General features: G+C 73.3%; 102 protein-coding genes and 3 pseudogenes (2 of these 105 running past the window's edge). 49 read left to right on the top strand and 56 right to left on the bottom strand.

Annotation, left to right across the window (positions count from 1 at the left end; translation table 11 throughout):
- Together purU and RND61_RS08630 are read right to left on the bottom strand one after the other, a co-directional pair.
- Positions 1–783 carry the 5' portion of a formyltetrahydrofolate deformylase gene (purU, locus tag RND61_RS08635; protein ID WP_315877219.1) on the bottom strand. It extends 69 nt beyond the left edge of the window, so only the first 783 of its 852 coding nucleotides appear in the window; its start codon is at positions 781–783; its stop codon lies off the left edge, out of view.
- Positions 784–924: 141 nt separating this feature from the next.
- Positions 925–1,407: an SCO4402 family protein gene (locus RND61_RS08630; RefSeq protein WP_315877218.1), complete on the bottom strand. Its 483-nt coding sequence runs from the start codon at positions 1,405–1,407 to the stop codon at positions 925–927.
- Positions 1,408–1,608: 201 nt separating this feature from the next.
- On the opposite strand from RND61_RS08630, the gene RND61_RS08625 reads away from it, so the two are divergent.
- Positions 1,609–2,877 (top strand): ABC transporter substrate-binding protein, encoded by a 1,269-nt coding sequence (locus RND61_RS08625; RefSeq protein ID WP_391653112.1) that lies wholly within the window; start codon positions 1,609–1,611, stop codon positions 2,875–2,877.
- A gap of 15 nt (positions 2,878–2,892) precedes the next feature.
- Here the strand turns inward: RND61_RS08625 and RND61_RS08620 are convergent, their stop codons facing one another.
- Positions 2,893–4,230, bottom strand: a complete 1,338-nt coding sequence (locus RND61_RS08620) for a hypothetical protein (RefSeq protein WP_315877216.1) — start codon at positions 4,228–4,230, stop codon at positions 2,893–2,895.
- Between the two features lie 81 nt (positions 4,231–4,311).
- Entirely contained in the window at positions 4,312–5,694 is a 1,383-nt protein-coding gene (locus tag RND61_RS08615) for a transcriptional regulator (protein WP_315877215.1), read from the bottom strand.
- 354 nt (positions 5,695–6,048) lie between these two features.
- Here RND61_RS08615 and RND61_RS08610 point away from each other — a divergent pair, with 354 nt between their 5' ends.
- From RND61_RS08610 to RND61_RS08600, 3 genes are all read left to right on the top strand, one after another.
- The gene (locus RND61_RS08610; protein WP_315877214.1) at positions 6,049–6,732 is read left to right on the top strand and encodes a bifunctional DNA primase/polymerase; all 684 of its coding nucleotides are present in this window, start codon (positions 6,049–6,051) and stop codon (positions 6,730–6,732) included.
- 176 nt (positions 6,733–6,908) lie between these two features.
- Positions 6,909–7,733, top strand: a complete 825-nt coding sequence (locus tag RND61_RS08605; RefSeq protein ID WP_391653091.1) for an ABC transporter ATP-binding protein — start codon at positions 6,909–6,911, stop codon at positions 7,731–7,733.
- Complete coding sequence (locus RND61_RS08600; protein ID WP_315877213.1) at positions 7,730–9,388, top strand: transporter; 1,659 nt, start codon at positions 7,730–7,732, stop codon at positions 9,386–9,388. Before RND61_RS08605 ends, RND61_RS08600 begins: the two co-directional genes overlap by 4 nt.
- Before the next feature lie 111 nt (positions 9,389–9,499).
- On the opposite strand, the gene RND61_RS08595 is transcribed toward RND61_RS08600, so the two are convergent.
- A complete protein-coding gene (locus RND61_RS08595) occupies positions 9,500–10,363 on the bottom strand; it encodes an alpha/beta fold hydrolase (protein ID WP_315877212.1) in 864 nt (287 codons plus the stop codon).
- Between the two features lie 752 nt (positions 10,364–11,115).
- Positions 11,116–11,808: a metal-dependent transcriptional regulator gene (locus RND61_RS08590; RefSeq protein ID WP_315877211.1), complete on the bottom strand. Its 693-nt coding sequence runs from the start codon at positions 11,806–11,808 to the stop codon at positions 11,116–11,118.
- Between the two features lie 170 nt (positions 11,809–11,978).
- Between RND61_RS08590 and RND61_RS08585 the strand changes: the two genes are divergently transcribed.
- On the top strand, positions 11,979–12,734 hold the full coding sequence (locus tag RND61_RS08585; protein WP_315877210.1) for an SIS domain-containing protein: 756 nt from the start codon (positions 11,979–11,981) through the stop codon (positions 12,732–12,734).
- Position 12,735: 1 nt separating this feature from the next.
- Here RND61_RS08585 and RND61_RS08580 read toward each other — a convergent pair whose 3' ends face one another.
- The 4 genes from RND61_RS08580 to pdxH form a co-directional block, all read right to left on the bottom strand.
- Complete coding sequence (locus RND61_RS08580; RefSeq protein WP_315877209.1) at positions 12,736–13,029, bottom strand: DUF397 domain-containing protein; 294 nt, start codon at positions 13,027–13,029, stop codon at positions 12,736–12,738.
- Complete coding sequence (locus tag RND61_RS08575; protein WP_315877208.1) at positions 13,010–13,867, bottom strand: helix-turn-helix domain-containing protein; 858 nt, start codon at positions 13,865–13,867, stop codon at positions 13,010–13,012. The genes RND61_RS08580 and RND61_RS08575 overlap by 20 nt, the downstream gene beginning before the upstream one ends.
- Before the next feature lie 107 nt (positions 13,868–13,974).
- Positions 13,975–15,294 carry a PAS domain-containing protein gene (locus RND61_RS08570; RefSeq protein ID WP_315877207.1) on the bottom strand — a complete coding sequence of 440 codons (1,320 nt, stop codon included), beginning with the start codon at positions 15,292–15,294 and terminating at the stop codon, positions 13,975–13,977.
- Between the two features lie 378 nt (positions 15,295–15,672).
- Complete coding sequence (gene pdxH / locus RND61_RS08565; RefSeq protein WP_315877258.1) at positions 15,673–16,362, bottom strand: pyridoxamine 5'-phosphate oxidase; 690 nt, start codon at positions 16,360–16,362, stop codon at positions 15,673–15,675.
- A gap of 242 nt (positions 16,363–16,604) precedes the next feature.
- Here pdxH and RND61_RS08560 point away from each other — a divergent pair, with 242 nt between their 5' ends.
- The 9 genes and pseudogenes from RND61_RS08560 to RND61_RS32650 form a co-directional block, all read left to right on the top strand.
- Positions 16,605–17,705 (top strand): citrate synthase 2, encoded by a 1,101-nt coding sequence (locus RND61_RS08560; RefSeq protein WP_315877206.1) that lies wholly within the window; start codon positions 16,605–16,607, stop codon positions 17,703–17,705.
- A 151-nt stretch (positions 17,706–17,856) separates the two neighbouring features.
- Positions 17,857–18,645: a TIGR03084 family metal-binding protein gene (locus RND61_RS08555; protein ID WP_315877205.1), complete on the top strand. Its 789-nt coding sequence runs from the start codon at positions 17,857–17,859 to the stop codon at positions 18,643–18,645.
- The gene (locus tag RND61_RS08550) at positions 18,642–20,327 is read left to right on the top strand and encodes an acyclic terpene utilization AtuA family protein (RefSeq protein ID WP_315877204.1); all 1,686 of its coding nucleotides are present in this window, start codon (positions 18,642–18,644) and stop codon (positions 20,325–20,327) included. The genes RND61_RS08555 and RND61_RS08550 overlap by 4 nt, the downstream gene beginning before the upstream one ends.
- A complete protein-coding gene (locus tag RND61_RS08545) occupies positions 20,324–21,922 on the top strand; it encodes an acyl-CoA carboxylase subunit beta (RefSeq protein ID WP_315877203.1) in 1,599 nt (532 codons plus the stop codon). Before RND61_RS08550 ends, RND61_RS08545 begins: the two co-directional genes overlap by 4 nt.
- A gap of 6 nt (positions 21,923–21,928) precedes the next feature.
- Positions 21,929–23,896: an acetyl/propionyl/methylcrotonyl-CoA carboxylase subunit alpha gene (locus tag RND61_RS08540; protein ID WP_315877202.1), complete on the top strand. Its 1,968-nt coding sequence runs from the start codon at positions 21,929–21,931 to the stop codon at positions 23,894–23,896.
- Positions 23,893–25,044, top strand: coding sequence for an acyl-CoA dehydrogenase family protein (locus RND61_RS08535; protein ID WP_315877201.1), 1,152 nt, complete (start codon positions 23,893–23,895; stop codon positions 25,042–25,044). Before RND61_RS08540 ends, RND61_RS08535 begins: the two co-directional genes overlap by 4 nt.
- A 24-nt stretch (positions 25,045–25,068) precedes the next feature.
- Positions 25,069–25,803: an enoyl-CoA hydratase family protein gene (locus RND61_RS08530; RefSeq protein ID WP_315877200.1), complete on the top strand. Its 735-nt coding sequence runs from the start codon at positions 25,069–25,071 to the stop codon at positions 25,801–25,803.
- Positions 25,791–26,366, top strand: coding sequence for a TetR/AcrR family transcriptional regulator (locus tag RND61_RS08525; RefSeq protein WP_315877199.1), 576 nt, complete (start codon positions 25,791–25,793; stop codon positions 26,364–26,366). Before RND61_RS08530 ends, RND61_RS08525 begins: the two co-directional genes overlap by 13 nt.
- 182 nt (positions 26,367–26,548) lie before the next feature.
- A pseudogene (locus tag RND61_RS32650) lies at positions 26,549–26,722 on the top strand (transposase); the annotation flags it as partial.
- A 345-nt stretch (positions 26,723–27,067) separates the two neighbouring features.
- On the opposite strand, the gene RND61_RS08515 reads toward RND61_RS32650, so the two are convergent.
- Complete coding sequence (locus tag RND61_RS08515) at positions 27,068–27,568, bottom strand: GNAT family N-acetyltransferase (RefSeq protein ID WP_315877198.1); 501 nt, start codon at positions 27,566–27,568, stop codon at positions 27,068–27,070.
- Positions 27,569–27,635: 67 nt separating this feature from the next.
- Entirely contained in the window at positions 27,636–27,896 is a 261-nt protein-coding gene (locus tag RND61_RS08510) for a hypothetical protein (RefSeq protein ID WP_315877197.1), read from the bottom strand.
- 197 nt (positions 27,897–28,093) lie between these two features.
- Between RND61_RS08510 and RND61_RS08505 the strand changes: the two genes are divergently transcribed.
- Positions 28,094–29,263 (top strand): hypothetical protein, encoded by a 1,170-nt coding sequence (locus RND61_RS08505; protein ID WP_315877196.1) that lies wholly within the window; start codon positions 28,094–28,096, stop codon positions 29,261–29,263.
- A gap of 63 nt (positions 29,264–29,326) precedes the next feature.
- Here RND61_RS08505 and RND61_RS08500 read toward each other — a convergent pair whose 3' ends face one another.
- On the bottom strand, positions 29,327–30,262 hold the full coding sequence (locus RND61_RS08500) for an EamA family transporter (protein ID WP_315877195.1): 936 nt from the start codon (positions 30,260–30,262) through the stop codon (positions 29,327–29,329).
- Between the two features lie 210 nt (positions 30,263–30,472).
- Positions 30,473–33,256 carry an FAD-binding and (Fe-S)-binding domain-containing protein gene (locus RND61_RS08495; RefSeq protein WP_315877257.1) on the bottom strand — a complete coding sequence of 928 codons (2,784 nt, stop codon included), beginning with the start codon at positions 33,254–33,256 and terminating at the stop codon, positions 30,473–30,475.
- A gap of 613 nt (positions 33,257–33,869) precedes the next feature.
- Here RND61_RS08495 and serC point away from each other — a divergent pair.
- The 3 genes from serC to RND61_RS08480 all read left to right on the top strand — a co-directional run bounded on the left by serC (position 33,870) and on the right by RND61_RS08480 (position 37,450).
- Positions 33,870–34,988, top strand: a complete 1,119-nt coding sequence (serC, locus tag RND61_RS08490; protein WP_315877194.1) for a phosphoserine transaminase — start codon at positions 33,870–33,872, stop codon at positions 34,986–34,988.
- Between the two features lie 299 nt (positions 34,989–35,287).
- On the top strand, positions 35,288–36,079 hold the full coding sequence (locus RND61_RS08485) for a TetR/AcrR family transcriptional regulator (RefSeq protein ID WP_315877193.1): 792 nt from the start codon (positions 35,288–35,290) through the stop codon (positions 36,077–36,079).
- Positions 36,080–36,586: 507 nt separating this feature from the next.
- Complete coding sequence (locus RND61_RS08480) at positions 36,587–37,450, top strand: hypothetical protein (RefSeq protein WP_315877192.1); 864 nt, start codon at positions 36,587–36,589, stop codon at positions 37,448–37,450.
- Positions 37,451–37,614: 164 nt separating this feature from the next.
- Here RND61_RS08480 and RND61_RS08475 read toward each other — a convergent pair whose 3' ends face one another.
- The gene (locus RND61_RS08475) at positions 37,615–38,697 is read right to left on the bottom strand and encodes a WD40 repeat domain-containing protein (protein ID WP_315877191.1); all 1,083 of its coding nucleotides are present in this window, start codon (positions 38,695–38,697) and stop codon (positions 37,615–37,617) included.
- Between the two features lie 264 nt (positions 38,698–38,961).
- Between RND61_RS08475 and RND61_RS08470 the strand changes: the two genes are divergently transcribed.
- On the top strand, positions 38,962–39,693 hold the full coding sequence (locus RND61_RS08470; protein WP_315877190.1) for a GDSL-type esterase/lipase family protein: 732 nt from the start codon (positions 38,962–38,964) through the stop codon (positions 39,691–39,693).
- Here the strand turns inward: RND61_RS08470 and RND61_RS08465 are convergent.
- A complete protein-coding gene (locus tag RND61_RS08465; RefSeq protein WP_315877189.1) occupies positions 39,683–39,871 on the bottom strand; it encodes a hypothetical protein in 189 nt (62 codons plus the stop codon). The genes RND61_RS08470 and RND61_RS08465 overlap by 11 nt on opposite strands.
- A 100-nt stretch (positions 39,872–39,971) precedes the next feature.
- On the opposite strand from RND61_RS08465, the gene RND61_RS08460 reads away from it, so the two are divergent.
- The 3 genes from RND61_RS08460 (at position 39,972) to RND61_RS32645 (ending at position 43,588) form a co-directional block, all read left to right on the top strand.
- Positions 39,972–42,854 carry an ALF repeat-containing protein gene (locus tag RND61_RS08460; RefSeq protein WP_315877188.1) on the top strand — a complete coding sequence of 961 codons (2,883 nt, stop codon included), beginning with the start codon at positions 39,972–39,974 and terminating at the stop codon, positions 42,852–42,854.
- Between the two features lie 69 nt (positions 42,855–42,923).
- Positions 42,924–43,214 carry a hypothetical protein gene (locus RND61_RS08455; protein ID WP_315877187.1) on the top strand — a complete coding sequence of 97 codons (291 nt, stop codon included), beginning with the start codon at positions 42,924–42,926 and terminating at the stop codon, positions 43,212–43,214.
- 191 nt (positions 43,215–43,405) lie between these two features.
- Positions 43,406–43,588, top strand: a complete 183-nt coding sequence (locus tag RND61_RS32645; protein WP_391653083.1) for a terminase gpP N-terminus-related DNA-binding protein — start codon at positions 43,406–43,408, stop codon at positions 43,586–43,588.
- A gap of 99 nt (positions 43,589–43,687) precedes the next feature.
- On the opposite strand, the gene RND61_RS08450 is transcribed toward RND61_RS32645, so the two are convergent.
- Positions 43,688–44,938 (bottom strand): LLM class flavin-dependent oxidoreductase, encoded by a 1,251-nt coding sequence (locus tag RND61_RS08450; RefSeq protein ID WP_315877186.1) that lies wholly within the window; start codon positions 44,936–44,938, stop codon positions 43,688–43,690.
- 311 nt (positions 44,939–45,249) lie between these two features.
- Positions 45,250–45,708 (bottom strand): hypothetical protein, encoded by a 459-nt coding sequence (locus RND61_RS08445; RefSeq protein ID WP_315877185.1) that lies wholly within the window; start codon positions 45,706–45,708, stop codon positions 45,250–45,252.
- Between the two features lie 92 nt (positions 45,709–45,800).
- On the opposite strand from RND61_RS08445, the gene RND61_RS08440 reads away from it, so the two are divergent.
- The gene (locus RND61_RS08440; RefSeq protein ID WP_315877184.1) at positions 45,801–46,616 is read left to right on the top strand and encodes a helix-turn-helix domain-containing protein; all 816 of its coding nucleotides are present in this window, start codon (positions 45,801–45,803) and stop codon (positions 46,614–46,616) included.
- Positions 46,613–46,912, top strand: a complete 300-nt coding sequence (locus RND61_RS08435) for a DUF397 domain-containing protein (RefSeq protein ID WP_315877183.1) — start codon at positions 46,613–46,615, stop codon at positions 46,910–46,912. The genes RND61_RS08440 and RND61_RS08435 overlap by 4 nt, the downstream gene beginning before the upstream one ends.
- Positions 46,913–47,118: 206 nt before the next feature.
- Here RND61_RS08435 and RND61_RS08430 read toward each other — a convergent pair whose 3' ends face one another.
- Genes RND61_RS08430 through RND61_RS08420 form a run of 3 tightly spaced genes read right to left on the bottom strand, consistent with a single transcriptional unit; the run spans position 47,119 to position 48,126 of the window.
- The gene (locus RND61_RS08430) at positions 47,119–47,445 is read right to left on the bottom strand and encodes a DUF1048 domain-containing protein (protein WP_315877182.1); all 327 of its coding nucleotides are present in this window, start codon (positions 47,443–47,445) and stop codon (positions 47,119–47,121) included.
- Between the two features lies 1 nt (position 47,446).
- Positions 47,447–47,803, bottom strand: a complete 357-nt coding sequence (locus RND61_RS08425; RefSeq protein ID WP_315877181.1) for a DUF1048 domain-containing protein — start codon at positions 47,801–47,803, stop codon at positions 47,447–47,449.
- Positions 47,800–48,126 (bottom strand): PadR family transcriptional regulator, encoded by a 327-nt coding sequence (locus RND61_RS08420; protein WP_315877180.1) that lies wholly within the window; start codon positions 48,124–48,126, stop codon positions 47,800–47,802. Before RND61_RS08420 ends, RND61_RS08425 begins: the two co-directional genes overlap by 4 nt.
- A gap of 253 nt (positions 48,127–48,379) precedes the next feature.
- Here RND61_RS08420 and RND61_RS08415 point away from each other — a divergent pair, with 253 nt between their 5' ends.
- Positions 48,380–48,895, top strand: coding sequence for a SigE family RNA polymerase sigma factor (locus RND61_RS08415; RefSeq protein WP_315877179.1), 516 nt, complete (start codon positions 48,380–48,382; stop codon positions 48,893–48,895).
- Between the two features lie 55 nt (positions 48,896–48,950).
- The gene (locus RND61_RS08410; RefSeq protein ID WP_315877178.1) at positions 48,951–50,636 is read left to right on the top strand and encodes a hypothetical protein; all 1,686 of its coding nucleotides are present in this window, start codon (positions 48,951–48,953) and stop codon (positions 50,634–50,636) included.
- Positions 50,637–50,963: 327 nt separating this feature from the next.
- Here RND61_RS08410 and RND61_RS08405 read toward each other — a convergent pair whose 3' ends face one another.
- The 3 genes from RND61_RS08405 to RND61_RS08395 all read right to left on the bottom strand — a co-directional run bounded on the left by RND61_RS08405 (position 50,964) and on the right by RND61_RS08395 (position 53,408).
- Positions 50,964–52,217 (bottom strand): RNA polymerase sigma factor, encoded by a 1,254-nt coding sequence (locus RND61_RS08405; protein WP_315877177.1) that lies wholly within the window; start codon positions 52,215–52,217, stop codon positions 50,964–50,966.
- Positions 52,214–52,576 carry a YciI family protein gene (locus RND61_RS08400; protein WP_315877176.1) on the bottom strand — a complete coding sequence of 121 codons (363 nt, stop codon included), beginning with the start codon at positions 52,574–52,576 and terminating at the stop codon, positions 52,214–52,216. The genes RND61_RS08405 and RND61_RS08400 overlap by 4 nt, the downstream gene beginning before the upstream one ends.
- 232 nt (positions 52,577–52,808) lie before the next feature.
- Positions 52,809–53,408: a flavin reductase family protein gene (locus RND61_RS08395; protein WP_315877256.1), complete on the bottom strand. Its 600-nt coding sequence runs from the start codon at positions 53,406–53,408 to the stop codon at positions 52,809–52,811.
- A gap of 279 nt (positions 53,409–53,687) precedes the next feature.
- On the opposite strand from RND61_RS08395, the gene RND61_RS08390 reads away from it, so the two are divergent.
- Complete coding sequence (locus tag RND61_RS08390; RefSeq protein WP_315877175.1) at positions 53,688–54,422, top strand: ArsR/SmtB family transcription factor; 735 nt, start codon at positions 53,688–53,690, stop codon at positions 54,420–54,422.
- An 85-nt stretch (positions 54,423–54,507) separates the two neighbouring features.
- Here RND61_RS08390 and RND61_RS08385 read toward each other — a convergent pair whose 3' ends face one another.
- The 4 genes from RND61_RS08385 to RND61_RS08370 all read right to left on the bottom strand — a co-directional run bounded on the left by RND61_RS08385 (position 54,508) and on the right by RND61_RS08370 (position 57,603).
- Complete coding sequence (locus RND61_RS08385) at positions 54,508–54,885, bottom strand: hypothetical protein (RefSeq protein WP_315877174.1); 378 nt, start codon at positions 54,883–54,885, stop codon at positions 54,508–54,510.
- A 293-nt stretch (positions 54,886–55,178) separates the two neighbouring features.
- Entirely contained in the window at positions 55,179–56,396 is a 1,218-nt protein-coding gene (locus tag RND61_RS08380; RefSeq protein WP_315877173.1) for a DUF7224 domain-containing protein, read from the bottom strand.
- Positions 56,397–56,398: 2 nt separating this feature from the next.
- Positions 56,399–57,142: an ATP-binding cassette domain-containing protein gene (locus RND61_RS08375; protein ID WP_315877172.1), complete on the bottom strand. Its 744-nt coding sequence runs from the start codon at positions 57,140–57,142 to the stop codon at positions 56,399–56,401.
- Positions 57,143–57,216: 74 nt separating this feature from the next.
- The gene (locus tag RND61_RS08370) at positions 57,217–57,603 is read right to left on the bottom strand and encodes a hypothetical protein (protein WP_315877171.1); all 387 of its coding nucleotides are present in this window, start codon (positions 57,601–57,603) and stop codon (positions 57,217–57,219) included.
- Between the two features lie 595 nt (positions 57,604–58,198).
- Here RND61_RS08370 and RND61_RS32825 point away from each other — a divergent pair.
- Positions 58,199–58,488 (top strand): annotated as a pseudogene (locus tag RND61_RS32825) (transposase family protein); the annotation flags it as partial.
- Between the two features lie 440 nt (positions 58,489–58,928).
- Here RND61_RS32825 and RND61_RS08360 read toward each other — a convergent pair.
- From RND61_RS08360 to RND61_RS08350, 3 genes are all read right to left on the bottom strand, one after another.
- Positions 58,929–60,332, bottom strand: coding sequence for a VanZ family protein (locus RND61_RS08360; RefSeq protein ID WP_315877170.1), 1,404 nt, complete (start codon positions 60,330–60,332; stop codon positions 58,929–58,931).
- 82 nt (positions 60,333–60,414) lie between these two features.
- Positions 60,415–60,840, bottom strand: a complete 426-nt coding sequence (locus tag RND61_RS08355) for a hypothetical protein (RefSeq protein WP_315877169.1) — start codon at positions 60,838–60,840, stop codon at positions 60,415–60,417.
- A 390-nt stretch (positions 60,841–61,230) separates the two neighbouring features.
- Positions 61,231–61,356, bottom strand: coding sequence for a hypothetical protein (locus tag RND61_RS08350; RefSeq protein WP_315877168.1), 126 nt, complete (start codon positions 61,354–61,356; stop codon positions 61,231–61,233).
- A gap of 405 nt (positions 61,357–61,761) precedes the next feature.
- Between RND61_RS08350 and RND61_RS08345 the strand changes: the two genes are divergently transcribed.
- Both RND61_RS08345 and RND61_RS08340 read left to right on the top strand, forming a co-directional pair.
- Positions 61,762–61,968: a hypothetical protein gene (locus RND61_RS08345; RefSeq protein WP_315877167.1), complete on the top strand. Its 207-nt coding sequence runs from the start codon at positions 61,762–61,764 to the stop codon at positions 61,966–61,968.
- A gap of 21 nt (positions 61,969–61,989) precedes the next feature.
- Entirely contained in the window at positions 61,990–62,337 is a 348-nt protein-coding gene (locus tag RND61_RS08340) for a DUF1036 domain-containing protein (RefSeq protein ID WP_315877166.1), read from the top strand.
- Positions 62,338–62,663: 326 nt separating this feature from the next.
- On the opposite strand, the gene RND61_RS08335 is transcribed toward RND61_RS08340, so the two are convergent.
- From RND61_RS08335 to RND61_RS08325, 3 genes are read right to left on the bottom strand one after another with little or no spacing between them, the layout of a single operon-like run.
- Positions 62,664–64,319 (bottom strand): PTS transporter subunit EIIC, encoded by a 1,656-nt coding sequence (locus tag RND61_RS08335; RefSeq protein WP_315877165.1) that lies wholly within the window; start codon positions 64,317–64,319, stop codon positions 62,664–62,666.
- A gap of 27 nt (positions 64,320–64,346) precedes the next feature.
- Positions 64,347–65,285: an N-acetylmuramic acid 6-phosphate etherase gene (murQ, locus tag RND61_RS08330; protein WP_315877164.1), complete on the bottom strand. Its 939-nt coding sequence runs from the start codon at positions 65,283–65,285 to the stop codon at positions 64,347–64,349.
- 60 nt (positions 65,286–65,345) lie between these two features.
- On the bottom strand, positions 65,346–66,290 hold the full coding sequence (locus tag RND61_RS08325; protein WP_315877163.1) for a MurR/RpiR family transcriptional regulator: 945 nt from the start codon (positions 66,288–66,290) through the stop codon (positions 65,346–65,348).
- A 57-nt stretch (positions 66,291–66,347) separates the two neighbouring features.
- Here RND61_RS08325 and RND61_RS08320 point away from each other — a divergent pair, with 57 nt between their 5' ends.
- Positions 66,348–66,704, top strand: coding sequence for a hypothetical protein (locus tag RND61_RS08320; RefSeq protein WP_315877162.1), 357 nt, complete (start codon positions 66,348–66,350; stop codon positions 66,702–66,704).
- Positions 66,701–66,976 carry a DUF4031 domain-containing protein gene (locus tag RND61_RS08315; RefSeq protein ID WP_315877161.1) on the top strand — a complete coding sequence of 92 codons (276 nt, stop codon included), beginning with the start codon at positions 66,701–66,703 and terminating at the stop codon, positions 66,974–66,976. Before RND61_RS08320 ends, RND61_RS08315 begins: the two co-directional genes overlap by 4 nt.
- Before the next feature lie 238 nt (positions 66,977–67,214).
- Here the strand turns inward: RND61_RS08315 and RND61_RS08310 are convergent, their stop codons facing one another.
- The 3 genes from RND61_RS08310 to RND61_RS08300 form a co-directional block, all read right to left on the bottom strand.
- On the bottom strand, positions 67,215–68,474 hold the full coding sequence (locus tag RND61_RS08310) for a Cmx/CmrA family chloramphenicol efflux MFS transporter (protein WP_315877160.1): 1,260 nt from the start codon (positions 68,472–68,474) through the stop codon (positions 67,215–67,217).
- A 90-nt stretch (positions 68,475–68,564) separates the two neighbouring features.
- A complete protein-coding gene (locus RND61_RS08305; RefSeq protein ID WP_315877159.1) occupies positions 68,565–69,395 on the bottom strand; it encodes an HD domain-containing protein in 831 nt (276 codons plus the stop codon).
- A gap of 314 nt (positions 69,396–69,709) precedes the next feature.
- Positions 69,710–71,986: a heavy metal translocating P-type ATPase gene (locus tag RND61_RS08300; protein ID WP_315877158.1), complete on the bottom strand. Its 2,277-nt coding sequence runs from the start codon at positions 71,984–71,986 to the stop codon at positions 69,710–69,712.
- Positions 71,987–72,129: 143 nt separating this feature from the next.
- On the opposite strand from RND61_RS08300, the gene RND61_RS08295 reads away from it, so the two are divergent.
- Complete coding sequence (locus RND61_RS08295; RefSeq protein ID WP_315877157.1) at positions 72,130–72,846, top strand: copper homeostasis protein CutC; 717 nt, start codon at positions 72,130–72,132, stop codon at positions 72,844–72,846.
- Positions 72,847–72,855: 9 nt separating this feature from the next.
- The gene (locus RND61_RS08290; RefSeq protein WP_315877156.1) at positions 72,856–73,500 is read left to right on the top strand and encodes a class I SAM-dependent methyltransferase; all 645 of its coding nucleotides are present in this window, start codon (positions 72,856–72,858) and stop codon (positions 73,498–73,500) included.
- Positions 73,501–73,799: 299 nt separating this feature from the next.
- On the opposite strand, the gene RND61_RS08285 is transcribed toward RND61_RS08290, so the two are convergent.
- Entirely contained in the window at positions 73,800–75,119 is a 1,320-nt protein-coding gene (locus RND61_RS08285) for an RICIN domain-containing protein (protein ID WP_391653109.1), read from the bottom strand.
- Between the two features lie 100 nt (positions 75,120–75,219).
- Positions 75,220–76,653: an endo-1,4-beta-xylanase gene (locus tag RND61_RS08280; protein WP_315877154.1), complete on the bottom strand. Its 1,434-nt coding sequence runs from the start codon at positions 76,651–76,653 to the stop codon at positions 75,220–75,222.
- Positions 76,654–78,296: 1,643 nt separating this feature from the next.
- Here RND61_RS08280 and RND61_RS08275 point away from each other — a divergent pair.
- Positions 78,297–78,842 carry a GntR family transcriptional regulator gene (locus tag RND61_RS08275; RefSeq protein WP_315877153.1) on the top strand — a complete coding sequence of 182 codons (546 nt, stop codon included), beginning with the start codon at positions 78,297–78,299 and terminating at the stop codon, positions 78,840–78,842.
- A complete protein-coding gene (locus RND61_RS08270) occupies positions 78,839–78,976 on the top strand; it encodes a hypothetical protein (protein ID WP_315877152.1) in 138 nt (45 codons plus the stop codon). Before RND61_RS08275 ends, RND61_RS08270 begins: the two co-directional genes overlap by 4 nt.
- 83 nt (positions 78,977–79,059) lie before the next feature.
- Here RND61_RS08270 and RND61_RS08265 read toward each other — a convergent pair whose 3' ends face one another.
- Positions 79,060–80,262: an HAAS signaling domain-containing protein gene (locus RND61_RS08265; RefSeq protein ID WP_315877151.1), complete on the bottom strand. Its 1,203-nt coding sequence runs from the start codon at positions 80,260–80,262 to the stop codon at positions 79,060–79,062.
- 91 nt (positions 80,263–80,353) lie between these two features.
- Here RND61_RS08265 and RND61_RS08260 point away from each other — a divergent pair, with 91 nt between their 5' ends.
- Positions 80,354–82,810, top strand: a complete 2,457-nt coding sequence (locus RND61_RS08260; protein WP_315877150.1) for a helicase C-terminal domain-containing protein — start codon at positions 80,354–80,356, stop codon at positions 82,808–82,810.
- A gap of 258 nt (positions 82,811–83,068) precedes the next feature.
- Entirely contained in the window at positions 83,069–84,712 is a 1,644-nt protein-coding gene (locus tag RND61_RS08255) for a DNA repair helicase XPB (RefSeq protein ID WP_315877149.1), read from the top strand.
- A gap of 456 nt (positions 84,713–85,168) precedes the next feature.
- On the opposite strand, the gene RND61_RS08250 is transcribed toward RND61_RS08255, so the two are convergent.
- The 3 genes from RND61_RS08250 to RND61_RS08240 all read right to left on the bottom strand — a co-directional run bounded on the left by RND61_RS08250 (position 85,169) and on the right by RND61_RS08240 (position 87,831).
- A complete protein-coding gene (locus RND61_RS08250; protein WP_315877148.1) occupies positions 85,169–85,372 on the bottom strand; it encodes a hypothetical protein in 204 nt (67 codons plus the stop codon).
- Between the two features lie 326 nt (positions 85,373–85,698).
- Positions 85,699–86,232, bottom strand: a complete 534-nt coding sequence (locus tag RND61_RS08245; protein WP_315877147.1) for an NUDIX hydrolase — start codon at positions 86,230–86,232, stop codon at positions 85,699–85,701.
- A 129-nt stretch (positions 86,233–86,361) separates the two neighbouring features.
- Positions 86,362–87,831, bottom strand: coding sequence for a glycosyltransferase family 39 protein (locus RND61_RS08240; RefSeq protein WP_315877146.1), 1,470 nt, complete (start codon positions 87,829–87,831; stop codon positions 86,362–86,364).
- Positions 87,832–88,156: 325 nt separating this feature from the next.
- On the opposite strand from RND61_RS08240, the gene RND61_RS32640 reads away from it, so the two are divergent.
- The 3 genes from RND61_RS32640 to RND61_RS08225 all read left to right on the top strand — a co-directional run bounded on the left by RND61_RS32640 (position 88,157) and on the right by RND61_RS08225 (position 92,164).
- Positions 88,157–88,660, top strand: coding sequence for a hypothetical protein (locus RND61_RS32640; RefSeq protein ID WP_391653071.1), 504 nt, complete (start codon positions 88,157–88,159; stop codon positions 88,658–88,660).
- A gap of 234 nt (positions 88,661–88,894) precedes the next feature.
- Positions 88,895–90,928, top strand: a complete 2,034-nt coding sequence (locus RND61_RS08230; RefSeq protein WP_315877145.1) for a HelD family protein — start codon at positions 88,895–88,897, stop codon at positions 90,926–90,928.
- 612 nt (positions 90,929–91,540) lie between these two features.
- Complete coding sequence (locus RND61_RS08225) at positions 91,541–92,164, top strand: HAD family hydrolase (protein WP_315877144.1); 624 nt, start codon at positions 91,541–91,543, stop codon at positions 92,162–92,164.
- On the opposite strand, the gene RND61_RS08220 is transcribed toward RND61_RS08225, so the two are convergent.
- Positions 92,134–92,391: a hypothetical protein gene (locus tag RND61_RS08220; RefSeq protein ID WP_315877143.1), complete on the bottom strand. Its 258-nt coding sequence runs from the start codon at positions 92,389–92,391 to the stop codon at positions 92,134–92,136. The two genes, RND61_RS08225 and RND61_RS08220, sit on opposite strands and share 31 nt — an antisense overlap.
- A gap of 128 nt (positions 92,392–92,519) precedes the next feature.
- Here RND61_RS08220 and RND61_RS08215 point away from each other — a divergent pair, with 128 nt between their 5' ends.
- Entirely contained in the window at positions 92,520–92,903 is a 384-nt protein-coding gene (locus tag RND61_RS08215; RefSeq protein WP_315877142.1) for a cold-shock protein, read from the top strand.
- Positions 92,904–93,399: 496 nt separating this feature from the next.
- Here the strand turns inward: RND61_RS08215 and RND61_RS08210 are convergent, their stop codons facing one another.
- From RND61_RS08210 to RND61_RS08195, 4 genes are all read right to left on the bottom strand, one after another.
- On the bottom strand, positions 93,400–94,239 hold the full coding sequence (locus RND61_RS08210; RefSeq protein WP_315877141.1) for a 1,4-dihydroxy-6-naphthoate synthase: 840 nt from the start codon (positions 94,237–94,239) through the stop codon (positions 93,400–93,402).
- A 6-nt stretch (positions 94,240–94,245) separates the two neighbouring features.
- Entirely contained in the window at positions 94,246–94,998 is a 753-nt protein-coding gene (locus RND61_RS08205; RefSeq protein WP_315877255.1) for a futalosine hydrolase, read from the bottom strand.
- Between the two features lie 2 nt (positions 94,999–95,000).
- On the bottom strand, positions 95,001–95,498 hold the full coding sequence (locus tag RND61_RS08200; protein ID WP_315877140.1) for a DUF2771 domain-containing protein: 498 nt from the start codon (positions 95,496–95,498) through the stop codon (positions 95,001–95,003).
- A gap of 64 nt (positions 95,499–95,562) precedes the next feature.
- The gene (locus tag RND61_RS08195) at positions 95,563–96,969 is read right to left on the bottom strand and encodes an MFS transporter (protein WP_391653068.1); all 1,407 of its coding nucleotides are present in this window, start codon (positions 96,967–96,969) and stop codon (positions 95,563–95,565) included.
- Positions 96,970–97,247: 278 nt separating this feature from the next.
- Between RND61_RS08195 and RND61_RS08190 the strand changes: the two genes are divergently transcribed.
- On the top strand, positions 97,248–98,168 hold the full coding sequence (locus RND61_RS08190; protein WP_315877139.1) for a DUF3027 domain-containing protein: 921 nt from the start codon (positions 97,248–97,250) through the stop codon (positions 98,166–98,168).
- Positions 98,169–98,595: 427 nt separating this feature from the next.
- On the opposite strand, the gene RND61_RS08185 is transcribed toward RND61_RS08190, so the two are convergent.
- The 3 genes from RND61_RS08185 to RND61_RS08175 form a co-directional block, all read right to left on the bottom strand.
- Positions 98,596–99,714, bottom strand: a complete 1,119-nt coding sequence (locus tag RND61_RS08185; protein ID WP_315877138.1) for a hypothetical protein — start codon at positions 99,712–99,714, stop codon at positions 98,596–98,598.
- A 222-nt stretch (positions 99,715–99,936) separates the two neighbouring features.
- Positions 99,937–100,632, bottom strand: a complete 696-nt coding sequence (locus RND61_RS08180) for an RNA polymerase sigma factor (protein ID WP_315877137.1) — start codon at positions 100,630–100,632, stop codon at positions 99,937–99,939.
- A gap of 117 nt (positions 100,633–100,749) precedes the next feature.
- Positions 100,750–102,525 (bottom strand): LAETG motif-containing sortase-dependent surface protein, encoded by a 1,776-nt coding sequence (locus RND61_RS08175; protein WP_315877136.1) that lies wholly within the window; start codon positions 102,523–102,525, stop codon positions 100,750–100,752.
- 274 nt (positions 102,526–102,799) lie between these two features.
- Here RND61_RS08175 and RND61_RS08170 point away from each other — a divergent pair, with 274 nt between their 5' ends.
- Entirely contained in the window at positions 102,800–105,907 is a 3,108-nt protein-coding gene (locus tag RND61_RS08170; protein WP_315877135.1) for a sacsin N-terminal ATP-binding-like domain-containing protein, read from the top strand.
- A 294-nt stretch (positions 105,908–106,201) separates the two neighbouring features.
- Here the strand turns inward: RND61_RS08170 and RND61_RS08165 are convergent, their stop codons facing one another.
- The 4 genes from RND61_RS08165 to RND61_RS08150 form a co-directional block, all read right to left on the bottom strand.
- Positions 106,202–106,924, bottom strand: a complete 723-nt coding sequence (locus tag RND61_RS08165; protein ID WP_315877134.1) for a cation transporter — start codon at positions 106,922–106,924, stop codon at positions 106,202–106,204.
- Positions 106,924–107,259, bottom strand: a complete 336-nt coding sequence (locus RND61_RS08160; RefSeq protein WP_315877133.1) for an ArsR/SmtB family transcription factor — start codon at positions 107,257–107,259, stop codon at positions 106,924–106,926. Before RND61_RS08160 ends, RND61_RS08165 begins: the two co-directional genes overlap by 1 nt.
- A 269-nt stretch (positions 107,260–107,528) precedes the next feature.
- On the bottom strand, positions 107,529–107,726 hold the full coding sequence (locus tag RND61_RS08155; RefSeq protein WP_315877132.1) for a hypothetical protein: 198 nt from the start codon (positions 107,724–107,726) through the stop codon (positions 107,529–107,531).
- A 501-nt stretch (positions 107,727–108,227) separates the two neighbouring features.
- The gene (locus RND61_RS08150) at positions 108,228–108,674 is read right to left on the bottom strand and encodes a hypothetical protein (protein ID WP_315877131.1); all 447 of its coding nucleotides are present in this window, start codon (positions 108,672–108,674) and stop codon (positions 108,228–108,230) included.
- A gap of 701 nt (positions 108,675–109,375) precedes the next feature.
- On the opposite strand from RND61_RS08150, the pseudogene RND61_RS08145 reads away from it, so the two are divergent.
- From RND61_RS08145 to RND61_RS08125, 5 genes and pseudogenes are all read left to right on the top strand, one after another.
- Positions 109,376–109,540: pseudogene (locus tag RND61_RS08145) on the top strand (haloacid dehalogenase); the annotation flags it as partial.
- Between the two features lie 132 nt (positions 109,541–109,672).
- Complete coding sequence (locus tag RND61_RS08140; protein WP_315877130.1) at positions 109,673–110,905, top strand: helix-turn-helix domain-containing protein; 1,233 nt, start codon at positions 109,673–109,675, stop codon at positions 110,903–110,905.
- A 777-nt stretch (positions 110,906–111,682) separates the two neighbouring features.
- Positions 111,683–112,249, top strand: coding sequence for a DUF6415 family natural product biosynthesis protein (locus tag RND61_RS08135; RefSeq protein WP_315877129.1), 567 nt, complete (start codon positions 111,683–111,685; stop codon positions 112,247–112,249).
- Positions 112,246–112,875 carry a hypothetical protein gene (locus RND61_RS08130; RefSeq protein ID WP_315877128.1) on the top strand — a complete coding sequence of 210 codons (630 nt, stop codon included), beginning with the start codon at positions 112,246–112,248 and terminating at the stop codon, positions 112,873–112,875. The genes RND61_RS08135 and RND61_RS08130 overlap by 4 nt, the downstream gene beginning before the upstream one ends.
- Complete coding sequence (locus RND61_RS08125; RefSeq protein ID WP_315877127.1) at positions 112,868–113,737, top strand: hypothetical protein; 870 nt, start codon at positions 112,868–112,870, stop codon at positions 113,735–113,737. The genes RND61_RS08130 and RND61_RS08125 overlap by 8 nt, the downstream gene beginning before the upstream one ends.
- 165 nt (positions 113,738–113,902) lie before the next feature.
- On the opposite strand, the gene RND61_RS08120 is transcribed toward RND61_RS08125, so the two are convergent.
- A protein-coding gene (locus tag RND61_RS08120) for an HAD-IC family P-type ATPase (protein ID WP_315877126.1) crosses the window boundary here: on the bottom strand, positions 113,903–114,366 show its final stretch. It continues 1,942 nt past the right edge of the window; the window shows 464 of its 2,406 coding nt (coding positions 1,943–2,406); the start codon falls outside the window, past its right edge; it ends in the stop codon at positions 113,903–113,905.

Genomic DNA, 114,366 nt, shown 5'->3' with positions numbered 1-114,366 from the left:
GGCCAGCGCCTGGCACTCGACGTCGCGTCCCAGGGCCACCAGTTGCTCGGGCGTGACCTCGTGCCCGACGCGCTCGACCTCCTGCTCGATGATCGGCCCCTCGTCGAGGTCCGCCGTCACGTAGTGGGCCGTCGCGCCGATCAGCTTCACGCCGCGCGCGTGCGCCTGGTGGTACGGCTTCGCGCCCTTGAAGCTCGGCAGGAACGAGTGGTGGATGTTGATGATCCGCCCGCTGAGCGCCTTGCACAGGTCGTCCGACAGGACCTGCATGTACCGGGCCAGCACCACCAGTTCGACGTTCTCGCCGCGCACCAGCTCCAGCAGCCGGGCCTCGGCCTCCGCCTTGGTGTCCTTCGTGACCGGGATGTGGTGGAAGGGGATGTCGTACGAGGCCACGAGCTCCGCGAAGTCCGTGTGGTTGGACACCACGGCCACGATGTCCACGGGCAGCGCGCCGATCCGCGTGCGGAACAGCAGGTCGTTCAGGCAGTGGCCGAACTTCGACACCATCAGCACGACCCGCATCCGCTCGTCGGCGCGGTGGATCCGCCAGTCCATCCCGAAGGAGTCGCCGACCGCGGCGAAGCTCGCCCGGAGCTTCTCGACGGTCACGGGCGCCTCGGCGGAGAAGTGGACCCGCATGAAGAAGAGGCCCGACCCGCGGTCTCCGAACTGCTGGCTGTCCTCGATGTTGCATCCCGTGATGAAGAGGTAGCTCGACACGGCGTGCACGATGCCCTGCTTGTCGGGGCAGGAGAGGGTGAGGACATACTGGTCGGTCATCCTGGCAGCATGCCATACGGGACGGGCGCGCACCCCGTCCGGTCCGCCAACCGGACCGACCGGCGGACCGGGCCGATCCGGTCGGGCCGACCCGGCCGGGCCACCCGGCGGGCCCGGCCGATCGGGGCCGGGGCCCCGCGGCTACGCGGCGCCCGTCAGCGTCCGCAGGGCGTGCAGGGGTCGCGGCGGCACGTCCGGGTCCTCGCCGTCGTTCGCGGAGAGCCGTACGTGGGCGTCGCGGGCGGCGTGCACGGCCTCGGGCCAGCCGGGGTGGCCCAGGTACGCGGAGACGGGCGCGTCCGGGCCGACCTGGTGCATGATCCGCAGGACCTTCAGCACGGCCAGGTCGACGAGCTGGGCCTCGCCCGAGTCGCGGAACATCGCCCCGACGTACTTCTCGGCGGACCAGTTGTCCAGCCACGTGTCCTCGACCAGCCGGTAGACGGCGTCCGTGACGTCCCCGTACCCGTCGACGCCGGCCAGCCAGCACTCCTCGTGGAACCTCGGGTCGGAGAGCATGTGCAGCGCCGAGCGCACGTTGGCGCGCCAGCGCCACCACGGCATGTCGTTGAGGGGCATGCCGCCCATGGTGGAGGAGCGACGGCTGTGACGGGAAGAGTTCATCTGCGTTCACCTTGTGGGGTCCGGTCCTGGCGGACCGGGCCCGGACGAGCCGGGGGTCGTGCGCCCCGCCGGGAGCGGAACGTACGGATCGTACGCGCTCCACCGTACGCGCCCGGCGGCCCCCGCAATTCACCTCCCCGTCACCGACCGTTGAACCACCCTCACTCCCGCGTTACCCAGGAGCGGGAAGTGTGCGTGTCCATGACCGGTAACGGCAGGCGACGCTTTGCCACCTCCCTCACGTCCAGGGCCGCGGCGGCTCTCGTCGCGGCGTCCCTCCTCACCGGCTGCGGTGCTCTCCCTGGAGCCACGGGGGGCTCCAGGGAGCCCATCACAGTGATGACCTGGGCACCCCACGACACCAAGGCGACCAACATGCCCGGCATGCCCGCGATGGCCGAGGCGTACGCGCGCTGGGCCAACGGCCAGGGCGGCCTGGCCGGGCACGAACTGCGCGTGATCACGTGCAACGAGGGCAACACCGCGGCGGGCGCAGCGGCCTGCGCCCGCCAGGCCGTCAAGGAGGGCGTGGCCGCCGTCGTCGGCTCGTACAGCCAGCACGGCCGCGCCTTCATGGCCACCCTGGAGGCGGCGAACATCCCGTACATCGGCGGCTACGGCCTGTCCGACGAGGAGTTCACCAGCTACCTCTCCTATCCCGTCAACGGCGGGCAGGTCGCCCTGCTCGCGGGGAACGGCATGCAGCTCGCCGCCTCCTGCGAGCGGGTCTCCCTGGTCCGCCCCGACACGATCGCCGGCGACTACCTGCACGCGCTGCTCAACTCGGGCCTCGCCCACGGCAAGCAGCGCGAGGCGTACGACATCCCGGCCGCCGAGGACGCCGGGGAGTACGCGGCCGTCGCCGCCCGCTCCCGGAAGCGGGCCGGCGAGGAGCGCGGCTGCGTCACCGCCGCGCTCGGCGAGCGGACCGCGCACTTCTTCGACTCGTTCCGCCGGCTCGCCCCGGACGGCCGCGACGTCCGGGTCTCGTCCGTCCTGGGCAGCGTCGACCAGTTGCTCGTCGACCGGACGGGCGGCGCGGCCGGGCCGTTCGAGGGCGCGTACATCACCGGCTGGTACCCCGACCCGGGCGACCCGCGCTGGGAGCCGATGCGGCGGGTGATCCGGGAACACGCCTTCGGGGACAACCGGATCGACCCGGCCGACGCCGGCGTGCAGACCACCTGGATCGCGTACACGGTCCTCAAGCGGGTCGTGGAGGCGATCGGCGACGAGGAGGTGACCCCCGGCAAGATCGCGTACACCCTCGACCGCGGCCTGCGGGTGGACACCGGGGGCCTCACGCCGCCGCTGCGCTGGCGGTACGAGGACATGCTCGGCACGCCCGGCTTCCCGCGGCTGGTCAACCACGAGGTGACCTTCCAGGTGGTGCGGAAGGGGCGCCTCGTCGCCCAGCGCGCCGGCTTCGTCGACGTCGGCCGGACGCTCCTCGACGCCCGCTCCTCCTGAGCCCCGCGGCCCGCCCTACAACTGGGTGGGCTGCCGCTCGGTCAGGCCGTACGTCTCGGCGATGCCGTTCCAGAGGCGTGCGGCCTCGCGCTTCGCACCGGTCGCCTCGCCGCTGGCCACGGACGCCCGCGCGGTGCTGCCGGTGTTGCGCGCCCGGCCGTCCTTGCAGTTCTTGGGGTTCTTGACCTGCTCGGCCCAGGCCGCGTAGTGGTCGTCGGCGGTGGCGGACGCCTGCCACGCCTTGGTGAGCGACGCGGACAGTTCCGTGTGGTCCGGCAGCTTGTCGATCCGGATGCCGCGCAGCCGGTTCACCAGCTCCCGCCGCTGGCCGGCGGCCTCCCGCAGGTCGGCGGCGGCCTTGTCCAGCTCCTGGCACTTCTTGATGTTCTCGACGGAGCGGATCACCGCGGCGCGGCTGTCGTTGCTGTCCGCGAGCAGCTTGTCGAGCTCCTCCGCCTGCGCCTTCACCGGGTCCGGGGCCGGCGCGGACGACGACGCCGGGCCCGCGGTCGGGGACGAGGCGGCGACCACGCCCTCCTTGCCCCCCTCGTCGGGCGCCTCGTCGCCGCCGCTCATCAGGGCGCCCGCGCCGAGGCCCACGACGGCGCACCCGACGACCACGGCGGCGACGAGCGGCAGTTTGGAGGAGCGGCGCCGCTCGGGCTCGTCGTAGTCGTCGTAGCCGCGCGGCTCCGCGTACGGCGGGGGCGGCTGGCCGTACGGCTGGTGGGGCTGGTGGGGCTGGCGCGGCGGCTGGTGGCCGTACGGCGGGGGCGGGCGGTGGCCGTGGCCCCGGGGCGGGGCGGAGGAGTCGACGCGCGGCATCTGCTGCGTGGCGCCCGCCGTGTCGTCGCGGAACAGGTTGTCGAACTCCGCCGGGGGGCCGCTGTGCCCCGGTACGGGCGCGATGTACTGCGTGGCCTCCGAGTCCGGGTCCGGCTGCGGCGGCCGGTGCTGCCCGTGCGGGGGCTGGTGTTGCCCGTGCTGGGGCTGGGGCGGCTGCTGCCCATGGGGCTGCTGGGACTGCCCGTGCGGGGGCTGCCCGTGGGACTGCTGGGGCGGGTGCGCCTGCGGGTACTGCGGCGGCTGGTGGGGCTGGTACGGGGGCTGCTGCTGGTACTGCGGCGGCCTCGCGCCGAAGCCGGTGCCCAGGAACTGGGTCGACTCCGCCGGGCTCTCCGCGGGCGCCTGCCCCCGCTCCGGGGGCAGCGGCGCCGACGCCGGCGGAACCGGCCGCAGGTACTGCGTGGCGGGATCCTCGGCCGGCACGGCCTGCGGGGGCGGCGGCCCCCAGGGTTGGCCAGGGGCCTGGCCCCAGGACTGGCCCTCCTGGCCGTGTCCGCTCTGCGTCACCGGGACTCCTACGTGTGAACCTACGGAACCGTCGGCCCACGCTACCGGGTGTGTCGCCGACCCCGCACACGGGTGCGGCCGTTACGCCGCCTGGGGCTCCAGCAGCGCCGTGAACTCCCGTACCGCGGGCTCGTCCCGGAACGGCTCCAACCGGAGCTGGAGGTCGTCGAGGTACTCCGCGCCGCGCGACGACCGCAGCGTGCCCAGGAGTTCGGCCGCCCGCGCCCCGGTGCGGCACGCCTCCTCGACCTCCCGCTGCTGCACCTGCGCCGCCGCCAGCAGGACGAGGCCGATCGCCCTCCGCCGCGCCCGCGTCGCCGGGTGGCCGTCCAGTGCCTCGGTCGCCGCCCGCGCCGCCGCCTGCGCCTGGCCCAGGTCCCGGTGGCAGTGGGCCAGTTCGTCGGCGAGGTACGCGTGGTCGAAGTGGGCGATCCACGGCGGGTCGTCGCCCGAGTCCGGGTCGGCCCGGTCCAGCGCGGCGACGGCCCGGCCCGCCACGTCCTGGCAGGTGCGCGCGTCCCCGAGCAGGGCGTGGCCCCGCGCCTCGGCCGCCAGGAACATCGCCTCCGCGCGCGGGGTGACGTGCCCGCGGGAGCCCTCCTGCGCGGCGCGCGCCAACTGGGCGATCTCGCGCGGGTTCCCGAGCTGCGCCGCCAGGTGGCTCATCGACGCGGCCAGCACGTACCCGCCGTACGCCCGGTCGCCCGCGGCCTGCGCGAGCCGCAGCGCCTGAATGTAGTACCGCTGTGCGAGCCCCGGCTGGCCGGTGTCGATCGCCATGTACCCGGCCAGTTCCGTCAGCCGCGCGACCGCCGCGAAGAGCTGCCGCCCCACCGAGTCCCGGTACGAGCCGGAGAGCATCCCCGACACGACGCTGTTCAGGTAGTGGACCACCACGGGGCGCACGTGCCCGCCCCCGAACCGGTGGTCCAGATCGACCAGCGCCTCCGTCATCGCCCGTACGGCGCGCACGTCCGCCAGGCCGACCCGGGCGCCCGCGCTCCGGGCGACCTGCGCGTCAGGGCCGGTGATCAGCCAGTCCCGGCTGGGCTCGACGAGCGCGGAGGCGGCGACGGTCGAGCCGGAGAGGAAGTCCCGCCGGCCCACGTCGCTGCGCCACAGCTCGCAGACCTGCTCGACGGCGCCCGTCACGGTCGGTGAGAACTGCAGCCCCACCCCGCTCGCCAGGTTCTTGCCGTTCGCCATCCCGATCTCGTCGATCGTGACCGTACGGCCCAGCTTGCGCCCCAGCGCCTCGGCGATGATGCCCGGGGCCCGGCCCCGCGGCTGCTGCCCGCGCAGCCAGCGCGCCACCGACGTCTTGTCGTACCGCAGGTCGAGCCCGCGTTCCGAGCCGACCATGTTGACGCGGCGGGCGAGCCCGGCGTTGGAGCAACCTGCCTCCTGGATGAGAGCCTGCAGCCGTTCGTTCGGCTGACGGGCGACGAGCGGCCTCGCTGCCATGACTACCCCCTGTGGTGCCGGTGGTGATCAGTCGCCCCGATCACTGCCCAGCTGATGTCCGGAGAATGCAGTACTTGGCGATGACACACCAAATCATCGGCAATCACCGCGTTCGCGGTGTATGCCCGAGGAATATCGCAATGGCCTCATCGGCGTCGTCGACCTCACGGACGCCCATGGCACCAGTGACATCGGTGACGCCGTTGCCGCCACTCCCCCGGACCCTGCCTACCCGCCCGCGACTTCCGCCGCCCGTGCGCGCCCCCGGACGTGCACCCATGCGCCCCGCGTGCCGAACCGGTGCTCCACGGCGTTCACTTCTGCGCCCCGTAACCACCCGTGCGGTGGACAGTTGTGCTGTCCGTGGAAGAGACCATGGGAGTCACGGAGGCCGCACACGTCCCCCGGCAGCACGGGGGACCGCTGCCGGACAGCGCCGTGCGGTACGCGGAGGAGCGGCACTGGGACGTGTTCCCCGGCACGTGGTTGGAGACGGTCGACGGCCGGGAGCGCTGCTCGTGCGGGAACGCGGCCTGCGCGTCGCCGGGGGCGCACCCGTTCCGCGAGGACTGGGCGGCCCAGGCCACCGGCAGTCCCGTGGCGGCCCGCCGCCTGTGGGGCAGCCACCCCAGGGCGTCGATCCTGCTGCCGACGGGCCGTACGTTCGACGCGCTGGACGTTCCGGAGACGGCGGGGTTCCTGGCGCTGGCGCGGATGGAACGGCTGGACCTGGCACTCGGCCCGGTCGCCTGCGGGCCGGGCCGGCGGATGGTGTTCTTCGTCCTGCCCGGGGCCGCCGTGAAGGTCGCGGACCTGGTCCGCAGGCTGGGCTGGTCGCCGTCGGGCATCGACCTGGTCGCGAAGGGCGAGGGCGGGTACGTGGTGGCGCCGCCGACGCGGGTCGGCGGCGGGCAGGGCCCGGTGCAGTGGGTGCGCCGCCCGACCCACGCCAACCGGTGGCTGCCGGACGTGGAGGAGCTGATCAGTCCGCTGGCGTACGCGTGCGGCCGGGACGCGGCGGCGGCGAGGAGCCGCTGACGAGCCCTCCTCCGTCCTCCGCCACCCCCGCCCCCTCCGTCCCTCCGCCGCCCCCGTCCTTCCTGCTTCCGGCAGTGGCGGCTCGCGGAGTCTGCCGGAATCGGCGGTCCCGTCCCTACCTGCGGGTTCGTAGGCTGTGCTCGTACAGGTGATCGACGGGGCAGCGGGAGGCGGCAGTGACCACGCCGGAGCAGGGCCGGAGAGTTGACGTGGCGGGCGGGACACCGGAGGCGGTGCCGCCCGCCGTACGCGTGGAGGGGCTGGGGAAGCGCTTCGGCGAGCAGATCGCGGTCGCCGGGGTGGACCTGGTCCTGCCCGCGGGCCGGTTCATCGGCCTGGTCGGCCCGAACGGCGCGGGCAAGACGACGACGCTGTCGATGGTGACCGGGCTGCTCCGCCCCGACCAGGGGCGCGTCGAGGTCGCCGGACACGACGTGTGGCGGGACCCGGCCGCGGTGAAGGCCCGCATCGGGGTGCTGCCGGAGGGGCTGCGGCTGTTCGAGCGGCTGTCGGGCCGCGAACTCCTCGCGTACACGGGGCGGTTGCGGGGCCTGCCGGGCGCCGAGGTCGACAAGCGGGCGGCGCAACTGCTCGACGTGCTGGACCTGGCGGGCTCGCAGCACAAGCTGGTCATCGACTACTCGACCGGCATGCGGAAGAAGATCGGCCTCGCGGCGGCGCTGCTGCACAACCCCGAAGTGCTCTTCCTGGACGAGCCGTTCGAGGGCGTGGACCCCGTGTCGGCGCAGACGATCCGGGGCGTGCTGGAGCGGTACACGGCGTCCGGGGCGACGGTCGTGTTCTCCAGCCACGTGATGGAGCTGGTGGAGTCCCTGTGCGACTGGGTCGCGGTGATGGCCGCCGGACGGATCCGCGCGCACGGCCCGCTGGCGGAGGTCCGCGGCGACGCGCCGACCCTACAGCGGGCGTTCCTGGAGCTGGTCGGCGCGCAGGGCCGCGACGCGGGCGAGTCCCTGGACTGGCTGGGGGGTGCCCGATGACGTACGGGACCGGTGCGGCGGGCGCCTTCGGCACGGGCGCCGGCGCGGGCGCGGCGGGGGGCGCGGACACCGGGACGCTGACCTCCGTCTTCGTGCGGATCAAGCTGTCGCTGCTGCGGAACGGGCTGCGGCAGTCCTCGGGCCGTACCGCCGTCTTCGTCGTGTCGATCGTCTTCGCCCTGCTGTTCGCGGCCGGGCAACTGCTCGGCATGGTGTTGCTGCGGGGGCACGCGCAGGCGGCCACGGTGGCGGTGCTGCTGACCGCGGTGACGGCGCTCGGCTGGGCGGTGGTGCCGCTGTTCTTCCCGAGCGGTGACGAGACGCTGGACCCGACGCGTCTGGTGATGCTGCCGTTGCGGGCGGGGCCGCTGGTGTGGGCGCTGCTGGTGGCGTCGCTGGTGGGCATCGGCCCGCTGTTCACGCTGTGCCTGGCGGTGGGGGCGGGGATCTCCGTGGCGCACGGGGCGTTCGCGGGGGCCGTGGCGGTACTCGCGGTGCCGCTGGTGCTGCTGGTGTGCCTGGCGCTGGCCCGCGCGGTCGCGGCGGCGAACATCCGGCTGCTGACGTCCCGCAAGGGCCGGGACCTGGCGCTGTTGAGCGGCCTGGTCGTGGCGATCGGCATCCAGGTCGTCAACTTCGGCGCGCAGCGGCTCGGCCAGGCGGGTGGGGCGGCGCGGCTGGAGCCGGTCGCGGACGTCGTCCGGTGGGTGCCGCCCGCCTCGGCGGTCGGCGCGGTCGACTCGGCGAGCCGCGGCGCGTACGGGACGGCCGTGGCGCAACTGTTGCTGTCGGCGGCGGCGCTGGCGGCGCTGCTGTACTGGTGGCAGCGGAGTCTGACGCGGCTGATGACGGCGCCGGACGGCTCGACGGTCGCGGCGGTGGGCGCGGACACCGGCCGGGACCGCTCCGGGGCCGGCTGGGCGCGGCTGCTGCCGGAGGGGCGTACGGGCGCGGTGGTGCAGCGGGCGCTGCGGTACGCGTGGCGGGACCCGAAGGCGAAGTCCGGTTGGGTGACGGCGCTCGCGCTGGGCCTGATCGTCCCCGTGTTCAACGCCCTCCAGGGGCACGGCTCGGTGTACTGGGCGTGCTTCGCGGCGGGGCTGCTGGGGACGCTGATGTACAACCAGTTCGGTCAGGACACGTCGGCGTTCTGGATCGTCGCGATGACCGTGTCGTCGAAGCGGGACGCGTACGTGGAGCTGCGGGCGCGGGCGCTGGCGCTGCTGCTGGTGACGCTGCCGTACGCGACGCTGGTGACGGTGGTGACCGTCGCGGTCCTCGGTGACTGGGGGGCGCTGGCGGAGGGGCTGGGCCTCTCGTACGGGCTGCTGGGGGCGATGCTGGGCGTGGGCGCCTGGGCGTCGGCGTTCTTCCCGTACTCGATCCCGCAGGACAGCGCGTACAAGAACGCGGCGCCGGGGCAGGGCGGGCTGGCCTGGGCGTCGATGATGGGCGGGATGCTGCTGTCGGCGGTGCTGTGCGCCCCGCTGATCGCGGCGGTGGTGTGGACGCACGTGGCGTCCGCCGAGCCGTGGGCGCTGCTGCCGCTGGGCGCGGGGTGGGGGGCGCTGCTGACGTGGGGCGGTCTGCACCTGGCGGCGGGCCGCACGTCCCGGCGGCTCCCGGAGATCCTGGCGGCCGTGAGCAAGGCCTGACGGCCCCGCGGCCAGGGGGCGCCCGTGTCGGCGGCGGGGCCGTCGCTGCGGGGCCGGCGGCCCCGCGCCCGGGGCGCCCCCCCCGGCGCGGGCCGCGCCGGGGCGGCCGGGTCAGACGGTCGCGGCGAGGAAGGTCCAGAGGGTTTCGCGCCATGTTTCCGGCTGGTCGTAGTGGAGGTAGTGGCCCGCGTCGGGCACCTCCGCGTACTGGCCCCGCGGCAGGACGCGGACCATCTCCTGCGCCTCCGCGCGGCCCAGCTCGCCGTCGATCCCCCGCACCACCAGCGTCGGGCAGCGGACCCGGGCCAGCGTGTCCCAGTGCGCGTCGTGCACCCAGGTCGAGCGGGCCGCGAGCATCTGGTGCGGCGAGAACGAGGGCCGCCACCCGTCGGGCGAATCGCGCATCACCTCCGCGAAGAACGCGCCCCGCGCGGGGTTCGGCCGCTCGATCCGCGGGTCGTCCTCCCCGAACCACTTCCGCACGTCGGCCAGGGTCGCGAAGGGAACCGGCCAACTGCGGAACCACTCCTCCCACTCCCGTTGCGACGCCGCGCCCAGCGCGGAGGCCCGCATGTCGCCGATGACCAGCGCGTTGACCAGGTCCGGCCGCTCGGCGGCGAGCTGCCAGGCCGTCAGGGCGCCCATGGAGTGCCCCACGAGGGTGGCCGGCGCGAGCCCGAGCTGTTCGATCGCGGCGACCGCGTCCGCCACGTACGCCTCGCGCGTGTAGGGCCCGGCGGCCGGTTTGCCGCTGTGGCCGTGCCCGCGCTGGTCCAGGGCGACGGCCCGGTACCGCCCGGACAGCCAGCGGGCCGTGTCCGCCCAGTGGGCGGCTCGGCCCATCAGGCCGTGCAGGAACAGGACGCCCCCCGCGTACTCGGTGCCGTCGCCGCCCGGTCCCTTGGGCGGGTCGGCGAACTCCCAGGCGGCGAGACGTACGCCGTCGGCCCCGGTCAGATCGATGCGTCGCGCCATGTGCCCTGGCACCCCCTTCTGTCGCGTCTGTCGCGTCGGACGAACCCCCGCCCAGAGTATCGAACATGAATTCGAAGACAGGGGCGCCGGCGGCAACATCGCTCGTTCGAGTGACCCCTCTCAAGGATTGGCGGGCGCCGCCGAGGGGAGATCTTCAACGGGAGGCGGACCACTCGGGGAAAAGGGTCCGACGGGATTGACCCTGAGAGCTCGGGGCTCCGGGTCAGTACAGGGGAGGCCGGGTCCCGGTGCCGTAAGGCACCGGGACCTTCTTCGTGTGTGGACGCGCGCTTCGGTGCGGACGGCGGACGGCGCATCGCGCGACTCCCTCCCCACGGCGGGTCCCCGGCCTGGCCCCAGACTGGCACGCACGCGGACACCCCGCTGTCGTTCCGCGCGAAAGTACCCCATACGGTACGCGCCGGACCCCGGACGGAACGGCGCCGCCCGGACGGGCCGGGGAACGGCACCGTCCGGGCGGCGGGTGACGCGGGTAGGGCGGATGAGGCCGGTGAAGCGGGCGGGGGCGGCGCGGAACGGGCACCCTCAGCGCTTCGGAACCCCAGTGATGGAGCGCATGAGCCCTTCGGGGCCTCAGCGCTTGAGTGCTTGGACGCTTCAGGACCTCAGCGATTGAGCGGATGAGCCCCTCGGGGCCTCAGTGCGTGAGTGCTTGAGCGCTTCAGCGGTGGGGTGCTTCAGCGGTTGAGCGCTTGAGTACTCCAGTACCTCCGCGCTCGGCGGCGGGCGCCTCAGCGCTTGGCGACGAAGACGTGCGACGCCACGTCGGCGTCCAGCTCGGCGGCCTCGCCGCTGCTGCCGACCAGCACGCCGCCGGGCGACTCGGTCACGCTCACCACGGAGCCGGGCTGCACGCCGGCGCGCCGCAGCGTGTACATGAGCTGGGCGTCCGTCTGGATGGGCTCGCCGATCCGGCGCACCACCACGGTCTTGCCCTCCGAGCCCGGGTCCAGCTCGGACAGGGACACCATGTGCTCGTCGAGGAACGGGTCGGCCTCCGCCTGCTCGCCCAGCTCTTCCAGGCCCGGGATCGGGTTCCCGTACGGCGACTCCGTGGGGTGGCGCAGCAGCTCCAGGACACGGCGCTCGACGGCCTCGCTCATCACGTGCTCCCAGCGACACGCCTCGGCGTGGACCTGCTCCCACTCCAGGCCGATCACGTCCACGAGGAGGCACTCCGCGAGCCGGTGCTTGCGCATCACGCGCGTGGCCAGCCGGCGGCCCTCCTCCGTCAGCTCCAGGTGCCGGTCGCCGGCGACGGTCACCAGCCCGTCGCGCTCCATCCGGGCGACCGTCTGGCTGACCGTGGGACCGCTCTGATCGAGCCGTTCCGCGATGCGGGCGCGCATGGGCACCACACCTTCCTCTTCCAGCTCGAGGATGGTGCGGAGATACATCTCCGTGGTGTCGATCAGTCCGGACATACGTGCCCCTCGATGCGTGACTTCCAGTGTGCGCGGCCCTGGCTCAATTGTTGCGCATCCCGTGGGCGGCCGTGCCGCCCCGGGCGGAGCGGTGGCCGGACACCGTATTGACAGGGGAATGGTCCAGACCGCACCGTGATCCGCGACACAACGAGAGGAAGGCCGTGCCGATGGGCGACAGCACGCTGGCCGATCAGTTCTTCGACGCCGCGATCGACCTGCTCCAGCGGGTCCGGGAGGAGGAGGCGGAGCACATCGCCGCCGCGGGCGCCGCCGTCGCCGACACCGTCGCCTCGGGCGGTCGCCTGTTCGCGTTCGGCGCCGGGCACTCGTCGCTGCCCGCGCAGGACGTCGTGTACCGGGCGGGCGGCCTCGCGCTGATGAACCTGCTCGCCGTGCCGGGCGCGGTCGGCGTCGACGTGGTGCCCGCGCCCCTCGGCTCGGCCCTGGAGCGCGTGGAGGGCCTGGCCGCGGCGGTCCTCGACTCGTCGCCCGCCCGCGCGGGCGACCTCCTGGTGGTCATCTCGCTCTCCGGCCGGAACACCCTGCCCGTCGAGATGGCCGTGAACGCCCGCGCGCTGGGCCTGAAGGTCATCGGCGTCACGTCCGTGGCGTACGCGAAGGAGACCCGTCCCCGGAACGCCTCGGGGACCTTCCTGAAGGACCACTGCGACATCGTCCTCGACTCCAAGATCGCCGTCGGGGACGCGGAGCTGTCCCACGAGGGCGTCGAGGCGCCCTTCGCGCCCGCCTCCACCGTCGTGACCAGCGCCCTCATGCAGGCCGTCATGGCCGCGGCGGCCGAGGAACTGGTCCGCCGCGGCATCGAGCCCCCGCTGCTGCGCTCCGGCAACGTCGACGGGGGCCACGAGTGGAACGGCCGCGTGATGGAGGAGTACGCGGACCGGATCTTCTACCGCCGGTAGCTCACGCCGTGAGGCGGCCCGCCTTGAGCGCCGCGACGAACGGCGCCCAGGCGCGGGCCGCGAGGACGAGCGCGGGGCCGCCCGGGACCTTGGAGTCCCGCACGGGAACGACACCGGGCAGGTCGTCGGCGACCTCGACGCACTCACCGCCCGTGCCGTTGCTGTGGCTGGACTTGCGCCACCGCGCGGCGCCGAGGAAGCCTTCCGCGACTTCGACACAGTCACCGCCGGTGGCGTTGCTGTAGCTGGACTTGCGCCAGTGCGCGGTGCTCAGGTCAACGTTGCTGTGTGCCATTTCGGTAATCCTCTGCCGCAGCCTCGACCATGGCCAGGGACGTCTCAGGCGGCAGTGCGACGGCCCTCAGCAGATCGTACGACTCGCGGTAGTGCTGCACGAGCCGCGGGTCGTCGATGAGTTGACCGCTGTGGAGGCTCTCGGTGTACGCGACCGGCGGGGCGTCCGCGAAGGTCATGATCTTCGCCATCCCCATCATGAAGGGGTGGGTGACGGCGGAGGTCGGGACGATCTGGAGCAGGGACCGCGTCGCCCGGGTCACGCCCGCGATGTGCTCCAGCAGCTCGGCCATTTCCTCCGGCGGGAGCACGGCACGCCGGATCACGGACTCGTCCAGGATCGCCCAGAACGCCGGGGGCTCCTCCTTCCGGAAGATCGTCGCGCGCCCCAGCCTGGCGGTGACGTTCTTCTGCACGTAGGCGTCGTCCGCGCGCGGCACGCCCGCCCGGACGATCGCGCGCGCGTAGTCCGCGGTCTGGAGCAACCCCGGTACGAGCAGCGGTGCCCATTCCTCGATCGTGCGGGCGAACTTCTCCATCTCCGCCACGTCCGCGAAGTACTCGGCGTGGCCGCCCTTGCGCGCCTTCCGCACGTCGTCGCAGCCGCGCTCGAAGTACCCGTCCGTCTTCAGGACGCGGTCCACGTGGCGGGCCAGATCGGGCGGCATGCGGCGCTGGCCGCGCTCGATCTCGCTCAGGTACGTCGTCCCGTAGAAGCTGCCCTCCACCAACTGCTCCAGCGTCAGGCCCGCCTCCTCCCGCTGGAAGCGCAGCTCCTTGCCGTAGAAGCACGGAACGCTCTCCGACCCGTCGATGTCCTTGCGCTGCCCTCGCGCCACCGTCGACCGCCCTTCGTCGCGTACGTCGTCGCCGTCAGACGCTACGCACGCCCGGCACCGCACGTGACGGATTCGTCACCATTCGCACATACGGGTGGCCGGGCCCCTCACCCCGGCGGGGCCACCAGGTCCAGGGACGCGGCGATCCGTACGGCGACGCTCTCCGCGTACGCGACGTCCGGGCGTTCGAAGGGCGGGCGGTTCGACGAGCGGAGGAACGTCACCACGCCCAGCGACCGGCCCCGGCTGCGCAGCACCGCGCACAGCGCGTGCGCCGTGCCGTCCGGCCACTGCCGCTCCGCCGCCCACCCGCGCGCGGCCCCCGACGACCAGCCGCTGGCCCGCACCGCGCCCGCCCGGTCCAGCGCGCGCAGGGCCGGGTGGTCCGGCCCGTACGGCACCGGCAGCTCCGCGCCCGCGACGAGCGCCACCGGGCCGGGCGCCCGGGCCGGCGTGGTCGCGACCCGCACCAGCCGCGTGCCGTCGTCGCGGGCCAGGTCCAGCAGGGCGTCGTCCGCGAACCCGGTGAGCGCGAAGTCCAGGTACACGGTCGCCGCCTCCATCGGGTCCTCGCACTCCGCGGCGGCGGCACCCGCCCGGTGCAACTGGCCGGCCCGGAACCGCAGTCGGTCCGCCTCCTGCTCGGCGAGGCGCGCCTCCGTGACGTCCTCGAACAGCCACGCCACGCCGAGCGGCACGGGCTGCCGCGACAGCGGCGACGCGAGCCGCAGGAAGCCGCAGCGCCAGCAGCGCCGCCGCTCCCCGTCCGGGGTGCGGACCGTCGTCCACAGCTCGACCGGCGAGCGGGGGTCGCCCTCCGCCAGTACGTGTTCCAGGGCCGCCTCCAGCCGGTCGGCGCCCTGGGCCAGGAGGTCGCCGAGGGGCCGGCCGAGCAGGGCGGTGCGGGGGGCGCCGAGGGCCCGGGCGGCCCGCGCGTTCACGACGGCGGGGCGCAGGTCGGCGTCCACGACAACGAGCCCGTACGGCGCCTCTCCGAACAGGGCCTCGCTGAGCGCGACCGACCGCTCGAAGTCGAGCTGCGCGTGGACCTCGCCGAAGGCGCAGTACACCCCGGCCGGGCTCCCGTCCGAGCCCCGCACCCCGGACGCCTGGACGCGGACGAGGACCCGGCCGCCGTCCTTGTGGAGCAGCGCGAACTCGTGGAGGCCGCGGCCGGGCCCGTCCGCGGCGGCCGTCAGCCGGGCCTCGATCGCGGCGGCGTCGGCGGGCCGCGCCGCCCATCCGGCGAGGCCGCGGCGGCCGATGGCCTCGGCGGCGGGCCAGCCGAGGATCCGCTCGGCCTCGCGGTTCCAGTGGGTGACCGCGCCGTCCGCGTCGAACGCGCACAGCGCGGCGTCCATCCCGTCCAGCAGCGCGCTGAGCAGGTCCCCGTCCGTCCGGGCCGTTCCGCTCCTGGACGCACTCATCCCGGCACCCCCTGCGAGACGTGTACGCGCGTGCACCCGCATCGCGCCCGGCCATTCAACTGGAACGTGACCCAGGACACACGTGGTTCCGTAAATTCGGTTGAGCGGGGCGGGTCGGGTTCCTAGGGTGTGGAGCACACGAGAAAGGAGGTGATCCGGAAGTGGTTTCTTTTCGGATGCGTGAGGTGACTGCGGGCTGAGGCCTGTCGTCACATGACGGCAGGCCTCCTGCCGTACACCAAGCAGTCACCGGCCCGCGGGCTCGTCGGCACATCCGGCCGACCTCTCCTTGCTAGCAGGAGAGAGCAGAGTCCGCGGGCTTCTGCATGTCCGGCGCGGGCTCCGGCGTGCCCGGCGGGCCTCCGCGTACCCGGTGCGCTACGGGGCGAGCCGCTCCACCCGCCAGCCCCCGCCGGTGCCGCCGTCGCCCGTGCCGCCCTCGCCGGCGCCGCCGCCCTCGCCGTTCTCGCCGTCCGCCTGCCGTACGTACCGGAGCCGGTCGTGGAGCCGGTTCTCGTGCCCCTGCCAGAACTCGACGGTGTCGGGCACGACCAGGAACCCGCCCCAGTGCGGCGGTACGGGCACCTGCTCGCCCTCCGGGTAGCGGGCGGCCAGCTCCTCGTACCGGGCGAGCAGTTCGGCGCGGGAGCCGAGGACGGACGACTGCGCGCTGGCCCAGGCGCCCAGTTGCGAGCCGTGCGGGCGGGTGCGGAAGTACGCGGCCGTCTCGTCGCGGCCGATCCGGGCGGCCCGGCCGGTGACGATGACCTGGCGGGCGATCGGGTGCCAGGGGAAGAGGAGCGAGACGTGCGGGTTGGCGGCCAGCTCGCCGCCCTTGCGGGAGTCGTAGTTGGTGAAGAAGACGAAGCCGCGCGCGTCGTACTGCTTCAGCAGCACCGTACGGGCCGAGGGGCGGCCGTCGGGGGTCGCCGTCGCGACGACCATGGCGTTCGGCTCGTGGATGCCGCCGCGGCACGCCGCCTCCTTGAACCAGCGCGCGAACTGCTCCATGGGGTGCGCGGCCAGGTCGCGCTCCGTCAGCTCGGAGGTGTGGTACTGCTCGCGCATGGGTGCCGGGTCGAGGACGGGGTCCACGGCTGGATCGAGGGCGTCGGTCACGGCGTCCATCCTGCCTCAGGGCGCCGCGACCGCTTCAGTCTGCCCGGCGCCCCGCCGGGCCAACCCCGCCCTCCCGGAACGGCGGAGTGTGCCTGATGTCACGCTTCCCCGCATCGGCGGAACCCGACAGACTCATGGGCTGGGTCACTGTTCGTTCCCTCCACCCACACGTCACCACGAGGAGCCGCCAGATGTCCGACTTCGTACCCGGGCTCGAAGGAGTCGTCGCGTTCGAGACGGAGATCGCCGAACCGGACAAGGAGGGCGGTGCCCTCCGGTACCGGGGCGTCGACATCGAGGACCTGGTGGGGCACGTGTCCTTCGGGAACGTGTGGGGCCTGCTCGTCGACGGCGCGTTCAACCCCGGCCTGCCCCCGGCCGAGCCCTTCCCCATCCCGGTCCACTCCGGTGACATCCGCGTGGACGTGCAGTCCGCGCTGGCGATGCTCGCGCCCGTGTGGGGGCTGAGGCCGCTGCTCGACATCGACGAGGAGCAGGCCCGTGACGACCTGGCGCGGGCGGCGGTCATGGCGCTGTCGTACGTGGCGCAGAGCGCGCGCGGGCAGGGGCTGCCGATGGTGCCGCAGAGCGAGATCGACAAGGCGCGGTCGGTGGTGGAGCGGTTCATGATCCGCTGGCGCGGCGAGCCGGACCCGAAGCACGTGAAGGCCGTCGACGCGTACTGGACGTCGGCCGCCGAGCACGGCATGAACGCGTCGACGTTCACCGCGCGCGTCATCGCGTCGACCGGCGCGGACGTGGCGGCGGCGCTGTCCGGTGCGGTCGGCGCCATGTCGGGGCCGCTGCACGGCGGCGCGCCCTCGCGGGTGCTCGGCATGATCGAGGAGATCGAGCGGACCGGTGACGCCGTCGCGTACGTGAAGCGCGCCCTGGACAAGGGCGAGCGGCTCATGGGCTTCGGCCACCGCGTGTACCGCGCCGAGGACCCGCGCGCCCGGGTGCTGCGCCGCACGGCCCGCGACCTGGCCGCGCCGCGCTTCGAGGTGGCGGAGGCCCTGGAGAAGGCCGCCCTGGAGGAGCTGCACAACCGCCGCCCGGACCGGGTGCTGGCGACGAACGTGGAGTTCTGGGCGGCGATCGTCCTGGACTTCGCGGAGGTCCCGGCGCACATGTTCACGTCCATGTTCACCTGCGCCCGCACGGCCGGCTGGTCGGCCCACATCCTGGAGCAGAAGCGCACGGGCCGCCTGGTCCGCCCGTCGGCCCGCTACGTCGGTCCGGGCCCCCGCGACCCCCGCGAGATCGCCGGTTACGAGGACATCGCCTCCTGACGCCCCCGCCCCACCCCGGGCCCCGCCCCGCCCCCGCGCGCGGCGGGGCCCTTTTTTCGTCCCGAAACAAGCAAGCACGCTTGCTTGTTTCAGGGGGTGCTGGCATGCTCGCCGGGCACACCGCCTGGGGCCCGAGCCGAGGGAGCGCGTCGTGTACCACCCCGTTCTCGATGATCTGCGTGACGAGAGTGACGAGTTGGACCGGGTCGTCGCCGGGCTCGGGGCCGGCGGGTGGGGGCTCGCCACGCCGGCCGCCGGGTGGAGCGTCGCCCACCAGATCGCCCACCTGGCCTGGACCGACGAGGTGGCCGTGCTCGCCGCCACCGCGCCGGAGGAGTTCGCCGCGCACGCGGCCGGGGCCGCCGCCGCGCCGTACGGATTCGTCGACCGGGCCGCCGAGGAGGGGGCGCGAGCCGCACCGGAGGCGCTGCTCGCCCGGTGGCGGGCGGCCCGGCGGAAGCTGGAGGAGGTGCTGCGGGCCCTGCCCGACGGCACCCGCGTCCCCTGGTACGGGCCGCCCATGAGCGGGACGTCCCTGGCGACCGCCCGGCTCATGGAGACCTGGGCGCACGGCCAGGACGTGGCGGACGCCCTCGGCGTCGTACGGGCGCCCACCGCCCGGCTCCGGCACGTCGCCCACATCGGCGTGCGCGCCCGCGACCACGCGTACGCCGTCCGGGGGCTCACCCCGCCGGACGCGGAGTTCCGCGTGGTGCTCGACGCCCCGGACGGGACGGTCTGGGCGTACGGGCCGCAGGACGCCGCCCAGACCGTCACCGGGCCCGCGCTCGACTTCTGCCTCCTGGTCACCCAACGCGCCCACCGCGCCGACCTCGCCCTGCGGGCCCACGGACCGGACGCCGACCGCTGGCTCGACGTCGCCCAGGCGTTCGCCGGGCCGCCCGGAGCGGGCCGGCCGCCCCGGAGGGGGGACGCGTGACGGCGCCCGTGCTGCGGATCGGCAACTGCTCCGGCTTCTACGGCGACCGCTTCTCCGCCGTCCGCGAGATGCTCACCGGCGGACCGCTCGACGTCCTCACCGGGGACTACCTCGCCGAGCTGACCATGCTCGTCCTCGGCCGGGACCGCCTCAAGGACCCCTCCCTCGGGTACGCCAGGACCTTCCTGCGGCAGATGGAGGAGACGCTCGGGCTCGCCCACGCGCGCGGCGTCAAGGTCGTCGCCAACGCCGGGGGCCTCAACCCCGCCGGGCTCGCCGACGCCCTGCGCGCCCTCGCCGCCCGGTTGGGCGTGCCCGTGCGCGTCGCCCACGTCGAGGGCGACGGGCTGCCCCTGCCCGCCGGGGCGCTCACCGCCAACGCGTACCTGGGCGGCGCCGGGATCGCCGCCTGCCTGAGCGCGGGCGCCGACGTCGTCGTCACCGGGCGGGTCACCGACGCCGCCCTCGTCACCGGCCCCGCCGCCGCCCACTTCGGCTGGGCGCCCGACGCCCACGACCCGCTCGCCGGGGCCGTCGTCGCCGGGCACGTCCTGGAGTGCGGCACCCAGGCGACCGGGGGCAACCACCCGTTCTTCCGCCGGTACGACGTGCGGCGCCCCGGCTTCCCGCTCGCCGAGCTCCACGCCGACGGGTCCGCCGTCATCACCAAGCACCCCGGCACCGGCGGCGCCGTCGACGTCGCGACCGTCACCGCCCAACTGCTGTACGAGACGTCCGGCGCCCGCTACGCCGGGCCCGACGCCACCGCCCGCCTCGACACCGTACGGCTCGCCCAGGACGGCCCCGACCGGGTGCGGATCGACGGCGTGCGCGGCGAGGCCCCGCCGCCCCTGCTCAAGGCGGGGGTCACCCGGCTCGGCGGCTGGCGCAACGAGGTCGTGTTCGTCCTCACCGGCCTCGACGTCGACGCCAAGGCGCGGCTGGTGCGGGAGCAGGTCGAGGACGCGTTCGCGCGCTCCGGGGCCCGCCCGGCGGACGTGCGGTGGGAGCTGGCCCGCACCGACCGGGCCGACGCCGCCACGGAGGAGACCGCCAGCGCCCTGCTGCGGCTCGTCGTGCGCGACCCCGACCCGGAGGCGGTGGGCCGCGCCGTGACGGGCGCCGCCGTCGAGCTGGCCCTCGGCAGCTACCCCGGCTTCCACGTCACCGCGCCGCCCGGCCGGGCCGCCCCGTACGGCGTGTTCGAGGCCGTGTACGTCGAGCCGGGCGCCGTCACCCACACGGCGGTGCTGCCCGACGGGCGGCGCGTCCCCGTCCCGCACCCCGCCGCCACCCGCCCCCTCGCCCCCGTACCGGAGCCGCCGCTCCCGCCGCCCCTGCCGCCCGGGCCGGTCCGGCGGGCGCCGCTCGGGCTGGTCGCCGGAGCCCGCAGCGGCGACAAGGGCGGCGACGCCAACGTCGGCGTGTGGGCCGAGTCGGACGCGGCGTGGCGGTGGCTCGCCCACGCGCTGACCGCCGACCGCCTGCGCGACCTGCTGCCGGAGGCCCGCGACCTGCCCGTCGCCCGCCACGTCCTGCCCCGCCTGCGGGCCCTGAACTTCACCGTGACCGGCCTCCTCGGCGAGGGCGCCGCCGCGCGGGCCCGGTTCGACCCGCAGGCCAAGGCGCTCGGCGAATGGCTGCGCTCCCGCCACCTCGACGTCCCGGAGGTCCTGCTGTGACCGTCCTCGCCTCCGCCCTCGACCCGGCGTCCCCCGCGTACGGGGCCCACCGCCGCGCCATGCTCGCCAAGCTGGCCGAACTCGACGCGCACCACGCCGAGGCCCTCGCGGGCGGCGGCGAGGCGTACGCCGCCCGGCACCGGGCGCGCGGCAAGCTCCTCGCCCGGGAGCGCGTCGAACTGCTCCTCGACGAGGACGCGCCGTTCCTGGAGCTGTCGCCGCTCGCCGCCTGGGGCTCCGAACACCCGGTCGGCGCGTCCCTCGTCACCGGCATCGGCACCGTCGAGGGCGTCGAGTGCCTGATCACCGCCAACGACCCGACCGTGCGCGGCGGCGCCTCCAACCCGTGGACGCTGCGGAAGGCGCTGCGCGCCAACGAGATCGCGTTCGCCAACCGGCTCCCCGTCGTCTCCCTCGTCGAGTCGGGCGGCGCCGACCTGTCCTCCCAGAAGGAGGTCTTCATCCCCGGCGGCGCCCTCTTCCGGGACCTCACCCGCCTCTCCGCCGCCGGGATCCCCACGGTCGCCGTCGTGTTCGGCAACTCCACCGCGGGCGGCGCGTACGTCCCCGGCCTGTCCGACCACACCGTGATGATCAAGGAGCGGTCGAAGGTGTTCCTCGGCGGTCCGCCGCTGGTGCGGATGGCCACCGGCGAGGAGAGCGACGACGAGTCGCTGGGCGGCGCCGAGATGCACGCCCGCACCTCCGGCCTCGCCGACCACTACGCCCTCGACGAACCCGACGCGATCCGCCAGGCCCGCCGGATCGTCGCCCGCCTCCACCACCGCAAGGCACACCCCGACCCCGGCCCGGCCGAACCGCCGCGGTACGACCCGGAGGAGCTGCTGGGCATCGTCCCCGGCGACCTGCGCACCCCCTTCGACCCGCGCGAGGTGATCGCCCGGATCGTCGACGGCTCCGACTTCGACGAGTTCAAGCCGCTGTACGGGACGAGCCTGGTCACCGGCTGGGCGCGGCTGCACGGTTACCCGCTCGGCGTCCTCGCCAACGCGCGGGGCGTGCTGTTCAGCGCCGAGGCGCAGAAGGCCGCCCAGTTCATCCAACTCGCCAACCAGCGCGACGTCCCCCTGCTGTTCCTCCACAACACGACCGGCTACATGGTCGGCAGCCAGTACGAGCAGGGCGGCATCATCAAGCACGGCGCCATGATGATCAACGCGGTGTCGAACAGCCGCGTCCCGCACCTGTCGGTCCTCGTCGGCGCCTCGTACGGCGCCGGGCACTACGGCATGTGCGGCCGGGCGTACGACCCGCGCTTCCTCTTCGCCTGGCCCAGCGCCAAGTCCGCCGTGATGGGCCCGCAGCAGCTCGCCGGCGTCCTGTCGATCGTCGCCCGCGCCGCCGCGCGGGCCAAGGGGCGGCCCTACGACGAGGACGGTGACGCCGCGCTGCGCGCCGCGGTGGAGCAGCAGATCGAAGCCGAGTCCCTGCCGGTGTTCCTGTCCGGGCGGCTGTACGACGACGGGGTCATCGACCCGCGCGACACGCGTACCGTCCTCGGGCTGTGCCTGTCGGCGATCCACACCGCACCGGTCGAGGGCGCGCGCGGCGGCTTCGGCGTCTTCAGGATGTGAGGCCCCGTGATCGAGACCCTGCTCGTCGCCAACCGCGGCGAGATCGCCTGCCGCGTCTTCCGCACCTGCCGCGACCTGGGCGTCGCCACCGTCGCCGTCCACTCCGACCCGGACGCGGGCGCCCTGCACGTGCGGGAGGCCGACGCCGCGGTGCGGCTGCCGGGCGCGGCGCCCGCCGACACGTACCTGCGCGGCGACCTGCTCGTGGCGGCGGCCCTCGCGGCGGGCGCGGACGCCGTGCACCCCGGCTACGGGTTCCTCTCCGAGAGCGCCGCCTTCGCGCGCCGCGTCGAGGAGGCGGGGCTGACCTGGGTGGGGCCGCCGCCCGACGCCATCGAGGCGATGGCGTCCAAGACGCGCGCGAAGCGGCTGATGGGCGCCGAACCCCTCGACCCGGGCGCGCTCACCGACGCCGACCTGCCCGTCCTGATCAAGGCGGCGGCGGGCGGCGGCGGCCGGGGCATGCGCGTCGTGCGGGACCTGGGGGCGCTGGCGGGGGAACTGGCCGCCGCCCGCGCCGAGGCCCTGTCGGCGTTCGGGGACGACGAGGTGTTCGCGGAGCCGTACCTCCCGCGCGGACGCCACGTCGAGGTGCAGGTCCTCGCCGACGGCCACGGCACGGTGTGGCCGCTCGGCACCCGCGACTGCTCCCTGCAACGCCGCCACCAGAAGGTCGTCGAGGAGGCCCCCGCGCCGGGCCTGCCGCCCGCGCTCGTCGACGAGCTGTACGGCACGGCCGTGCGCGCCGCCCGCGCGATCGGCTACCGGGGCGCGGGCACCGTCGAGTTCCTCGTCGGCCCGGACGGCACCGCGCACTTCCTGGAGATGAACACCCGCCTCCAGGTCGAGCACCCCGTCACGGAGGCCGTGTACGGCGTCGACCTAGTCGCCCTCCAACTGCGCGTCGCGGAGGGCGCCGCCCTGCCGCCCGGGCCGCCCGCCCCGCGCGGCCACGCCGTCGAGGCCCGCCTGTACGCGGAGGACCCGGCGCGCGGCTTCGCCCCGCAGACCGGCACGCTCCACGCCCTGGAGGTGCCGGGGGTGCGCCTGGACACCGGGTACGCCGCCGAGGACGAGGTCGGCGTCCACTACGACGCCCTGCTCGCCAAGGCCGTCGCCCACGCCCCCACCCGCGCCGAGGCCCTGCGCGTCCTCGCCCGCGCCCTGGAACGGGCCCGCGTGCACGGCCCGGTCACCAACCGCGACCTCCTCGTCCGCTCCCTGCGCCACCCGGAGTTCACCGAGCCGGGCCGCGCCGACACCGGGTTCTACGACCGGCACCTGCCCGCCCTGACCGCCCCGCGGCCCGGCGGCCGGCACGCGGCCGTCGCCGCCGCCCTGGCCGAGGCCGCCGCCCGCCCGGGGCCCGGCGCGTGGCGGAACGTCCCGTCGCAGCCGCGGAGCAGGACGTACGTCGAGGAGCACGGCGGGACCCGCGTCGACCACGAGGTCCGCTACGTCCGCACCCGCGACGGCCACGCCCTGCCGGACGACCCGGACGTGCGGGTCGTGTCGGCCGGCGCGCACGAGGTGCGCCTCGACGTGGGCGGCGTCGTCCGCCCGTACCGCGTCACCGTCCGCCCCGGCACGGACACCGTCCACGTCGACGCGCCGGCGGGCGCGTACCGGCTCACGCGCCGCCCCCGCTTCACCGACCCGGCCGGGCACACCGCGCCCGGCTCGCTCCTCGCGCCCATGCCGGGCACCGTCGTCCGGGTCGCGGAGGGCCTCGCGGTGGGCGCCCGCGTCGAGGCGGGGCGCCCGCTGCTGTGGCTGGAGGCCATGAAGATGGAGCACCAGGTCACCGCGCCCGCCTCCGGCGTCCTCACCGCGCTCCACGCCGAGCCGGGCCGCCAGGTCCAGGTCGGCGCGCTCCTCGCCGTCGTCGAACCGGAGCCCCCCGAGGGGCCGTCCGCACAGCCGGAGCCCCCCGAGGGGCCGCCCGTCCAGTCCGCACAGGAGGAACAGGCATGACCGCAGCCACCGGCACCCCCTTCGAGACCGACGGGCAGCGGGCCCTGCGCACCGCCGTCGCCGCCCTCGGCCGGCGCCACGCCGACGCCCACGACGACGACCCCGGCGTGCTGTGGCGGGAGGCGGGCAAGCTCGGCTACCTCGGCGTGAGCCTGCCCGAGGAGTACGGCGGCGGGGGCGGCGGCATCGCCGAACTCGCCACCGTCCTGGAGGAGCTGGGCGCCCAGGGCTGCCCGCTGCTGCTGCTGATCGTCTCCCCCGCGATCTGTGGCACGGTCATCGCCCGGTTCGGCACCGAGGAGCAGAAGCGGCGCTGGCTGCCGGGGCTCGCGGACGGCAGCCGCATCATGGCGTTCGGGATCACGGAGCCGGACGCGGGCTCCAACGCGCACCGCATCACCACCACCGCCCGCCGCACCCCGGACGGCTGGGTCCTGTCGGGCCGCAAGGTGTTCGTGTCCGGCGTCGACCTGGCCGAGGACACGATGATCGTCGGCCGGAGGGAGGACACGCGCACGGGCGCGCTGAAGCCGTGCCTGTTCGTCGTCCCGAGGGACGCGCCGGGCTTCCACCGGACCGCCATCGACATGGAACTGCGCGCCCGCGAAAAGCAGTTCGAGCTGGTGCTGGACGAGGTGCGGCTGCCCGCCGACGCGCTGGTCGGCGACGAGGACGCGGGGCTGCTCCAGTTGTTCGCGGGGCTGAACCCGGAGCGGGTGATGACGGCGGCGTTCGCGCTGGGCATGGGCCGGTACGCGCTCGCGAAGGCGGTGGCGTACGCGAAGGAGCGCCGGGTGTGGAAGGAGCCGATCGGCGCCCACCAGGCCATCGCGCACCCGCTGGCCCAGTCCCACATCGAACTGGAGCTGGCCGGGCTCATGACCCGCAAGGCGGCCCTCCTGTGCGACGCGGGCGACGACGTCGGCGCCGGTGAGGCCGCCAACATGGCGAAGTACGCGGCGGCCGAGGCGTGCGTGCGCGCCGTCGACCACGCCGTGCACACCCTCGGCGGCAACGGCCTCACGCGCGAGTACGGGCTCGGCAGGCTCGTCACCGCGTCGCGGGTGGCCCGCATAGCGCCGGTGAGCCGGGAAATGATCCTGAACTACGTCTCGCACCAGTCCCTGGGACTTCCCAAGTCGTACTGACCCACTCCATCGGAGGCGAGAGCCATGCCCCTGGTCACCACCGCCCACGACCGCGCCGTCACCACGCTCACCCTGGACGCCCCGGACACCCGCAACGCCCTCTCCGCCCGCCTGGTAGCGGAGTTGGCGGACGCGCTGGAGGAGTGCGCGAAGGACCCGGAGGTACGGGCGGTGGTCCTCACCCACACCGGCTCCACGTTCAGCTCGGGCGCCGACCTGAAGGCCCCGCCGAGCCCGTACGCGTTCGTGGCGCTGCTGCGGCGGATCGTGGAGCTGCCCAAACCGGTCGTGGCGCGGGTCGCGGGGCGGGTGCGGGCGGGCGGCGTGGGGCTCGTGTCGGCCTGCGACCTGGTCGTGGCGTCGGAGGCGTCGGACTTCGCGCTGACGGAGGTGCGGATCGGGGTGGCGCCCGCGCTGGTCTCGCTGACGCTGCTGCCGCGCCTCGACGAGCGGGCGGCGTCCCGCTACTACCTGACCGGCGAGTCCTTCGGCGCGGCGGAGGCGGCGCGGATCGGCCTGGTGACGGTCGCCGCGCCGGAGGTCGACGGGGTGCTCGCGCCGCTGCTCGACGCCCTGCGGAAGGGGTCGCCGCAGGGGCTGGCCGCGTCGAAGCGGCTGGTGACGGCTAGGGTGCTGGAGACCTTCGAGCGGGACGCGGAAGACCTCGTCCAGCGCTCGGCGACGCTCTTCGCCTCGGCGGAGGCGCGCGAGGGAATGACGGCCTTCCTGGAACGACGGGACCCCGCATGGGCGATGTGACCCCCAAGCAGGACCGCAGCCGCGCCACCCGGCAGCGGCTGCTCGAAGCCGCCGTGGCCTGCCTGGCCGAACGCGGCTGGGCGGGCTCCACGGTGACCGTCGTCGCCGAGCGGGCGGGCGTGTCGCGCGGGGCGGCGCAGCACCACTTCCCGACGCGGGAGGACCTGTTCCTGGCGGCGGTCGAGTACGTCGCCGAGGAGCGGTCGCAGGCGCTGCGCGCGCTGGACGGCAAGGGCCGCGCGGAGGTCGTCGAGGCGCTGGTCGCCCTGTACACGGGGCCGCTGTTCCGGGCGGCCCTGCACCTGTGGGTGGCCGCGTCCGACGAGGACCAGTTGCGCCCGCGCGTCACGGAGCTGGAGGCCCGCGTCGGCCGGGAGGCGCACCGGATGGCGGTGGAGCTGCTGGGCGCGGACGAGTCGGTGCCGGGGGTGCGGGAGACGGTGCAGGGGCTGCTGGACATGGCGCGGGGGCTGGGGCTGGCGACGCTCCTGACGGACGACGGGGCCCGCCGCGAACGGGTGGTCGCCCAGTGGTCCCGCCTGCTGGACGGGGCCCTGGGCTGAGCCTCCGCGCGGGACGGGCGCCTCGTGCGGGACGGGCGCCGCGTGGGGGACGGGCGCCGCGGGGCCGCGGGGCCGCAGGGGTCGCGGGGGCGCAGGGGTCGCGGGGGCGCAGGGGTCGCGGGGGCGGTGCTCCCCGGGGCGTGTACCGAAAGTGGATCATGAGCATGGGATGAACGTGGCTCGTGGCGCGTGGAGATCTGGCCGTCGCACGGTGGACAGCGCTGGAACCGCTGCTGCCCAGGGGCAAGAAGCCCGGCCGGCCGCCGATACGGATCCGGCGCAGGCTGATCGACGGCATACGGTTCCGGGTCCGCGCGGGCGTCCCCCGGCGGGACATCCCCGAGGAGTACGGGCCGTGGAGCCGGGTGTACGACCTGTTCCGCCGCTGGCAGCGAAACGGCGCCTGGCAGCGGGTCCTCACCCAACTGCAGGCCCGGGCTGACGCGAAGGACCTGATCACCTGGGTCATCAACGTCGATTCCACCGTTGTGCGCGCCCACCGGCATGCCGCAGGAGACGCGGCTCCCGCGGCGGACGGCCACCGAAGTTCGACCCGGCGGGCTACGAGGCGCGTCATGCGGTGGAGCGCGGCATCAACCGCCTCAAAAGACACCGTGCCGTGGCTACGCGCTGTGACGAGCTCGCGGTCCGCTACGAGGCGACCGTCCTCGTCGCGGCCGTCGATGAATGGCTGTGACCACTCACACGGCTCGTTCCATGCAGACCAGCTGGTCCCGCTCGTCCCACGACTCGGTGACGGTGAATCCGAGCCGCTCGTACAGGGCGATCGCGCCTGCCCGCCACTTCCACACCGACAGCCGCACCGCGCTGACGCCGCTTTCCGCAGCATGCACAAGCGCGGCGCTGACCAGGCTGGACGCGATGCCCCGTCCCCGGAACGCCGGGTCCGTCCAGAGCCTCTTGACCTCGGACCGTCCGTCGACAGCGGCGGTCACCACCAGGCAGCCCACCGCGGTGCCCCCGCTCAGCGCCAGCAGTACGACATCGTCGACGAACACGGCCTGTGGATCCGCGATTTCCACCCGGTATCGGTCCGGCAACCCATCCACACCGGCGACAGCCTCACCCTTCTCGGCCTGCGTCTGCAGATGGTAGGCCGCCAGCAGCTCTGCCAGCCCATCCCGGACGGAAGGGGCCTGACCCGGCCAGCGGACGATGGCAACCTCGCGTTGATCAGTCATGACGTGAGCATCACATGACACACGCGAGGGCCGGAACGAACATCTTGATCCGCTTTCGGTACCCGCCCTAGCCGCCGAAGGTGGCCAGGAGGAAGACCGGGTAGAGCAGGGCCAGGCCGCCGGTGACCAGGCCGACGGCGCACTGGACGCGGTGGATCCGCTTCGCCAGGCCGAGGGCCGCGAAGGTGACGGCGAGGGCGCCGCACAGCGCCGGGACGGCGATCCCCACGTAGCTGACGAGCACGGCGCCGACCAGGCCGATCACGCCGAGGGCGAGGGAGACGACGCCGTAGAGGGAAGCGGGGCTGTCCGTGGTCCGGGTGGTCATGGCGGATCCCTAGCTGTTGGACGTCGGCGTCGTCGGGCGCGCGAAGGGCACCCCCGGTGCGGGAGTGGCTCCCCGCATGCCCAATGATGGCACTTCGCGTGTTCCCGGGACTGACCACCCCGTACAGGCAATTGGCATAGCCATGCCACGCGCGGGGTGCTCCCGAGGGAGCGCACAACCAAAAAACGGGAGGAAACATGAATCGTCGCTCTGTTGTGAGGGCGGCTTCGCTGGCGGTCGTTCCGCTGACGGTGCTGGCGACCGGACTGCCGTCGACCGCGGCCCCCGCCGCCGACCCCCGCCCGGACGCTCCGGAGTTCTCCATATCCGCGCTGGCCGGCGACGGCACGGAGGACGTGTCCGGGGTGAGCGCGCGGAGCGCCGCGGGCAGGGCCATGGCGGCGCAGGGCCTCGGCGTGGTGCGGTCCGCTTCGGGCGCGTCGGCGGTCGTCGACCGCTCCATGGCGCACCAGGGGATCACCGCGGCCTACGGCTCCTCGTTCGTGGACCTGTCGTGGGAGGCGTACGCGCCGCAGGCCCGCTACGCGGTCGTCCGGGACGGCGTGCGGGTGGCCGACCTGGAGGCGGGGGTCACCTCGTTCCGCGACACGCAGGTGGAGCCGGGCACCGACCACGACTACCGGGTGCTGCCGGTCCTGCCGGAGAAGGGCGAGCCGGACGCGCGCGCGTGGGGGATGAAGGTCTCCCTTCCGACCTCAGACTCGCTGACGGACATGCGCCGGGAGGCCGTGGCGCAGGCGACCGCCGCGGCGGCGGCCAAGACGACCACGCTGTCCTGGATCACCTTCATCCCCCAGGCGAAGATCGACGCCCCCAAGACGGGCTGCGACTACGGCAGCGGCTACCAGTTCGGCGGTGACAACCGCACGGCGTTCGACTGGAAGTCGAGCAGGTACCGCACCGCCCTGCACGCGAACATCACCTGGAGCACCAAGAAGGTCGCGGGCCACTCGTCCATCGGGGCCACCAAGGCGTACAAGAAGAGCACCGGCAAGCTCGTCGCGACCAAGACCGCCAGCAACAAGGACATGGTGGCGAAGAAGCTGGGTTCGGGCAGCAACTACGTGGACCTGCGGATGGTCACGCACGCCACCAACCCGTTCTGCAAGGGGCTCGGGGGAGTCAAGGGCGCCATCAACGGCGCCATCACCATCCAGTTGACCCAGAGCGGGAACTGGACCATCCGCTCCGGCAAGCACCGCCTGATGCCCAACCATCACATCTACATCTACAACGGGGGGAAGGTCACGAACGTCTACACGCGCAAGTACGCCAACGTGGCATGCCTCATCGGTTCGATCGCCTGCCAGGAGGCCGACCTGACCGGCTACCGGGGGAAGTTCTGATCCTCCGGTGACACGGCACGGATGAACGGGGCCTGCCGCGCGCCCGCGCGGCGGGCCCACCGGTCAGCGGGCCGCGCGGGAGCGGACCGCGCCGATGCTGGCCGCGATGACCAGGGCGATCGCCGCCGCGTCCGTCGCCGACAGCGCCTGGTGCAGCACCAGGAACCCGGCCAGCGCCGCCACCGCCGGCTCCAGGCTCATCAGCACCGCGAACGTCCCCGCCGGCAGCCGCCGCAGCGCCATCAGCTCCATCGTGTACGGCAGGACGGACGACAGGAGCGCGACCGCCAGCCCCAGCCCCAGCGTCGACGGCACGGCCAGCTTCGCCCCCGCCTCCGCGACGCCCAGGGGCAGGCTGAGCACCGCGCCCACCGCCATGGCCAGCGCGAGGCCGTCGGCCTGTGGGAAGCGCCGCCCGGTACGGGCGCTGAACACGATGTACACGGCCCACATCGCCCCCGCCCCGAGGGCGAAGCCCGCGCCGACCGGGTCCAGCCGGTCGAAGCCGCCGCCGCTCAGCAGCGCCACGCCCGCCAGGGCCAGCCCGGCCCACACGAGGCTCACCAGGCGCCGGGACGCGACGACCGACAGGGCGAGGGGGCCGAGGACCTCCAGGGTGACGGCCGCGCCGAGCGGGATGCGGTCGATGGCCTGGTAGAAGCAGACGTTCATGCCGGCCAGCGCGGCGCCGAACGCCACGACGGTCCCCCAGTCGGAGCGGCTGTGGCCGCGCATCCGGGGGCGGCACACCACGAGCAGGACGAGCGCGGCGAGCGCCAGGCGCAGCGACACGACGCCGAGGGCGCCCGCGCGCGGCATCAGCAGGACGGCGACGGCCGCGCCGAACTGTAGGGACAGCGCGCCGCCCACCACCAGCGCGACCGGCCCGACCGCACCGGTTCCGGCGCCCGGCGCGCGGCCGTCCGGGCCGTGCGGGCGGGCTGCGGCCGACTCGGGGCGGGTGACCGCCGAGGCGTCTGCGGTACGGGCGTCTTTCACCGGGACCTCTTCTTCGTGCGCGTACGTCGCGCGCGGGCGGGCCGCCTTCCGGGAGGTCCGTTCCGCCGCGTGGCTGGTCCTCCCACGGTAAGCAGCGAAACCGACCCACGGCTATGGCGGGGTGCCCGGCCCCGGGCTCCGGGGTCGCCGCCCGCCCCGGAACCGGACGGGCCCCCGGGGGGCTCCCCGGCGGGTCCCCCGTGGGTTCCCTCACGGGTTCCCCGGCGCATTTCCCGGCAGGCTCCCCGGCGGACCCCCCAGGGGGTCCCCCGGTGGGCTCCCCGGCCGGTCCCCCGGCAGGGCCTCCGCCAGGACCTCCGCGAGGTGGCGGGCGCGGCGGCCCGCGAGCTGGGCGAGCTGGGTGCGGCAGGAGAAGCCGTCGGCGAGCAGCTCCGTGCCGGGGGCGGCGGCGCGGACGGCGGGCAGCAGCCGGTCCTCGGCGCAGGCGACGGACACGTCGTGATGGCCGCGTTCGAAGCCGAAGTTCCCGGCGAGGCCGCAGCAACCGCCGCTCAGCTCCCCGGTCAGCCCGGCGCGCTCGCGCAGGCGGCGCTCGGCGGCGTCGCCGAGGACGGCGTGCTGGTGGCAGTGGGTCTGCCCGGCGACCGGCCGGTCGAGGCGGGGCGGGCGCCAGTCGGGCGCCAGCTCCTCCAGGGCCTGGGCGAACGTACGGACCGACGCGGCCACCGCGCGCGCCCTCGGGTCGCCGGGCAGCAGCTCCGGCAGGTCCGTGCGCAGCGCCGCCGCGCAGCTCGGCTCCAGCACCACCAGCGGCGCGCCGGCGCCGAGGACGGGGCCGAGCGCGTCGAGGGTGCGGCGCATGACCGCGCGGGCCCGGTCGAGGCGGCCCGTCGACACGTACGTGAGCCCGCAGCACACCCGCCCGGGCGGCAGCGCGACCGGGACGCCCGCCGCTTCGAGGACGGTGACGGCGGCGCGGCCCGCCGAGGGCGTGAAGTGGTCGGTGAACGTGTCGGGCCACACGTACGCGCGCGGAGGGCCGGGCGGGGCCGTACGGCGGGCCGCCCACGCCCGGAACGTCTCGCGGGCCAGCTCCGGCAGGTCCCGTTCGGCCGCGATCCCGCCGGCCCGCTTGGCGAGCGCCGCGAGGGGCCGTACCCGCGCGGCGGCGTTGAGCAGCGGCGCGACGGGCGCGGCGAGGCGCAGCAGGGCGGGCAGGGAGCCCATCGTGTAGTGGGCGGCGGGGCGGAGGCGGCCCGCGTAGTGGTGGTGGAGGAACTCCGCCTTGTACGTGGCCATGTCCACGCCGACCGGGCAGTCGCTGCGGCAGCCCTTGCACGACAGGCACAGGTCCAGCGCGTCCCGCACCTCCGTCGACCGCCAGCCACCGGGGACGACCTCTCCGGCGAGCATCTCGTGCAGGAGGCGGGCCCTGCCGCGCGTGGAGTGCCGCTCCTCGCCGGTCGCCCGGTACGACGGGCACATCACGTCCGTCCCCGTGCCCGGCCCCTCGACGCGGCACTTGGCGACGCCGACGCAGCGGCGCACGGCCGTGCCGAAGTCGCCGCCGTCGTCCGGGTAGGCGAACGCCACGTCGACGGGGGTGCGCGGCAGCACGTCGAAGCGGAGGTTCCCGTCGAGGGGGGCGGGGCGGGCGAGGACCCCCGGGTTCATCCCGCCGTCCGGGTCCCACAGGTCCTTGAACCGGCCGAACAGGCCGACCAGTTCGTCCCCGTACATCCTCGGCAGCAGCTCCGCGCGGGCCATCCCGTCGCCGTGCTCGCCCGACAGGGAGCCGCCGTGCGCGACGACCAGGTCGGCGAGCTCCTCCGAGAAGCGGCGGAAGCGGCGCACGCCGTCGGGGTCGGTGAGCCGGAAGTCGATCCGGACGTGGACGCAGCCCTCCCCGAAGTGCCCGTAGGGCGTGCCGCGCAGCCCGTGCGCGGCGAGCAGGGCGCGGAAGTCCCGCAGGTACGGCCCGAGCCGTGCGGGCGGCACCGCGCAGTCCTCCCAGCCGGGCCACGCCTCGGTGCCCTCGGGGGTGCGGGTCGCGGTCCCGGCGGCGTCCTCGCGGACCCGCCACAGGGCGCGCCGGGCGGCCGGGTCGGTGACGACGGTGCCGTCCAGCGCGTCGGCGGCGCGCAGCACGGCCCGGGCGCGCGCGGCGGCCTCGGCGGGGGCGGCCCCGCCGGTCTCGACGAACAGCCAGGCCGCGCCCCTCGGCAGCCGGGCGCGGGCCGCCGGGTCGCGGACCAGGTCCTCCGCCATGCCCTCCACGGTGAGCGGGCCCAGCGGGAGCAGGCCGGGGGCGGCTTCGGCGGCGGCGCTCTCGTCGGCGTACCCGAGCACCGCCAGCGCCCGGGCGGCCGGTGCCTCGACGAGCCGCACGACCGCCTCGCTCACCACGCCGAGGGTGCCCTCGCTGCCGCAGAACGCGCGGGCCACGTCCGTGCCGCGCTCGGGGAGCAGGGCGTCGAGGGCGTACCCGGAGATGCGGCGCGGCAGGCCGGGCGGGAAGCCGGTGCGGATCGCCGCGAGGTGCCGCCGGACCAGGTCGGTGACGCCGTCGGGGGCGCCCCGCCCGTCGCGGCCGAGGCGGAGGGTGGCGCCGCGGTAGGTGTGGACGGTCAGCTCGCGGACGTTGTCGGCGGTGGTGCCCCAGGCGACGGAGTGGGCACCGCACGCGTTGTTGCCGATCATGCCGCCGAGGGTGCAGCGGCTGTGCGTGGACGGGTCGGGGCCGAAGGTGAGCCCGTGGGGCCGTACGGCGTCGCGGAGCCGGTCGAGGACGACGCCCGGCTGGACGGTGGCCGTGCGGGCCTCGGGGTCCACGGCGAGGACGGCGCGCAGGTGGCGGGTGAGGTCGAGGACGACGCCGGTGCCGGTGGCCTGGCCGCCGATGGACGTCCCGGCGCCCCGCGCCACCACGGGCACGCCGTGCGCCCGGCACACCTCCAGGGCGGCGGCGATGTCGTCCGCGTCGCGGGGGGCGACGACGGCGACGGGGACGCGGCGGTAGTTGGAGGCGTCCATGGTGGCGAGGGCGCGCGCGGACGGCCCGAAGTCCACGCCCCCGCGCACCGCGGCGCGCAGCTCCGCCTCCAGGGCCCCCGCACCCCCGCCCCCGCCGGGCCCGTGCCCGCCGCGCCCGTACCCGCCCCCGCCGCGTCCGCCTCCGCCGTGCCCGCGTCCGCTCCCGCGCGTCCCGTGCCGGACGCCCTCCCGCTGCCCGTGATCGCCCATGCCCCCAGCATGCCCGCCGGCCCCGGGCCCGCGCGGCACCGCACGCGATCGGCCCGCGCCGGCCCACCGGGGACGGGCCACGCCCCCGCGAAGCCGCGCCCCACCTCACCGGAGGCGGACCGCAGCCCGGCAGAGCCACGCACGACCCGGCAGAGCCACGCACACCCCACCGGGGCCGTCCCACACCCCCACCGGGACCGTCCCACACCCCCACCGGAGACGGGCAACGACCTCACCGGAGACGGGCAACGACCCCACGTGTCCATGCGACTACCCCTCGTGCCCACACGTACCCCACCGGAGCCGTGCCCCGCCCCGCCCGAACCGCGCCACGGCCCGGACAGGACGTCTCAGACGGCGGACGGGGGGTTGGGGGGTGCCCGGGAGCGGATAGGCTCCCCACGTGGCTGAGATCCAGATTCCCGCTGACATCAAGCCCGCCGACGGCCGTTTCGGCGCGGGCCCTTCCAAGGTGCGTACGGAGGCGCTGGACGCCCTGGCCGCCACCGGCACGTCCCTCCTCGGTACGTCCCACCGCCAGGCCCCCGTCAAGAACCTGGTCGGTGAGGTCCGCGACGGCGTGCGCGCGCTGTTCTCCCTGCCCGAGGGGTACGAGGTCGTCCTCGGCAACGGCGGCTCCACCGCCTTCTGGGACGTCGCGACCCACGGCCTGATCGAGTCGAAGTCGCAGCACCTGTCGTTCGGCGAGTTCTCGTCCAAGTTCGCCAAGGCCGCCAAGCTGGCGCCGTGGCTGGAGGAGCCGACCGTCATCTCCTCGGAGCCGGGTACGCACCCGGAGCCGCGGGCGGAGGCGGGCGTCGACGTGTACGCGTTCACCCACAACGAGACCTCCACCGGTGTCGCCGCGCCGATCCGGCGCGTCGAGGGCGCCGACGAGGGCGCGCTGGTCCTGGTGGACGCCACCTCCGGCGCGGGCGGCCTGCCGGTCGACATCGCCGAGACGGACGTCTACTACTTCGCGCCGCAGAAGTCCTTCGCCGCCGACGGCGGCCTGTGGATCGGCGTGTTCTCCCCGGCCGCCCTGGAGCGCGCCCGCAGCGTCCACGCCTCGGGCCGCCACGTGCCGGAGTTCTTCTCGCTGCCGACCGCGATCGACAACTCCCTCAAGAACCAGACGTACAACACCCCGGCGCTCGCCACGCTGTTCCTGCTGAACGAGCAGCTCAAGTGGATCAACGACCAGGGCGGTCTGGACTGGGCGGTGCGCCGCACGGCCACCTCCTCCCGGACGCTGTACGGCTGGGCGGAGGAGTCCAAGTACGCCTCGCCGTTCGTCGCGGACCCGGCGAAGCGGTCGCAGGTCATCGGCACGATCGACTTCTCCGACGAGGTGGACGCCGCCGCGGTCGCCAAGGTGCTGCGCGCCAACGGCATCGTCGACACGGAGCCGTACCGGAAGCTGGGCCGCAACCAGCTCCGCATCGCGATGTTCCCGGCGGTCGACCCGGCCGACGTCGAGGCGCTGACGGCCTGCGTCGACTACGTCATCGAGAAGCTGTAGGACCCCGGGGCGGTCGTAGGACCGTTCCGCGAAGGGCCCGGCACCGCGCGTCGGCAGGACGCGGCGGCGGCCGGGCCCTTCGCCGTGCCCGGCCGGCCCCGCCCGTCGGGCGCGGGGCCGCCACGGGGCCGCCGCGGGGCCGCCACGGGGCCGCCGCGGGGTCGCCGCGGGGTCGCCGCGGGGTCGCCGCGGGGTCGCCGCGGGGTTCCGTACGGGAGCCGAATGCGGCACGCCCCGGTGCGCGTACGGCGTACTCGGTTTTTTTCCGGCGGGGGATTTCCGGGCCGTACGCTGACGCCATGACCAGCAGCGGAGGCGACACGACGACGAGCGGCAGCGGTGACGTCCACCGCAGCCTGGAGCTCCTCTGGGGGGCGGGCGAGCCGCCCAGCCGCGGGCCGAAACGCGGGTTGACCCTGGACGCGCTCGTCACCGCGGCCGTCGAGCTCGCCGACGCGGAGGGGCTCGGCGCGGTGTCGATGCGGCGGCTGTCGACCGAGCTGGGCGTCGGCACGATGTCGCTGTACCGGTACGTCCCCGGCAAGGCCGAGCTGCTGGACCTGATGCTCGACCGGGTGCAGGGCCTCCCGCCCGGCACGCCCGCGCGGACCCCGGACGACTGGCGCGACGGCGTCGAGGCGCTGGCGCGCGGCCACCTCGCCCTGTACCGGCGCCACCCCTGGCTACTGAAGATCAACCAGAGCCGCAGCGTCCTCGGGCCGGGCACCCTGCGCGCGCTGGAGGTCGCCCTGGCCGGGCTGCGGGGCATGGGGCTGAGCGACCCCGAGACCCTGTCGGTGATCATCGCCGTGCAGAGCTTCACCAGCGGCATCGCCCGGATGGAGATCGAGGCGGCGGAGGCGGCGAGGGAGACGGGTGTCAGCGACGAGGAGTTCTGGCGCAGCCAGGAGCCGATCCTGACGCGCGTGATGTCGAGCGGGGAGTTCCCGCTGATGGCGCGGCTGTCGGAGGACACGTTCTCGGCGGAGTTCGACCACTTCGCGTTCGGGCTGAGCTGCCTGGTGCGCGGATTCGAGGCGAAGGTGGCGGAGAAGGCGGAGGCACCCCGGGGACACGCGGCCCGGCCGTGACACCCCGCCACCGGAGGTCGGCATCCCTACGGGTGGAGCGGCATCCCTACGGAGGGCGGCGCCCCTACAGGGGCCAGCGCCCCTACGGGTGGAGCGGCACCCCTACGGGGCTCAGCACCCCCTACGGGGAGCGGCCCCCCTACGGAGGGCGGCACCCCTATAGGGGTCGGCGCCCCTACGGGGGGTCGGCGCACCGGCCAGCGCCCCCTGGGCGGGGCGACGCGCCGGTCGGCATCCCCACGGACAGTGCGGCACACCGAACACCCCACGGGCAGGGCGGCCGGCACCCTTGGGCACGCGGCCAGGTCGTGACGCCCCGTCACCGGGGTGGCCGGCACGCCACCGGGGCACCTCGCCGGGGCATCCCGCCGGGGCGGCGCGCCGGTTCGTACGCCCGTGGGCGGCGCGTCGCACTCCTGATGGACCAGTCGGCGCGCGGGCGCCCGGCCCGTCGCGCAGCATCGGTGGCGTACAGCCGACACAACCGCACAGACCAGGAGGCACGCAGTGCGTCTCGGAACCCCCCTGCCGGCCGCCCTCGCGGCGGCGGCCCTGACCGTCCTCGCGGGCGCCGTCCCCGCCGCCGCGGCGCCCGGCGCGCGGGACGCCGCTCCCCCGCCCGTCTCCCACTGCGCCCCCACCGCTCCCCTGACCCAGCGGGGTGCCGCGCCTACCGCCGGGCCGGCCGCCGGACCGGCCGTCGGGCTGTGCGTCACGGTCGCCGGGGCCGCCATGACCGTGTCCGCCGCGGCCGACTGCGCCTGCACCGTCTCCGGTACGTGGACCGCCCGCCGGGGCGACGAGGACGGCGCCGCGTCCGGCACGCTGGGCACCCGCGCCGACTACCCGGGCCCCGGCACGTACGAGGTCACGGCGGCCGTCCGCGTGAGCGGCACGGAACGGACCCCGACCACGCCGGTGACGGGCACCGTCACCGCGACGTTCACCCTCGCCGCGCCGAAGCCCGCGCCCATGCACCGCATCGAGGTCGCGCCCCCGGCCGTGCTCGCCCCGGGGAAGACGACGACCCTCACGTACACGGTGGAGCGGACCGGCGGCGGCGATGACGGGGACGGCAGCGCCCGCTTCGGGCTCATCGGGGAGCCGGGCACCGGGATCGCGCTGGCGTCCACGGACGTCCGCTGCGTCAACCCGCTGACCGGCCGCTACCCGGCGACGACCCGCAGCGCCCACGCCCTGGACTGCGCGTTCACCGACCTCCAGCCCGGCCGCCCGGCCACGGTGACCGTCCACGTCACGTTGCCGCCGGACACCTGCTCGACGGTCGTCTCGAAGCTGGGCTACTGGACCCCCAAGGGCCAGCAGGTGGCGGGCGCGATGCTCAACGGTCCGACCGTTCCCTGCCGTTGACGGACCGGCCGCGCAGGGGCGCCCACCCGCGCCCCGGCGCCCCGGCCGCCCCACAGTCACCGTTCCCGCGCCCCCGGCCACCCCACCGTCCCCGTCACCATCACCGTCACCGCCCCACCGTCCCGGTCACCGCCCCACCATCCCCGTCACCGTCGCCGTTCCCCTCACGCCCCCGGCGCCCTGCCGCCCCGGATGCCCCGGATGCGCAGGCGCAGCAGGCCCACCAGCAGCGTCGCGCCCAGGACGGCGAGGCCCAGGGTGTGGCCCGAGCCGCCGCCCGGCTTGTCGTCCCCGGACGCCGCGCCCGCGCTGTCCCCGGGCGACGGGAACACCGGAAGCTCCGGGGACGCCGGGGAGGCCGAGGGCGGTTGGGACGGGTGAGGCGACGGGGCCGGCGTCGAGGCCGCGCCCGTGCCCTCCACCGGGACCCGCACGACCCGGCTCCCCACGCCCTCCGTGCCGAACATCAGCGCCGACCCGTCCGCCGTGTACGTCACCGCCTCCGACTGGGCCTGGAGCGGCGCCCGTACGCGGTCGTCGGCGCCGAGCCGCCCGTCCTTCCAGGCGTAGCCGCGGGCGCTGAAGTAGCCGCGCAGCACCAACCGCTTGCCGTCCGGCGAGAACGCGCCGTCCGTCACCCACGGCACCTCCCCGACGCGGCGGAACACGTTGATGTCCCGCGTGGTCAGTTTCGCCGGGCCCTCGTACAGGCCGCCGCCCTCCTCGTTCTTCGACGCGATGTACACGCGCCCGGAACGCGGGTGCACCATCAGCGCCTCCGCGTCGCGCGGCCCGTCCTCGTACCCCACCGTGTACTGCGTGGCGTCGACGGCCGTGTCGCGCAGCCGCTCCGGCTCGCGGAAGCGGTAGATCCACACGTGCTTCCACGAGCCGTTCAGGTTGTCGCCGATGTCACCGACGTACACGTACCCGTCGGGGCCCACGGAGACGGCCTCCATGTCGCGGGGCTTCCCCACGCCGCGCAGGGTGACGGTCGCGACGGTCTCGCCGGTGCGCCCGTCGACGGCAAAGACCCGCGGCTCGTCCTGGTCGTTGTGGGTCCAGTACACGCCGGGGTGGGCGCGGCTGGCGGCGAGGCCGCTGGACTCGGTGATGCGGGCGTCGGCGAACGTGAAGCCGTCGTCATCGTCGTCGTCCGCGGCGGCCGGCCCGGCGGGACCCGCCACCGCGAGGAGCGCCGCGGCGAGGGCGACGGCAACGGCACGGCCCTGGAGGGCGCGCGACACGCGAGCGGCGACACCGTCCGGAAAGGCACGCGACACACGGGCAGCGGCACCGCCCGGAAAGGCACGCGACACACGAACGGCACGCCCCGGGAGGGGACGCGACGCACGGGCGGCGACACGGCCCGGGAGGACACGCGGCACACGGGCGGCGACACGGCCCGCGAAGGCGCGCGGCGCGCGGGCGGGGGCGCGGAGGGTAGCCATGCCGTCCAGTGTCCACGGTCACGTGGCGTCCGGGGCACGCCACCGGCCATGATGGCGACCATGCGTCCCAGGTTCATGTTCGTCGGCGACTCCATGACCATCGGAAGCGCCGGCGAGCACACCTGGCGCTACCGCATGTGGCAGCACCTGGAGGCGGTGTTCGGCCCCGGCGGGTACGCGATCGTGGGCCCGCGGACGACGCTGTACGACCCGGTGGCGGGTGCCCCGGTGTCGACGGCGTACGCGGACCCGGCGTTCCCCGAGGAGGCGCGGGCGCACCTGGCGGGCTGGGGCGAGGGCTGGTTGCACATGGCGCCGCTCGTCGGGGAGGCGGTGGCGGCGTCCGGCGCGGACGTGCTGCTGGTCTCGCTGGGCCTGATCGACCTGGGCTTCTACACGAACAGCGACCAGACGACGGAGAACGTCCGCGCGTTCCTCGCGGCGGCGCGGGCCGCCAACCCGGACGTGCGGGCGGTGCTGCTGCCGGTCATCCCGAACGTGCGGGCCGAGGAGGAGCCGCCCTTCGCGGCGGAGTGCGCCCGCTTCAACCGCCTCCTCGCGGCGACGGCCGCCGACCTGTCCACGCCCCGCTCGCCGCTGGTCATGGCCGCGCCGCCCGCCGGCTACGACCTGCGGACGGACACGTACGACGGCACCCACCCGGGCCCGACGGGCGAGCACAAGCTCGCCGCGGCCTTCGCCACGGCCCTCCACCGCGCCTGGGGGTGGACCGCCGTCCCGCCCCGTCCGTCGCCGGCCGGGGCGGGACGTCTCACCGCGCTTACGGCGTGATGAAGGCGTAGTAGGGCCTGCTCTCGTCGCGCCAGGACGAGTGGGGCGCGACCTGGGCGTCAGCGACCGCTCCGTCCGCACAGGACGTCCTACTGAGGTAGATGGTCTTGTTCGTCCAGTTCTGTCCCGCCACCGCGCGGTCCATGTAGTAGCAGGAGGCCGGCTGCGGGTGGTTCACCCAGCGCTTCGTCTCATCGCCGGAGTAGTAGTCCTTCTCGATGTAGTGGAAGTAGCAGAGACCCGTCGACGGGCAGAGGGCCTCCTCGGTCGGCTGGTTCGTGGCGCGTAACCGTGATCAGGAGCACGCCACGATCGAGCAGTTGATTGAGCAAGCCGAGCAAGCAGGCAAGCAGGCCGAGCAGGCCGAGCAGGCCACCGATAAGGCTGAGGAGGCCTCCGCCAAGGCGGTTGCCGCAGCGGCCCTGGCTGATGAAGCCGCGCAGCGGGCCGCGCGGGAGACCGAGGCGGCGAAGGCTGATGCGAACCGGGCCTCTATCAAGTCGAAGCAGGCCGCTGATGCGGCGCGGGCTGCGGCTGATGCGGCGCAGACCGCAATCGGTGCGGCCGACGCTGCTAACCGTTCTGCGCGTCGGGCTGCCCTGGCGGCGGCGCAGACTGCGAACGCAGCCGTAGCTGCAGCAGACGCTGCTGCGCGTGCTTCAAACGCAGCGATCGCGGCAGGAAAGGACCGGAGTAAGGCGCAGGAAGCCGCAGATCGTGCGTCCGATGCACGCAAGGCCGGTGAGCTGGCCCGACGTGCCGCGAAGGCGGCAGAGCAGGCCGGTCTGGCATCGCTGGCGGCGGCCGATGCCGCCGCGGCATCCAGGTCCGCGACGAACAATGCGAACAGCGCGGCAAGCGCGGCCGATGAAGCGGCCAGCTATGCGGAAGCGGCCGGTGGCTCGGCTGCAGAGGCGAGGGCTGCGGCGGCGGAGACGCGCCGGCATGCGAACGAGGCGAATCGTGCGGCCTCTGCTGCTGAGGCACTGGCTCGCAAGTCGGCCACGGCCGCGAATGAGGCACGAGATGCTGCGAACTCGGCAGCCAATCATGCCGACAAGGCCGCCGATGCGGCTGAGGATGCGGCCAAGTATGCGTGGGCGGCATCCGAGCAAGCAGCTAAGTCCACTGCACAGGCCAACCTCGCAGACGCAGCAGCCGACACCGCCGAGCAGGCCGTGGCCACCGCGAAGAAGACCTTCGCTCTCGCCCGCGACACTGAGGCCGAAGACCTAGTCACCCGTACCAACGCCGCCATCGAACGCGCCAGGACACAGCAGGCTGTCGCCAACGAGTTCACCAAGGACGCGGCAATGTCCGTGGCGGAAGGCGAGGCGATTGAGGACGACACCAAGGCGCTGGCCGCTGAACTTGCTCAACCCGACGCCGACAGGACAGCCATCGTCAAGAAGGGCCGCGCCCTCGCGCTTCGCGCGCTGCAGTACTTCGGATCCTGGAGGAAGGACGCCGCAGCCCAGGCCCTTGCAGGCACCGACGAGGACGTCCTGGAGTACCTTCGTACCGGATGGCAGGAGGGCGTTGCATACGAGATTCGTCAGCAGGTCGCCGACCTTTCCACCACCAGCCCCTATGAACCTGTACGTACCGCAGCGGCCGAAGCGCTCAAGGGTACCGATCAGCAAGTTCGTGACTTTTACACCTCGGGGCAGTATAAAGTCGCCGAGACCAGTTACCGTGCCGAGATCACCCGCATCTACAACACCGGTGGTACCAGCACGAAGAGTGCCGCGAAGAAGGCCCTGCTGGACGGCAGCATCGCCGCGCTGCGCATCTTCCTCAACAACACCCAGTACAGCGCACGTAACACCGATGAACGGGCTGTGGCCAGCAAACTGTTCAACGATGGCGGCCCCGAGGTAAAGGCAGCCGCGAAGGTCGCACTGAACGCGCCCGCCGACGAGCTCCACACCTTCATCCAGGTCGGCCAGTACATGGCCGACCGCAAAGATCAACTCTCCTATACTCACATCGCCCAGGTCGATCGGCTCATCGCCGAAGGCGAAAGTATTGCCATCAAGGCCCGCGAAGACAGCTACCGTGCCGCCCAGGCAGCGTTCCTCGCCAACAAGGCAGATGACAAAGCCGAACAGTCACGGCTTGCCGCTGAAGAAAGCGCCAAGCTCGCAGCTGGCTACGCAACTCAGGCCGACGCCGCCGCCGACCGTGCGGAAGCCAGCGCCGCCCAGGCAAAAACCTCCGCTACCACCGCACGCAACGCGGCCAACCGCGCCAATCAGGACGCCATCAAGGCCGAAGAATCTGCCGCACAGGCAGAATTTTCAGCCCAGTATGCACGTATCTCTGCTACCGAAGCGCGACAGTCGGCTGACGTAGCCCGAAAGGATGCCCTCGCCGCAGGGAAGAGCGCCGAGGAAGCCGAAGCCGATGCGTCAGCAGCCTGGGAAGACGTCCTCAAGAAGCGCGAGGCCGAGCTAGCCGCGATACGTCGGACCGCGGAGGAGCAGCGCAAGGAAGAGCGCGAAAGTAAGCCCAAGTGCCACATACCCATGAACAGGGATAACCTCCCGCCATGCGCCTACGGCGCAGCGGATGGCGACGGCGAACTCGTCTTCTACAAGCCCGACGCGGTGATGACCGAGATATTCTGGGAAGCCACCGGGCTCAACGACATAAAGAAGTGTATCGAAAATCCCGCTCTTAGTGACTGCCTGTGGGCAGTTGCATCAGCCCTCCCGGTCGGTAAGGCAAAGGCTTTCGCGAATCTGGATGACATTGTTCGCTCTGCGCGGGCAGCAAGGTATGCAAAATGCCCAGATCCGAACGTTACGCGCAATGCAGCATTCCGGAGCAGTTTGCCGATCGCGAACTGTGTAGACGCGATGCTGGATGATCTAAGTGAGGCATATGTGCGAAGTAAGCACATGCCGGGGGGATCTCTTGCCATCTCAGAAAAGAGCATATTCGAAGCGCACGTAGACCTGGACGCCCTCGTTGATAGGGCGAACATGTGCGCATGCGGCGGTCCGAACGAAAAAGGTTTCTATGAACGTGATGTAGACTTTGGCAGCATCGTAGGAAACCTGTCAATAGACTCGGGCAGCATGCCCACGACCTGGTATCGGGTCGTCCAAGACAAGTACGGGACGGTAAGGACGATGCACCCGATTCCGAAGCCGTAAGCAACAAGAGGGAAACGTAAGGGGGTCGATTCCAGGGAATTGACCCCCTTAAAAATTAGGAGGTAGAGCATGGGGCTTTCCGTATACGTCGAGAATCGCATTCACGAGCGCAAGCATGTGAGGGGTGCGGGAGCATCGCTTGAGAGGATCATCGATAGGGCTACTGAAGGAACCATCTTCTCGGCGATCGATCAATACGGCGACACGATGTTCAATTCGATTCAGTCTGCTGCTCTAATTCGCGAGCTGAAGCTAATGAGGCATGGGAACGCCGACCTCGATGCGGACATCAGGGCAATCGAGACCCTAGCGAACGAAGTGGTCCGAACATATGGCTATATCTGGGTTTCGGGCGATTAAACTTTACATCGCCCATTCGATGTCGAGTTCCTACAGCGCTTCCTGCTGCTCCGGTGTAAATCTGTCCCTCGCCACTCGGGTGCTCTGAAGCCGCACCGACATAGAGTAAAAGCTCCAACTGGCAGGCCGCCCTGCTGATCTTTTCGTAATTTCGGTGGGTGTGGTGGGCTCATTGGTAGGAGTCTGGCGTCATGTCTTTCAAGCCTTCGCCTGTTGTCTGCGGACCCGTCGTTCCTCCTTTGATGCGACCGCAGGTGGCCGAGGCCCGGCGTGTGCGGGCGGCTGAGTTGTTCGATCAGGGACGTTCGAATGCCCAGATCGCTCGGATGCTGGAGGCCGGTGACGAGAGCGTGCGGCGGTGGAAATGGGTCTGAGAGGCAGGCGGCACCGATGCCTTGCGCCGTCGCCCGGCGACCGGTCGCCCGCCCAAGCGGTCCGGCCGGGCCCCTCGCCCGGCCGGGTCCCTCTCCTCTTCAGTCGCCCAGCTCCGGGGCGACGACGTAGTCCCCGATGTCCGTCCTCGCCGGGGGGATCCTGGTCAGGGCCCGCTGGATCGGGACCTCCAGGCGGGCGCCCTTCTCCGCGTCCCGCGCGGCACGGCGGGCGGTGAACTCGGGCATGACCTCCTCGGCGAACAGGCGCAGGGACTCGCAGATGTGCTCGTGCCGGTTCTTGCCCAGTTGCGGGGCGAAGATGACCTGGTCGACACCGGCGTCCTCGTACCGGCGGACCAGGTCGGCCAGTTGCTCCGGCGTGCCGATGCCCTGCCCCAGGGACGCCATCTCCGCGAGCCGCGCCCCGGGGGTGCCCGGCGCGGGGGGTTCCTGGACGGGGCTGCGGGACAGGCCGTGCTGGTCGCGGGTCTCCTGGAACTGGCGCCACATGTCGCTGCTGCCGGGGCGGTGCCTGCCGAGGAAGTAGTAGTACATGAGGCCGTACGACCAGAAGTGGGCGCCGTCGACGCCCCGGTCGAACGCGGTCTCGGGGTCGGGGTGGCACATGAACGGCAGGGCCACCGCGAAGTTCGGGTTCACGGCGAGCCCGGCGGGCACGCAGTCGTCGGAGGAGATCACCCGGTAGTACAGGTCGACCCAGTCCTTCGCCTCCTCCGGCGTGGTGAACGACAGCGCCAGGGCGCCCAGGCCGGCGCGGGCGGCGGCCTCGATGGTCGGTCGGGCGGTGCAGGCGACCCACAGCGGCGGGTGGGGCCGCTGCTTCGGCTTCGGCACGACGTTGCGCGGCGGTACGTCGATCCAGCGGCCCTGGTGCCCGGTGAACGGCTCCTCCGCGAGCATCCGCGCGACGACGCCGATCGCCTCCCGCCACTGGTCCCGCTTGGTGGTGCGGTCGACGCCGAAGCCGTCCAGCTCCATCTGGGAGCTGCCCTGGCCCGTGCCGAACTCGACGCGCCCGCCCGATATCAGGTCGAGCGTGGCGATCCGCTCGGCGACCCGCACCGGGTGGTTGACGGACGGGGCCAGGGTGACGATGCCGTGGGAGAGCCGAATCCGTTGGGTACGGGCGGCTGCGGCGGCGAGGAACACCTCCGGGGCGGAGGAGTGGGAGTACTCCTCCAGGAAGTGGTGTTCGGTCGCCCAGACGTGGTCGTAGCCGAGCCGGTCGGCCAATTCGATCTGCTCCAGCGCTTCGTGGAAGAGACGCTCCTCGCTGTCGCCGTCCCACGGTCGGGGCAACTGGAGCTGGTACAGAAGTCCGAATCGCATGTGGGGGAACTCCTCAGGTCGGCATCCGTCACAAGGTGCTGTGAGCACCCGTGGCACCTCCATATGCCGATCTTGAGCCGCCCCCAGCGCCCGCGCGCATACTAAATCGGCCCTGTTTTGGCTGGTAGCCGTCGGCGGTTCGTCTTTCAACAAACGTTTCTTCGAAGGTGGTTGACCGAAAAGGGCACGTCCGCCGCACCCCGGCCCCCGGCGCCGGGGGCCGTCCCGTCCGGCCGTCCCGTACGACTGTCCCGTACGGCGGTTCTGCCTTCAGCCGGGACACCCGGGGGCGCACGGCACGGACCCCCGGATCACGTCGCGTGCGGCCCCCCTGTCCGGCGGGGCGCCCCGCTGACGGCCTCACGGGCCTCCAAGAGGATCAGGTGCAGCAGTTCCGGCTCCACGAAGGGCATGGCCCGGGTGGGTCGCGAGCGCCAGTCCAGCGGCCACGTCAGCCCGTCCAGCGCGGGGACGCCCACGTACGCCTCGCAGCCGCTGCTCCGCGTCAGCACGCGCGCGTCGCCGGGCGGCCAGCGGTACGAGGCCGCCGTGCCGGGCGGCAGCAGGAAGTACATGTTCCGGCAGCCCGTCAACTCGCGTACGACCGGACCCGCCTGAAAATCGGTGAACGTCATCAGGCGGTACGCGACGTCCTCCGCGAGCATTCCCGCGATCCGCACGGCGTCGAAGTGCACGCCCGCGTGACGCAGCGCGTGCCCGGAGGCGGGTACCCAGGAGGGCGTCCTGTCAAGTGCCTTGGGGAGATTCATGCGGCCAGCTTGCAGCCTGCGCTACTACTGTGACCAGCGCCACACGGCGCTCGTGCAGGGCTGTGTACCTGGGAAAACGGACGGTGAACTCTGTGTACAACGGTAATGGGACGCCCGGAGCCGCCAAGGCGTTCGGGCGGCTGCTGCGGTTCTACCGCGAGCGGGCGAAGGTCACGCTGGAAGTGCTCGGCAAGCACACCTCGTACTCCAAGTCGCAGGTGGCGATGATCGAACGGGGCGAGCGCAAGCCGAAGGGCCACTTCGTACAGATCGCGGACGCGGTCCTGGGCGCGGACGGCGCCCTGCTGGAGGTGGCCAAGGAGGTCACGGCGAGCGGAGTCGCGGCGTGGTTCGAGGACTACTTGCTGGAGGAGGCGAAGGCGGCGGGGATCCACATGTACGCGAACCACGTGATCCCCGGGCTGCTGCAAAGCAAGCGCTACGCCGAAGCGATCTTCAGGTGTGCCGTTCCGGCGTTAGACGAGGACGAGATCGAGTCCGGAGTCGCCGCGCGCCTCGCGCGGCAGCAGGTGTACCACCGCACGCCCCGGCCGCACGTCACCTTCGTCCTGGAGAAGATCGCGTTCACCCGGCCCATCGGCGGACCGGACGTGCTCAAGGAGTGCCTGCTCCACCTGCTCGACATCGCACGGCTGCCCAACGTCGAGATCCAGGTGATGCCGGAGGACCGGCACACCCACGCGGGGCTCAGTGGCCCCTTCGTCCTGTTGGAGACGGCCAAGCGCCAGGGGCAGCTCGTCTACGTCGAGGGGCAGGGCGGACGCTACTTTCTCAGCGAACAACCGGACCTGGGGGACGTGTTCGCGCGCTATGGCACCATGCGAGCGCAGGCCCTGTCCCCGGAAGTTTCCGCACAACTCATCGAACAGGTGGCAGAAAAGCTATGAGCACAGACCTCAACTGGTTCAAGAGCAGCTACAGCAGCGGCCAGGGCGGCGACTGCGTCGAGGTCGCCTTCACGTGGCGCAAGTCCTCCTACAGCAGTGACCAGGGCGGCGAGTGCGTCGAGGTGGGCTACGCGTGGCACAAGTCCTCCCACAGCGGTCCGCAGGGCGGTGACTGCGTCGAGGTCGCCTCCTGCCCGCACGCCGTGCACGTACGGGACTCCAAGGACATCGCCCGCCCGGGCCTCGCCGTGGCGCCGGAGGCGTGGACGGCATTCCTCCACACCGTGGGGGAATGACCCGGTCCGCTCCCCCTCGCCGTGACGACCTCCTGAGCCGTCCCGCCGGCCGGGCGCCAACCCACCGCGACGGCTCAGGAGTCGGCACGACCGCTCGCCCCGGCCGCTGCGGCGGTGCCGCCCTGGAACCGACCGGCCGGGCCCCGGGGTACCGCGGACGCGTCCGGCGGCATGGGGCGGCGTGGGGCGGCGTCCGGCGGCGGGTGTCACTTCTCGGCTGTGCCGAGCTCCCCGCGGAGGGATTCCTGGTAGGCGTCCGCGTAGGTGGGAGAGTCCTTGATCAGGTCGTCGCAGAACGCGGCGACGTCACTGCCGATGAGTTGCAGGACCCCCTTGCCCGCGGCGGCGCCCTCTTCGAAGAAGTCGACGATCCCGGGGAGCAGGGGGCCGTCGGGCAGGTCGACCGGTCCGACCTTGAACAGGTACCTCTGCATCTCCTTGTAGACGATCTGGTAGTCCGGCGGGAGCGCCTTGACCCGGGCCATGTGCGCCCGCCACTGCTTCTTGCCCTCGATGATGTCCTGGATGCCCACGTCAGCCTCCCAGCCGGCTCAGTTTCCTGGCGACGTTCCTGTTCAACTGCTCGCGCCACCGGTCGCGGTAGGTGCGGGCCCCTTCCCCACCGGCCAGCGCCGTGCAGAAGCCCCGGACGTCGTCGCCGAGCACCTCGCGGACGCCCTGCCCGTCCGCCGCTGTCTCTTCGAGCAGCCCCAGGGCGGCGTCGAGGATCGGCATCAGGTTGCGGCCGGTGAAGTCCGCGTGGGGCAAGAGGTGGCCCTTGATCTGTTCCCACGCCGCCCGGTGGTCGTCCGGCAGGGCCGCGGCCCGGGCCTCGAACGCCTTCCACTCCCTGGTGAGATCGCTGCCCGTGATGGTCTCCCAGAAGCTCATCTCCCGCCCTCCCTGAGCCTGTCGATGCGTGATGAGACGTACTGCCACTTCGCCCAGAACCTCGCGAGTTCCTCGCGTCCGGCTTCGTTGAGCGCGTAGAACTTGCGCGGCGGACCGACCTCGGACGGCCGTTTCGTCACCTGGACGAGTCCGTTCCTCTCCAGGCGCAGCAGGATGGTGTACACCGTCCCCTCGACGACGTCGGTGAAGCCGAGCTCGTTCAGCCGCCGGGTGATGGCGTACCCGTAGGTTTCCTCGCTGCCGATGATTTCGAGCACGCACCCTTCGAGCGTGCCCTTCAACATCTCCGTCAGGTCGTCCACCGCGATCCCTCCTCAACCCCCTTGGTACTCCGTGCCACTGAGTACCGCTATACAGTACCACCAAGTAGTGGCGGGGGGCGTCTCTGGCGGGCGCGAACCCGGCGCCCCGGCCCGGCGGCCCCCGTCGCCCGGACCGGGGCGCGTCGCGCCGCGTCGCGTCGAAACCGGTGTGAAACGTTTCCCCGGGCCCACCGGGTCGTCCTAGTGAGGGGGCGTACGGGCCCCATCGACGACAGGGATGGACGGGGAGGGCATGAAACAGTCCCGCGCGGACGAGTTCATGGAGTTCGCGGCCGGGCGCACGGGGCACCTGATCCGTTCGGCGTGCCTCCTCACCAGCGGCGACGTGCACCTCGCCGAGGACCTGGTGCAGGAGACCCTGCGACGGCTGTACGTCGCGTGGGGGCGCCGCCTGGGCCGCCGGATCGACAACCCCGCCGCGTACGCCCAGACCGTCCTGGTCCGGGTGTTCCTCACCCACCGGGGCCGCCGCTCCTCCGACGAGGTCGTCCTCCCGGAGCTCCCGGACGGGACGGCCGCGCAGGACGGCGACCCGGACACGCGGCTGGCGCTCCTCCACGCCCTCGCGCAACTGCCGCCGAAGGACCGGGCCGTGGTGGTGCTGCGGTACTGGGAGGACCGCAGCGTCGAGGAGACCGCCCACGCCATGAACACCAGCCCCGCCGCCGTACGGACCCGGTCCACGCGGGCACTGGCGCGGCTGCGGACCCTCCTCGGGCCGAGCCTGGCCGAGTTCACCGCGGTCTGACCGCCGCCCCACGGGCCCCACCCCCTCGAACCCCTACGCGAACTGGTGAATCCCCATGCCCTTTGAGGACGAGCTCGGCGAGGCGCTGCGCCGCGTCGGCGGCACCTTCGACACTGACCGACAGGAGATCCTGGTCATGACAGCCACCGAACAGGGGCGCCGCAGCGTGCGCCGCAGACGTTCCCTCGCCGTCGCCGCGAGCGTCGTCGCGCTGGGCCTGCTCGGCACGGGTGCGTACGCGAGCGGCATCCTGCCCGACCTCGACCGGGACACGTCGATCGCCGACGAGACGCCGGTGCTGGGCGGCGACCGGGTCTTCTCGATCTTCGAGAAGCTGCTGCCCGACGGGACCCTCAGCCAGAAGAAGGTCCTTCCGCGCGGGCCCGGCGAGTACGTGCGCGTCTCCTTCCTCTACCGCCCCGACACGGGCGGCGACAGGCTCGTCGAGTTCCGCATGGGCGTCGCGGACGCGAGCCGCGGGGACGACGGCGGCCGGAACCTCACCCACCTCAACCCCACGAAGCCGACCACCGCGACCGAGACCGGCTCGTGCCGGCGCCAGGTGATCACCCCGGAGGGTCACTTCATCGACCTGGTCCTGTGGAACTCACCCGACCCGAAGAGTCCCGAAGGCACCCGCCCGGCAGCGGGGCTGTCCTGGGAGGCGACGCGGTTGACGAACGCCAACGAGTGGCGCAAGGAACTCGCCCGGTTCCCGAAGGTCGACCCGCTGCTCGGCGAGAAGCCGATGGACCCGGCCTGGGTGAGGCCCCCCGCCACCGTGTCCGGCCCGGGCATGGCCGCCACGCTCCAGTCGCTGCTGCCGAAGGGCACGTACAGCGCGCGGGCCGGCCGGGGAACCGACCACCCGCTCGGCCCGGCCGGATCCCTCCTGTACGACGACGGCAAGGGCGCGGCCCGGGTCGAGGTCACGGTGTACCGCGTCGACCGGAACGGCGCCTCCGTCCGGGAACACACGCGGTGCCGCTCCCGCGCCTGCGAGCGGAAGACCCTCCCGGACGGATCCCTGATGCGCGCGCACGAGCTGCGGCACAACAAGGGCACGAAGCAGCGCGTGGTCACCTACGTCTCCGCCTCCGGGGACATGGTGGAGGTCACCGCGTGGAACACCCCGGACGAGAAGAGCGAGGTCGTCCTGAGCGAGCCGCCGCTGACGATGGAGCTGCTGAAGGCCGGCCGGGACGAGCCACCGCTGACACCGGAGCAACTGAAGGCCGGCCGGGACGAACCGCCGCTGACGATGGAGCAACTGAAGGCCGTCGCCATGTCGTCCGCGTGGCGGCCGGCGCTCAGCGCGCTGCCCGTCGCGCCGGACGAGGAGGTCAGCGGGCCCACGCGCCCCTCGCACTGGTTCCGCAACATGGACCTCATCGCCACCGGGGAGAAGACCGTGTGGAACGAGGACGGCCTGGGGGACGGCCTCGTCGAGCTGCGCGTCGACCGGAACCGGCGGCACACCGGGGACGAACCGCTGCTGGAGGTCCGCCAGGAGCGGGTGGACCGGGGCGGCAAGGGCGTCATCCGCTGGGTCCTCACCGGTGCGCAGCCGGGCGGCGCCCGCATCACCGTCACGGCGTACAACGCGCCCGCCCCGGACGCCGACGCGACCCGCACCACCCCGCCGATCAGCCTGCCGTGGCTGAAGACGGTGGTCCTGTCCGACAACTGGAACAACAAGAACTTCCAGCGGAGCCTGGAGCTCCGGAAGGAGCGGAACTGACCTCCGCCTTGGCAGGAGCTGCGCTGAGCTTCCGGCAACTTGTAGCCGCAGGTCAAAGGGCTGGTATGAACGGGCTGGTACGAACGACGCTCTGGGTGATCGCATTGGCCGTTGGAGGCAGTCCGTGCAGCACACCCTCTGTCAGCGGTCGCCTTCGAGGTCGTCAGGACGAGCAGGCACGCAGGGGGCGGGTCGCGCGGGAGGCGGATCGCGAGGGAGGGGCCGGTGCGGAGTCCGGTGAGGGGCCGCCAGTTCTTCAGGTGGACATCCGAATACAGGCAACGCCGGCGCTGGGACTACGCATTGGTGGTGGCTCGACGTCGCCGGTCAACTCGATTCCGGTGAGAGCCGTGCTGCGCGGGAGGCGAGGTGGCGCCGTTCGGGTGAGCTGGTGGCACGTCGGGCGGCATCGCGGTAGGCGTCCACCGCTGCGTCGTGTCGACCGAGCATCTCCAGGAGGTGGGCCCTGGTGGCGAGCAGGCGGTGGTGGCGTGCCGTGCGCTTGTCGGACTGCAGGGTCGTAAGGAGGTCGAGTCCGGCGGCGGGACCGTGGACCATGGCGACGGCGACCGCACGGTTGAGGGTGACCATCGGGTTCGGAGCGAGGCGTTCCAGCATTTCGTACAGCGCGAGGATCTGCGGCCAGTCCGTGGTGTCGACGTGGTCGGCCTCGTCGTGGACGGCGGCGATGGCGGCCTGTAGCTGGTAAGGGCCGACCTGCCCCCGTGGCAGGGTCTTGCTGATGAGGTCGATTCCCTCGGCGATGAGCCGGCGATCCCACTGGCCGCGGTCCTGCTCTGCCAGCGGCACCAGATCGCCGCCAGGGCCGATGCGGGCGGGGCGGCGCGCGTCGGTGAGCAGCATCAGCGCCAGCAAGCCTGCCGTTTCGGCATCGTCGGGGAGCAGGCGGTGCAGCAGTCGGGTGAGCCGGATGGCCTCGGTCGACAGAGCGGGCGCGGTCAGGTCGGAGCCGTCTGTGGTGGCGTATCCCTCGTTGAAGATCAGGTACAGCACGTGCAGCACCTCGTTCAGCCGCTGACCGCGGTCTGCCGCCCCGGGCATGCGCAGCGGCATGCCCGAGGTCCTGATGGTCTGCTTGGCCCGGCTGATGCGCTGGGCCATGGTCGCCTCCGGGACCAGGAAGGCAGCAGCGACCTGGGCGGTGGTCAGGCCACCGACCGCGCGCAGCGTCAGCGCGATCCGGCTCGGCGCGGACAGCACTGGGTGGCAGCACAGGAACAGCAACGCGAGGGAGTCGTCCCGGTCGGCGTCCGGCTCGGCATCGGCGGGACGGCTGAGCAGTTCCGCCTGCGGGGTGGCCAGGGCGATACGGTCCTCACGCCGCCGCCGTGCCTGCTCACTGCGCACGTGGTCCACCAGCTTGCGTGAGGCGACCGTGACCAGCCAGCCCCTCGGGTTGTCCGGCGTACCCTCGGCGGGCCACTGCAACGCCGCGGCGAGCAGGGCTTCCTGTACGGCGTCCTCACACGTGTCGAAGGCGGCGTACCGGCGCAGCAGCGCGCCGAGGACCTGCGGCGCCAGCTCGCGCAGCAGGTCCTCGACGCCGTGGTCCACGCTCACACGTCCGCCGCGGACTCGTGCAGGACGGGCCACAGCTCGACCGGCTCCACATCGGCGAAGGGCATGTCCGCCGCGATCTGCTGCGCGCGCTCCTGGCTCTCGCAGTCGAGCAGGTAGAAGCTGGCGATGTACTCCTTGGCCTCCAGGTAGGGTCCGTCGGTGACCGCGGGAGCCCCGTCCTTGCGCCGCACGAGCCGGGCGTTGGCCGCATCCGCCAGGCCGTAGGCGCCCAGGAGCTCTCCGGTCTCCTGGTACTTCTTGTTGAACCGCTCCTGCTTGGCGATGGCTTCCGGCCATGCCTCGGCAGGGAAGGAGTCCCACTTGGCCTGGTTGCCGTAGATCATCGCGACGTACTTCATCGTGTGCGTCCCCTCAGCCCCGCGCGCCCCGTCGGCGCGCTGTCACCCCTCAGTCGGAGCCGGAAGCGGCCGCTCGACATCCGACGACAACTTTCTTCGCTTTTTCTTCCACCGGGCCCAAGGCTGTCCCCACGCCCCCATGACACAAATGATCAACCTACCTGTCCCCTCATCGACGGGGGCAGCCCTGTGGGCACTCGCACGCACCTGGCCCGGCAGTCGGCGCCGGCCCTCACTCCGCCCGGAGCGCCGCCGTCTCGGAGCGGAAGCCGTGGCCGAGCTCCGGGCCGAGGCCGTAGTAGTGGCGGAAGTTGTAGACGAGGGGGCTCCACAGGTCCGGGTCGACGTGCTGGGTGCCGGGGACGGTGACGGCCGGGTCGGCGTGGACGTGGAGCACCTCCGCCTCGACGGTCCAGAAGGAGCCGTCGGCGCTGGGGGTGCGCTGCACTACGCGGGCCTCCAACTGGAGCGGGCACTGCGCGACGCGCGGCGGGCGGACCCGTACCGACGCCTGCGGGGTCAGCCCGGCGGCGGCGAACTTGTCCGGCTCGTACCGGTACACGGCCCGCTTGGCGGGCGGCACCGGGTCGGCGCCGGTCAGCGGGGCCAGGCGCTCCACGGCCTCCCACAGGTCCGGCGACGGCAGGTTGACGACGAGGTCGGGGCGGTCGGCCAGGTTGTGGGCGGTGCGGCTGCCCTCGCCCATGCCGAGGACGACCGTCCGGCCGAGCGCCCAGGCGGACGACATGGGCGCCAGGTTGGGGGTGCCGTCCGGGTTCTCGGTGGTGAGGAGGACGACCGGCGTGCCGAAGTACAGGATGCTCGGGGTGATGGTGCGGTGCCGCCGGGCGGGCGGGGGTGGGGGCGTGGGCGTGACCGGGGGTGCCGGTGCGAACGTGGGCGCGATTGTGGGTGCGGGCGTGAGCGGGGCTGTGGGTGTGGGCGTGGCCGAGGGTACGGGCGTGGGCGTGGGTGCGGGCGTGGCCGGGGTCGTGGGTGCGGCCGTAGGGGTACGCGTGGGTGCGGCCGTGGGCGTGGAGTTCATGGTCCACGACCGTAGGCGGCGGACAGTTCGGCGGCGGCCGAAGTGTGACCCGCCCACAATGGAGCGGTGAGCAGCCCCTACGCGTACGAAGACGGCCCGGACCTCGCGGCGCTCGCGGCGCTCCTGGCCGACCGCACCCGCGCGGCGTTCTGCCTGGCCCTGCTGGACGGGCGGGCGTGGACGGCGGCGGAACTGGCCCGGCACGCCGGGGTCGCCCCGTCCACGGCGACCGGGCACCTCCACCGGCTGGTCGCCGGGGGGCTGCTGACCGAGGAACGGCGGGGCAGGCACCGGTACGTGCGGCTCGCCGGCGCCGACACGGCCGAGATGATCGAGAGCCTGGCGTCGCACGCCCCGTACCGGCCGACGCCCGTGCGCTCCCTGACCGACGCCCACCGGCGCCGCGCCCTGGCCCGCGCCCGCACCTGCTACGACCACCTGGCGGGCGCGCTGGGCGTCGCGGTGACGGACGCGATGACGCAGCGGGGTTACCTGGACTGGCACCACGGCCCGGCGCTGACCGCCGAAGGGCTGCGCTGGCTGCGGGAGACGGGCGTCGCGGACGACCGCCCGGCCGGGTCGCGCCGGCCCCACGTACGCACCTGCCTGGACTGGACCGAGCGCCGCGACCACCTGGCCGGGGCGCTCGGCGCGGCCCTGTTCCGGCACGGCCTGGATGCCGGGTGGCTGACGGTGCGGACCGGTTCGCGGATCGTACGGGTCACGGAAGCGGGCGCCGAAGCCCTACACACCCTCCTCGACCTGCCGGACACCTTGGACACGGCCGTGACCTCCGCTTGACTCCGGCCCTCCACCAGTGCAGAAACCCCAGCACCCGCACAGCCTCCTGCGCGTCCGGCGACCAGGCTTGCAGGACCCCACCAGTTCATTCACGCGCTCTCAACGAACCTGAACCCGAAGCGCTTCGGTTCAATAGGCGGCCAGCGGAAATAGGGATAGCGGCAGCGGCCAGTCCGGCGATCCCCAAGGAAAAAGCTTCGATGAATGCCGGTAGGTATGCGGGCTCGTGCAGCGGCCATGCCCACCTTGCAGGGGTTCCGTGGCGAACCCCGAAGGCGGCGCAAGCAATCGGAAAGAGCGTGACAAGTGCGGCCGCGACATGAGAGCTGATGAAGATACGCAGTAGTAGCGCGAGTCCGAGGTAGCCCATGAAATTACGGGCCATTCCTGCGGCAAGGATATGGCCGGTCATGGACGACACGAGCCAGCCTCCAGCCAGCATCACTGTCGTGCAGGCCGTCATGAACCCGGTGTCCCACCGTCTTACAGGTCGCGCGGCCGTCACCTCGGTGGCACTGTCTCCACGGGACTGCCCGTACAAGATGAGACATACCGGTGCGAGTGGCAGCAGGAATGGTAGGGGGAACGAGAAGGAGAGTCCGCCTACCACAACCGGCACGGGCACCTGGATGGAATCGGTAACGGCACCAAGTACCAGACAGGTGACGAGGCTGGCGCAGACTGCGGGCACTCGGCGGACACGAAGCCACCAGTCCATGAACTTCTCTCTCTGTCAGTTTGCTCGTGGTGGCGGGTTCAGGAGCGCTCGGAGTTGAGGAGGGGTTGCAGGTCGCACCGCTTGAGGGTTTTCACGTTCTGCTGGAACCAGGCCTGCTGGACCTGGTGGGGACGTTCGAGAATGCGGGTGGTGACTTCGACTTCAGCCGGCGCGTAACGGGATGCGACGACTTGGAAGTCCGCCCCTGCGGTGACGGCAAGCCACATGCTGAGCGGCCCGTACGCCTGACTTCCAGGCCATTCGCCATACTTGGCGCAGGTCGGGATATCTTCGGGTAGAGCGCTCAATGCGACAAGAGAGCGAACATCATTGGACGTCGGCATGGATGACCGCGGCGACAGCTCCGCGGCGGTGGTGACGCCGAGGGAAGCCAGACGGGTGTGTGCGTCTGTTGCCCATGCGACGACGTCCGGGGCGGCGTCGCGCTGTTCGGGCCAGAGGCAGACCCGCGGCTGCACGCCCGAGCAGGTACGCAAGGCAGTGGAGCGGGATTCGGCCGCGCTGTATCCAAGGGGATGGGCAATCCATGCGGAGAGGGCCACTACAACAGTCAGGGAAATGGGGGCCAGGATCCGCAGACTCCACCGCCGTACTGTCACCAGTCGGGCGGCCAGGAGCAGACCGATCGAAACAAGCATCGGCGCCAGAATACTGCGGGGCGCTACTACTTGGTCGAGCGCACAGCACTCGGCGAGGTTCGTACCGTTCAACTGCCGGATCCAGAAGGTGTTCATTGCCGCTGGATAAGCCATCCATACGAAGCTGCCCACCAGCGCCACAGGAACGGCCAGCAGTCGAGGCAAGCTGAGCCCGATGACGTATCCGATGGCGGTATGCGCCGCGACAACCAGCAGTTCCAAACCGACTATTGCCACGGTGGTCCAGCCGGGACTACCTGCGGCCTGCGGCAGGAGCAGACCGAGGGATACCGCCACTGCAAGGGTCCCCAGGATGAGCGTAGGTGTCAGGGCGGCAAGTGACACGCTGCTGAAAGTCCGCACTGGTGCTCCTTGCAGAGCCCGGGACTGCCGGACGCGCACCCCCTCCCAAGCACCGCAAGCGGCCACGGCCGGCGCTGTCCAGACCAGCAGGGAAGCACTTTGCGCGGCAACCGACTCCCAGTACCCGTGAGTGACCAGTTCGGTGACCTTGCTGCTGTACGCAAGCAACCACAGGAGGAGCAGAATGCCGATGCGGGGGGCGACGGACACCCGCAGCACGATGCGCCACGGCATGTTTACACCTCCTCCCTGACCAGGCCGGCGTAGGCGGCCTCGGCCCGACGCTCCTGCGCCACCTGACGGGGCGCGAGGTCGAGAAAGGAGTCGGTTGTCCCCTGAAAGAGGATGCGACCTCGATCGAGGAGGATGACCGAGTCGTAGCTGTCCGCCAAATCCTCTGTCTGGTGAGTAGAGACCACGAAGCTCGCCCGACCCTTGAGATTCTCCAGGAGGTCGCGGAACACCCTTCGCTGTGTCGGGTCGAGGCCGGCGGTCGGTTCGTCCATCAGTACCACTCGCGCCGAATGCACCAGCGTTTGAGCGATACCGAGGCGCCGTAACTGGCCTCCTGACAGACGGGCGGCGGAGCGTTCGGCCAGTTCTCCCAATCCGACCCGCTTGATCGCCTCCAGAGAGCCGTCCCATGCGTCCCGTCGCGACATGCCTTTCAGCCAACCGGCATACGCTGCCTGTTCCCTGACCCGCAGCCCTGGGACGGGAGACACCTGCTGCGGCAGCCAGCCGACCTGCCGTCGATACTGCTTCAGATCACCACGCCTACGCGTGTCAAGATCACCGAGCGTCACGCTCCCCGCGTGAGGGGTGAGCGCGGACGCGAGAAGTGCCAGCAATGTCGACTTCCCTGCGCCGTTCGGCCCGAGGAGCACAACGCATCCCGACGGCAGTTCGAGCGTCAGGTCTTCGAGTACGAGATCCCGGCGCCGGTACCCAAAGGAACAGCGCGAGATATGGATGGTCATCCTGGTCTTCTACCGCTTCCATGAGAGATGCGGCCCCCCGGAAGAGCAGGGGGCCGCAATCGGCCCGATTACTTTCAGTAACGGGTGACGACGCTGCTGACGTTGAGCCTAGTCGAGCCTATGTAGATGAAGTAGAAATCTGCGGCCCCCACTTCGCCCCAGGACACCGTGTTACAGGTGTTGCTCCTCGTGCCGTGGCTCACGTCCGGAAGGAAGTCTCTGACGTGATCGAGTTCAAGGGTCGCGCTCGAGGGTCCCCCGAAGTTGCAACCCGAGAAGCTTACAGTCGTGCTGGCCTTGTCGTTGTGGTTGTCCGTCCAGCGACGGGATTCATTGCCGCTCAGCCAGTTGGATATGGAGCTGCTCCAACTCCCCTCGGCAGAGGCCGGAGGGGACAGGGAGAAAGTCGCAACCAAGGCAGCCACTGCGACGGCCCCTACCCGATTGATCTTCATGTTCATGTCATTCCACTTCTTGTGGGTGTAACTCCAACTTTTCGCTCGTCTCCGGATTGCGCGAAGGATCCGTGACTTCCTGGAACATACGTTCCCGGCCGCGGTCCGCCAACAGGTTGGGAGTCAAGATCGGCCATACTGTCGACGGGGGTGAAACTTTAAGGAAATGTCGGGAAATGGCCACTGTACATTACTCGATTACTGTGCTCGTGGTTACCGATCCACCGTCCAACCGGACACATGACCGATACTAGGTGGTTGGGGCGCTGTCAACGCGACGCCGTAGAAGGCGCCCAGGCCTACTCCTGAGCGAAGGGGGGCATCGCGACTTGGAGCTACCCCTCAGGTTGTCGCTGCCGGAGTTCCTCGAGGAAAGGCAAACTGCGCTTAAGGGCTTGCGAGATCATTAACACTTCGTCTTGATCTTTTCGCCGGGTTCGCCGGTGACTGAAGTTGCTCTCGTGGTGTCGTAGTGGCTGACGGCCGGTTGTCCGCTGAGGTGTCACCGGTGCATACGGCATCCACCAGGAGGGTCTGCCAGTCGAACAGGGCTGTTTCGTAGTCGGTGGTGACGGTAAATGCTCCTCTGCGACCATTGAGCGTGCATGATGCGAACACACTGGTGGAAACGGTGTTTTCGGGGTTGCCGACGCTGGTCATCGAGGGTGTGGCGGACGGCGGCGGAATAGTCCGGGCTACGGCTCGGACCCGGGATGTTCTCGTTCCCTGTCCGGAGTGCGGGGCCGTGACGGGAGCCACGGGTATCACGGCCGGACGGTGCGGGATGTGTCGGTCGAGGACCGGCAGGTCGTGGTCCGGGCGAGGATACGACGGCTGGTCTGTCCGGTCCTGGACTGCAGGCGGCAGCCTTCCTGGAACTGGCCCCCGGGCTCCGATGTATGGCCGCGCGGACTTCCCCCTCCTCCGCCACCATCGACTACGGAACAGACCCGAACGATTTGCAGTCCCTGCCCACCCGGCCCGAGTACGATGTGCTGCTTCTACTGCTCCGGCGCCCCGTCTTGGCGAGCGGTACTGGTTGAGCTTGCTTCGGCTGGGCCGCGTATGGGTGTCGCGAAGCCCGCGCGAGGCCGGTCGTCAGTCTCCTCGCACATGCGGGAAGACCGACGACCGCGGCTGTTGGACGGCGTGGGGAGGCACTCGGGCGGGTTCCCGGCTCCCTCTTCGAGGCGTTGGTTCAGTGTGAGGGATCATGCGCTGCCAACTCGACGGGGCGCCGGCGCCCGCGGACGGGGCGGTCCGCAGGTCATGGCCGGAAGGTACTGGTCAAGGGCAGCGCCCGCGACTATCTCGTCGTGGAACGTGTGTGATCAGTTTTCCTTCAGAAGCTGGTCTGCGCCGTCGTACACGTGTCCGTTGAGCGAGTCCACGCGCCAGATGTCCGCCATGCCGCTCGTCTGGATGTCGGGTGCCGGTTGCCGAGTACCCTGTGAGATGTTTACGAGCCACGTGGGGCGCCAGATGCCATCCCTGTCGACGGCTTTGAGCGTGAACGCTTTGATCGTCATGTCATCCGGCACGCCACCGCGATCGGCGAGTTGCTCGGCCAGTGCTTCTCGGACCAGCGACTCCGCCTTCTTGGCGTCCAGCTTCGGCTTGTCGAGGTCCAGATGCTCAGGTCCGAGGGAGACGTCTACCTGTGAAACGGTACCGACACGGCTGACCTGTACATCCAGCATCCTGGGCATGAGGACACCGTCGTCGATCCACCGCCAGCTGGTGATCCACCCGAGCTCCGCTTTCCCGCCCACGGGGTATGTTTTGTGAACTGTGGCGTCCGCGCCCCATGGGTAGCGTTCACGCATGTATGCCTGAGCAACCTCGTAAGCAGCATCGTCAGTGGTGGGCGGCTTGCTACCAGTGACCGGATAACCCATCGCGCTGGGCCGGTCACTGTCCTGAAGGAGCACGTTGAAGCGGTTCTTGTCCGGCCAGGAGAGGGTGCCGTTGGCAAACTGCTCCGGATGTGCCGTGTCCCGGCTCAGTAGTGTGAAGGCGACGTTTCGACAGGGTACTCCGACACAGGGCTGGTCGTAGACGGGGCCCAGCTTGTAGCGGTCGCCGAAGGCTTCCTTCACCGCATGCTCTACGGCTTGCCGCTGATTGTCGTCCGCCTGGGACAGCCCCGTGCCGTCGATGTGGGTGAAGGCCATAGCCGGGTAGGCGACGCCGGATCCCAGAAGCACGACGGCGAGTGAGGCGAACAGGGAGGCCCTGGCCGCGCCCTTCCACTCGATCGTTTCGAGCTTGAGGAGTACGAGCACCGCGACGGTAAGTCCAATGAGGCCGCCGAGAATGTTCATCTGTGCGTCGGCGCTATCGCACACTCGTCCCAGGCCGTCGACCTCCGCCTGGACGACCTCAATACCCAAGGGAAAGGTGACCACTCCGACGAGTACGGGCAGCGGGCACCTGACTGCCATGAGCGCGAAGAAGCCGAGTGGAACCGTCATGGTGAGATTCCATAGGCCTTGGGTAGTCCGAAAGGGCTCGACCACGTCGTGGTTGATGACGCACTGGCCACTGGCAGGACCGCTGCCCATGAAGGTGACGCTGAGAACTCCGGCAACTGTGGCTGCGAGGCCGGCGAACCACACGCCGTGAGGACTACGCAGACGACGGGCGAGCAGCCAAGCTCCGATCCCGAGAGCGAGGGCGGCCAGAGTGCATGCGGCTAGGTAGCCATAGTGGTCTTGGAAGATGGCGGTAAACACGGTCGGTTCCTTGCTGAAGTCAGGCCAACAGAGCGTCGCGGGACTCCGCCTGGACAAGGACGGAGTCCCGCATGCTGCCGGTTCAGCAATGGGCGGCGGGCGTCTGGTAGCTACCGGCGGAGTAGTTCAGGATGCCGACGCTGCTCAGGCACAGCGCGCTGGCGCTCGCCGTCCACGACCGTGTCACCGTCTGACCAGAGCTGATGGAGAAGTAGGACGAGTACGTGGTGGACCCGCTCATGGTGTAGCCGAGGCGAACGCTGACGGCAGAGCCACCGGACTTGTAATAGGTGGTGTGAACGCCGGTGCCGTGCGTCGGGTACAGGTCACGCTTGCCATGGCTCAGAACACCGTTGGACAGCTTGGTGCAGCGCAAGCTGGGGAAACCTCCCTCGGTGTAGCCCGAGGAACTGCAGTACGTGTTGGCCGAGGCGGTCGGGGCGCCGACCAGGATAGAGCCGGCGGCCAGGGCCGCCGAGATGACAGCAGCGCTCGTCTTGGATCGCACTCTGATTCCTTTGTCTCGGGCGTGTCAAGCACCTCCTGGAGTCGATGGAGGCCGGATCACAGACGGATCCCACTTGACGGCCCCTCGCATGGGGGCCCGAACTAGATCGAACATTCGACACCCCGCGAGATCCACCACTGGACGACATGATGGCGTAAAATAACCAACTTGTGACTCTAAGTAGCCTAAATCAATCATGCGCTTGCCCGGCTGTAGCAGCAGGTCAGGGAGCGGTGTAGATCCGGGGAGCAGTCCCTGCAGCGGTCGAAGTGCCGGTGACGTCCCCTCGCCGTCCCGACGACCCTCAATCCATCTGGCTGCCGTCACACCCAGGCTCGTCGGCACATCCGTAAGTGCGTGCGGCTCAACCCGAACATGGGCCAGTGGAACTTACCCACCCCACTGCTCCCCCAGCACGATCGAGGCGGCGAGCTCTTCGTCATCAGCTTCCAGTTCGTCCGCGAGGTTTTCGAAGATCTCGTCACCTTCATGAGGTTGACGGACGCGACGGAGCACCCCGTGCGCTCCTCCCCTCAGGATTTCTGCCGCGTGTTCATCGGATCGGGTGCTCCCCTGTGTGGCGCGGGGCGGGGGCCCGGCGGGCGGGGCGGGCGGGGCGGGGGCCGTTCTCGCCGCTCCTGCCGGGGGAAGCGATGCCGGGGGAAGTGGCTCGGCGGAATTGTCCGTCCGGGCCGGGGTTGCCGCACCACGGGCGTGGTGAAAGACTGATTCAACGCCCCAGCCGGCGGCATGCGGAAAATCGGTGCCAGCCCGTTCCAGAAGAATCCGAGAAGAGCCGGGTGGAATCCCGGCCCACTGGGCCGGTGTCGTTCTCAGGGACGGACGCGTCCCCGTTTCAGGTCGTCGACGAGGCGGTTCCCGCATCGCGGATCCTCGACACCCCACCTGAAGGAGGACACCGTGCCGGAAGAAGAAGAATTCACCATGCCGGTCAGCAGGACCGACGATCTCGGTGCCCCGCCCGAACGGACCCAGGACCGGAAGTCCAGCTTCTCGGTGCGTCGGCCGTACCAGGCGGAAAAGGCACCGGACGCGCTCATCGAGCAGGGGGACCCATCGAAGCCGCCCCCCGCCTCAGGGCGTTCCTCGGGCGCCGACGAGCCTTGAGGCCCGGAAGGGGTCATCACGATGTTGCAGTACGTGAACAGCTGTCCCTTCCCCGTGTCGGTGGCCATCATGCGTTACACGCCCAACTGCGTGGACGGAGGCGACTGGACGAAGGAAGGCTGGTGGAACATTCCCCCGGGGGAGTCCCGGATTCCCTTCGGCGGCAACCTGGGCAGTGTTTACCCGTGGTGGTGCGACTACATCACGGGAAACGGCCAGGTGTGGCCGGGCTCGGGAATCTACAGGTACTTGACGTTGAGAAGGTTCAAGTGGTGCGAGTGGACCAGCAGTAGCGACGCCTTCCAAGCGAACATGTACCTGTTCAACGTCGACGGCAACGCCGACAAGACGTGGAACATCGTTCCCTGAGAAGGGCCTTCCCGGGAAAACCCGGGGACCCAGTCACAACAAGTGCCCGTCGTGACACACCGCGCACCGGGCCCGGCGGGGCGGGAGACCGACGCCCCGGCGCCCGGTGAGCGGTGAGTGGTGGGCGGTGGTACGAGGCGGCCCGGGGTGCGGGAGAGGCGCGTCGGGCCGCAGCGCTGTCCCGTGGGGACGGGAACAGGGGGCGCGCCGTCATGGGGGGGGCGCCGTCATGGGGAGGCGGGGCCACGAAGGCCCGACTGCGAAGGCGGGGTGACGAAAGCGGGGTGACTGGGGCCGGGTCACGAGGCGGGGTCACGGGGGCCGGGTCACGAGGGTGGGGTGACGTGGCGCAGGCCGAAGAAGTACGTCGCGACGAACCCCTCCGCGTACCCGGCGAAGAGGCCCGCCGCGTAGGCGCCGACCGTGGCGAGGGGGCCGCCCGGCCCGTCCAGCAGGGGGAACAGCGCCCAGCCCGACGGGCCGATCGCCGTCGAGCCGACCTTGTCGCCCCACATCCCGAACAGGCCGACCACTCCCCCGCCGACCGCCCCGCCCACGCACGCCGTCACGAACGGGCGGCCCAGCGGCAGCGTCACCCCGTAGATGAGCGGTTCGCCCACGCCCAGCAGCCCGGCGGGCAGCGCGGACCGGATCGTCCGGCGCAGTTCCTCGGCGCGGCGGAGCCGCACGTACACGGCGAGCGCCGCACCCACCTGCCCGGCGCCCGCCATGGCGAGGACCGGGAGGAGGACCGTGTACCCCTGCTGCTCGATGAGGGTGGCGTGCAGCGGGATCAGCGCCTGGTGCAGGCCCAGCATGACGAGCGGCAGGAACAGCCCGCCGAGGGCGAACCCGGCCGCCGCGCCGCCGTGGGAGAGGAGCCCGTCGACGGCGGTGCCGACCGCCGACGCGACCTTCCCGGCCGCGTACATCAGCCCGTACACCGTCGCCAGGCCCGCGACGAGGACGGTCAGGGTGGGTGTGAGGAGGACGTCCAGGGCCTCGGGGACGCGGCGGCGGCACCACTGCTCGACGCGCGTCGCGAGGAACGCCGCCGCGAGCGCGCCCAGCACGCCGCCCTGGCCGGGTGACAACTGCTGCCCGAACACCTCGATCCGGGCGACGCCCGCGTAGACGACGATCGCGGCGACGGCACCGCCCAGGATCGGGGTGCCGCCGAACTCCTGCGCCGTGTTGTAGCCGACGAAGACGGCGATCAGCGCCATGAAGCCGGACGCGATCGCGGTGAGGGCGGGGGTGAGGGACGGCAGGGCGCCGAGGTTGGTGAGGAGGCCGCCCAGGCCGGCGATGACGCCGCAGCCGATCAGGGCGGGGATGAGGGGGACGAAGACGTTCGCGACGCGGCGCAGGAGGCGGCGTACGGGCCGCGCGTCCCCGGCGGCCACCGGCCCCCCGGGGCCGGTGGGGCCGGCAGGGCCGGCGGGGCCGGCAGGGCCGGCAGGGCCGGCAGGGCCGGCAGGGCCGGCAGGGCCGGCAGGGCCGGCAGGGCCGGCAGGGCCGGCAGGGCCTCCCTGGGCGGCGGGGACGGCTGGGCCTCCCGGGGCGGCGGGGTCGGCTGGGGCGGCGGCGCCCGGGGCGGCGGTGCTCGGGACGGCCAGGTCCGGGGCGGCGGCAGGAGCGGGGGCGGGAGCGGGGGCGGCGGCAGGAGCGGGGGCGGCGGCGGGAGCGGGGGCGGTGGCGTTCGCCTCGGCGACCAGGGCCTGGAACTCCGGGGTGACCCGCGCCACCCTCCCCGGGCCCAACACGATCTGGTACGTCTCCCCGTCCTCCACCACGCCCAGCACCGCCGGGTGGGCGCGCAGTTCCGCGTCGCGCACGAGGGCGCGGTCGCGCAGGGCGAGGCGCAGGCGGGTCATGCAGTGGGTGACGGAGGTGACGTTGGCGGCGCCGCCGACGAGCGGCAGCAGCGCGGCGGCCGTGGAGCGGTGGTTCGACGGGCGGGGGTCTTCGGTCGTCGTCATGTGGGGGGCCTCGCGTGCGGGGGTGCGTCAGGGGGACGCCGCTGCCAGCGCGGCGCGCAGATGACCGTGGTGCTCCGCGAGGAGGCGCGCGGCGGCCGGGGCGTCCACCCCGCCCAGCAGGACGAGGATGGCGTGCTTCACCTCGCCGCCCGTCGCCTCCAGGGCCCGCGCTATCTCCTCGTCCGCGGCGCCCGTGGCCTGCGCGACGATGCGGTGGGAGCGGGCCCGCAGCTTGGCGTTGGTGGCCCGCACGTCGACCATCAGGTTCCCGTACGTCTTGCCGAGGCGGATCATCGTGATCGTCGAGATCATGTTGAGGACGAGCTTCTGCGCCGTACCGGACTTCAGCCGCGTCGAGCCGGTGAGGAACTCGGGCCCGACGACCACCTCGATCGCGTGGTCGGCGGCGGCCGCGAGGGCGCTGCCCGTGTTGCAGGCGAGGCCGACGGTGAGGGCTCCCACGTCGCGCGCGTACACGACGGCGCCCACCGCGTACGGGGTGCGGCCGGACGCGGACACGCCGACGACCGTGTCGTCCGGGGTGAGGTCGAGGGCCTTGAGGTCCTCGTGGGCGAGGGCCTCCGAGTCCTCCGCGCCCTCCACGGACCGTACGAGCGCGTCGGGGCCGCCCGCGATGAGGCCGACGACCTGCGACGGGTCGGCGTTGAAGGTGGGCGGGCACTCGCTGGCGTCCAGCACGCCGAGCCGCCCGGCGGTGCCCGCGCCCGCGTAGACGAGGCGCCCGCCGCGCGCCATGCGGGGCGCGATGGCGTCGACGGCGGCGGCGATCCGGGGCAGTTGCGCGGCGACCGCGTCGGGGACGGCCCGGTCCCCGGCGTTCATGGCGCGGGCGATGTCGAGGGTGGGCCGCATGTCGACGTCCGCGAGGTCGGGGCGGAACTCCTCGGTGGTGAGGGCGTCGAGCTGGGTGCGGAGTGCGGCGGGGTCCCGGGCGGGGTCGTTCATGGCGCGGCTCTCTCGGTGCTCAGCGGGTTCGACGGGGGCTCGGCGGGTTCGGACGGGGGCTCAGCGGGAGGTCGTGCGCTGGCGCGGCGCCCTGCGGTGGGCGAGCGCCTCGTACGACGCGGACAGGGCGGGCGCGGCCGTCGCGTACGTACGCTGGGTGACCCCGGTGAACAGGCAGTCCACGACGAGGAGCTGGCTCGTCCGGGACGACATGGCGGCCGGGCGCAGCTCGCTCTCGCGGGCGGTGGACGTGGTCAGGACGTGGTCGGCGTACTGGGCGACCGGCCCGTCCGGGCGGCCGGTGATGGCGACGGTCGTGGCGCCGCGTTCGAAGGCGACGCGGAGCGGTTCGATGACGTCGGCGGTGGCGCCCGAGTGGGTGATGGCCACGGCCACGTCGCCGGAGCGGAGCTGCACGGCGCCGGTGACGGCGACGTGCGGATCGCTGTGGGCGTGCGCGACCAGCCCTATGCGGAGCAGCTTCTGCGCCAGGTCCTGGGCGACGAGGCCGGAGGCGCCGATGCCGTACACGTCGGTGCGGCGGGCGTCGGCGAGGGCCGTGACGGCGGCGGCGAGCTGCGCGGTGTCGAGCGCGGCGGCCGTGTCGGCGAGGGTCTGCTGCTCGTCGCGGGCGAGCTTGGCGACGACGGCCTCGATCGGGTCGTCGACGGCGATGTCGGAGGTGACCGACGGGGAGCGGCCGGAGGTCCGCTGGGCGGCCAGCCCGGCGAGGGCGAGCCGCAGGTCGCGGTAGCCGGGGTAGCCGAGGACGCGGGCCGTGCGGACGACGGTCGCCTCGCTGGTGCCCGTCCGCTCGGCGAGGCCGGTGACGGTGAGGGCGGCGCAGCCCGCCGGGTCGGAGGCGACGACCTCGGCGACGCGCTGCATGGACCGCGTCATGGACGGGGCGAGGGTGCGCACCCTCGCGGCGAGCGGGTCGGGAGCGGCGCCGCCCGCCGTCGTCACCGCGCCACCGGTGAAAGTTTCCTTCAGGTACTCGGTCACGCCTGAAACGTATTTTCAGCGATGGTGACCGTCAACCCCGCACGTCAGAATGGCCGTATGAACATGCTGGACCCCGTGGAGCAGGCGCTGCACGCCGCACGCGCGCTGGTCCTCGCCGATCTGTCCGCCCGGGACGTCGCCGAGGCGGAGATCGTGTCGCTGGTGGAGGACGCGGTCGCGGGGCGCCGGTGGTGGGTCGAGCAGTGGCCGGAGGGCCTCCCGTACGTCGCCGGGCTGATCGCGCAGGACGTGCAGGACGCGCTGCTGGAGCGGTACGGGCGCTGGCCGCTGTGCCCGGTCTGCGACTCGGGCGCCCCGCACGCCCTGGACGTGGAGCCGGAGCTCGGCCCGGACCCGCACTGGGTGTGCGGGCGGGCCGGTGTGGTGGTCGCCCCGGTCGGCGGCCTGACGTGACGCTGTACATCGACCCGCCGAACTGGCCGGGCCACGGCCGCATGTGGTCCCACCTGATCAGCGACGCGTCGTTCGAGGAGCTGCACGCGGCAGCCGCCGCGCTCGGCTGCCCGCCGCGCGCCTTCGACGGCGACCACTACGACATCCCGTCCGACCGGTACGCGGACGCCGTGGCGGCGGGCGCCGTGGAGATCGGGTCGAAGGAGCTGGTGCGGCGCCTCACCGCGGCCGGGCTGCGCCGCCCCAAACGACGTCCGGCTCCTTCCGCGTGACGCCGCAGGCCGGGGCGGCGGCCCTGCCGGCCCGACCGATCCCGTCGACGGGGGCGGTGCCCTCGGCGGCCGGGACGGTGGTCCTGTCGGCCGGGGCGGTGGTCGCCGGTCCCGGCCCGGCCCCGTCGGCGGGGGCGGTGACCCCGTCAGCCGGGGTGGTGGCCGCTGGTCCCGGCCGGGACGGTGAACCCGCCGACCGGGGCGGTGACCGCCGCTCCCGGCCGGGACGGTGGCCCCGTCAGCCGGAGTGGTGGCCGCCGGTACCGGCCGGGGTGGTGGCCGCCGGTCCGCCCGACGCCGACACCGACGCCGACGCCGACGCGCCCATGACGACGCGGCTGGGCGTACGGCCCTCCCGGCGGTGCAGCCGCAGCGCCACGGCGACCGCGGCGAGCGCGACCAGCGTCATCGCGGCGCCCGCCCACGCGGTCGCCGGGAAGCCGAGGCCCGCGTCGATGACGGTCCCGCCGAGCCACGGCCCACCCGTGTTGCCCAGGTTGAACGCGGCCGTCGTCGTGGCGCCCGCGAGGGTCGGGGCGGCCCCGGCCACGTTGAACATCCGGGCGTTCAGGGCGGGCGCCGTGTAGAACGCGGACACGCCCAGCAGGAACGACAGGGCGACCGCCGCGACCGGGCTGCCCGCGAACAGCGCCAGCGCGGCGAGCAGCACCGTCGACGCGGCGATGCCGCTGAGCAGCACGCCGAACAGGTGCGCGTCCGCGACCCGCCCGCCGATCGTCGTCCCGACCAGCGCGCCGACCCCGAACAGGCCGAGCACGGTCGGCACCCAGCCGGAGTCCAGCCCGGCCACGTCGGTGAGCAGCGGAGCCAGGTACGAGAACGCGCAGAACACGCCGCCCGCCGCGAGCGCGGTGACGACGACGGCGAGCCACACCTGCCGGTCCCGGTAGATGCCCAGCTCCCGCCGGAGCGCGGGCTTCTCCTCGGGCAGCGGGATGTGCGGGATCCGGGTCACCACGCCGACCAGGGCGACGGCGGACGCCGCGCCGACCGCCCAGAACGCCGAGCGCCAGCCCAGTTGCTCGCCGAGGAACGCGCCCGCCGGGACGCCCAGCACGTTCGCGATGGACAGGCCGCCGATCATCACGGCCATCGCGCGGGCCCGCGCGCCCGGCTGGACCATCGCGATGGCGACGGCCGCGCCGAGGGCCCAGAACCCGGCGCACGCCAGGGCGCTGACCACGCGGGACGCGAACAGCACCTCGTACGACGGCGCGAGGGCGCCCGCGACCTGGCCGAGGCCGAACGTGGTGATCAGCGCGACGAGCGTCGTCTTGCGGGGCAGCCGCAGCGTCGCCACGGCGAGGAGGGGCGCGCCGATCACCATGCCGATGGCGAAGGCCGATATCAGCAGCCCGGCCTGCGGGATCGACACGTCCATGTCGTCCGCGATGGGCGGCAGCAGCCCGGACAGCATGAACTCGCTGGTGCCGAGCGCGAAGACGGACAGGCCGAGGATGTACACGGCCAGCGGCATGCGGGCCGGGGACGGGGCGGTGGGGGACGGGGGCGTAGCGGAGTGATCAAGGTTGGGCGGCATGCTGGGTGAGAACACCACCCGGGCGATCTAGATTCCCAGCCGCTCCAGCTCGGCGGCGAGGTTGCGGCGCGCGGCGCCCTCCCAGCGCTCGGCGCCGTACGGGGTGCGGAACAGCCTCGGCAGGGCGAGGAGCTGCCGCAGGACGGCGGCGCGGCCCTCGCGGAACGCGTCGTCGGGCACGAACCCGTACTCCTCGCGCACGGCCGCCGCGTACGCCCCGTACGCCTCCGGGGGCCCGGCCAGCACCGCCAGGTCGGCGTCGCACAGCACCTCCCCGTCCCGGTCGCCGGGCGCCGGGTCGTGGGTGACGGTGAGCCGGACCAGCCGGGCGACCTCCGCCGTGCGCACCGGGTCCACGTCCAGCTCCGGCAGCGCCCGCTCGGCGAGCCGGGCGCTGCGCTCCTCGTTCGTGTCGCGGTCGGGCAGGTAGACCGCGTCGTGGAACCAGGCGGCGAGCCGTACGGCGGCGAGGTCGTCGGCGTGGCCGGCGAGGTCGTCGACGCGGCGCAGGACGGCGAGGAGGTGGTCGGTGGTGTGGTAGCGCCGCTGGGGTTCGGCCCAGCGGCGCAGGAGGTCGTCGGCGTACCGGTCGACGTACGGATCGGCCGGGTGGTCCTGGCCGGAGGGGCGGGTCGGGTCGACCGGGTGGTCCGGGGCGGGCGGGATGGCCGGGTCGACCGGGCGGTCCGGGATGGCCGGGGCGGACGAGTCGAACAGGACGGACGGGGCGGACGGGTGGTCCGGGGCGGGTCGGCCGCCGTCCTCGGCGGGGCGTCCGCCCCGGGCCAGGCGGACGGTCTCCGCCCAGCGGCGGCGCAGCTCGTCGTGGGCGGGGTGCGGGGGCGGGAGGACGGCCATGGGCCCCATTCTGCCGGTGCCGCACTGTCCCGGGCGGCGCTGTACCGGTGGTCGCCGCACTGGTGGCCGTACTGCGCCGTGGCCGCGCCGCACCGCCCCGTGGCCGCCCCGGGACCGTGCCGCACCGCACCGCCCTGGGACCGCGCCGTCCCGTGGCCGCGCCGCCCCGTGGCCGCCCCCGGACCGCATCGCCCTGGGACCGCACCGCCCCGGGCGGCCACGTGCCCGCCCCGCCGGGTCACGCGCCCGCCCCGCCGGGTCACGCGCCGGTCCCGCCGGGCCGTGCCTCCCGGGCCGCCCGTCCCGCCGGGTGGTTACGCGGCGGCCTTGAAGCCCCGCAGCCGCAGGCTGTTGCCGACGACGAACACCGACGAGAAGGCCATGGCCGCGCCCGCGATCATCGGGTTCAGGAACCCCGCCGCCGCCAGCGGCAGGGCCGCCACGTTGTAGGCGAACGCCCAGAACAGGTTCCCCTTGATCGTGGCGAGGGTCCGCCGCGACAGCCGGATCGCGTCGGCCGCGGCGCGCAGGTCGCCCCGTACGAGCGTCAGGTCGCCCGCCTCGATCGCCGCGTCCGTCCCGGTGCCCATCGCGAGCCCCAGGTCGGCCTGGGCGAGGGCCGCCGCGTCGTTGACGCCGTCGCCGACCATGGCGACGCTGCGGCCCTCGGCCTGGAGGCGCTTGACGACGGCCACCTTGTCCTCGGGCATGACCTCCGCGACGACGTGCTCGGGGTCGATGCCGACCTCGGCGGCCACGGCCCGCGCGACGGCCTCGTTGTCGCCGGTGAGCAGCACCGGCGTGAGGCCCAGGGCGCGCAGCCGGCGGACGGCCTCCGCGCTAGTATCCTTCACGGCGTCCGCGACCTCCAGCACCGCGCGGGCCTCGCCGTCCCAGGCGACGGCGATGGCGGTGCGGCCGGCGGCCTCGGCGGCGTCCTTCGCGGCGGCGAGCGGCGCGGGCAGGGCGATGGACCACTCGGCGAGCAGCCTCTCGCGCCCGACGAGGACGGCGTGCCCGTCGACGACGCCCTGGACGCCGAGGCCGGGGACGTTCGTGAAGTCCTCGGGTACGGCCAGGTCGCCCACCTTGTCGGCGGCGCCGGCGGCGACGGCGCGGGCGATGGGGTGCTCGGAGGCGTTCTCCAGGGCACCGGCGAGGCGCAGGACCTCCGCCTCGTCCGCCGTCTCGGCGGTGTGCACGGCGAGGAGGGTCATGCGGCCGGTGGTGACGGTGCCGGTCTTGTCGAGGACGACCGTGTCGGCCTTGCGGGTGTTCTCCAGGACCTCGGGGCCCTTGATGAGGACGCCGAGCTGGGCGCCCCGGCCCGTACCGACCATGAGGGCGGTGGGCGTGGCGAGGCCGAGGGCGCACGGGCAGGCGATGATCAGGACGGCGACGGCGGCGGTGAACGCGGCGGTCATCCCGGCGCCGGACAGCAGCCAGCCGACGAGCGTGGCCAGGGCCAGGACGATGACGACGGGGACGAAGACGGCGGAGATCCGGTCCGCGAGCCGCTGCGCCGCCGCCTTGCCGTTCTGGGCGTCTTCGACGAGCTTCGCCATGCGGGCGAGCTGGGTGTCGGCGCCGACGCGGGTGGCCTCGACGACGAGGCGGCCCCCGGCGTTGAGGGTGGCCCCGGTGACAAAGTCGCCCACCGCGACCTCGACGGGCACGGACTCGCCGGTCAGCATGGACGCGTCGACGGCGGAGGTGCCCTCCACGACGGTGCCGTCCGTGGCGATCTTCTCGCCGGGCCGTACGAGGAACCGGTCGCCGACCCGCAGCCGGGCGGTGGGCACGCGCACCTCGCGGCCGTCGCGCAGCACGGTGACCTCCTTGGCGCCCAGCTCCATGAGCGCCCGCAGCGCGGCGCCCGCCTTCCGCTTGGAGCGGGCCTCGAAGTACCGGCCGGCGAGGATGAAGGTGGTGACGCCGGCGGCGGCCTCCAGGTAGATGTTGGCGCTGCCGTCGCCGCGGGCGATGGTCAGCTCGAACGGGTGCCGCATGCCGTGCATGCCGGCCGTGCCGAAGAACAGCGCCCACAGGGACCACAGGAACGCGGCGGCCGTACCGACCGAGATCAGCGTGTCCATGGTCGCGGCGCCGTGCCGGAGGTTCGTCCAGGCCGCGCGGTGGAAGGGCCAGCCCGCGTAGACGACCACGGGCGCGGCGAGGGCGAGGGAGAGCCACTGCCAGTTGTCGAACTGGAGCGGCGGGATCATCGCCATGGCGACGACGGGGACGGACAGCACGAGGGCGGTGAGGAGCCGCTGCCGCAGGTCGAGCAGCTCGTGGCCGTCCCCGCCGTCCCCGCCGCTCCCGGCCCCCTCCTCCGCCGCCTCCGCCTTCGGGGCGGGCGGCCGGGCGGTGTAGCCGGTGGCCTCGACGGTGGCGACGAGGTCCTGGACGGACACGTCGGCACCCCGGTAGGTGACCTTCGCCTTCTCGGTGGCGTAGTTGACGGTGGCCTCGACCCCGTCCATGCGGTTGAGCTTCTTCTCGATGCGCGCGGCGCAGGAGGCGCAGGTCATACCTCCGATGGCGAGCTCCACCACGTCGGTGCCGGGGGCGGTCGCGGGACCACTCATCTCATCCTCCAATACCCATGGGGGGTATACCAGGAACCCCAGTGTATACCCCCCTCGGGTAAACGAGGGACCCCCATTGACGCCCTCCAAGCATTAGCATTGGACTAGACCTGTAAACAGCCGCCCGTCGAGATTGGGGTCCGATGAACAACCGTGCACTCCTGGAGGTGATCGCCCTCGACGCGGAGGACGCGATCGCGGCCCAGGCCGGAGGAGCGGACCGCCTGGAGCTGGTCGCCGACATGGCCGCCGACGGGCTCACCCCGCCCCGCGAGACGTACGCCCGCATCCGCGCCGCCGTGGACATCCCGCTCCGCGTGATGCTGCGGCTCGCCGACGGCTTCGCGGCGGGCGACGTGGACGCGCTGGTGCGGGTGGCCGGGGAACTGCGCTCCGAGGGCGCCGACGAGTTCGTGCTCGGCTTCCTCGACGCGGACGGCCACCCCGACCTCGCGGCGCTGGAGCGGGTCGTCGCGGAGCTGGACGGCTGCCGGTGGACGTTCCACCGCGCCATCGACCACTGCGCCGACCGGGACGCCCTGCGCAAGCAGCTCGCGGACTTCCCCGGCCTCGACACGTACCTGACGGCCGGCTCGGCCGCCGGGGTCGACACGGGCCTGCCCGTCCTGGCGGCGGAGGCGGCCCGGCAGGGCGAGACCGGGTACGGCTCCCGGCTCCTGGTCGGCGGCGGCCTGCGCCTCGACCACGTGCCGGCCCTGCTGGCGGTGGGCGTGGACGCCTTCCACATCGGCGGCGCGGCCCGCCCGGCGGGCTGGGCGTCCCCCGTGGCGTGGGGCGCGGTCAGCGCGTGGCGGCGCACCCTGGACGGCGAGGCGGCGACTGTCGGTGCCGGGGTCTAGCCTCCCGGCATGACTGCCTCAGCGGACTTCCTCCACACCACCCGGGCGGGTTACGACGCGGTGGCCGCCGACTACGTCGACCATCCGCGCGGCGAACCGGCGGCCGTACGGCTCGAACGCGCCATGCTCAGCGTGTTCGCGCAGTACGCCCTGCCCGGGCGGCCCGTCGCCGACGTGGGCTGCGGCACCGGCTGGGCCACCGCGCGACTGGCGGAGCTGGGCCTGGACGCGTACGGCATCGACCTGTCGCCCGGCATGCTCGCCGTGGCCCGCCGCGACCATCCGGGGCTGCGGTTCGAGGAGGGCACGATGACGGCGCTCGACGTGCCGGACGGGTCGCTGGGCGGGCTGGTCGCCTGGTACTCCCTGATCCACGTGCCGCGCGACCGCGTGCCCGGCGTCCTGGCGGAGTTCCACCGCGTCCTGGCCCCGGGCGCCCCGCTGCTGCTGGCGTTCCAGGTGGGCGAGGACGTCCTCCACCTCGACGAGGCGCTGGGCCACCGGGTCTCCCTGGACTTCCACCGCTGGACCCCCGGGGCCCTGGCCCCGCTCCTGGAGGCCGCGTCCCTCCCGCTCCACGCCCACCTGCACCGCGAGCCCGACCCGCACGAACGCACCCCCCACGCCCACCTCCTGGCCCGGAAACCCGCGTAGGCGCCGACGGCCCCGGCCCGAAGGCGCCGGGCCGCCGACGGCGGGGGCGGGGGCCGGAGGCCGGGGAAGGCTGCCGGTACCGACCGGACAGCGAAGGCCGCCGTACGCTCCGGCCGGACGGTGAAGGGGCGGTGTCCGTGGTGGCCGGCGGTACCGACCCGGCACTCCGCAACGGTCCTTCGCGGCCTCGGACCCCCTCCCACCCGCGGTGGACGACGAAGTGGGGCCAGGATCACCCTGGCCCCACTCCTCGGTGCGGACGCGTCACTGGACGGGCGCGTCACTGGACAGGTGCGTCACTAGAACTGTGCGAAGAACCTCCAGATCTCCGCCTTGGTCCAGGTCGTGACGCCGCTCTCGCCGGAGGAGCCGTCGACCGGACCGGGGATGTGGCCCCCGTCGAACGCGGCCCACTGGACCGGGTAGCCGGCGCGGCAGCCCGAGTAGGTGGTGGTGATGTGCGTCCGGCTGCCCGGCGCGGGCTCGCGCGGGCTCTGGGGGGTGCAGCCGTTGTTGCTGACGAACTTGTCGCGCAGGGACCGTCCTTGCGCGATGGTGAGGACGGAGTCGCTGATGCCGTGGATTCCGAAGTAGGCGACGGGCTGGGTGCCGCCGCTGCACCCGCTGATCAGGCCGCCCGAGATGACCGCGACGGCCCTGAAGACGTTCGGCCGGGCGCAGGCGAGCGCGTAGCTCATGCCGCCGCCCCAGCTGAAGCCCGTGGCGAAACGCTGGGCCGGGTTGACGCAGAGGGAGCCCTCGATCCGCCGGATCATGTCGTCGACGAAGGTGACGTCCTCACCGCCCGTGTTGGCCCAGCCGTTGCCGAGGCCCTGGGGGGCGACGAGGATCGCGGTGTTGTTCGACTGCTCCTGCTGGCCGTAGTAGGCCCAGGCCCTCCCGCTCGCTCCGCCCGAGGCGACGTCGGTGGCGGTTCCGCCCCGCCAGTGGAACGCGAAGATCAGCCGGTAGGGGCGGCTGCTGTCGTAGTTGTCGGGAACCCTGAGGATGAAGCTGCGGCTCTTGCCGCCGCTCTGGATCGTGTGCGTACCGCTCGTCAGGGTGGGGGCGCTGCCGCATCCGCCGGCGCCACCGGACGACAGTTTGATCATCTGCCATTGCTGGTTGGCGCCGCCCCAGTCGGTGTACTGGACGACGTTGCCGCCGTCGGCGGTGGAGCCGCCCTGCACCTCCACCGCCTTGCCGCTGTTGCGGTTGATCAGCCGGACGTGGCCCGCGTCGGAGTCGGCCAGGCGGAACTGCTGGTTGGCCCCGTTGCCGTCGGCCCACTGCTGGATCGCGGCGCCGTCGGCGGTCGAGGCGCCGGACACGTCGAGGACCTTGTCCGAATGCCGGGCCTTGAGGCGGTAGAAGCCGCCGCCGGAGTCCACGAACTGCCACTGCTGGTTGGTCCGGTCGTTGCGCGTCCACTGGTTGACCCGCGCGCCGTCGGTGGTGGACGCGCCGGAGACGTCCAGCGCCTTGCCGCTGTTGCGGTTGACCAGGACGTACCAGGCGTTGGTGTCCACCGCCGCGGCCTCGGCGGGCGCCGTCACCGCCTGGGCTGACCCCGTCATCGTCGCGGCGAGCATGCCGGTCGCGAGGGCCGCCGCCACCACGGCGGTGATCCGGGACCACCAGCGGTGTCGTGCCGGAGGGGCGGGGGGAGCCGCACCGTGGGTCCTCATCGATTCGCTCCTTCGTCCGTGGCGTTCCCCATCAGGCGCGGGTCCAGCGCTGGTTGCTGGTGTTCCAGCAGGAGTAGAGCTGGATCAGGGTGCCGTTGGCGGTGCCGCCCGCGACGGCGTCGAGGCAGAGGCCGGACTGGACGCCGACGATGGACCCGTCGGAGGCGAGGCGCCACTTCTGGTTGTCGCCGCCCCAGCAGCTGTAGATCTGGACCTTGGCGCCGTTGCCGGTGCCGGCGGCGTCCAGGCACTTGTTGCCGTAGACCCTGAGCTCGCCGGCGGCGGTGTGCGTCCACTGCTGGTTGGTGCCGCTGTGGCAGTCCCACAGTTGGAGCTGGGTGCCGTCGGTGGTGCTGGCGTTGGGCACGTCCAGGCAGCGGCCCGAACCGACGCTCTTGATCGTTCCGGACTCCGTGGGGGGCGGCGTGGTGGAGCCGCCGTTGAGCGCGTTGAGGACGGCCGTGTAGGCGGGCTTCTTGCTGCCGTCGCCGTTGAACAGCAGGGGCGAGTGCTCCGGCCGCCAGGAGTCGGTGTCGCGCACGCCCCAGACGGTGATGCCGAGGCAGCGCGGGACGGCCAGGCAGTCGTTGACCACGTTGGCGTAGGTCGTGGACGGGGCGCCCTGGATGTCGAGCTCGGTGATGGCCACGTCGACGCCGAGGGCGGCGAAGTTCTGCAGGGTGGTGCGGAAGTTGCTGTCGTAGGGGCTGCCGCTGTTGAAGTGCGACTGGAAGCCGACGCAGTCGATCGGCACGCCGCGCTGCTTGAAGTCCCGGACCATGGCGTACATGGCCTGGGTCTTGGCCCAGTTCCAGTTCTCGACGTTGTAGTCGTTGTAGCAGAGCTTGGCGGCCGGGTCGGCGGCGCGCGCGGTGCGGAAGGCGACCTCGATCCAGTCGTTGCCGGTGCGCTGGAGGTTGGAGTCGCGCCGGGCCCCCGAACTGCCGTCGGCGAACGCCTCGTTCACGACGTCCCACTGGGCGATCTTGCCCTTGTAGTGGGCCATCACGCCCTTGATGTGGTCGATCATCGCCTGGCGCAGCGTGCTGCCGCTGAGGCTCTGCATCCAGCCGGGCTGCTGGGAGTGCCAGGCCAGGGTGTGGCCGCGCACCTGCTTGCCGTTCTGCACCGCCCAGTTGTAGACGCGGTCGGCGGCGGTGAAGTTGAACTGGCCCCGCTGGGGTTCGGTGGCGTCGATCTTCATCTCGTTCTCGGCCGTCACCGAGTTGAACTCGCGGTTCGCGATCGTCGCGTACGTCGAGTCGCCCAGCCTGCCCGAGGCGATGGCGGTGCCGAAGTAACGACCGCTCTGCGCCGCCGCGGCGCCGAGCGTGCTCTCGGCGGCGTGCGCCGTCGGCGGCGCGACCAGCGCGCCGGTCGCACCGAGGACGCCTGCGACCAACGCCACCAGCAGACCGCGGAACTTCCGGCGGACGGCGGGCGGGGGAATGGCGTACGAGCCCATGGCTGTGCCTCCAGGGTAGAAATCACGGAAGGACTGAAGTGCGGCGGAACGCGTCGTCCGCTCCCGCTCGGCAGGCGGACGAGGCGGGCCGAGATCCGGAGATCGCGGGATCACCGGACGTCGTGGTCGTGACACCGGGACGGTCCCGACCTGTGCGGACGGCACCCGGGCGGCCTCCGGGTGACGTATGGGGCGCCCCGGAGCGAAGGAGTACCGGAGCGAAGGAGTACCGGAGCGGCAGGTCGCCGCCGGACCGTCCGGCGGCCACGCCGACGCCCCCGGGCCCTACCCGCCTCCGCGGGGCAGGCCCGGCGGAAGAGGTCCGGCCGGCGGACGGCCGCGCCCGGTTGACGGACGGCTGCGCCCGGCCGGCGGACGGCCGTGCCCGGTTGACGGACGGCCGCGCCCGGGCGCAGCCCACCCCCGCCGCTCCCGGCCGGCCGCCACCGCGACCGGACGACGAACGCCACGGGATCCGAGAGGCAGAGCTGGACGACCACGGCCGTACACACCGGACGCGGGGAGGCGGCGTCGTTTCGACAGGGGCATGGGGGTACTCACATCGCGGCTCGGCCGGGGGACCGCCACGTGGCGCCGCCCGCCCCTCCGACTGTGCGAAGAGTCAGGATGCGCTAGTGCGAACCTCACCGGAACGGAAACGGGATGGTGCGGGTGCTGCGGTACGCGGATCTGTCGTGCAGCACAGATCACTTGAGGCCGATATTGTTCGAAAGCTCGAACTGTGACCGGCGTCTCAGACAGGCATGATTGAGGCGTTGACGGTGGACCGTCAATACTCCCCGCAGAAGAAGTTTCCGTTTCCATCCCGAAAATTTTTCGGTATCCCGGCGAGTCGCACGGGGCCCACCGGACCCCAGCACCGCCGTCGACGGAGGCCGCAGGACCGGGGCCCGAGCGAGTGCGCCCACCACGGGTGGAGGCCGCAGGATCGGGCTCCGGACGGAAGACCCGGCCGGCGCGGCGATGGACTCGCGCGGCCCCGAGGCGACGGGGGCCGTGTTCCGGCCGCCGCGCGAGACGGAGTCCCGGCCGGGGCCGGACGCCGCTCACCCAGCTCCCCTCCTCCGCACGGACGCCCTGGACCGGCAGGCCGTACCGCAAACTTCCGGATGATTTCCGGTCGGGAGGAGAGCGCGTCAAGCCCGCAGGGCAGGGTCTGTTTACGGACAGATCAGCGACAGGTCTTGACCGGGAGGCCCCGCATTCCTAGCTTGTGGCGTCAAAGAATCCGAGACGTTCCCGTACGCCACCCGCGTGCCGACCCGTGTGCCGACCTCCGTGCCCACCGAAGAGGGCACCGTTCACCGAAGAGGGCGTCACCGCCCACCTGCGCGACGGCCTGACCGCCGTGACCACGCCCTCCCCCGCCGCTTCCGGCCGCCACCTGCTCGACACCGCCGCCCGCGCGTCACCGTCCGCGCATCCGCCGTCCGCGCGTCCACCGTCTACCGTCCGCGCATCCGCCCGTCCGTACGCCACCCGCCCGTACGCCACCCGTACGTCACCCGTGCGTCCGCCGCCGGGCTCGCACCGAAGGCCGTACGCGAAGCCGACTTCCGGCGCCGCCCCAAGCGAGTCGCTTACCGTCACGGGACAGGCACCGGCGACACGGGAGGGACAACATGAGCGGTACGGGCGACTGGGTCAGCACGTCGATGCCGTATCTCGCGCCGCGCGCGAAGGGGCAGGGCGACGCCTGGGCCGAGGAGGCCGCCGCCCACGGCCGCAGGGGCACCCAGCGCATCGTCTTCGCCGGGGAGCTCCCGGCCGGGGAAGAGGTCGCCGCGTTGCTCGGGCTGACTGCCGGCGAGCCCGTGGTCGTACGCCGCCGGATCATCGAACTCGACGGTGAGCCGTGCGAGTTGACCGACACGTACTACCCCGTTGACATCGCGCGCGGCACTCCCCTCGCCGGTACGGCGAAGATCCGCGGCGGTGCCGTGACCCTGCTCGCCGCACTGGGCCACGCCGGCGTGCGCGTCCGCGAGGACGTCACCGCCCGACTGGCGACCGACGAGGAGTGCGACCTCCTCGAACTGTCTCCCGGCCAGCCGGTGTTGCGCCTGGCACGGCAGACCCTCGACGCCCGGGACCGCCCCGTCCAGGCAGACCTGATGACCATGCCCGCCCACCGGCAGAGGCTCCGCTACGAGATGAGGATCGGATGACCGCACGCGCCGGCGGGGCCGGGCCCCGCGACCACCGCCAGAGCCGCGTCCCCGAGATCGGCACGTACGGCGAACCGGTCGGCCGGGCCGGTGGCTTCTTCGAGACGCCCAGGTTGCAGACGGATCGGGCCTGACGTCCTGAGCCCCCGCGAACGCGGGGACACGGGGACGCGGGGACGAGAGCGGTCTGGCCATGCCGCGCCGCGCACCGGCAGGGTCACGAGCGGCGGGCTCGCCAGAACAGGTACGCCGCCGTCGCCAGGGCCGCCGTGCGGAGGGTCCACGGCCAGGTCTCCTGCAGGGCCTGCGTGAGGGCCGGGCCGCCCGGCGGGATCGGCTCCCCCCAGCGGCCGTCCAGGCGTCCCCACAGCCAGACCACCGCGCCCGCCGCCACCGCGCCCGGCAGGCCCAGCACCCCCCACTTCGCCTGGGCCCTGCTGAGGCGGCGCGTCGCGTACGCCAGGAGCCAGCCCGCCGCCAGCGCGATCCACGAGCCGGTGACGGTGCCCAGCACCAGGCACCCCGCCGCGAGCAGCAGGACCGGGTCGCCGAACCGTCGCGCCCGCGTCGCGGAGGGGGTCGGGGCGGGGGCCACCGGGGCGGGGGCCGCCTTCCGCCCGCGGAGGAGCAGCCGGCGTACGCGGCCCCGGCCCGCACCCGACGCCGGGCCCACCGCCGTGCCCGCCGCCTCCGCCGGGCCCGATGCCGTGCCCGCCGCCTCCGCCGCGCCCGGCGCCGCGCCCGACCCGGTCCGTGTCGTCTCCGCCGCCGGCCGGGCCGCGCCCGCCCGGCCCAGCAGGCGGCGCGGGCCCCTCCGCCGCGGGGGCTCCGCGGCCTTCTCCACCGGGTCCTCCGCCGGGTCCTCCGCCGGTTTCGGCGGCTCCAGCAGCTCCGGGACCTCCACCCCGCCCGTGAACCCGGGCACCACGCTCCACCAGTCCGGCTCCGGTCCCTCGTCCGAGCTCCAGGACTCCGAGCTCCGGGGCTCCGAGCTCCGGGGCTCCGAGCTCCGGAACCCCGGTCCCCCGTCCGGCCCTTGGGACTCCGGACCCTGCGACCCCGCGTTCCGGGACTCCGACCCCCACGGCTTCGAACCCCATCGCTTCGAACCCCGTGGCTCCGGCCCCCGGGATCCCGGGCCCCCGGACTCCGGGCCCCGCCCGGTGCGCTGCCCCGGCACCGACAGTCCGCCGCCCTCCACCGCCGCCACGATCGCGTCCGGCGAGCCCAGGCGGGCCAGGATGCGGCGGACCGCGGCCGGGCTGTCCGCGCCCTCGCCGTCCTCCCGCTGCCGGTCGATCTCGTCGCGCAGCGACGCCACCAGGCCCATCCGCGCCTTCGACGGCAACTGCCGCTGCTGCGCCAGGTCCCCGACCCGGCTCAGGTAGTCGAAGACCAGCTGGTCGCTCTCGATCCCCACCGTGCCCTCCCTGCCGCCCGTCGCCCGACCGACGTCCCGACGTCCCGACGTTAGCGCCTACGGCGGGCGGCAGGGGGCTAACGTGGTGCGGATGGCGACCGGTGAGACCGAGCGGGAGGCGTACGTGCCCGAGGACCAAGGCAGTACGGCGGCGCCCCGCACCCTCGCGGAGGCGCTGCGAGCCCGGGGCGACGAAGGGCTGGCCGCGCTGCTGCGGGCCCGCCCCGACCTCCTCGTGCCCGTACCGAACGACCTGACGCAGCTCGCGACGCGGGCCGGCACGCGCGCGTCCGTCGTCCGCGCCCTGGAGCGGCTGGACCGGTTCGCGCTCCAGGCCGCCGAGGCGCTGGCCGTGGCGCCCGACCCGGCGCCGTACCCGGCGCTGCTCCGGCTCATGGCCGGCGACGCCGGCGACCCCGGGGTCGAGGCCGCGCTGCCCGGCGCCGTCGCCGTCCTGCGCGACCAGGCCCTCGTGTGGGGCGGCGACGACCGGCTGCGGCTGGTGCGCACCGCGCGCGAACTGCTCGCCCCCTCCCCGCAGCACCCCTCCCCCACCGGCCTCGGCCCGACCGTCGCCGAGGCCACCGCCGGGATGTCGCCGGGCCGGCTCCAGGAGATCCTCCAGACCGTCGGGCTGCCCACCACGCACGACCCGGTGTCGGCGGTCACCGCGCTGACCGGCCTGTTCACCGACCGGGCCCGGATGGACGCCCTCCTCGACGAGGCCCCCGCGGACGCGCTCGGCGTGCTGGACCGGCTGGTGTGGGGCCCGCCCTACGGCGAGGTGACCGCCAACCCGACCCCGCCCGTGCGCTGGCTCCGCGACCGCGGCCTGCTCCTGCCGACCACCGCCCGCACGGTGGCGCTGCCCCGCGAGGTGGCGCTGCACCTGCGGGCCGGGCGGGCCCACCGGACGCCCGAGCCGGTGCCGCCGGCCGTCGGACCGGCCCGCGAGTACCGCCCGCAGGTGGTGGACAGCACGGCGGCGGGCCAGGCGTACACGGCGCTCTCCACCGCCGAGGAGCTGCTGAAGCAGTGGGACGAGGGCGGCCCCGCCGTCCTGCGCGCCGGCGGCCTGTCCGTCCGCGACCTGAAGCGGACCGCCGTCCTCCTCGACGTGCCGGAGCCGGTCGCCGCGTTCTGGTTGGAACTGCTGTACGCGGCGGGGCTGCTCGCCCCGGACGGCGAGGCCGACGAGCGGTACGCGCCGACCCCCGCGTACGACGAGTGGCTCGACCTGCCGGCCGTCCGCCGCTGGGCCCGCCTCGCCGCCGCCTGGCTCACCGCGACCCGCACGCCCGGCCTGGTCGGCGGGCAGGACTCCAAGGGCCGCACCCTGTCCGCGCTCGGCCCCGACCTGGACCGGGGCGCCGCGCCCGAGGTGCGCCGCCGGGTGCTGGAGCTGCTCGCCGCGCTGCCGCCCGGCGCCGCGCCCGAACCGGACGCCGTACTGGCCCGGCTCCGCTGGGAGCGGCCCCTGCGCGGCGGCGCCGGCACGGACCTGCGCGCCCGCCTCGCCACGTGGACGCTCGACGAGGCCGAGGTGCTCGGCGTCACCGGCCGGGGCGCCCTCTCCGGCCACGGCCGCGCCCTGCTGGAGGGCCCCGGCGAGGAGGCGGCCGTCGCGCTGCTGGCGCCGCTGCTGCCCGAGCCGGTCGACCACGTCCTGCTCCAGGCCGACCTGACCGCCGTCGCCCCCGGCCCGCTGCGCCGCCCGCTCGCCGACGCCCTGGGGGTCCTCGCGGACGTCGAGTCCAAGGGCGGCGCGACCGTGTACCGCTTCACGCCCGCCTCCGTACGCCGCGCGCTCGACGCCGGCCGGTCCGCCGCCGACCTGCACGCCTTCCTCGCGGCACACTCCCGCACGCCCGTGCCGCAGCCCCTGGCGTACCTGATCGACGACGTGGCCCGCCGCCACGGCCACCTCCGGGTCGGCGCCGCCTCCTCGTACGTCCGCTGCGACGACGACGCCGTCCTCGGGGAGATCCTCGCCGACAAGCGGTCCGTCCCCCTGGGCCTGCGCCGCCTCGCCCCGACCGTCCTGGCCGCCCAGGCCGACCCGGCGGCCCTGCTGGAGGGGCTGCGGTCCATGGGGTTCGCGCCGGCCGCCGAGTCCGCCGAGGGCGACGTGCTGATCACCCGCGCCCACGCCCGCCGCACCCCGCCGCGCACCCCGCCCGCCCCCGTACCGGACGGCCCGCCGGTACCCGACGACACGCTGCTCGGGGCGGCCGTCCGCGCCATCCGCGCCGGGGACCTCGCCTCCACCGTCACCCGCAAGGAGCCGGAGACGGCGGCCCCCCGCGTCGACGGCTCCCTGCCGCGCACCTCCGCCGCCGAGACCCTGGCCACCGTCCAGGCCGCCGCGCTCACCAACTCGGCGGTCTGGATCGGGTACGTCAACGCCGACGGCGCCGCCAGCCAGCGCGTCATCGCGCCGGTGCGCGTCGAGGGCGGCTACGTCACCGCGTACGACCACACGGCCGACGAGGTCCGCACGTACCCGCTGCACCGCATCACGGGCGTCGCGGAGCTGGCCGACGAGTGAGGGGGCGGGCCCGGGCGGACGCGAGTGGACGTGGACGGGCCCGGAGGAACTCGGGCGAGCACGAGTGGACCCGGGCGGACACCAGTAGACCTGGGCGGGCGCCCGGCCCCTCCCGTCTTCGGCCCCTCCCGCGCCCCGTCCCCGGCTCCCTCCCGTCCCCGCCCCCGGCCCTTCTCCCGTCCCCGGCCCCCGTTCCGGGGGCGATGCGGCAAACTGGAGAGCTGGCCGCGTCCCGGGGCCGTACGGAAAGGGTGAGGCGTGAACGGACCGCTGATCGTCCAGAGCGACAAGACACTCCTGCTGGAAGTCGACCACGAGCGGGCCGACGCCTGCCGCCGCGCCATCGCGCCGTTCGCGGAGCTGGAGCGGGCGCCCGAGCACATCCACACGTACCGCGTGACCCCGCTCGGCCTGTGGAACGCGCGGGCCGCCGGGCACGACGCGGAGCAGGTCGTCGACGCCCTGGTCGAGTTCTCCCGCTACCCGGTGCCGCACGCGCTGCTCGTCGACGTGGCCGAGACGATGGCCCGGTACGGGCGGCTCTCCCTCGGCAAGCACCCCGTGCACGGCCTCGTCCTCACCACCACCGACCGGCCCGTCCTGGAGGAGGTGCTCCGGTCGAAGCGGATCAAACCGCTCGTCGGGGAGCGCATCGACCCGGACACGGTCGCCGTCCACCCCTCCGAGCGCGGCCAGATCAAGCAGACCCTCCTCAAGCTGGGCTGGCCCGCCGAGGACCTCGCCGGGTACGTCGACGGGGAGGCGCACCGCATCGACCTGGACGAGTCGGGCTGGGCGCTCCGCCCGTACCAGCAGCAGGCCGTCGAGGGGTTCTGGCACGGCGGCTCGGGCGTGGTGGTGCTGCCCTGCGGCGCGGGCAAGACCCTCGTCGGCGCCGGGGCCATGGCGAAGGCGAAGGCGACGACGCTGATCCTCGTCACCAACACCGTCTCCGCCCGGCAGTGGAAGCACGAGCTGGTCAAGCGGACCTCGCTCACCGAGGACGAGATCGGCGAGTACAGCGGCGCCCGCAAGGAGATCCGCCCGGTCACCATCGCCACGTACCAGGTGCTGACGACCAGGCGGAAGGGCGTCTACCCGCACCTGGAGCTGTTCGACTCCCGCGACTGGGGCCTGATCGTCTACGACGAGGTGCACCTGCTGCCCGCGCCGGTCTTCAAGTTCACCGCCGACCTCCAGGCGCGGCGGCGCCTCGGCCTGACCGCGACGCTGGTGCGGGAGGACGGCCGCGAGTCGGACGTCTTCTCCCTCATCGGCCCGAAGCGGTTCGACGCGCCGTGGAAGGAGATCGAGGCGCAGGGGTACATCGCGCCCGCCGACTGCGTCGAGGTCCGCGTCGACCTGACCGAGACGGAGCGGCTCGCGTACGCCACGGCGGAGACGGAGGAGAAGTACCGGTTCTGCGCGACGACGGACACCAAGCGGCGGGTCACCGAGGCGATCGTCCGGAAGTTCGCGGGGCAGCAGATCCTCGTCATCGGGCAGTACATCGACCAGTTGGACGAGCTGGGCGAGCACCTCGGGGCGCCCGTCATCAAGGGCGAGACGCCGAACGCGCAGCGCGAGAAGCTGTTCGAGTCGTTCCGGAACGGGGAGATCAGCGTGCTGGTCGTCTCGAAGGTCGCGAACTTCTCCATCGACCTGCCGGAGGCGACGGTCGCGATCCAGGTGTCGGGCACGTTCGGGTCGCGGCAGGAGGAGGCGCAGCGGCTGGGGCGGGTGCTGCGGCCCAAGGCGGACGGCCACCAGGCGCACTTCTACTCGGTGGTCGCGCGGGACACGATCGACCAGGACTTCGCCGCGCACCGGCAGCGGTTCCTGGCGGAGCAGGGCTACGCGTACCGCATCGTCGACGCGAGCGAGCTGCTGAGCGAGGCATGAGCCACCGGGCCCGGACCCTGGACCGCGGGCCTTGGGCGCCCGGCTTCCGGGGACGGGCCCCGGACCGCGGACCCTGGACGCTCGGTTTTTGGGGTGGGCCCGGACCCTGGACCGCAGACCCTGGACGCCTGGCTTCCGAGGACGGGCCCGGACCCTGGACCGCGCAGGCCCTGGACCGCGGGCCTTGGGCACCCGGCTTCCGGGGGCGGGCCCGAGGACCCTGGACCGAGCGGGCCCGCTCGGCGCGGTCCGGTCCGCCTGTCCGGTGCGGTCCGGCCCGTCTGCTCGGCGCGCCCGACACGGTCTGTTCCGCGTGCCCGGCGCGGTCCGGTCGGCGCGGTCCGGCAGACACGGCGTGATCCGTCCGGCGCCCGCCGGGCCGACGACGCCTGACGTTCCGTCCCGCCCGCACACCGGGCCGGCGACGACCGACCCCCGTCCCACCCGCTTACCGGGTCAGCGTCGCCTGACGCCCACCGCGTCCGCGTCGTAGTCGCCGAGGACCGCGACGCCGAACGCCGCCGTCGCGAAGACCCGTACCGCGCGCAGCGCGCCGCCGAGCCCGGAGACGGGCCGCTCGGCGGCGCCGGGCGCCTGCGGGACACGGGGGCGGGGGCCGGGGAGGTCGGCCGTGGCAGGGGTGAAGGTCGCTGCGCTCATGCCTCCATGCTGGTCTCCGGACCCCCGGTTTCCATCGCCCCGCGGACGGAACCCGCACCCCACCCGCGTACGACCCCAGGCATACGTCGTCCCCTACGGGTCGCCCACCCCACACACCGGCCACCACACCCCGGAGCGCCGACCACCGCGCCCGCGCCCGGTCGGCGGAGCCCCGTGGGGCCGGTGCGAGCAGGGCGCCCCAACGGCTCGGGGACAGGTCCAAGGCACCAAGAGGCCAAGAGGCCGAAGTCGGCTGGAGCCCTTCCGCCGGGCGCTGGCCACGGTGGTGTTCGAGTCCCGCCTCCGAGCGACGCTGCCCCGCCAGGTCAGCGGATCGCCTCGTCCATGAGTACGTAGAGCAGACCGACCAGGGAACCGCTGCTGACGATCTCGCGGCGGTCGATCATGCCCCGCACGTCGGCCAGCGGGATCCACTCGATCCGGTCCGACTCGTTCTTCTCGGTCGGCGGGCCCTCGTACGTCGCCCCGTCGGCCCGGAAGACGTGGTGCTGGGAGTCGGTGATGCCGTTGGCGGGCTCGGCGTAGATCAGCGGCTTGACGGGACCCGGGCGCCAGCCGGTCTCCTCCAGCACCTCACGGGCCGCTGCTTCTGCCGGGCTCTCGCCCTCCTCGACCAGGCCCATGGGCAGCTCCCACGCCCAGGCGTTGGTGATGAAGCGGTGCCGCCACATCATCAGGACCTCGCGCCGTTCGTTGACGACGGCGGCCACGGCCAGGTGACGGAGCTTGACGACGTGGTGCTCCCAGCGGTTCCCGTCCGGCGTCTCGACGTCGGTGAGCCACAGGTTCACCCAGTTGTTCTCGTAGATCGGACGTTCCCCGTGGATCTTCCACTGCATCACCGCGGCCCCTCTCGATCGGCCCCCAGCATCGCAGAGCAGAGGCTGACCAGGGCGAGGACCATCTCGTCGACCGTTGGGGCGACACCCCGTGTCCTCGGAGGTCCGAAACGGCGGCGTGGGCAGGGGTCACGACGGGCGGCCGGGCGTGAGCCTCTCGTACACCGTCACTCTCCGGCCGCGGACCTGCTCGTCGGCCACCGGAGTGAAGTACTTCCGCAGCGTGGAGATCTTCGTCTTGTCCCGGACCGAAACCGTCGGCCTCGACACCTCCGCCGCGTCGGTGACGAGAACGACGCGCTGTTGGGCGAGTATCTCCGTCCGGATTCGTGCGGGGTCCCACTCCACGCCCTTCAGCGTTCCGGAACGCTCCGGGGTTTCCTCCAGGGCTATGTCCTGGAGACCTGTGAACGCGTCCGGGGAGACCATCCTGGTGTCCCGCCGCGCTGCCGGGACGAAGAGCACGGCGTCCTCGGGTTCCTTCAACCGCTTCACCTGCGCCGCCACTGCCATGACGTCGTCCACGCGGCTCTGTGGCGAGCGCTTCGCCAGCGCCTGCGGCAGCAGAGCGGCCGACACGACGGCGACCGCGACGGGAAGGACCCACCGTGAAGCGCTCCACGACCGCCGTGACACCGCCCGCACGAGCGCGCCGAGAACGACACCGATCATCAAGGCCAGGCCCAACAGGCTGAACAGGACGTACCGGTCCACGAACAGTGGCTTGAACAGGGAAATCCCGACGAGGCCGAGTTGCGGAACCGCAAGCAGCGGCAACCCTACGGTCGCTGCCGAAAGCCGTCCCGTCCGGGGCTGGTCCAGAAGGGCTCCGAGACCGGCGATCGCCAGCAGGACCGTCGGTCCGATCAACATGTGCCAGGTCAGGGGCGGTATCCAGGACACCTGATCGGACTGGGCCCGGCTGAAGAGGATCAGCGGTGCGGCGCCTGCCGTCACGGCCGCGGACGACACGACCCAGTGGATCCACGTCCCGCGCGTGACACGTGCCCACGCCAAAGTCGCCAGATGCGCGGGCAGAATCAGTAACGAGAGCCAGTTCAGCAGGCCGCACACGAGGACCGTGCAGCCGTAGCCGACCCAGTACGCCCACCGGTCCCGTCGTCCCTGCAGCATCGCCACGAGCAGCAGTGTCGAGAGCCCGGCCCCGGCCGCCACCAGGGCGTACGGGCGACCCTCCTGCAGGTAGAACTGCACGGAGGGGAGCAGCCCGAACACCATGCCTCCGCCCAGGCCCACCGGACTCCCGGCCAGCCGCCGCCCGAGCTCCGCCACGCATGCCGCTCCCACTGCGACGGCCAGGACGGAGGGCAGGCGCAACACGGTGGTCGAGGGTCCGAAGCACTCGAACAGTCCGTGCATGAGCAGGTAGTAGAAGCCGTGCACGACGTCGACGTGCTCCAGCATGCGCACGATCTCGCCGGTGGACCGGAGGGCGACCTGCCAGGTCGCGGCCTCGTCCCGCCAGACACTGTGCTGCCGCGACAGCCCCCACAGACCGAGCGCGACGGTCCAGAGGAACGGAACCAGCCGGACGAGAAGGCAGGAGCGTCGAGGACGGACAGCCGCGAATTTCGCCAATTCCACTCCGCCCCCGGCGTCCAATTCCACGCGATCGTTCGCGAGATGCGGCGTTCGGCGTGAATCCGAATGACGGTAAGGCCGGCAGCACGGACGTGACCTTACCGGGAATTCCCCCTTTGCGCGCCCTGTGTGAGGCGGATCACGGGAGGGCCTGGCGGCGCCAACTACCTTGCCTGAACAGGGAAGTAGGCGGAGGAGTGAGGCGGGGCAGCCACGGACCACCCGAGGGCGACGCTTTCGCGTCAACAGCGGCACCGAATTGGCGGGAAACGAGCGCGCATATCAACGGGAGGATGACCATCCAGCGGAATGGACATTCGCCGTGCCCCATCGTTTCCTTCTTGCGGTGGAGGTGGGCAATGCGGTCGTCTTCGCAGCAAGGGTTCGGATCGAGGTGTGGCGGCAGAACCGTGAAGACGCTGATTCCACGGCGGCGGGCATGGTCGGCGGCTGGGCCGGGGCCGACAACGTCGGGTTCTCCCGCATCCCGACCAACGGATCCTGGCCGAACCGCGTCGAGGCCCGGTTCACCGTCCTGCGTTACTTCACGCTGGACGGGACCGACCGTGCCGTTCACCAGGAACGGGACAGTATGATCCGCCGCTGCATCATCTGGCACCTGCCCGGACGCGCCCGGGCCCGCGTCGACCGCCGAACGCGAGAGCCCCGCGCGGCACCGTGGATGTCCACGGACGTGATCACGTCCAGGAAGTCGGCCGGGGCGACGCACCGGTCCGCGCGTCCGCGGACGGGATGCGCTGAACCCGCTCGTAGCGGCACGGGCAGCAGTCCGCGCCCATTCGGGGGATCAGTGGACCGGACGTGACCCGCCACGGGCCGGAACCCGCGGACCGGGTCAGGTTCCGGGGGCCGCGTGCGGGCGGGGCAGGACCGGCGAGGGGGCTTCCCGCAACCGCCCTCGGGAAAATCGTTCGCGGTCGGCCCGTCGTCCTCACTACAATCTCCCGCCTTGCCCGCCTCCCCGTCGTCGGGAGCGCTGCCCTCCGGTCGGAAACCGGACGGCCGTCATCTGACCCCTTTCAGCGCCGGAGGCACCGCCATGTCCGCGACCGATCCCGACCCCCTCGCCCGCGAGCGCGCGCACCTCGCCGCGTCCCGTGCGGCGCTGCGCGCCATGCGGGAGGACGTCGAGGCGCTGGACATCCGCGACGTCACCGCGAACTGGGTCAACGCCGCCGTCCTGGAACGGCAGATCGAGGAGCGCGTCAAGGCGCTCGCCGACCTGGCCCACACCCCCCTGTTCTTCGGGCGGCTCGACTACCTGCCCACCACGCAGGAGGGCCAGCGGTTCTACATCGGGCGGCGGCACGTCCACGACGCCCACGGCGACCCGATGGTGGTCGACTGGCGCGCGCCCGTGTCGCAGCCCTTCTACCGGGCGTCGAAGCGGGACCCGCAGGACGTGCGGCTGCGCCGCCGCTTCGGCTACACGGGCGGCGACCTCACCGCGTACGAGGACGAGCACCTCACCGACCCGGCCGAGGCGGAGACGACGAGCCGGCTGCTCCAGGCGGAGATCGAACGGCCGCGCGTCGGGCCCATGCGGGACATCGTGGCGACGATCCAGCCCGAGCAGGACGAGATCGTCCGCAGCGGCCTGTCGGGGACGGTGTGCGTGCAGGGCGGGCCCGGGACCGGCAAGACGGCGGTGGGCCTGCACCGGGTGGCGTACCTGCTGTACGCGCACCGGGAGCGGCTGGCCCGTACGGGCACGCTGGTCATCGGGCCGAACCGGTCGTTCCTCCGGTACATCGAGCAGGTGCTGCCCGCGCTGGGCGAGCTGGAGGTGCGGCAGGCGACCGTCGACGACCTGGTCGGCACGCACGTCGAGGTGCGGGGCACCGACGACGCGGCGGCGGCCGTGGTGAAGGGCGACGCGCGGATGGCGGAGGTGCTGCGCCGGGCGGTGCGGTCGCACGTGACGCCGCCGACCGAGCCCGTGGTGGTGCGCGGGTCGCGGCGGTGGCGGATCCCCGCGTACGAGCTGGAGGAGATCGTCGGTGAGCTGCTGGCGCGCGACATGCGGTACGGCGCGGCGCGCGAGGCCCTGCCGCAGCGCATCGCGCACGCGGTGCTGGTGCGGATGGAGGCCGCCGGGGAGGCGCCGGACGACCGGGTCCAGGACCAGGTCGCGCGGAACGCGGCGGTGAAGGCGGCCGTCAAGGCGATCTGGCCGCCGGTCGACCCGGCGAAGCTGGTGCTGCGGCTGCTGTCGGACGCGGAGTTCCTGGCGGAGCACGCGCGCGGGATCCTCGACGAGGACGAGCAGAAGACGATCCTGTGGACGAGGCCGCCGAGGAGCGTGCGGTCCGCGAAGTGGTCGGCGGCCGACGCGGTACTGGTCGACGAGGCGGCCGACCTGGTGACCCGCACCCACTCGCTGGGCCACGTGGTGCTGGACGAGGCGCAGGACCTGTCGCCCATGCAGTACCGGGCGGTGGGGCGGCGCTGCTCGACCGGCTCGGCGACGGTGCTGGGCGACCTGGCGCAGGGCACGACGCCGTGGGCGACGGAGAGCTGGGCCGAGGCGCTGCGGCACCTGGGCAAGCCGGACGCGGTGGTGGAGGAGCTGACGGCCGGTTTCCGCGTACCGCGCGACGTGATCGCGTACGCGTCCCGCCTGCTCCCGCACATCGCGCCGGATCTGGCGGAGGTCCGGTCGGTCCGGGAGAACCCGGGCTCGCTGGAGGTGCGGCGGGTGGCTGCGGACCGGCAGGACGCGGAGGTCGTCGCGGCGTGCGCGGAGTTCCTCGGGAAGGAGGGCTCCATCGGCCTGATCGCCGCCGACCCGCGCGTCCCGTGCCTGGCGGAGGCGCTGCGGGAGGCCGGCGTGCCGTTCCTGTCCCCGGGCGAGGAGACGACGCCGGACGTACGGCTGACGCTGGTCCCGGCGTCCCTGGCGAAGGGCCTGGAGTACGACTACGTGGTCCTCGACGAGCCGTCGGCGGTGGTGGCCGCGGAACCGGACGACCGCACGGGCCTGCGCCGCCTGTACGTGGCCCTGACCCGCGCCGTCTCGGGCCTGAAGGTCCTGCACGCCGCTCCCCTGCCGGAACAGCTCGCCACCGCCTGACGCGGGTCCCGTAGGAGAGGGGCCGTCCCGTAGGGGGGCCGTCCCGTACGGGGGCCTGTTCCGTACGGGGACCTGTCCCGTAGGGGAGAGGCCATCCCGTACGGGGCCTGTTCCGTACGAGGACCCGTCCCGTACGGGGGCCTGTCCCCTGCGGGACCTGTCCCCCACGGGACCCGCCCTCTACGGGACCCGTCCCGTACGGGAGGGGTGGGTGCGGGTGAGGTGGGTGAGGCGGGAGGGCTCACGGCTGCGGGTGACGCGGGAACGGCCCCGGTACCGGGCGACCGGCATGCGGGGCCGCGCGACTGCGGGGACGCACACCTGCGGGCCCCGCACGCCCGCGCCCTGACGTGCCCGGGCCCGGACCCGGGAGCTGAAGCGCGGGTGCGCGTGGCTGCGGGGTGCTCAGGCCCCGGCGACCGCGTCACGGGGCCGCGCGACCCCGACGCGGGGCACGACTGCGGGGGCGGCGGTCAGGCCCCCGGGCCCGGGCGGAGGCGGCCACCGTCCAGACCCGGGCGGAGGCGGTCGGGCCCCGCCCCGGCCCGTCTCGGCTCCCGCCCGGACCCGCCCGGGCAGCGGCCGGAAACGCGCCCCGGGCAGAATGCCCCCATGTCCCTCACCGTCGGTTTCGACCTTGACATGACCCTCATCGACTCCCGCCCCGGCATCCACGCGACGTACCGGGAGCTTTCGGCGCGTACGGGGGTGTGGATCGACGCCGACCTGGCGGTGTCCCGCCTCGGGCCGCCGCTCGAACACGAGCTGGCGTCCTGGGTCCCCCAGGAGCGCGTGACGGAGATGGCCGCCGCGTACCGTGAGATCTACCCCACATACGCCATCGAGCCGTCCCTCGCGCTCCCCGGCGCGGGGGATGCGATTCAAGCCGTTCGCGCGGCCGGCGGGCGGAGCCTCGTCGTCACGGCGAAGAACGAGCCGCACGCCCGGCTGCACGTCACCCACCTCGGCCTGGAGCCCGACGCGGTGATCGGGTCGCTGTGGGCGGAGGCGAAGGCGGAGGCGCTGCGCGAGCACGGCGCGACGGTGTACGTCGGCGACCATCTGGGGGACATACGCGGCGCCCGGGCGGCGGGCGCCCTCGCCGTGTCGGTGGCCACCGGCCCGTACGGGGAGGCCGCCCTGCGCGCGGCCGGCGCGGACGTCGTCCTGCCTGATCTGACGGCGTTCCCGGCCTGGTGGGCGGCTTACGCGGAGGGCGCGGTCTCCCGGGCCTGACGCCGCTGGGCGGCGATGGAGCGGAGCACTCCGGCGGCGGCGACGAGGAAGCCGACGCCCATCAGCATCGCCACGAGGTACACGGCCGTGGGGAACGGCTCCGTCCCCAGGAAGAGTGGTGCGACGGTGACGAGCGTGGCGATCGCCCCGATGATGAAGAGGACCGCTCCGACACGAATGAGCCCGTCCCCCGGGAGGGCGCCGCTCGCGGTGGTTTCACTACGCATTCGGCCAGGGTAGTTCCCCGGCCGGAGGAACGAACCGGCGGCGTCTTGTCACGAGGGCCGGGACCATTAGCCTTAACGCCTTGAGCCGTTTATCGCGGACCCATCGAGTACGAGGACGAGGACAGGACGTGCCTACCGGCAAGGTCAAGTGGTTCAACAGCGAGAAGGGCTTCGGCTTCCTCTCCCGCGACGACGGCGGCGACGTCTTCGTGCACTCGTCGGTGCTCCCTGCCGGGATCGACGGTCTGAAGCCGGGCCAGCGCGTGGAGTTCGGCGTGGTCGCCGGGCAGCGCGGCGACCAGGCGCTGTCGGTGACGGTCCTCGAACCGACCCCCTCGGTGGCGGCGGCGCAGCGGCGGAAGCCGGACGAGCTGGCGTCGATCGTGCAGGACCTGACGACGCTGCTGGAGAACATCACGCCCATGCTGGAGCGGGGGCGGTACCCCGACAAGGCGCACGGCAAGAAGATCGCCGGCCTCCTGCGCGCGGTCGCCGACCAACTGGACGTCTGACCCCTGCGGGGCCCGCGGCGCCGGTGCGTCGCGGGCCCGCGTCCCTCCCCGAGACCCTGTCCGGGGCCCCACTCGGTTCCCCTTCGAGCCCTCACCCGGGCCCCTCCGGGCCTCCTGAGATCCCCTCCGGGATCTCCTCCTGCGCCTTCTCCGGGCCCCGAGAACCCGTCCGGGCCCCTAGAGACCTCTCCGGTGCCTCTCCGGGTCCTCCTCCGAGCCTCCCGAGACCCCTTCAGGGCCTCGGCGTGCCCCTCCGGGCCCCGGCCGGCTCGGAACGCCGTGCCCCGCGAACGGCCACGGACAGCCGCGGACAGTCGCGGACGGCCGCGCCCGTGCCCACACGCAGTGCCCGCATCCGTGCCCACTCGCCGTGCCCGCCCGCAGCGCCCACGTCCGTACCCACCCGCCGGGGCCACCCGAGCGCCCACCCGCCGGGGCCACCCGAGCGCCCACCCACCGGGGGCCGCCGCCGGGGCCGCCCCCGCCGGCCCGCGGCCTACGGGAACGCCAGGGCCTCGGGGGAGACCTCCGGGACCAGTCCGTGGGCCGCCGCGCGGGACAGCAGCGTGCGGACCGCGTCGTACCCCTCGGGGCCCAGGTCCTCCGTGTACGCGTTCACGTACAGCGCGATGTGCCGCTCCGCCACCTCGGGGTCCATCTCCTGCGCGTGCGCCCGCACGTACGGCAGCGGGGCCGACGGCGACGACCACGCCCGCCGCACCGACTCCCGCGCCGCCTCCGCCAGCCCCCGCAGCGCCTCCTCGCCCAGCGACCGCTTCGCGATGATCGCGCCCAGCGGGATCGGGTGCCCGGTCGTGGCCTCCCAGTGCTCGCCCATGTCCGCGAGGCGGTGCAGCCCGTACTTCTGGTACGTGAACCGCGCCTCGTGGATGACGAGCCCCGCGTCGACCTTCCCGTCCCGCACCGCGGGCATGATCTCGTGGAAGGGCATCACGACGACCTCCCCGACCCCGCCCGGCACGGCCTGCGCGGCCCACAGCCGGAACAGCAGGTACGCCGTCGACCGCTCGCTCGGCACGGCGACGGTCCGGCCGGTCAGGTCGGCGCCGGGCTCGCGGGTGAGGACCAGCGGCCCGCAGCCGCGCCCGAGCGCACCGCCGCACGGCAGGAGGGCGTACTCGTCCAGGACCCACGGCAGCACGGCGTACGACACCTTCAGGACGTCCAGCTCGCCGCGCTCGGCCATGCCGTTGGTGACGTCGATGTCGGCGAAGGTGACGTCCAGCTCGGGCGCCCCGGGCACCAGCCCGTGCGCCCACGCGTGGAAGACGAACGTGTCGTTCGGGCAGGGGGAGTACGCGATGCGCGTCACCACTGGCCCTCACTCCTCCCTGAAGATGCGGGTACTGAGCGGTTCGAACGCCGTCCGCAGCGCGTCCAGCGCCTCACCGATCCGCCACGCGGCCCGGTCGCGCGGGCCGACCGTGTTGGAGACGGCGCGGATCTCGACGGCCGGCACGCCGTGCGCGGCGGCGGCCTCGGCGACGCCGAAGCCCTCCATGCCCTCCGCGCCCGCCCGCGGGTGGCGGGCTGTCAGCTCGGCGGTGCGGGCGGCGGTGCCGGTGACGGTGGAGACGGTCAGGACGGGCGCGAGCAGACACGGCAGGCCGGTGCCGCGCACCGCCTCGGCGAGGCGGGCCGTCAGCGCGGCCGGCGGGGTGTGGACGGAGCGGCCGAAGCCCAGCTCCTCCACCGGCAGGTAGCCGTCGGGGGTGTCGGCGCCCAGGTCGGCGGCGACGATGCTGTCGGAGACGACGAGGGACCCGAGCGGGGCGCGCGGCGCGAAACCGCCGCCGATCCCGGCGGCGACCACCAGGTCGTACGGGTAGGGCGCGGTGGCCAGCGCGGTCGCGGCGCCGACCGCCGCCGCGGCGGGCCCGACACCGGCCGCGAGGACGTCCACGGCGGGGGCGGCGGACCCGGTCAGGCGGGCGAGGGCGTGCCCGGCGAGCAGGTGGCTCGTCACGGTGTGACCGCTCGGCAGGGGCCGTGAGGAGCGGGCGGCGCAGCCGACGAGTCCGCCGGCGACGGAGTGCGCCTCCGCCGCCACGGCGGTCACGACCAGGACGCGCAGGGTCACACCTTCTTGAGGACGAAGCGGTAGACGCCGATGGCCTTCTTCGTCTTGGTGTCCGTCTCCAGGATCGACACGCGGACGCTGCTGGGGGACTGGCCGCCCATCGCCGGCCCGGCGAAGAACGAGCTCGCGCTGATCGAGCGGTACGTCTTCGTGTACGGCTCCTGCTCGGCGCGCTCACCGTCCAGGAAGATCGTCCAGCCGTTCTCGGCGATCTCCGGGTCGACGCCGAAGCGGATCCGGTCGTCCACGGACACCTCGACGGGCTTGCCGCCCTTGGCGCTGAGGCACTCCTGGACGCGGGACTCCTTCAGGCCGCCCTCGTCGTAGCAGTTTTCCGCCGCCTCGGTGTTGTACGAGTCGGAGCCGACCGTCACGGTCGCGATCGGCGTCGGCTTAACCCAGCCGCAGGCGGAGAGGACGAGCAGGCCGGCGGAGACGGCACCCAGAGCGACGCCGGCCCGGCGGGCCTTTCCGGAGAAGAACGCAACGGTCATGGGGCGAAGGCTATCGGTCCCGGCGGCCACAGGCGCATGGGGGGCTCGCGCGACGCGCGCACGCTCACTGCGCGCGCCGGGAGTTCCGCGTGACGCGCGGCCGGCCGGGCGCCCCTCCCCCGTGCCGCGCCGCGCCGAGGAGGCCGCGTCCGGCGACGGCGACCCCGGTGGCGAGGATGGCCGCCGCCACGGACATCCCGAGCGTGCCGTTGAGCGGCAGGACGATGCCGACGGCGCCGCCGACCACCCACGCCATCTGCAGCAGCGTCTCGGAGCGGGCGAAGGCGGACGTGCGGACGGCCTCCGGCACGTCCCGCTGGATCAGGGCGTCGAGGGACAGCTTCGCCAGGGCCTGCGCCAGTCCCGCGACCGCGCCCAGCAGGGCGACGAGCAGCCCGCCGAAGAAGACCGCCGCCACGACCGTCGCGGCCAGCACCAGCACCAGCATCGTGGCGATGATCGCCTCGGGGGCGCGGTCCCGGAGCCAGGCGCCGACCGCCGTGCCGCAGGCGTTGCCCGCGCCGGCCGCCACGCCGACGACGGCGAGGGAGACGGCGGCGCTCTGCCCGCCGATCGGGTGGACCCGCAGCAGGAACGCCAGGAAGAAGATCAGGAACCCGGACAGTCCGCGCAGCGCCGCGTTGGCCTGGAGGGCGTGCAGGACGGCCGGGCCGACCGTGCGCAGGCTGGGCTTGCGCTCGCCGTGGGTGAGCATGTGCGCCTTGCCCTCGCCCTTCGCGGAGTCCACCGCGGGGGGCAGGCGGAACGCCAGGACCGTGCCCGCCGCGAACAGCGCGCACGCCCCGTACAGCGGCCACTCCGGCCCGATCCGGTGCAGGCCGACCGCGACGGGCCCGGCCGCGCCGGTGGCGAGGAGCCCCGCGAGGGTGACGCGCGAGTTCGCCTTCACGAGGGAGAAGCGGGGCGGCAGCAGCCGCGGGACGACGGCCGAACGGACCACGCCGTACGCCTTGGAGGCGACGAGCACGCCGAGCGCCTCCGGGTACAGCTCCAGGCCGCCCGTGGCGACCGCGCCCGACAGGGCGAGCGCCAGGAGGGCGCGGACGAGCATGGCGCCCGCCATCGCCGCGCGCCGGCCGTGCGGCACGTGGTCGAGGAGCGGGCCGATGACGGGGGCGAGGAGCACGAACGGGGCGAGCGTGATGGCGAGGTACAGGGCGACGCGGCCGCGCGCCTCGTCGGTCGGCACGGAGAAGAACACCGTCGACGCGAGCGCCACGGTGATCATCACGTCGCCCGCGCCGTTCACGGCGTGCAGCTCGATCAGCTTGCCGAGGCCGGACTCCCCGGCGCCCTGCGCGTGGGTGGCGCGGCGGATGCCGCGGGCGGTGGACGTGAACGGCAGGTGGGCGGCGCGGGCGAGGCGCCGGCGCACCGCGCGGAGCCGTCCAGCGCGCCCGTACCCTCCGGCGCGCTGCGACGGTTTCCGGGACCACCGCGCGGATGCCACCACGTCATAGTGCCCCACCTCTCCCCTTTACAACGGGTTACTTGGGGCGGCCATGTGGGCGGCGGGCTGCGGAAGGGGTAGCGTGCGTAGCGCGCCACCGGCGGAAAAGGTCTCGGCCACGCGTCTCTTCGCCATCCCTCAGAATGGATGGCATGAGGTGTGCCCGAGCACGTCGGGCGCGGACGTCGATGCGGTCCCCGGGTCCGCTCCGTCCGCCGCCCGTGCAGTCGCGCATCGGCCGGCGCACCTGTGAGACGGCGTAGGAGAGAAGCGAACCTGTGAGTGCTGCGACGACGCGAAGCCGTGCCCGGCGTGCCCCCGCCCTGGACCGCCTGTGCGCCGAGGCGGTGGACCTCGCCCGGGAAGCCGCCGAAGAGGCGGCGGCGCCCGGCGTCGTCGGCGCGTACGTGGAGGCGGTGGCCGAGGGCGACCGGGTCGTCACCCACTTCTTCGAGTGCGCCGAGCCCGGGTACCGGGGCTGGCGCTGGGCGGTGACGGTCGCCCGCGCGTCGCGCGCGAAGAACGTCACGCTCGACGAGACGGTCCTGCTGCCGGGCCCGGACGCGCTGCTGGCACCCGAGTGGGTGCCGTGGAGCGAACGGCTGCGCCCCGGCGACATGGGCCCGGGCGACCTGCTGCCGACCGAGGCGGACGACCTGCGTCTGGAGCCGGGGTACTCCGGGGAGGACGAGCCGCCGCCGGTCTCCGCCGTGTCGGAGGAGATGACGGACCGGGCCGACGCGGAGGACGCCGAGTTCGTGTCGCGCACGCCGTCGCGGGGCACGATCGCGGCCGTCGCGAACGAGCTGGGCATGCGGCGCGCGCGGGTGCTGTCCCGGTACGGGCTGCACGTGGCGGCGGACCGCTGGGAGGAGGCGTTCGGGGCGAAGACCCCGATGGCCCAGGCGGCGCCGGCCTCGTGCGTGTCCTGCGGGTTCCTGGTGGCGATCGGCGGGTCGCTCGGACAGGCGTTCGGGGTGTGCGCGAACGAGTTCTCGCCCGCGGACGGCCGGGTCGTGTCGCTGGACTACGGGTGCGGCGGGCACTCGGAGGCGGCGGTCATGCCGAAGCCGCCGCGCCCCGCGGAGCCGGTCCTGGACTCGATGGCGGCCGACGAGTTTCCCCTGCACCGCACTCCGTCCCCGGGTTCCGTCCCGACGGCCCCGGACCCGGCCTCCGAGGACCTGGGCCACTCGTAGGCACCCTCCGCCCGGGCCCGTGCCCCCTGCGCCGGCGGGGCGGGCCTGGCCTGGCTGAGCCTGTGGACGGGCCTGCGCCCCCTGTGGGTCGGGCCGGTCCTGACTGAGCCTGCGGGCCGGCCTTGGCTGAACCTGTGCCCCTGCGGGGCGGGCCGGTCCTGACTGAGCCCGTACCCCTGCGGGCCGGGCCTGCGGGCCGCACCTGCGCCCCACGGGCGGGCCGGGCCTGCGCCCCTGCGGGCGGGGCGCCTGCCTCGGCGCCTTTCCCGGACGGGGTCCCGGGCCCGCGCCCCAGCGGGTGGACCGGGCCGCGTACGTCTCGTACGCCGCGTACGCCGCGTACGCCGCGTACGCCGCGTACGCCGAAGGGCCACACCGTGGCGTACGGCGTGGCCCTTCGGCGGGTGCGGCGGGGTGCGGCGGGCGGTCAGCCCTTGAGGTCGAGCGTTTCGCCGCCGGCGTCGCTGAAGACGTCGATCCGCAGCCGGGTGACGCCCTCCGGGAAGGACTCCCCGAGCGAGACGCGCACCTCGTGGACGCGCTCCTGCCCGTCGCCGAGCGCCTCGGCGTCGGGGCCGGTGAGCCGGGCCTCGACGCCGGACGAGCCGGTCGAGCCCACGGCCCGCCAGTCGCCGCCGTCGAGCAGTGACACGCTGACGTCCCCCGGCCGGAGCGCGCCGGACCCGCCGTCGACGGTGACGGTGAGCATGTCGGTCGTGTTCTCGGCGGGCCGCCCGAGCGTGTTGTAGACGGTCGCGAGGAACGTCGTCCCGTCGCCACCGGTGCGCAGGACGGTGGTCTCCCCCATGTCCCCGTAGACGATCGTGACCGTACGCGACGGGGGCGTGGACTCCTGTTCGGCCGATGGTGGGGGCGCTCCGCCGACGGGCGCGGACGGTGGCGTGGTCGTGGTGCCGGCCTTCGCGGGCGGGCTCGTGCTCGTGGAGGCGGTGGCGCCGGGCCGGGCGCTCGGGGTGGCGCTGGGCGACGGGGTGAGCGACGGCGGGGCGGACACCTGGGCGGGCGGAGTACCGGCGACGCCCGCCTGGTCGGGGCCCTGGAGCAGCGACACGGCGGCCGTCCCCACCAGGGCCACGGAGGCCACCGAGGCGGCGAGGGCCAACACGAGCGGCCCCCGGCCGCGCGCCGCCCAGTTCGGGGCGGGCGGGCTGGCCGGACGCAGCGAGTGGTGGGTGAGCTGCCCGGCGCGGGCCGCGAGGGCGCGGACGAGCAGGTCCTCCGTCGCGGTGAGGTCACGGCGGTCACCGGCACCGTACGGGTCGTCGGCACCGTACGGGTCGTCGGCGGGGCGGAAGGCGCCGTACGGACCAGACGGGCGCCGGTCGGGGTCGTACGGGCCGGTGGCGGACCGATCGGGGTCGTACGGGCCCGTGGCGAACCGATCGGGGTCGTACGGGCCCGTGGCGGACCGGTCAGGGGCATCCGGGCCGGTGGCGGACCGATCAGGGTCGTACGGGCCGGCCGGGGGCTGATCGGAGTCCTGCGGGCCGGCCGGGGGCCGGTCGGGACCCTGCGGGCCGACCAAGTGTTGGTCGGGGTCCTGCGGGCCAGGGGCCGGCTGATCGGGGTCCTGCGGACCGGTGGCGGACCGATCGGGGCCCTGCGGGCCGACCGGGCGCCGGTCAGGGGCATCCGGGCCGGTGGCGGGCCGATCGGGGTCCTGCGGGCCGGCCGGGGGCCGGTCGGGGTCCTGCGGGCCGTGGTCACGTGGGCCGTTCATCGTGCGGTCCTCCTCTCCTCGGCTCGGTCAGCCGTTGTCCTGGGCCTTCATGGCCCGTTCCAGCGCGTCCAGGGCGCGGCTGGCGGTGGACTTCACCGCCCCGCGCGACAGTCCGAGCGTCTCGGCTATCTGGGCCTCGCTCAGGTCGGACCAGTAGCGCAGGACGAGCACCTCGCGCTGGCGGGGGGTGAGGCCCTGGAGCGCGTCGAGCACCCGGCGGTGTTCGTCGCTGAGCAGGGCCTGGTCCTCGGCCGACGCGGCGTCCGCCTCGTGCGGCGGCACGTAGGCGCGGGCGGTCCTGCGGCGGCGCAGTACGGAACGGGCCGTGTTCACCACGGACGTGCGCAGGTAGCCCAGCGCGTTGTCCACGTCGTCCAGCCGTTCGCCGTGCCGCTTGTACAGCGCGACGAACGCGTCCTGGACCACGTCCTCCGCGGTCGACTGGTCGTCGACCAGGAGGACCGCCATCCGCACCAGCGACAGCCGGTGCGAGTGGTAGAGCTCGGTGACCGTGGGCCGGGCCTGCCCCGGTGCCCCGGCCGGCCCGGCGGCCGGGTCCTGCCGCCGGGCGGTCCGCTCGCGCCCGCCGCCCAGCAGCCGGAAGCGGGGGCGCGCAGGCCGTGCCGCGCTGTCCTCCGCCTCCGGGCCCGCGGACAGGGAGCGGAGCAGTCGCCGCCAGATCCCGGACAGGGACGGCACGGGGGCGACAAGGGCCGTGTTCATGGTGTCGGGTCCTCCGGAGCCACACAGGGTTCGTGCTGTAGCGTCCGGTGATCCCCACCCCCGTGACCTTCAGCCCCCGCAGGCTACTCGACATGATCACTGGTGGGACGGGACGGGTCAGGCGGCCCGGCGGCGGGCGATGAACAGGGCGGCGGCGCCGCCCGCCACCAGCAGGCCGGTGGCCCCGACCAGCAGGGGGGTGCTGTCGGTGCTGCCCGTCTTGGCCATCTCGCCGGCCGGGGTGGTCGCGGAGGGCGAGGCGCCCGTGCCGGACGGGGCGGCCGTGCCGGTACCGGTGCCCGTGCCGGGTGCGGCGGACGGCGACGCGGTGCCGCCACCGGCCGGGGCGCCCGTACCCGTACCGGTGCCGGTGCCCGTGCCCGTGCCGGTGCCCGTGCCCGTGCCGGTGCCGGTGGAGTTGTTGAGCGTGAACGGCAGGCGCTTGCGGGTCGAGGTGAGCTCCGCGCGGGCCTCCAGGTCGACGAAGAAGGACTTCGCCTTCATCTGGGGCGTGGCCACGATCCGCAGCCGGTAGGTGGCGCTCGCGCCGGGGGCGAGCTTCGGCTGGGACGGGGTGATCACGGCCTTCAGGTGGCCGCCCTCGTCGGAGGTGGTCAGCTCGGAGGGGAACCAGGTCCGCGGGGTGATCGCGTACTGCTCGACGCGGATCTCGCCGGCCGTCATGCGGCGCTTGACGTCCTGGTCGGTGATCTCCATCAGGACGTGCATGCGCTGGGAGATGTTGCCCTTGTTGGTGACGGTGGCGGTGAACTCCTTGGCGACGCCCTTGTCGATGCGGGTGATCCCGTCGGCGCCCCTTACGGCGATGGCGAGCTCGCGGCTGACGTCCGGGTCGTTCGTGTCCGGGGTGCCGTGCTCGACGCCGTACGTGAAGGAGGCCAGGCCGTTGCCCGCGAAGAACGTGAAGGTGCCCTTCTCGGCCTTGCCCGGGTAGTACTTCGTCGCCGCGAGGCGGAGCTGGTACGTGCGGGACTGGCCGTTCTTGAGCGGGGCCTGGTCCAGGTCGCCGGTCACGACCCGGTCCTGCTTGCCGAGCCGGACGGGGACCCAGGCGCCGGCGGAGGTGCGGCGCTCCACCTTGACGTGCTCGGGGTCGAGGTCGACGCCCTCGCCGTCGATGAAGAAGTAGTCGTTCGGGTTCAGGTCCCGGCCGGTCCGGTTGGTGACCGTGGCGGTGAACGGGACGGCCTTGCCGCCGGTGTCCAGGACGGGGCGGCCGTTCAGTCCGCCGAAGGTGACCTCCGCGTCGTGGGCGGTGATGTGGCGCGGGATGCCGAAGCCGATCGACCTCGCGCCGGTGCCGTCCGCGTACCCGGCGACGGAGACCTCGCCCATGGTGACGGACTCCGGGACGGACCGGTCGACGGTGACCTGGAACTGGCCCCACACCGTGTCGCCCGGCTTGACGTCGCCCATCGGGAAGGTGCCCTGGAGGGCGCCGCCGGCCCCCTGGGTGAGGGTCAGCTGCTGCCAGGAGCCGTTGGTGCGGTAGCGGACGGTCACCTTGGAGGGGTCGGCGGGCACGGCCTCCAGGGCGGCGTTGACGTGCTTGCCGTAGGCGACCGTGAAGCGGCCGGTGGCGTTCTTGACCGTCTCGGTGGAGCGGTTGGTGACGTGGCCGCGGAAGTTGTTCGGCTCGCCGAGGACGAACGGGGCGTCCGCCTTGTCGACGTCGGTGACGACCAGGGCCTGCGCGGTGGTGGCCGCGGTGGTGGCGGCCGGGTGGGCGGCGGCCGGGGTGGCGGTGACGGCGACCGGCGTGACGACGGTCAGCAGCACGGCGGCGGCGGAGACGACCGAACGGACGGAGACGACCGAGCGGACGGAGCGGACGGAGCGGCGGGCAATACGGGACGAAAGGTGCTTCTGCATGACGGAGTTCCCCCCAGGGAGTACACGGCCTTGGTTGACGGTCGGCTTTGCTCGGCTCCCGTCCCGGTCCCCCCGGTCCCGTCGGCCGTATCGCTGCCTTCACTGGGATAGACGTGCGGCCCCCCCGGGGGTTGCAGGTGACTTCAAAAGTTTTTTGGGAACTTTCTCGTGACCCCTGTGCACCCCCGTTGACCTGGGCGTTCAGGGGGACGGGGGAGTGCGCGGTACCTTCGGCCGCAGACCGGTTCGTACGTCGAGGAGAGCGGAGCACATCGTGAGCGTGAGGGCGACGGCGGCGGGCGAGGGCACCGACCCGTTCGGGACCGCGCGGCTGCGGCGCGGAGTGCTCGACGCGTGGGGCGCCGGTCCCGCGCGGTTCCGGGAGGACGCCAACGCGGAGGAGGAACTGAGCCTCGGCGGCTACCGCGACCGGCTGGTCGTCGAGCTGGCGCAGAACGCCGCCGACGCCGCCGCCCGCGCCGGGGTGCCGGGCCGCCTGCGGCTCACCCTGCACCCGGCCGACGCGGACGGCCCGGCCGTGCTCGCCGCGGCCAACACGGGCGCGCCGCTGGACGCGACGGGCGTCGAGTCGCTGTCCACGCTCCGCGCGTCCGCCAAACGGGAGGGCCACGAGGGCGCGGTCGGCCGGTTCGGCGTCGGTTTCGCCGCGGTCCTCGCGGTGAGCGACGAGCCGGCGGTCATCGGCCGGCACGGCGGCGTGCGCTGGTCCCTCGCGGAGGCCCGCGACATGGCCGCCGACGCCGCGATGGCCAGCCCCGGCCTGGGCGACGAGCTGCGCCGCCGCGACGGCCACGTGCCGCTGCTGCGGCTGCCGATGCCCGCCGAGGGCGCACCGCCCGCCGGGTACGACACGGTGGTCGTCCTCCCGTTGCGCGACGCCGCGGCCGTGGACCTGGTGGAGCGGCTCCTCGCCGGCGTCGGGGACGCGCTGCTCCTCACCCTGCCGGGGCTCGCGGAGATCGTCGTGGAGACGCCGTCCGGCACGCGCACGCTCACGCGCGGCCGGGACGAGGAGTACACGGTCGTCGACGACTCCGCGCGCGGCACGACCCGCTGGCGGACCGTCACCCGTACCGGCCCGATCCCGCCGGAGCTGCTGAAGGACCGCCCCGTCGAGGAGCGGCTGCGCCCCCACTGGTCGGTCACCTGGGCCGTCCCGGCCGACGCGGAGGGCGCGCCCGCGCACCCGGGCACGGCGCCCGTCGTCCACGCGCCGACGCCGACCGACGAGCCGCTGACCGTGCCGGCGCTGCTCATCGCGTCGTTCCCGCTGGACTCCACGCGCCGCCACCCGGCGCCCGGCCCGCTCACCGACTTCGTGGTGGCCCGCGCGGCCGAGGCGTACGCCGACCTGCTCGCCTCCTGGCGGCCCGTGTCGACCGGCACGATCGACCTCGTGCCGGGCCCGCTCGGCAAGGGCGTCCTGGACGGCGCGATCCGCGGGGCGATCCTGGAGCTCCTCCCCCGCGTCCCGTTCCTCGCCCCGGCGGCGCCGTCCGAGGAGCTGACGGCGCTGCGCCCGTTCGAGGCGGAGGTCGTCGAAGGCGCCGGCGACCGGACCGTACGGGTGCTCGCGGAGGTGCTGCCGACGCTGCTGCCCGCCGGTCTGGAGCGCCGCGCGGAGCTGCGCGCGCTGGGCGTGGCGCGGCTGTCGCTCGGGGAGGCGATCGACCGGCTGGCGGGGGTGGAGCGGGCACCCGAGTGGTGGCACCGGCTGTACGACTCGCTGGCGGGCGTCGACCCGGACCGGCTGACCGGCCTGCCGGTGCCGCTCGCGGACAACCGCACCACGATCGGCCCCCGCCAGGTCCTCCTGCCGCTGCCGGACACCCCGACGGACCTGGCCCGGCTCGGGCTGAAGGTCGCCCACCCGGACGCGGCGCACCCGATCCTGGAGAAGCTGGGCGCCCTCCCGGCGACCCCCCGCGCGGTGCTGACGACCCCGCAGGTGCGGGCGGCGGTCGCGGCGTCGCTGGACGCGGACGAGGTGTGGGACGAGAACGGCATGGACGCCGAGGAGCTGGCGGAGACCGTCCTGGCGCTGGTGCGGGACGCGGGCCTGGAGCCGGGCGACGAGCCGTGGCTGGGCGCGCTGGCGCTGCCCGACGAGGACGGGGAGCCGGCCCCGGCCGGCGAGCTGGTCCTGCCGGGCAGCCCGTTCGCCTCGGTGATGCGGGAGGGCGAGCTGGCGCTGTGCGACGCGGAGCTGGCGGCCCGCTGGGGCGAGCAGCCGCTCGCGGCGTGCGGGGTGCTGGCCGACTTCGCGCTCGTGCGGGCGACGGACGTGGTGCTGGACCCGGACGAGCTGGAGCCGCGCGACTCCGACTACGCCGAGCCCGACGACGTGGGCCTGCTGGACGCGGTGGACGTGTGGTGCGAGGACGTGCTGGACCGGTTGCCGGAGACTCCGGTGCCGCCGGTCGCCACGGAGATCGTCGCCGTACGGGACCTGGACCTGGTCGACGACGACGCGTGGCCGCGGGCGCTGGCGCTGCTGTCGCGACCGCCGCTGCGGGACGCGCTGACGCAGCCGGTGCGGGTGCTGCTGCCGGACGGGACGACGGAGACGGTCCGCCCGTACACGGCGTGGTGGCTGCGCGACCACCCGGTCCTGGACGGCCGCCGCCCGGCGGGCCTGCGCGCGGCGGGCGCCGACCCACTGCTGGAGGGGCTGTACGAGTCGGTGGACACGACCGGCTTTGACGACGCGCAGGTGTTGCGGGCGCTGGGCGTCCGCACGTCGGTCGTGTCCCTGCTGGACGAGCCGGGCGGCGCGGCGGAGCTGCTGGGGCGGCTCGCGGACCCGGACCGGGAGGTGACGGGCGCGCAGTTGCACGGGCTGTACTCGGCGCTGGCGGAGCTGGACCCGGAGCAGGTGACGCTCCCGGACGAGCTGCGGGCCGTGGTGGACGGCGAGGTGCGGGTGGTGGACGCGGCGGACGCGGTGGTGGCGGACGCGCCGGACCTGCTGCCGCTGACGGCCGGGCTGCCGCTGCTGCCGGTGGCGCCGTCGCGGGCGGCGGACCTGGCGGAACTGCTCCAGGTGCGGCGGCTGAGCGAGGCCGTGGTGGCGGAGGTGACGACGGAGGGCGAGGAGCACGAGGTGCCGGCGTCGGTGCGCGCGCTGCTGGGCCCGGCGGCCCCGGCGGCGTACGTGGAGCACGGGGAGCTGGTGGTCGGCGGGGTGGAGCTGGACTGGCGGATCACGCCGGACGGGACGCTGCACGCGGCGACGCTGGAGGGCGTGGCGGCGGGGCTGGCCTGGGCGGCGGGGCAGTGGCCGCGCCGGTTCGAGGTGGCGGCGCTGCTGGAGGACCCGTCGCGGACGGAGGAACTGGCCCGGGACCGCTGGTTCGACTGACGGGCCCCGCCCCGGCACGCGCGGTCCCGGTCCGTACGATCCCCGACGGGCCGGGCCCCACCGCCGGAGCGGCCCTCGACGGGCCGGGCCCCACCGGCGGGACCGACCGTGCCGCGGTCGTCGTCGCGGTCGCCACCGCCGCCGTCACCGCGGCGTACCCCCTTGCCCCGTGACAGGGAGCCTGGATCGATTGACAGTGAAGTCGGACCGCTGCCGACACCGTCAGGTTGAGCGGGCGGCGGAGGGCCCCGGCGGTGCGATCGCCGGGGCCCTCCGCGTTCGACGGGCTTCGGGTCAGTTGCAGCAGTCGCAGCCGGGGCGGCAACCACACGGGTCCCCTCCGAGGCTGGTGGAGGACGCTGCCGCGGCGGCCGGGGTGGCGCAACAGCCCTTGCCCTGCCAGGCGTCGCGGCCTTCCTTGACCGCGATGGCGGCGATGACCAGGGCCGCGATCGGGTCGGCCCAGGACCAGCCGAGGGTGGCGTTGAGGACCAGGCCGACCAGGAGGACGGCGGACAGGTACGTGCACAGGAGCGTCTGCTTGGAGTCGGCGACCGCCGAGGCCGATCCGAGCTCGCGTCCGGCGCGGCGCTGGGCGGCGGACAGGAACGGCATGATCGCCAGCGACAGGGCGGCGATGACGATGCCCGGGACCGACCGCTCCGCCTCCCCGGTGCCGGCCAGAGCGCGGACGGCGTCGACGGTGACGTACGCGGCGAGCGCGAAGAACGACACCGCGATGATCCGCAGGGTGCGCTGCTCGCGCGCCTCGCGGACGGCGTGGTCGGAGGCGGAGAACTGCCAGGCGACCGCGGCGGCGGAGGAGACCTCGATGACCGAGTCGAGTCCGAAGCCGATCAGCGCGGTGGAGGAGGCGATCGTCCCGGCGGTGATCGCGACGACCGCCTCGATCACGTTGTACGTGATGGTGGCCGCGACCAGCAGCCGTATCCGCTTGGCGAGGACGTCGCGGCGGGTCGGGGAGGGGCCTGTGCCGATGGATATCTCCACGGTCATCAGCAGCAGCCCTTCTCGTCCGCGTCCGCACACGTCTTGTCGGCTTCAACGGCGACCACGGCGGCGCGCAGGTCGTCCAGCGCGTGCCCGAGACGTTCGTCGGTGAGCTCGTAGCGAGTGCGCCGGCCCACCGGGACCGCGACGACAAGGCCGCAGTCGCGCAGGCACGCCAGGTGGTTCGACAGCCGGGTCCGGGAGATCTCCAGGGCGTCGGCCAGGTCGGCGGGGTGGGCCGGGGCCTCGCGCAGGGCGAGGAGGATCCGGCAGCGGATCGGGTCGGCGAGGGCACGGCCGAACCGCGCCAGCACCTCGATGTCAGCAGCGAGAGTCAGCACACCCACGACAGTACACGGATAGCTGAATTCACTAAAGCCTGTACTGTCGGGATCCTCTGCCGCCTTCGCAACGGTCCGACTTCGATGGCGATCGGTCCAGGTTCCCGGTCACAGGACAACCCTCGTACCGCGCCGAACAGCGGCTCGCCGCCCCAGGGACGCGGTGGGCCACGCGGACCGGGCCGTCGACGGCCCGCCCCCGAAGCGCCCCTGATGACGAACGCGCCCCTGCCCTCCCCGCCGTTCCGGGGAGGGCAGGGGCGCGTTCCTCATGCCCGGGGCCGGTCGGGCTCGGGCCCCGGGTAGTCGGGGTCGTCCTCGGCGGACGGCAGGGTGTTGCTGCCCTCCCGCCAGGAGTTGACCCACCCGCAGGCCCCGCAGGCGTACCGGCCGTTCAGTCCGGCGATCCGCAGGCCGCACTGGCGGCATTCTGTCGTCGTGATCTCGGGCGTCACAGGTGCGCTCATCTCAGGCTCCTGGTCCGGTGGCCGCCTCGTCGCCATCGCCGGAGCCTACCCGGGCCGAGTCGGACGCGGTCGCCGACCAGCCGCACGTCTGGCTGCACACCCACCCGGAACCCTGCTGGAGCGCGGGCGCGCCACATCGCTGGCAGTTCACGGGGCCTCCTCTCGGTCGTCGGGCATGGCTACCCACCCGGACCGGCGCCGACTCCCGACCGGGCCCCCTCGCCTCACCGGATGCCCACCCGCGGCGGCCTCCTTGCCGGTCACGAACACGCCGGTCAACCCGAGCGACCGGGAGCTGACCGTGTTCGACGTCGCCGGAGCGGACAGGACCACATCCGCCTACGGCCAGATGTCCGGGTCATCCGGACGCTCGTACCCCTGGCGCACCGGGTGCCCGGTCAGCGCGGGCGGCCCGTCGGGGCTCGGCTTCGCCCACCCGTGTCGCCCACCCGTGTGTCACGGCACCTGCCCGTGCGCTGCGGCGGGTGGGACAGGGCTGGCTCAGACAGGGGTGATGACCAGGCTGGCAGTTCCGTTGATGGCCTCAAGGCCGGTCGTGGCGCAGGCGGTCAGGCTCAGTTGGGGCTGGACGACGACTTTGGTGACGGAGCTGCCCTGCCCGTACCCGGAGGTGATGGAGCCCACGGCGGTGGCCACTGTCGTGCCGTTGGCAGCCCGTACCACCGTGGTGCTGGGATAGGTCACGGTGCTGCTCTGGCCGGTGTTCCAGACGAACGTCTGTGAGGTGACGGTGTTGGGGGGCGTCAGGGCGAGGAGGCAGCTCACGTCGCGGACCACGGAGAAGGTGGAGGTGCCGCTGCTGACGCCGGTGGTCAGCGACGTGCAGCTGAACTCTCCCTCGTTCTTGACGTTCGTGGTCCTCAGCGTGTTCGTCAGGGGCGGATCGTAGGTGACGTGCTCCGAGCCGACCGCGCAGACGATGTCCACGCCGGCGGCGTGAGCGGCTGGTGCCGCGAGGACGCTTCCCGCGACCAGGGCGAGCACGGCCGTCGCAGCGGCACACACACGGCGCGGTAAGAGCACGGGTATGGAACTGCGCATGGATGTTTCACCTCTTCCGTTGCAAGGAGTGGTTCCTGCCGAAATCATTGGTGAAGTGGCATGCCCAGTGTTCTGGTGGGCGCTTGCCGAATCCATAGCAGAACCAAGCCAGTTTCATGCTGGCTTGGTTTGGCGCACACGGGCGCGCAGGCCCCACGCCCCGGGCGTGTCTTCCGGAGGTGTTTCCGCTGGACATCACCGTCGCGTTGTCGCGCCGGCGTCACCAGCGCGGCACATCACAGACCGCAGCATGGAGAAGCTGCGCTCTTTCCGGACGTGATCGCCGTTTTTCCACAGCCGGAAACAAGCACGGTGTTTACGTGAAAGGAGTGGCCCGTCGGGTCGTCGTTTCCCTGGAGATCCCGAACTCTGCCGGTGATCGGGCTGCTGGAACAGCACGAGCTCACCGCTCGCCGTCGAATCGACGAGCTGCGTGAGGAGGCCGATCGCATACAGGTCGATCACATTCAGGCCGAACGCGCCGCTGCCGAGCAGGAAGGCCAGAAGCGGGCGGTCAGCCGCAGGCGGGCCGGGACGGTGCTGGGTCCGGACAGCGGCACCGCTGCCGACATCGCCGGGAACCAGACCGTCCGGCTGCCGCCACGGGAACGCGCACGGCACTGGTGCGGCGCGGCCCGTGGGCGACGATCCAGTGGGGCACCGAGGACGCGGTGAGGCTGCCCACGTTCCGCGTGGACAGCCTCACCGACCTGCCCGGGACCGTACGGGAGTTCAACGGGCAAGGACGCTGAGCGTCAACCCCCGACCCGGACCTGCGCCGATTCCCGACCGGGGCCCCTCGCGTCACCGGATGTTCACTCACAGCCGTGCCCTGCCGCCCGGGGCCGCCTTACCCTGGCAGTCCGCAACGCGATGGGGGCACGATGAGCAATACCGCGCACATCGGACAGCGCATCCGCGAACTCCGGAAGATCCGGCAGATGACCGTTCGCCAACTGGCTACGTCAATCCACATCAGTCCGAAAACCTTGGAGAAGTACGAGTCGGGCGACCGTAACCCACCGCCGGGCATCATCGCCCAGCTCGCTCGGTCACTCCATGTCGGACCCGACCGGCTCACCGGGCAGCCGTACCTCAACGGGGCCGAGACGATCGAGCAAGTCCAGGCCGTCATCCCCGAGCTCCGCCGGATACTGCTCACCTACGACAACCCGGACGACCTCTTGACCGCGCCCCGGCCGCTCCCAGTCGTGGCCGCCGAAGTGGACCACATCTCACGAATGCGGCAGGACGGTCGCTACGTCCCGATGGGCCCGCTCCTTCCCGGGGTCTTGTCGGAGCTGACCCATATCGCCCTGAGTACCCGTGACCCCCGGGAACAGGCGCAAGCGTACTGGTGGCTGGCACGCGGTTACCGCGCGACGAACTCGCTGGCACATAAGCTCGGCTACCACGACCTCAGTTTGACCGCGATCGAGCGGTTCCGGTGGGCCGCCAGCCATACCGAGGATCCGATGCTCAAGGTGACGGGCGCCTACCTGCGGGCCGGCGCGATGGTCCGCATGGGCGCGTACGGATCGGCGCGAAGGGTGTTGGAGGCGCTGGACGGGGAAATCGAGCGGATGGCACCCGAGGGTTGCTTGCCGCCGGCCTACCTGGCGGTACAGGGCGCCGTCCTGCTGAAGCTGGCTGTCTTGGAGGCGCGCGACGGCCATCCCGAGCGCGCACAACAGCGCCTCGCTGAGGGACGCGCGTGCGCGGAGTTGCTGCGACAGGACACAACGCACTACGAGATGTCGTTCGGGCCGACAAACGTGCGTATTCATGAGGTCGCCGCGCTCATCGATCTGGGGGACACGGAGCAGGCGCTCGCCCGACTGCGGGAGTGGGGCGCTGAGCAGGACAATGACGAGTGGGAGCTGCCGTCCGGCATCGCCGCCGAGCGGGCGAGCCACCACCACATCGATGTCGCGGCCGCGCGGCTGGCCGAAGGCGACCGTGCTGGCGCGCACCGGGATCTGGTTCGTGCTCGCGAGCTCGCGCCGAATCATGTCCGTTTCCACCCGACCGTGAGGCAAACCGCAGCCGCGTTGGTCCGACTGGACCGTGGGCAGAGTGACACCATCGCCGGGTTCGCCCGATGGACGGGCGTCTAGCAACTGTCAAGCGGTTCGAGAGGAAACCATCCCCCCACTTTGTAGGGAACCGCCCCCTCACCACACGGCACGATCCCCGTACTCACCACGAAGGGGATCGTGCCGTGCCCATTTCTCCCACAGCCTGGCTGGCCCAAGCCGACCCAAACCCTGAACGGGCCGAACGCTGGCTCATGCAGGCTCACATCGCACTGTTACCGGTAGGACGCCACTGGGACGCCGTCAAGGTCCCGGAGGCACGCGGCCGGTCCGCCCTGGCACAGGGAATCGACGGACCGGTCCTGTACGACCCGGCTGGGCACAGCGTGTTCTTCCTCGTACCCGCCGGGTGCGAGTGGAACGTGGACGGCGCCCGCCGCCTGAGCATTGGATCCTGGCTCGCCACCCCCATCCCAGAGACTACGACCCCGCCTGGTCCGCACTGGCTGCGACCACCTGACGGTTGCACGCTCATCGACCCGGACGCTCTCCGAGTCGCGCTCGTGATGCCGGAGGCCGACCAGTGACCCGCCATCGGCCGCCGACCGCTGTTCGCCGTGCCCTGCGGTGGGTCAGCGCCCTTCTGAACGAATACCGCCGCCACGCCCCCGCCCACGCGGCGCCGTCCGGGCGTCGTCTCTGCACCGTGCGGCAGGCGCCGCCCGCCTGGAACGGCGCCGTTTCCGCCGGGCGGCGGCCCGCCGCGTGGCCCCAGGTGTTGGTCGAGGACGTCAGTCCCGTGCGCCCGTACGTCCTGTCGTCCGTCGAGCGGGCCCGGGTCCTGGGGGGAGGGGCGCTGTGACGACGCTGTCCGATCAGGCGCAGGTGTTCGCGCCGGTGATACGGCTCGACGTGGAGGTTCTTCGGTCCGCTCCGTGGAGCGAGTTGCACGGCCGGTCGTGCGCCCGCTGCGGGACCGGGCTATCCCCCGAGACGGCGGTGGACCTGGCCCGGCACGACTACAAGATCGACGACTGGGTGAACCACGTCAGCTCGTGCCGGCCGAGGCTGTGTCGGCGCTGCGTACCGCTGCAACTGCGCGACACGGCATCGGCCATCGCGGCCGACGACGCCGAACCGCCCGTGCCGCACCACCTGGCCGCGCTGGTCTCCCGGCTCTCCGTCGCGCTGGGCGCGCTGATCCCCGTCGTAGAGGCGGCGGCCGAACGGCACCCGGCCGGGTCGCTGCGCCGGGCGGGCGCCGAGGCCGGTCTCAGCGAGGCCCGCGTACGGCTCGCGCACCCGCCCCGCCTGGGCGACCGGGGTCGGCGCTTCGCCCACGCGCAGCGTCTCGCGCGTTCCGTGGTCTGCCTGCTCGACCACGTCGCCCGGCTCACCACCGCGCCGAAGGTCGGTGCGTCATGACCGGCACCACCGAGCCCTACGCCGGGTGGACGTGGCTGGCGCAGGCGCACCCGGCGCCCGAGCACGCCCTGCAACTGCTCCTGCGGCACGGCCGCGCCGCCCTGGAGACCGGTCTTCGGTGGGACGCGGTCCAGGTCCCCGAGGTGACCGGCCTGCTCGCCCTGGAACTGGTACGCGGCCCGGCCTTCCGCGACACCAGCCGGGGCGCCGTCCTCTTCCTCGTCCCACCCACGGGCGGATGGGGCGTGCACGGCACGGCCTACCTCACCGACGGGACCATGGTGTGCGTCCCCGCACCCGACACCCGCTCCCCCACCCCCACCGACCCACGCTCACCACAACCCGCCGACCCGCCGGACCTGTACTGGCTGACACCACCGGACGGCTCCGATACCCTCACCGACCCCATCACCCTGTTCGAGGTGCTGGCGGCCTCGACCCCGGACAGGGAGGGCCCCCTGTGGTGCGGGTTGTGCGGCCGGCCCGGACCCACCACCGTCACCCACCGGCCCGGCCCGGACGGGGGCGGCACGCATGTGCCCGCGCACGAGGCGTGCGTCGTCGCCGGGATCGTGCACGGCCGCGTACACCTGAGGGAAAGCCGGGCGGAACGTGAGGGTGAATGACCCCCGGTGGTGGCACGACACCGTGGGCGCCGTCGAGACCGACCTGGCCGCGCTCGGGCTGACCCCCCTCTACACCCGGCGAGACGGCCACCACGCCCGCTCCCTGCCGGACGGGCTCGGCTGGTGCCGGGCCCGGTACGCGCCCGAGGAGGCGTGGCCGCCGGGGGCGGACCTCTGCGTGATCGTGGAGTGGCACCCCGACGTTCGGTACCGCCGGGACCACTCCACCGGGCGCGTCCCGGCCGGCGCCGCCGAGCACTGGCGCGAACGCGTCGCCGCCACGGTGCAGGCCCTGCGGTCCCGGGGGTACGCGGCTGCCGTCACCGGACCGCCGCGCGGCCCCCACCTCGTCCCCCGCGAGGAGATCCTCTGCTGGCGCACCCCGCCCGGCACACCCGTCTGGCACCCCCCACCCGGCGCCTGGGACGACGTACCCCCCACGCGGCCGAACTACGAGCACGGCTTCCACCGCCCGGGCGAGACGGACCCGGTCCGCGACGTGGAAACCCTCCTGGGCCTACGGCTGGAGGACACCACGCTGCTGGGGCCGCGCACGCGCCCGGACCCGCACCCGGACCGGCGCCCGCGGGTGGTGGTGAGGCGGGCGAGTGCCGTGCTGTGGCCGCCGGGCGCCCACCGGTGCGTGCGAGTCGTCTGGACGCCGGCGCCCGCCTACCGCCGGCGGGACGACGGCACCGTCCCCGAAGGCGCCGCCGACCACTGGGACACCGGGATCCGGCGGGTGCACAGCGCCCTGCGGGCCGCGGGCCACCAGGTCCGTACCGCTGCGCGTCCGCGCTCACCGGAGACGCACGAGGAAGTCGGCTTCCTCGCCTGGCGCGACACCGCCCTCAACGCGTGAGACTCCGCACGCCGGGGAGCGCGGCGGGCGGTGAGGCCCCCGGCGGCGTCTCCCCGTGGGCCCGGCGCGGCCTCGGCGTACGGGGTCCGCGAGCGGTGCGCCGGTCGCGCCGGTGGTCAGGGTGAGGCCGCCGGTGGTCAGGGCGGGGCCGCCGGTGCCCGGGGCTCAGGCCGGGATCCGCCGTTCCACCCACCGCCACGCGACCTCCAGCAGTACGGCAGCGGCCACGGCGATGCCGGTCGCCGCCCACGGCACCGTCGTGCCCACCAGCCTCAGCGCGAAGAAGTCCTGGAGCCCGGGTACGGCAAGGACCAGCAGGAACGCCCCGCCCATCGCCGCGACCAGCGCCAGCCGCCACCACGTGTACGGCCGGGCGATGATCGCCAGCACCCACAGCGACACGAGGAACAGGGTGAGCGTGGCCGCGCTGGTCTCGGCGGCCAGGGCACCCGGCCCGCTGTAGTACCGGGCGGCGAGCAGGTACGTGGTGAAGGTGGCCGCCGCCGCGACGAGCCCGGCCGGGAGGGCGTACCGCATGACGCGCCGGACGAAGTGCGGCTGGGCGCGCTCCTTGTTGGGGGCGAGCGCCAGGAAGAACGCGGGCACGCCGATGGTGAGCGTGGACAGCA

The sequence above is a fragment of the Streptomyces tamarix genome (assembly GCF_032423885.1).
Classification (GTDB): domain Bacteria; phylum Actinomycetota; class Actinomycetes; order Streptomycetales; family Streptomycetaceae; genus Streptomyces; species Streptomyces tamarix.
The sequence above is the reverse complement of the archived record's forward strand: the minus strand, read 5'-3'. Positions and strand labels throughout refer to the sequence as shown.

Excerpts from the sequence above, each read along its gene's own strand:
- RND61_RS08630 (WP_315877218.1), bottom strand. The coding sequence starts at position 1,407 with ATGAACTCTTCCCGTCACAGCCGTCGCTCCTCCACCATGGGCGGCATG.
- RND61_RS08625 (WP_391653112.1), top strand. The coding sequence starts at position 1,609 with ATGACCGGTAACGGCAGGCGACGCTTTGCCACCTCCCTCACGTCCAGG.
- RND61_RS08615 (WP_315877215.1), bottom strand. The coding sequence starts at position 5,694 with ATGGCAGCGAGGCCGCTCGTCGCCCGTCAGCCGAACGAACGGCTGCAG.
- RND61_RS08600 (WP_315877213.1), top strand. The coding sequence starts at position 7,730 with ATGACGTACGGGACCGGTGCGGCGGGCGCCTTCGGCACGGGCGCCGGC.
- RND61_RS08595 (WP_315877212.1), bottom strand. The coding sequence starts at position 10,363 with ATGGCGCGACGCATCGATCTGACCGGGGCCGACGGCGTACGTCTCGCC.
- RND61_RS08590 (WP_315877211.1), bottom strand. The coding sequence starts at position 11,808 with ATGTCCGGACTGATCGACACCACGGAGATGTATCTCCGCACCATCCTC.
- RND61_RS08585 (WP_315877210.1), top strand. The coding sequence starts at position 11,979 with ATGGGCGACAGCACGCTGGCCGATCAGTTCTTCGACGCCGCGATCGAC.
- RND61_RS08580 (WP_315877209.1), bottom strand. The coding sequence starts at position 13,029 with ATGGCACACAGCAACGTTGACCTGAGCACCGCGCACTGGCGCAAGTCC.
- RND61_RS08570 (WP_315877207.1), bottom strand. The coding sequence starts at position 15,294 with ATGAGTGCGTCCAGGAGCGGAACGGCCCGGACGGACGGGGACCTGCTC.
- pdxH (WP_315877258.1), bottom strand. The coding sequence starts at position 16,362 with ATGCGCGAGCAGTACCACACCTCCGAGCTGACGGAGCGCGACCTGGCC.
- RND61_RS08560 (WP_315877206.1), top strand. The coding sequence starts at position 16,605 with ATGTCCGACTTCGTACCCGGGCTCGAAGGAGTCGTCGCGTTCGAGACG.
- RND61_RS08535 (WP_315877201.1), top strand. The coding sequence starts at position 23,893 with ATGACCGCAGCCACCGGCACCCCCTTCGAGACCGACGGGCAGCGGGCC.
- RND61_RS08530 (WP_315877200.1), top strand. The coding sequence starts at position 25,069 with ATGCCCCTGGTCACCACCGCCCACGACCGCGCCGTCACCACGCTCACC.
- RND61_RS08525 (WP_315877199.1), top strand. The coding sequence starts at position 25,791 with ATGGGCGATGTGACCCCCAAGCAGGACCGCAGCCGCGCCACCCGGCAG.
- RND61_RS08515 (WP_315877198.1), bottom strand. The coding sequence starts at position 27,568 with ATGACTGATCAACGCGAGGTTGCCATCGTCCGCTGGCCGGGTCAGGCC.
- RND61_RS08510 (WP_315877197.1), bottom strand. The coding sequence starts at position 27,896 with ATGACCACCCGGACCACGGACAGCCCCGCTTCCCTCTACGGCGTCGTC.
- RND61_RS08505 (WP_315877196.1), top strand. The coding sequence starts at position 28,094 with ATGAATCGTCGCTCTGTTGTGAGGGCGGCTTCGCTGGCGGTCGTTCCG.
- RND61_RS08495 (WP_315877257.1), bottom strand. The coding sequence starts at position 33,256 with ATGGACGCCTCCAACTACCGCCGCGTCCCCGTCGCCGTCGTCGCCCCC.
- RND61_RS08485 (WP_315877193.1), top strand. The coding sequence starts at position 35,288 with ATGACCAGCAGCGGAGGCGACACGACGACGAGCGGCAGCGGTGACGTC.
- RND61_RS08470 (WP_315877190.1), top strand. The coding sequence starts at position 38,962 with ATGCGTCCCAGGTTCATGTTCGTCGGCGACTCCATGACCATCGGAAGC.
- RND61_RS08455 (WP_315877187.1), top strand. The coding sequence starts at position 42,924 with ATGGGGCTTTCCGTATACGTCGAGAATCGCATTCACGAGCGCAAGCAT.
- RND61_RS32645 (WP_391653083.1), top strand. The coding sequence starts at position 43,406 with ATGTCTTTCAAGCCTTCGCCTGTTGTCTGCGGACCCGTCGTTCCTCCT.
- RND61_RS08450 (WP_315877186.1), bottom strand. The coding sequence starts at position 44,938 with ATGCGATTCGGACTTCTGTACCAGCTCCAGTTGCCCCGACCGTGGGAC.
- RND61_RS08445 (WP_315877185.1), bottom strand. The coding sequence starts at position 45,708 with ATGAATCTCCCCAAGGCACTTGACAGGACGCCCTCCTGGGTACCCGCC.
- RND61_RS08435 (WP_315877183.1), top strand. The coding sequence starts at position 46,613 with ATGAGCACAGACCTCAACTGGTTCAAGAGCAGCTACAGCAGCGGCCAG.
- RND61_RS08425 (WP_315877181.1), bottom strand. The coding sequence starts at position 47,803 with ATGAGCTTCTGGGAGACCATCACGGGCAGCGATCTCACCAGGGAGTGG.
- RND61_RS08415 (WP_315877179.1), top strand. The coding sequence starts at position 48,380 with ATGAAACAGTCCCGCGCGGACGAGTTCATGGAGTTCGCGGCCGGGCGC.
- RND61_RS08410 (WP_315877178.1), top strand. The coding sequence starts at position 48,951 with ATGCCCTTTGAGGACGAGCTCGGCGAGGCGCTGCGCCGCGTCGGCGGC.
- RND61_RS08400 (WP_315877176.1), bottom strand. The coding sequence starts at position 52,576 with ATGAAGTACGTCGCGATGATCTACGGCAACCAGGCCAAGTGGGACTCC.
- RND61_RS08385 (WP_315877174.1), bottom strand. The coding sequence starts at position 54,885 with ATGACGGCCTGCACGACAGTGATGCTGGCTGGAGGCTGGCTCGTGTCG.
- RND61_RS08380 (WP_315877173.1), bottom strand. The coding sequence starts at position 56,396 with ATGCCGTGGCGCATCGTGCTGCGGGTGTCCGTCGCCCCCCGCATCGGC.
- RND61_RS08375 (WP_315877172.1), bottom strand. The coding sequence starts at position 57,142 with ATGACCATCCATATCTCGCGCTGTTCCTTTGGGTACCGGCGCCGGGAT.
- RND61_RS08370 (WP_315877171.1), bottom strand. The coding sequence starts at position 57,603 with ATGAACATGAAGATCAATCGGGTAGGGGCCGTCGCAGTGGCTGCCTTG.
- RND61_RS08340 (WP_315877166.1), top strand. The coding sequence starts at position 61,990 with ATGTTGCAGTACGTGAACAGCTGTCCCTTCCCCGTGTCGGTGGCCATC.
- RND61_RS08335 (WP_315877165.1), bottom strand. The coding sequence starts at position 64,319 with ATGACGACGACCGAAGACCCCCGCCCGTCGAACCACCGCTCCACGGCC.
- murQ (WP_315877164.1), bottom strand. The coding sequence starts at position 65,285 with ATGAACGACCCCGCCCGGGACCCCGCCGCACTCCGCACCCAGCTCGAC.
- RND61_RS08320 (WP_315877162.1), top strand. The coding sequence starts at position 66,348 with ATGAACATGCTGGACCCCGTGGAGCAGGCGCTGCACGCCGCACGCGCG.
- RND61_RS08310 (WP_315877160.1), bottom strand. The coding sequence starts at position 68,474 with ATGCCGCTGGCCGTGTACATCCTCGGCCTGTCCGTCTTCGCGCTCGGC.
- RND61_RS08305 (WP_315877159.1), bottom strand. The coding sequence starts at position 69,395 with ATGGCCGTCCTCCCGCCCCCGCACCCCGCCCACGACGAGCTGCGCCGC.
- RND61_RS08300 (WP_315877158.1), bottom strand. The coding sequence starts at position 71,986 with ATGAGTGGTCCCGCGACCGCCCCCGGCACCGACGTGGTGGAGCTCGCC.
- RND61_RS08295 (WP_315877157.1), top strand. The coding sequence starts at position 72,130 with ATGAACAACCGTGCACTCCTGGAGGTGATCGCCCTCGACGCGGAGGAC.
- RND61_RS08290 (WP_315877156.1), top strand. The coding sequence starts at position 72,856 with ATGACTGCCTCAGCGGACTTCCTCCACACCACCCGGGCGGGTTACGAC.
- RND61_RS08280 (WP_315877154.1), bottom strand. The coding sequence starts at position 76,653 with ATGGGCTCGTACGCCATTCCCCCGCCCGCCGTCCGCCGGAAGTTCCGC.
- RND61_RS08275 (WP_315877153.1), top strand. The coding sequence starts at position 78,297 with ATGAGCGGTACGGGCGACTGGGTCAGCACGTCGATGCCGTATCTCGCG.
- RND61_RS08270 (WP_315877152.1), top strand. The coding sequence starts at position 78,839 with ATGACCGCACGCGCCGGCGGGGCCGGGCCCCGCGACCACCGCCAGAGC.
- RND61_RS08260 (WP_315877150.1), top strand. The coding sequence starts at position 80,354 with ATGGCGACCGGTGAGACCGAGCGGGAGGCGTACGTGCCCGAGGACCAA.
- RND61_RS08250 (WP_315877148.1), bottom strand. The coding sequence starts at position 85,372 with ATGAGCGCAGCGACCTTCACCCCTGCCACGGCCGACCTCCCCGGCCCC.
- RND61_RS08245 (WP_315877147.1), bottom strand. The coding sequence starts at position 86,232 with ATGCAGTGGAAGATCCACGGGGAACGTCCGATCTACGAGAACAACTGG.
- RND61_RS08230 (WP_315877145.1), top strand. The coding sequence starts at position 88,895 with ATGTCCGCGACCGATCCCGACCCCCTCGCCCGCGAGCGCGCGCACCTC.
- RND61_RS08225 (WP_315877144.1), top strand. The coding sequence starts at position 91,541 with ATGTCCCTCACCGTCGGTTTCGACCTTGACATGACCCTCATCGACTCC.
- RND61_RS08220 (WP_315877143.1), bottom strand. The coding sequence starts at position 92,391 with ATGCGTAGTGAAACCACCGCGAGCGGCGCCCTCCCGGGGGACGGGCTC.
- RND61_RS08200 (WP_315877140.1), bottom strand. The coding sequence starts at position 95,498 with ATGACCGTTGCGTTCTTCTCCGGAAAGGCCCGCCGGGCCGGCGTCGCT.
- RND61_RS08180 (WP_315877137.1), bottom strand. The coding sequence starts at position 100,632 with ATGAACACGGCCCTTGTCGCCCCCGTGCCGTCCCTGTCCGGGATCTGG.
- RND61_RS08175 (WP_315877136.1), bottom strand. The coding sequence starts at position 102,525 with ATGCAGAAGCACCTTTCGTCCCGTATTGCCCGCCGCTCCGTCCGCTCC.
- RND61_RS08165 (WP_315877134.1), bottom strand. The coding sequence starts at position 106,924 with ATGACCGTGGAGATATCCATCGGCACAGGCCCCTCCCCGACCCGCCGC.
- RND61_RS08155 (WP_315877132.1), bottom strand. The coding sequence starts at position 107,726 with ATGAGCGCACCTGTGACGCCCGAGATCACGACGACAGAATGCCGCCAG.
- RND61_RS08140 (WP_315877130.1), top strand. The coding sequence starts at position 109,673 with ATGAGCAATACCGCGCACATCGGACAGCGCATCCGCGAACTCCGGAAG.
- RND61_RS08130 (WP_315877128.1), top strand. The coding sequence starts at position 112,246 with ATGACCGGCACCACCGAGCCCTACGCCGGGTGGACGTGGCTGGCGCAG.